The sequence below is a fragment of the Alloalcanivorax xenomutans genome, assembly GCF_900217905.1.
In the GTDB taxonomy this organism is placed as follows: domain Bacteria; phylum Pseudomonadota; class Gammaproteobacteria; order Pseudomonadales; family Alcanivoracaceae; genus Alloalcanivorax; species Alloalcanivorax xenomutans.
In genome coordinates this window covers 115,344-197,166 of sequence record NZ_OBMO01000005.1, presented here as the reverse complement: position 1 = coordinate 197,166, position 81,823 = coordinate 115,344, and the positions used below count along the sequence as shown (strand labels likewise).

Here is an 81,823-nt window from a genome sequence, read left to right as displayed (position 1 = left end):
CCACAGTCTGTACCCTAGGGTCAGAAGCTTGCCTGGTCCCTCCACCCCGACAAGTCTCTTCTTTCTAAGACTTGCCGGGTAACCATACAAGCTTGTCCGGGCGGCGGGCCGCTGCAAGCGAATACCCAACACCGGAGGCCACGACATCGGGCCAGTTGACGGCGCCTTCGGGCGATACCACAATCGCGGGCCATCCCTTTTTGGAACCCGATATCATGCGCCGCCTGCTTCCCGAATGGCATCCTCAATGGGGCGTACTCCTGGCCTGGCCGGACGCCAATACCGACTGGGCCGGACTGCTGGAAGAGGCCGAACAGAGCTTCACCGCCCTGATCGGCGCCATCCTCGGCCATGAAAACGTACTGCTGCTGTGCCGCGACACGGCGGTGGAGGCCCGTGCCCGTGAGTGCCTGGGCGCCGCCGGCGCCAACCTGGCGCGGCTGCGGGTAGTGCACGCCGACTATGACGACACCTGGGCGCGGGATTTTGGTCCCATCGCGGTGGCCGACGACGACGGCTTGCGCCTGTTGGATTTCCGCTTCAACGGCTGGGGCGGCAAATTCCCGGCGGAGCGCGACAACGCCCTCAATCGCCGTCTGCCCTGGCGGGTTCCCGTGGAGGGTGTCGGGCTGGTTCTGGAAGGCGGCTCCATCGACACCGATGGCCAGGGCACGCTGCTCACCACCCGTCATTGCCTGGGCCACCCCAATCGTAATCCGGATCTGGATGACCAGGCCCTGGAAGCGGCGCTGCGCGAGCATCTTGGCGTGGACCGCATCTGGTGGCTGGAACACGGTCATCTGGAAGGCGATGACACCGACGCCCACGTGGATACACTGGCCCGCTTCGTCAATCCCACCACCATCGCCTACGTGCAGTGTCAGGACGACGGCGACAGCCACTACCCCGCCCTGGCGGCCATGGAACGGGAACTTCAAATACTGGCCGAGCAGAATGGTTTGACGCTGGCACCGTTGCCAATGGTGTCGTCGCAGTACAATGACGACCGCGAGCGATTGCCGGCCACCTATGCCAACTTCCTGATCACCAATCAGGCGATTCTGATGCCCACCTACCAATGCCCCACCGATGAAGCGGCGCTGGCCGCGCTGCAACAGGCAGCGGGCAGCCGGCCGGTGATCGGCATTCCCTGCCGCGCCCTGATCGAACAGGGCGGCAGCCTGCATTGCGTTACCATGCAATTACCGGAAGGCGTGCTGGAGGACTGACATGCGGATCGCCCTGGTTCAACAAAACATTGTTCAACACAGCAACGGCAACGACCTGGAAGCCAACCTGAACCGGTCCCTGGAACTGGTGCGTCAGGCCGCCGCCGAAGGGGCCGAACTGGTGCTGCTGCAGGAACTGCACCGCAGTCTCTATTTCTGCCAGACCGAGGACACGTCGGTGTTCGACCTGGCCGAGCCGATCCCCGGCCCCAGCACCGAACGGCTCGGCGCTCTGGCCCGGGAACTGAACATCGTCATCGTCGGCAGTCTGTTCGAAAAACGCGCCGCCGGCCTCTACCACAACACCGCGGTGGTGCTGGAACGGGACGGAACCCTGGCGGGCATCTATCGCAAGATGCACATCCCCGACGACCCCGGGTTCTACGAGAAATTCTACTTCACCCCCGGTGATGCCACTTTCAATGACGGCCACTCCGGTTTCACGCCGATTCAGACCAGCGTCGGCAAGCTGGGCGTGCTGGTGTGCTGGGACCAGTGGTATCCGGAAGCGGCCCGGCTGATGGCGCTGGCCGGTGCCGAGCTGCTGCTCTACCCCACCGCCATCGGCTGGGACCGCAACGACGATGACGCCGAGCAGCAGCGGCAACTGGACGCCTGGATCACCGTGCAGCGAGCCCACGGCGTCGCCAATGGTCTGCCGGTGCTGGTGGCCAACCGCACCGGCTTCGAGACCAGCCCGCACGGTGGCGATGGCATTCAGTTCTGGGGCAACAGCTTCGTCTGCGGCCCGCAAGGTGAATTCCTGGCCAGGGCCGGCAGCGACGAGGAAACCGTGCTGGTGGTCGACGTGGATACCCGCCGTAGCGAGGCGGTGCGACGCATCTGGCCGTACCTGCGCGACCGCCGCGTGGACGCTTACGGCGATCTCAGCAAACGCTACCGGGACTGAATAACCTCGCGATCCGGCGATCCGCTGACACCAGGTCACTGTAGGAGCTTGCCTGCAAGCGAATTCTTCCACCGTCGGAGAATATATTCGCTTGCAGGCAAGCTCCTACAGCGGCTAAAGAACAGGGTGCATGTTCCCCCTTTACGGCGAGGCGAAGCGCTCGGCGGCGTCTTCCTCGCTCAACGGCGCCATCCGCCGTGGGCGGTGAACGCTGGCGTATTCCATCACCGCCGTCACCGAATCGAACTGACCGAGACGGCGCAGCACACTCAACGTCGGAGTAGCGAACTGGCGCTCGCCTCCGCCATGATATTCCAACGCCAGACGGGGGTTGACCCAGCAGTGGTCGATGGTTTCCTGGCCATCATGACGGGGTTGCTGGAACGGTGGTGCCTCGGCGACGAAGAAACGGGTATCAAAGCGGCGCGGCGGCCCCGGCGGGGTCACCCAATGGTCGAAATAGCCCAGGCTTTCCAGTGGCACCCGCAGATCGTGGCGCCGGCACAACGTCAGCCAGTCCAGTTCGCCGTTCATGACCGCGTCACGGTCATCGGCCAGTACCGGATGGTGTGGTTCCGGCCAGTCGGCATCGCCGGGCCGGGCCAGCAATACACCGGCCTCCTCGAAACACTCACGAATCGCCGCCACCAGATAGCCCAGACCGCCTGCTTCCAGATTCAGCAGGGTGTTGGCGGCGTCCTCATCGAGGCCGTCCAGATGGGGCATCAACGCCGGATCGGAATCGGCGTGATCCACCGCGCCACCGGGGAAAACATAGAAACCGGGCATGAACACCGCTTTGTGGGTGCGCTGCAGCATAAGTACTTCGAGGCCCTCACGGGCGTCCCGAAGCAGGGCCAGGGTGGCCGCGGGACGTGGTTGCATAGATCAGCTCGCTTGATTCTTCTTTCCCTTCACCATAGCCGGTCCTTGAGCGGAATGCGACGCTTGCCAGGCGGCTCCGTTCATTCCTCGTTCTCCGGCTCGCATTCCACGGCGTCATTGGCCGGTCTGACCCGGCTGCCCGGCGTCACGCCGTGACGGACGAAAAAGCCGGCATTCACTTCCAGGACGTTTGAATAGCGGGCATCGGAGCGGTACACCGGGCAGGAATAAGGGTCACGGTGAAGGCAGGGTTCCATGGTGTGAATCGTCAGGATTTCACCGCTCTGGTCCAGGAACGCGATATCCAGCGGAATGCGTGTGTTGAACATCCAGAAACCGTTGGCCGCCGGCTGTGGCCGTTCAAACCGGAACCACATGCCCTTGAACGCGCCCAGTTCATCCCGCTCCATCAGGCCACGGGCCCGCTCTTCAGGAGTGTCCGCCAATTCCACCAGTAGCCTCTTCGATACGCCATCCACACACAGCACGGTATGCCCCGTCGGCACTTCCACGGCCATCCCCAGGGATGTCACCATCGTCAATCCGGCCGCCAGCAGCCTGACCGGAAACCACTGAGCGATAGTCCTTGCTCTCACCGCGCCGATTCTCCCATGGTTGTTAACATGGCAATGGCTCATTGCCGGGCTCATAACTTATGTGCACGATTGTATTCAAAAAGTTGTTTTGTGATATAGTCAACTGAATTCGCTTTCCTGAGGTGTGCATCAAGGACTCCCAGTCGGAGAAAGGCTTCTCCGTCGGCACACCTCCGCGCATAACAACAAACAAGTGCGGAACGAAGGATAAGAATGATGAAACGGACGCCAGACTTCAGCCTCTTTCTCGCCGTGGTGAAAGCCGGCACCCTGTCGGAAGCTTCCAGGGTTCTCGGTATGTCCGCGGCGGCGATCAGCAAGTATCTCACGCAACTGGAACAGCACATGAAGCTGCGCCTGCTGGCCCGTAGCGCCCGCGGCTTTCATCTTACCGAGCATGGTCGTGAACTGTTCGAAAGTCTCGATCACATGCTGCCGGAACTGACCCCGATTCTCGGGGAGCCGATGTCGCGGCTGGACCATCCCACCGGCACCCTGAAAGTGGTCTCCTCCATCGCCCTGGGGCGTCACCGGGTGGCACCGTTGCTATCGGAATTCAGCGCCCGCTATCCGGAGGTGTCCATCCAATTGCAACTGGGCGACGCGCCGGAAGATCTGTTCCGCTCCGGCGTGGATGTGGTGATCTCTCCTGGTGAGCCCATCGATCAGTCGCTGGTGGCGCGCCGGTTGATTACTCACCCGTGTTGTCTGTGCGCGGCGCCGGACTATCTGGCAAGGCGGCCAGCGCCTTCCCACCCCCGGGAATTGCACCAGCACGACTGCCTGATACTGGATTGCCACGGTGCCTTCCGCGATCGCTGGGTGCTGCGCGACCCTCGTGGCGGCACCCACACCATCAAGGTGGCGCCGCACAAGATCACCGATAACAGCGAGCAGCTCAAGCAGTGGCTGCTGGACGGCCACGGGCTGGCCCTGAAAAGCGAGTGGGACATCGCCGAGCACCTGCGCCGGGGTGAATTGGTCAAGATCCTGCCCGATTACGAAATGCCGCAGCTGAGTTTCTATGTGATCTACGGTGGCCGCCACCTGGTACCGGCGAAAACCCGGGCTTTCGTGCAGTTCATCGAGAACCAGCTGCGCCCCCGGGAAGATCCGGAACGCCTGCGCGCCTGAGCACTGGCTTAAGGTGCCCGCCCCGGTGGCCCGACCCGGCTACGGGGGCGGTGATCATTTTTTATTCTTTTTTCTTTTCTTTATCCCTCCATAAGCGTAGTTTGAAGAGCAGAACCTTCGGTTAGAGGCCGGAGGTCGGGCCCGAGGGATCGGGCGATACAGGTTGCAGCAAGACCCGACTGAACATGGCGCACGGGCGATACGGGAGCTGATCGGCTCCCCAGCAGGTCCCGGAGTTTTTACCGACTCCCGAGCCGGCACTACCCCCGCCGGAGCAGTCTCGAAGGAACCCGGCCGGATCCACTGGAGATGGCAAGACGGTTCCGTTCGATGCCCCCATGCGCAGCCCATTACCGGCCCCCCAAAAGGAGGCCTCACAGGGAGGTTCTATCATGACTGACCGTTTGCTTTACAAACTGCTTCTGGCATCCGCGCTGATCTATCTGCTCGGCGCCACCACCTCCACGCGTGCCCACGAACCCGACTCATCCATTTCTTTACCCTTCTCCCAAAGCGCTGTCGTTTTCTCTGCCTGACGCCAATCGGGGGCTCTGGCCCACCGCTTCGCGGTGGGCTTTTTTATGACCGCCATCCATGGCGGTCACCCTCCGGGCCGTCGCTAAAGCGACGTTAAAAATCGCTCCCGACGATTTATTTATGACCGCCGTCCGTGGCGGTCACCCTCCGGGCCGTCGCTAAAGCGACGTTAAAAGTCGCTCCCGACGATTTATTTATGACCGCCGTCCGTGGCGGTCACCCTCCGGGCCGTCGCTAAAGCGACGTTAAAAATCGTTCCCGACGATTTATTCATGACCCTCAGTGCGGATGAGGATGATCATGGTCCTGCGTTTCCGGCGAGGGTATCGCCCGGGCCCGATCCAGCCAGCGCCGCCGCCAGTTGGCCAGGGTATCGCTGGTGACGCTTCGGGTGCCGGTCAGCAGCGACGGCGTCTCGCCCACGGCGCTGTCGGTGACGCGATGGAATACCCGCCAGGTAGGATCCCGCTGCGCCAGGGCGCCCCGGTCCGATGCGAACACCACTTGATCGCCCATCGCCCGGGGCCAGACCGCGTTACCTTTACCGGACAGTCTCCGCGCCGCGCTCCAGCCGGTCTCCTCGTGCCAGGTGCTGCCCCACAAACGATGACGCCAGTCACTGTCCCGGCTGTCCATCCAGATCGCCTGGACACCACCGTCGCCGCGCACCGACAGTGTCGGCCGCTGGCTCATGGCCTGATCATTGGCCCCCACCGGTACCGGCTCCGACCAGCTCAGCCCCCCATCCTTGGAAACGCTGGCGAGAATCGCGCTGTTGACTCCGGCGCTACGCAAGACCTTGGCATCCCAGGCGGCGACCAGACGGCCGTCGCCGTCGGCGATCAGACTTGGGTGGCGATCCGCCAGCGCGGTCTCGATGAACGCATCGTCCGGGCTGCCGTTATTGGAGACCCGGACCAGCGGCGACCAGACGCCGGTTCGCGGCTCCCGGCTGCGGGCGACGATCTCCCAGTTGTCCGGATCGGTGCGGTCAAGCCCTTCCAAGCCATCATGAAACCCGGTCTGTCCGGTCCAGCCCGGATTGACGTCGAAGCGGTTGTCCTGGAACACCACCACCACGGTATCGTCCGCCAGCACCGTCAACGCCGGGTGCACGGAGGCGGGATCACGAGTACTGCGCGTGTCCAGCGCATGGCCGCCGTCGCAGCTTTTTTCGCCGCTGAGAGATTCCGTAGTGGCGTCGACACCAACCCGTATCATCAGATCGAAGCAGCGCCGGCTATTGTCGCTCCATGCCACCACCGGGCGGCCGTCGCCCAGCACCGCCAGAGCCGGCCGGATCGCCCTCGCCTCACCATCGCTCAAGTGCACCTCCGGCTCCCATGTCAAACCACCGTCGGCGGAACCGCGCAAAATGATCTGTGGCCGACGGGGCTGTTGCCCGCGACGCTCATCCTGCCAGACCACCCATACCCGGCCGCCTCCGGTGGCGATGCGCGGGAAGCGCGCGGCGCCCGCCAACGCGTTGAGCACCACCGGGTCAGCCTGATCGCCACGCCGGAACAGGATGTCGGTGCCCTCGGCGTCGTGACGTTCGGCCACCACCAGAGGCACTCCCTCCGCCGTCTCGGCAACGTCCGCGAAGCCGCTGAAGGCGCCGCGCTCCCCCACTACCAACGCGGCGCCGTCCCGCCATTGCAGGGACGCCGGCACCGCCCTTTCCCCTTGCGGCACGCCGCCAGCGTCGGAGGCGCGCAGGAATATCGGCGAGGTCAGCGCTTTGCGCACACCCAGCAAATCGGTGACTTCGGCATAAACCCAGTAAGGCGCATCGCCCTCCGGCCGGCTCACCGTGGTCACGAAGGTGTCATCGGAGGAGGAAGGCCGGAACGTGGCCAGAGGGCCAGCGTCCCTGCCCGGCGCCGCGTACAACCTCAGACGGTGCGCCAGCCCCCGCTGCACCCGCATTCGCAACGTCACCGGCTGCCCCGCCGCAGCCACCACCGCATCGCCCGGTAACGCCTCGAAGACGCCATCACCCTGAGCGTCCGCCCGCAACGTCAGAAACGGCGCCAGAGCACCGCCCTGGCTCAGCACCGTGTGGCCGTGCCGGAGTGCCCCGAGAATCGCCCGCTCGGTAACTACCGGAGCGAACACATGGGTTTTCACCGTACCCGGGCCGAACCCCAGCCACAGTTCGCGAAAATGGTTGTCGGAACTGGCGGTGACGCCGGTTTCCATACCCAGATTCCAGCGACTCTCGGCGTAGGCCAGTTGGGCGTCCTTGTCCTGGGCGATGTTCCAGACCTCGATCAGGTCACCGCCAATCAGGCTGGCGTGATCGTTGGGTGTGCCGTTGTCATCGCTCCAGTCCCGATCCGGGTGGTTCGACTGCCACACCGCGCCCTGGCCGTGGGCGTCCCAAAGGCTCTGCTGGGTAGGCCGGTGCTCCGCGCCTTCAGCGCCATCCATGCCATCAAGGACGGTGTCCACGGCGCCGAGAATGTTGGCATGGGGGCGGCCATTGGCTTCCTCTCCGGGAATCAACAGCAGATCGCTGGAGGTCCATAACGGATCCCAGTGCTGGTCATAGGTGCGATGGTCGGTGAGCGCCAGGAAATCCAACTCCTGGCGCACCGCCTGGCCGATTTGATCGGCCACCGCCACGTTGCCGGGCAAGGCGTCATCACTGGCCTGCCGCCACATGGAGCCATCCGAGGAATGATCGGTATGAACGTGGGTATCGGTGGCCAGCCACTGCCCCCGGGGGGCGTTCAAGGACGCCGCGGGCAACGGCTCGTCGGACCATTCCGGGTCGAAATAAACGGGTTCCGGTTCCGGCTCGGGTTCAGGTTCCGGTTCCGGTTCCGGTTCCGGTTCAGGTTCAGGTTCAGGATCCGGATCTCCCTGCCCCGGAGGCGTGCCGGGATCACCACCGCCATCGCCCGGCGAATCCACGCCCCCCGAGCCACCCCCGCCTCCGCAACTGGCCAGCGCCAGTAGCAACAGCCCCAGGCCAAGCCATTGATTGATCCCGCTACCTTGTTCCACCGCCGCTTACTCCTTGCCTTGTGAGGCACCATGGTTCCAGGTTTAAAACCAGCGGCACTTTAAGCGCGCCCCATGTTGCTTCGATGACAGCAGGGTTATCGCAACCGGTAACTGTGTTGTGAAAATGTAAGGTTCATCGCCAAATAACGGAGATAATTACCTCCATCGAGACGCGGCTCTGTACGGAGGCCTTCCGGGATCGCCGTGAATACGTCCCTGTAGGCTTCCGGTCGAACGTCCCTGTTCGACAGGGTCCCGCAAAAGCGTAACGCGCCTCCGCTGTCCCCGATGGAGGGAAACGAACCAACAGCAAACAGAAGACGCCTGGGGCCTCAGCGTGACCAGACCGAGGCGTCGTAGGCCAACGGCCGCTCGACCCTGGCGATGTCGGCGAGCAGGTCGCCGCGCAGATGGTATTCCAGATCAAACGGGTGAATGGACAACCGCAACGGCGTACCGGTGACAGCGGCGAGGCCGCGATTAACCGCATTGCACAAACGCAACACGCGGGCACGGCCGGGGGTATCCGCTTCATACCCCAACAGCGGCAACAACCGGAAACGATCCTCGCGCAGATCATGGATACCGGTGAGCGTCTCGATGTAGCGGAACGGCAAATCCGCCCTGCTCGCCCGGGGCAACGGACCGAGCGCCCAAGCCGGCGGCACGTACAGATCACCAACTGGAATCCAGTGCCGCTCAAACCAGTCATGGCAGTCCCGGATCAGGGCGGCCACACCCTCACCATCCAGGGACAAATGCTCCGCCACATCACGCGACAGCAAGGCACTGTGCGCGTGGTGATAAACACTGCGTGGCGGATCGCAGCGGTGGCGCCAGCCATGGCCCGCCAGTGGATAGCCGCGCCCCGCCAGATCACGCAGCCAGCACAGATCGTCCTCGCTCCAGTCCCGGCCGGGCACCACCAGCAGGGTCACCGCCTCCGCCGGCAGCCCGTCCAGAACGGCCAGCAGCGACGACACCGCGGCGCGGGTCTCCGGCATCACGTCATGCACCGAAACCAGAACCGGTGCCATCAACTCACCCGTGCCTGAGTGGAAAGCCGCCGCAACAGCGCCAGGGTCGGCGACGGCCACGGCTTCGGCAGCGACTGGGCCTGGCCGGCGCACTGTTCCAGCACCCGCAGCCAGTGCCCCACCGCCTGTTCGTTCATCAGCACGGCGGCGGATCGGCCGCTACGGGCACGCAGCGCCCGGCTGCCGGCGCTTTTCGCCTCCAGCTCCGCCAACGCCTGCGCCAGACTCTGATCGCGGCCCTGCACCACCAACGCCGCCCCCAGCGCCGGCCATTGATTGATGCCGCAAGCCGGCGCCGTGATCACCAGGCGCTCCCGGGCCAACGCTTCCAGCGCCACGGTGCCGAACGCTTCCACCGTGGAAGGCAGGATCAGCACCTGGGCGTCATCCAATGCCCGTACCACGGTGGCGCGATCGCACCAGCCCAGATACCGCAGATTGGGAAAGCGTTCGGTGGCGGCCTCCACTTTGTCCCTCTGGGGGCCGTCCCCGGCCACGGTAAAGGTCATCTCCGGGCGGGCCGCCGCCAGTTCCAGGAAGCGGTCAATGTTCTTCTCCGCCGCCAGCCGGCCCACATACAGCACCGAGGACACCGTGTCCGCCAGCGGCGTCACCGGCGTGTGCACGAATTCCGGCGCCAGCGGCGTACCCACCAGCTGCGGATGGCGAGCGCCGGCCTGTCGCGCCTTGCCGAGCATGTCCTCGCTGATGGTCACCACCGCGCTGCTGCCACGGAACAGGGTCCGGTTCAGCCAGTTCAGAAAACCGCCAGCCAGACGCGCCAGGCGCGGCCCCCAATAGAGCTGCACCAGTTTGTCGTAATCGGTCTGAAAAGTGACACAGACGGGGATACCCAGTTTGCCGGCGGCCCAATAGGCCCCCAAGGAAAAGATCCCGGGACCGGGGATCACCACCACATGGGGTTTCATTTCCCACATCAGCGCGGTCAGCTCACGCATTTTGGGAAAGAAAAGCCGCTGAGTGGCATCGCCGGGAATGGGAATGGACGCCCCCTGACAGGGGTGCGGATCCTCGAGGCTGGGCGAGACCAGTTCCACCCGCGCCACCCGATCCTGCAAATGCGCCACCAGATCCTGGAAGTAGGCACCGACCCCATTGCGTCCCTTCATGGCGTCGACGACGAACAGCACGCGTAAATCGCTTTGTTTCACCATGGGACTTTGCCTCGTGAATACGCATCGCGCTGGCACATCATCGTGACGATACCAGGGCGATGCGTGTTCGCGGGCACAGTATGGTGAGAGCCGATGTCGATTTTGTGACAATCCGCTTTCATCCACTCTCTCCTTCCGGCAGCGGGAATGAAAAACGCTGGTAGACCCAGCCGAAGGTGCGCCGCAACGGCTCCACCTCCAACCCCAGTTCGCGGGCATCGTAATGATGACCGCTGCGATAACGCAGGGCACGTTCCGACTCGGCGACGAGATAGCGCTGGTACTCCTGCGAAGGCGTCCAACCGAAACGCCGGTAGAACCCTTCCACCGTGTCCCGCGGATCGGCGGCGAGTGACTCCATTACCGACAGCGCCTGGCGGGATTGCGGCAGCGCGTCAAGGCTGTCGAGCAGGTGACGGTAGTAGTAGTCGAGCATCGCCATGAAGCCCTCACGCCAGTAGGCAGCGGTATCACGACCGTCGAAAAGACGGGCACCGACGACAATGGAGTTGATCTGTGAGGGCACCGATTGAGTGGGGTTACGCAGACAGCCGATGAAACGGGCGTCCGGAAAGGTCTCCGCCAGGGCCTGGATCCAGGGTGTGAACGAGGGGTTCTTGGACAGGAACACCCGGTCCTCGCCATGGAAATACAGGTGCCGCTGCACGAACCGGCGGTAGGCCGCCATGATCCGGCGCTTTTCCGCCGCCGGCAGATCGCGGTCGGCGAATGTCAGGCGCCAGAGACGCTCGTCCGGCACCACCAGCACCAGCAGGAAACAACCCAGCACCGGCAACAGCGCCAGGTAATCCTCCTCCGGATCACGCAACCCGGTCTTGTGAATATCATCCAGACCGCCGAGCAGCCGCCGCTCCAGCCAGGCCAGCAGCCGTCCCAGCGGCTGGCCGAGCCGGCGGTCGATGAGGCCGATGCCGTGAAACAGGTAACGCTGGCTGATGGAGGGCGCGAAAATCAGTTCCCACAGGGAGGTGGTGGTGAAACGCTGGTCATCGCCGGCCAGCAGACGGTGCAAAAAAGTGGTGCCGCTGCGCGGAATGCCCACCACGAACAGCGGCTCGCGCACGGCAATCTGGCGATAACGGGGAAACAGCACCCGATCCAGCAGCAAGGCCAGGCCGTTGATCGTCTGCAGCAGCAAAAAGGCGGGCCAGAACAGCGCCATGGCCAGCAGCCGTCGCGGCGACCAACCACTCACCCTGCCCTGATAATCCGGGTTCCAGGATTTCAGGAACAACCGCCCGTACAGTTTGGCCACATGCCACATATGGAGGTTTCCCGATTCACGCCATTCGCGGTGATCCTAGGGTTCAAGAATGACCGTTTTATGACGTTTTGCAACCCCCGCGCCGACGCTTGCGGCGTTCCCCGGCGCGCTGCACAATGCCGCCAGCTTTTTTATTGCTCCCGGCAATTTTCTATGACCGCCGTACAGGATACCCGCCATGTCCCAGCCCTTCCCCACCATCGTCGGCCATCGCGGCGCCCGTGGCGAGGCGCCTGAGAACACCCTGGCGGGCTTTCAGGTGGCGGTGGCGGCGGGCGCCGGAGAAATCGAGCTGGATGTGCGCCTTTCCGCCGACGGCCATCTGATCGTTCTGCACGACAGCGACCTGAAGCGCACCACCGGCCAGAAGGGCCACGCCAGGCATTTCACCCTGGCCCAGCTCAATCTGATGGACGCCCGCGTCAACACACCCGGCTGGCACAGCACCGTGGGGGTGCCCTCGCTGCGCGAAGTAGTGGCCCTGTGCGGCCCGGCCATGCGCTTTCAGTTCGAGGTGAAGGGCGCCGACCGTGCCATCCTGCACCAGCTGGCCCATCAGTTGACGCATATGATCGACCAGGACGGTCTGCGTGAGCGGGTGGTGATCACCTCCAGTCATACCGGCTTCCTGCGCATGGTCGCCACCATGGCCCCGCATCTTGAACGCGGCTATGTCAGTGAATACCGCTACCAACAACCCACCCGGCGCGCCGCCGCGCTCGGCTGCCGCTGGCTGATGCCCCACCACAGTCTGGTCTCGCCGCGGCTGATGCGCAGCGCCCGCCGGCGCGGACTCAAGGTCTCCACCTGGACCGTCAATGATCTCAATGAGGCGGAACGGCTGGCAAGGCTCGGCGTGGACGGCATCATCACCGACTTCCCCACCAGCTTCCTGGCCCACTTTCGCGGCAAGGATCAGCGTCAGGTGGCGGCCCCCGCCGCCCAGGCCGAGTTGGATCCGAGCCTCAGGGATCCTTGAAGAAGTCGCGGATTTCCTGCTCCCGGGCCGTCGCGTCCCGATACCCCAATTCGATCAGCTCGCGGGTGAAGCCGGGCTCGAACAGCAAATAACTGAGCGCGCCGGCACCCGGCGAACGGGTGGCGCCGGAACCGCGCAAGAAGAACCGCAAGGTGCGCGGCAACTCGCGCGAATGCCGCCCCGCGATCTCGTCGATGGGCTCGGAGGGATAGATCTTCAGAACGTCCACGGGACGCAGTTGGATGCCACGCTGGCGCCGCTGACCGGCATCGGTGGCGGCCAGGGTGTTGTTGATGCGCTCGAGCCGTTCCACGTCCCCTTCCAGGGTATCGACGAACACGCTGTTCAACACATGACCAAGCACCTGGGCCAGCGAAGGATAGCCGCTGAGCGCCTGTTGCTGTCCCGGACTGTTGCCGCCGGACACGCCGATCACCAACAGGCGGTTGGCGCCCAGATGCAATGCCGGGCTCACCGGGGCCAGTTGGCGTACCGCGCCGTCGCCGTAAAAACTGCCGTCCACCTGCTCCGCCGGAAACAACAGCGGAATCGCCGCCGACGCCAGCATGTGCTGCACACCGATCACCGAGCGGCGCCCGAGGCGGCGGGCCCGGGTCCATTCCTGCAGATCATCGGCGCCCTGGAAGAACGATACCGACTCGCCGGTGGCGTAACTGGACGCGGTGATCGACAGCGCCCGCAAATGGCCCTTGTCCACGCTGTCGCCGATCCGCTGAAAATTGATCAGCAAGCGCAGCAGCCGTTTCAGCGGCGTGTTATCGAGCAAGGCGCTGCGAGTCTTGGCCTGGCCGCCGGTGGCGGCGGAAAACATCCAGCGCAGCAGGCTGCTGGTGAAAGCGAAAATATCGGTGCGGTAAACCTGCTCGGCGGTCATGTTGGACCACACCCGGTCCAGGCTGTGCACCGCGGTGGCGTAGTTGTGAGCACCGGCGGCCAGACCGGCGGCGTTGATGGCGCCGGCGGAGGTGCCGCAAATAATCGGAAACGGATTGGGCGACTGCGCCGGCAGCATTTCCGCCACCGCGCGCAATACCCCGACCTGATAGGCGGCGCGAGCGCCGCCACCGGACAATATCAACCCCCGCACCGGGGGCGTTGGTGATGCCATGAATGGTTCTCCTCGAAGCGCCTCAGTATGCCTTTGGCGCGCCTCAGCGTCATCCGCTGGCGTCACTGTTTCGGCTGTCTTATGCTGCCGTCGTGGCCGTCTTCCGCGGCCGCTGACGAGCACCCGCTAAATGGCATTACGCACCGCCCGCGCCGACGACCTGGACGCCCTGTGCGCCCTGGAGCAACGCTGCTTCAGCAGCGACCGGTTATCCCGCCGCAGCTTCCGCCATTGGCTACGGCAGAGCCCTTGCGGCCTGATCGTGGCGGAGGAAGAAGGGCACGGTCTGGTCGGTTACGCCCTGGTAATGCTGTACAAAGGCACTCGTCTGGCGCGCCTCTACTCCATCGCGGTGGACGCCAGCCAGCGCGGCAAAGGGCTTGGCGAGCAGTTGCTCGACGCCGCCGAGCACTACGCGCACCGTCATCGCCGACTTTACCTGCGCCTGGAAGTCCGCGAGGACAACGCCGCCGCCATCCGCCTGTATGAACGGCGCGGTTATCGGCTGCTCGGCCAGACCGCCGACTATTACGAGGACCATCAGGACGCCCTGCGTTTCCAGAAACGGCTGCATTACCGGCCCGACGGCGGCGAGCGGCTGGCGGTGCCGTGGATCCGGCAGAGCACCGATTTCTCCTGCGGCCCCGCCTGCCTGATGATGGCTCGTGCCGCGCTACAGGGCGAACCGCCCAGCGACAGCGAGGAACTGCTGATCTGGCGCGAAGCCACCACCATCTTCATGACCGCCGGACACGGCGGCTGCCACCCGCTCGGCCTGGCCCTGGCGGCGCGCCGACGCGGACTCGCCGCCGAGGTCTGGTGCAATCAACGTGGCCCTCTGTTTCTTGATTCGGTGCGTGATGCGCACAAGAAAAGAGTGATGGAAACGGTCCACCACCACTTCGTCGAACAGGCACAGGCGCAAGCCATTCCGGTGCACTACATGGAACTGGACAGCGAGCGGTTGGATCAGGCGCTGGAAAACGGTGAAGTGGCCATGGTGCTGATCAGCACCTGGCGGCTGGACGGTCGCAAAGCGCCCCACTGGGTGGTGGTGGCCGGCGGCGACCGGGAGTGTTTCTACATCCATGACCCGGACCCGGCGGAGGATCAGATCCCCCTGGACTGCCAATACATTCCCATCGCCCGCGACGGCTTCGACAAAATGGCCCGCTATGGGCAGTCACGGCTGCGTACGGCAGTAATTGTTAAGGCAGTTAAGAGTTAATAGTGAATAGTTAACAGCGAAAAACATTGCGGATCCGCAAAAGGCATTTGTGTATCTGCAACTCCTCTGCCTCTCTTCTGTTTAAAGCAAAGAGGCCGCTCTCCTCTCTGGGCGCGGCCTCTTTGCTTTCAGAGCGCATGGTCGTCCCGCGCGCCGCTGTTAACTATTCACTATTAACTGTTACCTGCTTTTTTTTCAGGTTTTCAGCACGTCCTTACCCAGGCTTCCGGCGCGTTTGGCGTTTTCCTGGCGGGTGTTTTCCTCGCAGGCATTGCGGTCACCGCCGCAGATTTCGCAGCCGTCCTTCATGCCCAGCGTTGCCAGGCCGCCACAGGACCCCTTGATCGGCTTGTTGGAGAAGATCACGCCAACGGCCATGGCGGCGAACAGGATGCCGATAACGACAAAGGCGGCAATAAGAGTGGCAAACATATCACTTCTCCTGTTTCTGGCTGTCCAGAACAGCCTGGAAAGCCGGGGTCAGAATTTCTTTTGGCCCCTCATTGGTTCTGACAATGAACAGCACCGGCAGTTCATGCTCGCGGGCGAAGGCGACGCCCTCTTCCGGCCCCAGCACGGTCAGCGCGGTGGCCAGAGCATCCGCCATCATACAGGACTTGTGCAGCACGGTAACCGATGCCAGATGATGAGTAACCGGGTAACCGGTACGGGGGTCGATGGTGTGGGAGAACAGCTTACCGTCCTCTTCAAAAAAATTGCGGTAGTCGCCGCTGGTGGCAATGGCGATATCGTGCAGTTTCAGCACTTTCTCCACTTCCCGCCTGCCCACTTCCGGGCGCTCGATGGCCACGCGCCAGGGCTGGCCGTAAGGTTTGGTGCCGGACGCCACCAGTTCGCCGCCAACTTCCACCAGATAATTACTGATGCCGGCTTCTTTGAGCACTCCGGCCAGCTTGTCCACGCCAAAGCCCTTGGCGATGGAGGACAGGTCCACATACAGTCCGCCGGGCTGGGTCGCCTCCCGCCCCTGGAGCGTCAGCCGCTGCCAGCCGATGCGCCTCAGCGCTGCCTGGACGTCCTCGTCCGCCGGTGGTTCGAAGCGGTCCGGATCCGGGCCAAAGCCCCATAGATTCACCAAAGGCCCCACGGTGACGTCATAGGCGCCGTTGGTGTCTCCCGACAATTTCAACGCCGCCGCCAGTACCTTGGCGAAATCTTCCGGCAAGGTCTGGACCGTCCCCGCCTCCGCCTGATTGAACCTGGACAGGTCCGAATCCGGCCGATAGGTGCTCATCTCCTGGTTCACCTGCTCCAGGGCCGCCTCCAGCTCGGTCTTGAGTGCCGGAATACCGTCGCGGGGGGAACCGGTGAACTTCACCGACCAGGTGGTGCCCATGGTCGGGCCGGACAACGCCGAAAGCCGTTGTTGAGCGTCGTCGCAGGCGCTCAGTATCAACAGCAGCAACAGCGAGAAGGGAATCAGAAAGAGACGGGATTTCATGGCTGCTCCCAGGACAGGGCCCAAACGCCAATACGCGGTATCGATAAACAAAGCCCGGCCATGGTTGGCTATTGTTTCACCCTCTCCCGGCCCGGCCTGCCCTGGCCGGTCGTCAATCATGCTGCGATATGCCACTGGCATATCGGCGGTGGATGCCAACAGACTCGGAGTCGCCATCCCTGGCGCGACGCCCGGAGTTTCGCCAACCCCCGGCCCGGCCTTCCCTGGCCGGTCGTAAATCATGCTGCGATATGCCACTGGCATATCGGTCATGATTTACCCACCAAAGTCATCGAGAAGGATGTTCTCGGGCTCCACGCCCAGATCTTCCAGCATCTTGATGACCGCGGCGTTCATCATCGGCGGACCGCACATGTAGTATTCACAGTCCTCCGGCGCCGGGTGATCCTTCAGGTACTGTTCGTACAGCACGTTGTGGATGAACCCGGTGAGGCCAGTCCAGTTGTCTTCCGGTTGCGGGTCGGACAACGCCAGATGCCATTCGAAGTTGTCGTTCTCCTCGGCGAGCTTGTCGTACTCATCGTTGTAGAACGTCTCGCGCCAGCTGCGCGCACCGTACCAGAAGCTCATCTTGCGCTTGGAATGCAAACGCTTGAGCTGGTCGAAGATATGGCTGCGCATCGGCGCCATGCCCGCGCCACCGCCGATGAACACCATCTCCGCGTCGGTGTCCTTGGCGAAGAACTCACCGAAGGGTCCGAACACGGTGATCTTGTCACCCGGTTTCAGGCTGAACACATAGGAGCTCATCAAGCCCGGCTGGATGCCGGAGGAACCCGGAGGCGGCGTGGCGATCCGGATGTTGAACTTGAGAATGCCCTTCTCTTCCGGATAGTTGGCCATGGAGTAGGCGCGGATCACCTCTTCGGTGTTCTTGGTCTTCAGATCGAAGAACTTGAAGTGCTCCCAGTCGCCGCGATACTCCTCACTGATATCGAAGTCGGAGAAGTTGACTTCGAACGGCGGCGCTTCCAGCTGCACATAACCACCGGCACGGAAGGCCACTTCCTCGCCTTCCGGCAGTTTCAGGGTCAGTTCCTTGATGAAGGTGGCGACGTTGTCGTTGGAGATGACCTCGCACTCCCACTTCTTCACACCGAAGAACTCTTCCGGCACCTTGATCTTCATGTCCTGCTTGACGTTCACCTGACAGCTCAGGCGCCAGCCATCGCGGATCTGGCCCTTGGTGAAGTGGCCTTCCTCGGTGGGCAGGATATCGCCGCCGCCGTCGAGGACCTGACACTTGCACTGGGCGCAGGTGCCGCCGCCGCCACAGGCGGAGGACAGGAAAATGCCCTGGTTGGCCAGGGTACCCAACAGCTTGCCACCGGCGGGCGCGTCGATGCCCTTCTCCGGGTCGCCATTGATATCGATGTGAACGTCCCCGCTGGCCACCAGCCGGGAACGGGCCACCAGAATCACCGCCACCAGCGCCAATACGATGGCGGTGAACATGGCGACGCCAAGAATGATCTCAAAACTCATAATCTGGCTCTCCCCTTTCCCTTAGAGCTGCACGCCGGAGAACGACATGAAACCCAGGGACATCAGACCCACGGTGATGAAGGTAATGCCCAGCCCCTTCAGACCGTCGGGTACGTCGCTGTACTTCAGCTTTTCCCGGATTCCCGCCAGCAGTGTGATCGCCAACGCCCAGCCGGCACCGGCGCCAAGGCCGTACACCAGCGACTCGCCGAAGGCGTAGTCCCGCTCCACCATGAACAGGGAGGCCCCCATGATGGCGCAGTTCACCGTGATCAGTGGCAGGAACACGCCCAGCGCGTTGTACAGCGCCGGCACGTATTTATCCAGGGTCATCTCCAGGATCTGCACGATCGCCGCGATCACGCCGATGTAGCTGAGCAGCCCCAGGAACCGCAGATCCAGAGTGGCCAACGCGGGAATACCGGTCCAGGACAGCGCCCCTTCATTGAGCAGGTAATGCAGAATCAGGTTGTTCACCGGCACGGTAATGGTCAGCACCACGATCACGGCGATGCCCAGACCGATCGCGGTGGAGATCTTCTTGGAGATGGCGATGAAGGTACACATCCCCAGGAAGAAGGCCAGCGCCATGTTCTCGACGAAGACGGCGCGGACGAACAGACTCAGATAATGTTCAAACATGCGGCTTCTCCGTTCAGAACGCGTCGCTGGTGCGGGTGTGCGGCTTCATCTTGAAGACGTCCTCTTCCACCTGCTCCGGCTTCCAGGCGCGAATCGCCCAGATGAACAGACCGATCAGGAAGAAGGCGCTCGGCGGCAGCAGCATCAGGCCGTTGGTGTTGTACCAGCCGCCGTCCACGGTGCGCTCCAGAATCTGGTAGCCGAACAGGCTGCCGGAACCCAGCAGCTCACGGGTGAAACCGAGCCCCAGCAGGATCACGGAGTAACCCAGGCCATTACCAACACCGTCCAGGAAGGACGGGATCGGCGGGTTCTTCATGGCGAAGGCTTCCACCCGGCCCATGACGATACAGTTGGTGATGATCAGGCCCACGAACACCGACAGCTGCTTGGAAATGCTGTAGGCGTAGGCGCGCAGGAACTGATCCACCACGATCACCAGCGAGGCGATGATGGTCATCTGCACGATCATGCGGATGCTGCCCGGAATCTGATTACGGATACAGCTGACGAAAAAGTTGGAGAACGCCGTCACCGCCGTCAGTGCGATGCACATGGTCAGCGTGGTGTTCAGATTACTGGTTACCGCCAGGGCGGAGCAGATACCCAGGATCTGCAGCGCGATGGGGTTATTGTCGAAAATCGGACCAAACAGAATGTCCTTGGTTTTCTCCGCCATTACGCTTCTCCTCCGTTGTCGGCCTGGACGGCGGCGGAACCGGCGCCGTCATCGGCCGCTTTCATGCGATCCAGATACGGACCGAACCCGTCTTCCCCTACCCAGAAACGCACCAGATTGTTGACGCCCTTGCTGGTCAGGGTGGCACCGGCGAGGCCGTCCACCTTGTGTTCGGCTCCGGCGGTGCCGGAATCGACGGTGCCCTTGACCACCTGAATGGCCACGTCACCGCTGTCGTCGTGCAGTTTTTTGCCTGGCCACAGGCCCTTCCAGGCCGGGTTGTCCACTTCACCGCCCAGACCCGGGGTTTCACCGTGTTGATAGAAGCCCAGGCCGGAGATGGTCTCGGCGTCCGCCTCCAGAGCCAGGAAGCCATACAGGGTGGACCAGAGGCCGTAGCCGCGCACCGGCAGGATGATACGGCTGAGGTTGCCGTTGTCGTCCCGGGCCAGATACACCTCGGACACGTTCTCCTGCCGTTTGATGCTGGCGATGTCCTGATCAGCGCTCAAACGCTCGCTTTCCGCCGGATCCTTGGCCGCCTTCAGCGGATCGTAGGACTCCGGCTTGTCCACGTACTCGCCGGTTTCCAGGTCGACGAATTTGCGCTCAATGGTATCGAACGCCTTCTGCACGTCCATGCCCGGCTGATACAGCCCGGCGGCCTGGAGAATGTTCACCTGGCGGTCGAGCACCTGGTTCTTCTGCTGCACCGGCCGCAGTGACACGGCGGCGGTGGACACCACCACCGCGCACACCAGACAGACCAACAGGGCGACCAGCAGCGTTCTGCCTACACTTTCGCTATTTCCAGCCATTACGCTACTCCCCCGGTCCGACGCAGGCGACGACGCACGTTCGCCTGGGTAACGAAATAATCAATCAACGGCGCGCACAGGTTGCCGAACAGGATCGCCAACATGATGCCTTCCGGGAAGGCCGGGTTGACCACCCGGATCAGCACGGTCATCACACCGATGACGATGCCAAAGATCAGTTTGCCGGTATTGGTCATGGCGGCCGATACCGGGTCGGTGGCCATGAACACCAGACCGAAGGCAAGACCGCCCACCGTCAGGTGCCAGTACCAGGGCATGGCGAACATCGGGTTGGTGTCGCTGCCGATCAGGTTGAACACGGTGCTCATCGCCGCCATGCCCAGCAACACGCCCAGCATGATCCGCCAGGAGGCGATCTTGGTGAACAGCAGGAAGACCGCGCCCAGACCGATGGCGATCAGCGAGGTCTCGCCGATGCTGCCCTGGATGCCACCCAGGAAGGTGTTCATCCAGCTCAGGCTCTGGCCGGCATCGGCGCCGATCAGCGCGTTCTGGGCAAGACCGGCGGAAAAGTCCAGATTGCCGCTGGCGGCCAGCGACAGCGGGGTGGCGCCGGAGAAGTTGTCCACCGCGGTCCAGATGGCGTCACCGGACATTTGCGCCGGATAGGCGAAGTACAGGAACGCCCGGCCCACCAGCGCCGGGTTGAGGAAGTTCTTGCCGGTACCACCGAACACTTCCTTGCCGATGACCACGCCGAAGGACACACCCAGCACCACCTGCCAGAGCGGAATCGCCGGCGGCAGAATCAAGGTGAACAGGATACCGGTGACGAAGAAGCCTTCGTTCACTTCATGGCCGCGTTTCCAGGCGAACAGGGCTTCCCAGAAGAAACCGGTCAGATAGACGGCGATCAGGATCGGCACATAGTAGACCAGGCCGTGAACCATGTTGGCCCAGAAGTTCTCCTGGCTGAAGCCGGTGAGCGCCGCCACCAGCTCGGTACGCCAACCCGGAATCGGGTCGAAACCGAACTCGGTGATTTGCAGGTTGGCCTGAAAGCCAGTGTTGTACAGACCGAACAGGATCGCCGGGAAAGTGGCGAACCAGACCGTCATCATAATGCGCTTGAGATCGATACCGTCACGTACGTGGGCCGCGGACCGGGTCACCGAGTCCGGGCTGTACAGCATGGTGTCGAACATCTCATAGAAGACGTAGTACTTCTGCAGCTTGCCACCCTCGTGGAAGTGGGGGGCGACTTTGGTATCAAGGTAATTCCGCAGACCCATATCAGCTCTCCACTTCAATGGTGGTCAGGTTGTCGCGGAGGATCGGGCCGTACTCGTATTTGCCGGGGCATACGAAGGTACACAGGGCCAGATCCTCTTCCACCAGTTCCAGCGCGCCCAGGGCGGTGGCGCTGTCGGTATCGCCCACCGCCAGCGCGCGCAGCAGCTGGGTCGGCAGAATATCCAGCGGCATCACTTCCTCGTAGGCGCCGATCGGCACCATGGCGCGCTCACTGCCGTTGGTGGTGGTGGTGAAGTTGAAGCGCTTGCCCGGCATCAGCCTGGAGAGGTAGATGTTCATCACCGAGAAGCGATTGGCACCCGGGGAGATGTAACCCAGCAGGTCGCGCTCATGCCCTTCACGCAGCACGGTGACCTGGTTACACAGGCGGCCCAGGTACGCCACCGGACCGCGGGCGTGGTGGCCATTGAACACGGAGCCGGAGATCACCCGGTTTTCCCCGTCTTTCAGCTCGCCACGGCAGAAATCGTCGCTCTGCGCGCCCACACGGGTACGCAGCAGGCGCGGCGTTTTCACCTGCGGGCCGGCCAGAGCCACCACCCGCTCGCTGCTGATACGGCCTTCGGTGAACAGCTTGCCGATGGCGATCACCTCCTGGTAGCCCACGGCCCAGACCTGTTTGTTCAGGCTGACCGGATCGAGGAAATGAATATGGGTCCCGGCATTGCCGGCGGGGTGCTTGCCAGCGAAGCTTTCTTCACGGATCTGGCCCTGGGCGAAGGACGGCAGCGTGGACTTGGCCGCCTTGCACACCCAAACCGGCCCTTCGGTGAGACGGGACAACACGGTCAGCCCGTGACGGAAGCTCTGCTCGTTCTCCTGGATCACCAGGGACGGATCCTGACACAACGGATTGGTGTCGATGGCGGTGACGAAAATGGAATTCGGCACGCTCTCCGGTGCCGGCACCTTGCCAAAGGGGCGAGTACGCAACAACGTCCACTCACCGGAATCCACCAGTTGGGTCACCACGGTTTCACGATCCAGGGAAGCCAGTTGGTCCGGCTGATAAGTGGTGAAGGTCACCTCTTCTTCCTGGTCGGCCACTTCGATGACCACGGACTGCAGGACGCGCTTGTGGCCGCGATTGATGGCGACCACCTTGCCTCCGGCCGGCGCGGTGTATTTCACGCCGTCGGTTTTTTTGTCCGTGAAGATCAGCTGACCTTTCTTGACTTGGTCCCCTTCGCGGACTTCCATAGTGGGTTTCATGCCCACGTAGTCGCCGCCGAGCACGGCGACAGAACGGACCTGGTGGCCTTCCTCTATCGCCTGGCGCGGCGCGCCGGCGATGGGCAGGTCCAGTCCCTTCTTGATTTTGATCATAGTGTCTCGCCCACGTTGCGTGTTGCTGATGTCGGGCTGCGCCTTCCTCGGAAGCACTGCACAGGCAGCGGATGGGGGAATTCGCGCAATAACCGGTAATAGCGTCAGGATCACCCGTGAATGAGGATTCAAGGGCCCGGCCCGTCGGCCGGCGCGCGACATTATAATGACCACATGAAAAGTATGCCAGAGAGGCAAGCCCCTCCGATGGTCCCGTATCGCTTCCCGATCGCTTTCCCGCCCCGTTTTACGCCGATACCGGCGAATTCGGGAACGGACGAAAAAAAGCCCGCTAAAGCGGGCTTTCCGTGCCTGACTTATTCCGCCGGATACACCGGGTATTCCACCCCGGAGATCTGCTGCAGAATCCGCAGCACCTGGCAGCTGTAGCCGAACTCGTTGTCATACCACACGTACAGCACGCAGTGGCGGCCGTTGACGATGGTGGCCTCGGCGTCGATGACGGAGGCATGACGGGAGCCGACGAAGTCGGTGGATACCGCGTCCGGGCTGCTGACGAAATCCACCTGGCGCTGCAGCGGAGAGTGCAGGCTCACCCAGCGCAGGTATTCGTTCATCTCCTCCAGGCTGGTTTCCTTCTCCAGGGTCAGGTTCAGGATCGCCATGGACACGTTCGGGGTGGGAACGCGAATGGAGTTGCCGGTCAGCTTGCCATTCAGGGACGGCAGCGCCTTGGCCGCGGCGGTGGCGGCACCGGTTTCGGTCAGCACCATGTTCAGCGGCGCGGCGCGGCCACGACGAGGCCCTTTGTGGAAATTATCCAGCAGGTTCTGGTCGTTGGTGTAGGAATGCACCGTTTCCACGTGGCCGTATTCAATGCCGAACTTGTCCTCGATGGCCTTCAGCGGCGGCACGATGGCGTTGGTGGTGCAACTGGCGGCGGAGATGATCTTGTCACCATCGTCGATCATGTCGTTGTTGACGCCGTGCACGATGTTCTTGAGGTTGCCTTTGCCCGGCGCCGTCAACATCACACGGGCGATGCCCGGACATTGCAGATGCTGGGACAGGCCTTCCTCGTCACGCCATTTGCCGGTGTTGTCGATCAACACGGCGTTCTCGATACCGTACTGGGTGTAGTCGACGGACGCCGGATCGTTGGAGTAGATCACCTTGATGTAGTTGCCGTTGGCGATGAGGGCGTTGTCTTCCTCATCCACGGCGATGGTGCCGGCGAACGGGCCGTGCACGGAATCACGGCGCAGCAGGCTGGCGCGCTTCTGCAGATCGCCCTTGCCGGACTCACGCACCACGATCGCCTTCAGGCGCAGGCCATCGCCGGAGCCGGCTTTCTCGATCAGCAGGCGGGCGAGAATACGGCCGATACGGCCGAACCCGTACAGCACCACATCGGTACTGCCGGCCAGTTTGGCCTTGTTTTCCACTGCCTCGGAGAGCGCTTCACGGACGAAGTCTTCCACCGACAGGCCGCGATTGTCGTTTTTGTACTCAACCGCCAGCTTGCCGATGTCCAGACGGCAGGGGCCCAGGTCCAGCTTGACCGCTTCCTGGAGGATGGGGAACGAATCCACCACGGACAGACCGCTGTCGGACAGGCCGTCTTCAATCTGCTTAACAAAACGGTGGGTCTTGAGAATCTGGATAACGGACTTGTTAACCAGGGAACGGCTATAGACCGTGGTGGTCACGTTCTTTTCCCGGTACAGCCGACCGATCATCGGAATCATCGCCTCGGCGATTTCCTCACGGTTTTTCCATCGTCCGAAGTGGTCTTCCAGTTTGTTCACGGATGAGCCCCTCTCAATTGGGTTCCTGGGGGCGCGCATAATAGCGCCAACGCGGGGGTTTATCCACCCGCCACGCGCTCTGCCCCCCAGGCTTTCTACACTGGCTTGGCGCTGGGCCGCAGCCGCATCAGCCCTTCCTGGGCCACCGACGCCACCAGAGTGCCGTCCTGACGGTAGATGGCGCCGAAAGTCAGCCCCCGGGCACCGGCGGCGCCGGGGCTCTGGCAGTCATAAAGCAGCCAGTCGTCCACCTGGAAATCATCGTAAAACCACATGGCATGGTCGATGCTGGCGCACTGGATATCGCTCTGCCAGAAGGTCATGCCGTGGGGCTGCATGGCCGTGCCCATGAAACCGAAATCAGAACAATAGGCGAGCAGCGCCCGCTGGGTCATACGATCGGCGGTGACCCTGTCGCTGACCCGGAACCAGAAGCGTTTGAGCGGCTCCCGGCTTTCCGGCGCGAACAGGTCCTTGGGGGTCACCGGCCGAAACTCCACCGGCCGTTCACGCAGGAAAGCGCCACGGAACTGCTCCGGAATCTGCTCCACCACCCGCATGCGGGCACTTTCATCGCTTTCCAGGCTGTCCGGCTCCGGTACGTCCGGCATGGTATTCTGGTGCCGGCCGCCCTCTTCCTCCACCTGGAACGACGCGGACAGGCTGAAGATCGGCCGGCCGTGCTGGATCGCGTTGACCCGGCGGGTGGTGAAGCTCTTGCCGTCACGGATCCGGTCCACGTCATAGATCACCGGCACGCGGATATCTCCGGGCCGCAGGAAATAGGCATGCAGGGAGTGGGCCGGGCGGTCCTCCGACACTGTCATGGACGCCGCCAGCAACGCCTGGCCGGCCACCAGGCCACCGAAAATACTGCGCTGGCCATTGGCCTCGGTCTGACCACGGAACAGGTTGTCCTCCAACCGTTCCAGGGTAAACCGGTTCATTAGTTCCGCGACGGACTCTCTCATAGTTCTCCCCAGCTGTGGTGCGCGCATAGGCGCGCAATAGTACCGCAAACGCAGGCCAGGCTCTAAAGCAAAAGCGTCGCGCCCGCGGATCGCTTCGCTCCGTGATTCGCTGGCACGCCGACCGTTCTTCCCACCGAAAGGGCTCCGAAGCCGCTGAGGGAGCTTGCCCGCAAACGAATCTTTTGGTCCAGGAACCCAATTCGCTTGCAGGCAAGCTCCCTCAGTGGCTTCGTCCGACCCCCCTGCCCCTGCTACAATGCGCCCGCGCTGGAGACCTTTGATGACCCTGTTACCCGATTCTTCCCTGTTTTCCACCGGACGTGAACACTACCGCGACTGGCGCGATCCCGGCGCCGGCGGTCTGGCGGCGGTACTGGCGGAACTGGCCCGCCGTGATGAGGGCCTGCTGCTGGTGGCCGCGCCGTCCAGCAACCGTGCCCAGCAACTGGCGGATTCCCTGTCCTTTTATCTGGCGGACCGGGAAGTGCCGGTGCGGCTGTTTCCGGACTGGGAAACCCTGCCCTACGATCTGTTCAGTCCCCACCAGGACATTGTCAGCGACCGCATCCAGGCGCTGCACTGGCTCGGTCAGGCCCGCGGTGGCGTCCTGGTGGTGCCGGTGAACACGCTGATGCAGCGGCTGGCGCCGCCGATCCATATCAATGGCAATCATTTCCAGCTCAAGGTCAACGACACCTTCGACATGGAAGCCACCCGCCAGCAGTTGGTGGCCTGCGGCTACCGGCAGCGCGACAACGTCTACGAACACGGCGAGTTCGCCGTGCGGGGCGCCATCATGGATATCTTCCCCATGGGCGCGACACAACCGTTCCGGGTGGAACTGTTCGACCAGGACATCGAATCCCTGCGTCTGTTCGACCCGGAGAGCCAGCGCTCCACCGGCCAGGTCCAGGAAATCAATCTGCTGCCGGCGGCGGAGTACCCGCTCAGTCAGGACGGCATCCGCCATTTCCGCGGTGCCTTCCGGGAAACCTTCGACGTGGAGCCAAGAAAGGTCCCGCTCTATGAAGAAGTGTCCGAAGGCATCGCCAGCCCGGGGCTGGAGTACTACCTGCCGCTGTTCTTCGAGCAACTGGCCACTTTGTTCGACTATCTGCCGGCCAACGCCCGGGTGGTGGAACTGGCCGAATGCGAAGAGGCCGCCAACCACTTCTGGGACGAAGTCAATCAGCGCTATGAATCCCGCCGCCACGACATCCGCCGGCCGGTGCTGCCGCCGCACAGCCTGTTCCTGCGCCCGGACGAGTTGGCCGGCGCCTGGAAAACCCTGCCCCGGGCCCGGGTGCGCGACTCCGAACAGGCGCTGACGTTCAACCTGGCGCCCTCACCCCGGCTTGCCGCCGACCCGCGCAGCGGCAATGTACTGGCGCCCTTGCATACCTTCTCCGATGCTCACCCGGACACCCGCATCCTGGTGGTCGCGGAAACCGCCGGGCGCCGCGAGGCACTGCTCGAACTGATGCAAAAGGTCTCGATCCAGCCGGCACTGAAAGAAGGCTGGCGGGACTTCCTCGACGCCCCCGAGCGCTGGAATCTGACCCGGGGCGAGTTGGACGCCGGCTTTTACGCGCCGGACCACGATTTGCTGGTGGTCAGCGAAAGCGAACTGTACGGCGAGCGGATCATGCAACGGCGGCGGCGCCGCACCAGCGAGGACAGCGGCCAGGATCTGGCGGTCCGCTCCCTGGGCGAGCTCACCATTGGCGCCCCGGTGGTGCACCTGGACCACGGCGTCGGCCGCTATCAGGGCCTGGTGCACATGACCGTGGATCATCAGCCCCATGAATTCCTGCTGCTGGAATACGCCGGTGGTGACAAGCTCTATGTGCCAGTGTCCTCGCTGCATCTGATCAGCCGCTACGGCGGCGGCGAACACCCACCGCTGAATCGTCTGGGCAGCGAGCAATGGAGCAAGGCGCGGCAAAAAGCCGCGGAAAAAATCAACGATGTGGCGGCGGAGCTGCTCAACACCTATGCCCGTCGCGAAGCCCGCGAAGGCCGGGCTTTCCCGCTGGAACAAGAGGATTATCAGCGCTTCGCCAGCGGCTTCCCGTTCGAGGAAACCCCGGACCAGGAAAACGCCATCAACGCGGTGATCGCCGACATGCAACGGCAAAAACCCATGGACCGCCTGGTCTGTGGCGATGTTGGTTTCGGCAAAACCGAGGTGGCCATGCGCGCTGCTTTCGTGGCGGTCCAGAACGGCACCCAGGTAGCGGTACTGGTCCCCACCACCCTGCTCGCCCAGCAGCACTATGAATCCTTCGTCGACCGTTTCGCCGACTGGCCGGTGCAGATCGAAGTGCTGTCCCGTTTCCGCAGCGCCAAGGACAAAAGCCAGGTGCTGACACGGCTTGCCGAGGGCAAGGTGGATATCGTCGTCGGCACCCACCAGTTGCTGCAAGAGAATGTCAGTTTCAAGGACCTGGGCCTGATCATTGTCGACGAGGAACACCGTTTTGGCGTGCGCCACAAAGAGCGGCTCAAGGAAATGCGCGCCGAGTGCGACATCCTCACCCTCACCGCCACACCGATTCCGCGCACCCTGAACATGGCGCTCAGCGGCATGCGCGACATTTCCATCATCGCCACGCCGCCGCAGCGGCGCCTGTCGGTGAAAACCTTCGTGCGGCAACGGGACGACACCGCCCTCAAGGAAGCCATCCTGCGGGAGTTGCTGCGTGGCGGTCAGGTCTACTACCTGCACAACGACATCGACACCATGAGCCGCGCCGCCGAACAGATCCAAGCGCTGGTGCCGGACGCTCGGGTCGGCATCGCCCACGGCCAGATGCGCGAACGGGAACTGGAAGCGGTAATGGGCGACTTCTACCATCGCCGTTTCAACGTGCTGGTGTGCACCACCATCATTGAAACCGGCATCGACGTACCCAGCGCCAACACCATCATCATCGAGCGCGCCGACAAACTCGGCCTGGCGCAGTTGCACCAACTGCGGGGACGGGTCGGCCGCAGCCACCACCAGGCTTACGCCTACCTGGTCACGCCTTCCCCCAAGGCGATGACCAAGGACGCGCTGAAACGGCTGGAAGCCATCGAACAAGCCACCGACCTGGGTGCCGGCTTCGTGCTCGCCAGCCAGGATCTGGAAATCCGCGGCGCCGGCGAGCTGCTCGGAGAAGAACAGCACGGCAACATGGAAACCATTGGTTTCACGCTCTACATGGAAATGCTGGAGCAGGCGGTGGAAGCGCTCAAACGTGGTGAGCAACCGGACACCGCCAAACCGTTGTCCGGCGGCCCGGAAGTCAACCTGCGGGTTCCCGCCCTGATCCCGGAAGACTACCTGCCGGACGTGTTCACCCGCCTGACCCTGTACAAACGCATCGCCGGCTGCAAAACCGGCGACCAGTTACGGGAATTGCAGGTGGAAATGATCGACCGTTTCGGCCTGCTGCCGGAACCGGTGAAAACCCTGTTCAAGGTCACCGCTTTGCGGCAACAGGCGGAAGCGCTGGCCATCACCCGGGTGGACGCCAACGCCGCCGCCGGCAAACTGGAATTCGCCGAACGCACCCCGGTGGACCCGCTCACCGTGGTCAAACTGATGCAGAACGCCCCCAACCGCTACCGCCTGGAAGGCGCCCACACCCTGCGCTTCCAATTGCCGTCGGAAACCGCCGATGAACGGGTCGAACTGGTGGAACAGCTGCTGGCGCATTTGGCGGGGAATGGGAAAGCGCCGTGAAAAAAAGGCAAGGAATAGTGAATAGTTAACAGTGAATAGGGAAAAAACGGCGTTGCGGATTTGCAGGGAGGTTTTGCAAATTAGCCACACTGACGTTAAGCATCGTACTTTCTTTGAAAACACTTTCTTTAAAAACAGTGAGGCCGCGCCCAACTCCTGAGCGCGGCCTCACTGTCTTCCAATCACTCTGCTCTATCTCGCGTCCCTGTTCCCTGTTCCCTGTTCACTATCCACTATTAACTGCCGTTCCCGCCGCCACCGCGCTGGCCCAGGCCCATTGGAAATTGAAACCACCGAGCTGGCCGGTGACGTCGAGCACTTCGCCGATGAAGTACAGACCGGGAACGGTTTTGACGTCGAAGGCTTTGGAGGAGACGGCGTCGGTATCGACACCGCCGAGGGTGACTTCGGCGGTGCGGTAGCCTTCGGTGCCGGAGGGTTTGAAACGCCAGCCCTTGAGCACGGCGGCGATGCTGGCCAGGCGTTCGTTGCTCTGGTGCTGCAGCGGGCCTTGCCAATCGAACCGCGCCACCAGAGCCGCCGCCAAACGCTGGGAAAAGAACGAGCGTAACCAGCGCTCCACGGTGCCGTTGGGATGTTGCTTGCGCTCTTCCAGCAGAGCCGCGTAAGGCTCCGCCAGCATCGGCAACCAGTCCACGGTAACGTCGGCGCCCGCTTGCCAGAACGCGGACACCTGCAGCATGGCCGGCCCGGACAAGCCCCGGTGCGTGATCAACATGGGCTCGGAGAAAGACCGGCCCCCGGCTTCCGCGCGAACCTCGGCGCTGACGCCGCTGAGTTCCGCCAGCCATGCCTTGTCCGCGGGTTGCAGCGTGAACGGCACCAGCGCGGCGCGGGTCGGCAACACGTTCAGACCGAACTGTTCCGCCACTTTATACCCGAACGGGCTTGCCCCCATGGTGGGAATGGAAAGCCCGCCACTGGCGATGATCAGCTTGCTGGCGCGCACCGCGCCATCGTTGGTGCGCAGCGTGAAGCCTCCTTCCGCTCGCCCCGTTCCCGGTTTACCCACCGGCTGATCATTGATGTGCGTTACCGTCGTGTTCAACCGGATTCTGGCGCCAGCCCATTCGCATTCGGTGAGCAGCATCTCCACGATCGCTTTACTGGAGTCGGCACAGAACAACTGCCCTGGCGCTTTTTCCACATACTCGATGCCGTGCCGCTCCACCAGCTCGACGAAATGCCAGGGCGTATAGCGGCTCAACGCGGATTTGCAGAAGTGCGGATTGGCGGAAACGAAATGGGCCGGCGTGGTGTTGAGATTGGTGAAATTACAGCGCCCGCCGCCGGACATGAGAATCTTCTTGCCGGGCTTGTTGGCATGATCCAGCACCAGCACCGAGGCGCCCCCATAGCCGGCGGTGGCGGCGCACATCAGCCCGGCGGCACCGGCACCGATGATCACCACGTCGTACTGTTCCGCCATGCCGTTACGCCCTCCTTCATCGAAGCCGCGCAGCATAGCGGGATGCCGGCGGGGGTGCCAGAGCACGGATCGCGCTGACACGCAACACGCTAAAAACCCGGAACCACGAATCAGTGCCCTGTTCGCTGCCAAGGCAGCGAATGACCACGGCATGTCTCTTGTCGCGCGCGAGTCGCCCCTTCATACCCAACCCCACTAACCCGTCTCCACCATATAACCAATCGATCCAAGCACCCTCCCCAAACCCGCGCTATGATTTAAGCAAAGGGGCCGTGATCCGGCCCCGGAACCGCCCACAGCGGGCTTACCGGCCCCCGGGACGACAAGGAGAGCGTTGCCATGTTCGCTAACCTCGAACGGACCAACGTTGCCGAGCTGCACCTGCATCGTGATCCGCACTCCGGGCTGCGTGCCCTTATCGCCATTCACTCCACCCAACTGGGTCCCGCCGTCGGCGGCTGCCGCTGCCTGCGCTACGACGACGAGGACGCCGCGCTAGAAGACGTCACCCGCCTGGCCCGAGGCATGAGCTACAAGGCCGCCCTTGCCGGGCTGCCCCTGGGCGGCGGCAAGGCGGTGATTCTGGAACCGCCGGACGGCTATGACCGGGGCGCCCTGTACCGGGCCTTCGGCCGCGCCGTGGACAGCCTCAATGGCCGCTACACCACCGCGGTGGACGCTGGCACCCGCCTTGAGGATCTGGACCAGGTGGCCCGTGCCACCCGTCATGTCTGGGGCTACAGCGGCGACGGCCTGGACCCTTCACCGCTCACCGCCCTGGGCGTGTTCGCCGCCCTTGATGCCAGCGTGCGCCAGCGGCTGGGCCGGGACAGCCTGCGCGGCCTGCACTTCGCCGTGCAGGGCGTGGGGCACGTGGGCAGCCGCCTGGCACTGCTGCTGACCCGGGCCGGCGCCCGCCTCACCCTGGCCGATGCCGATGCCAAACGGGCCGGCGAACTGGCCGCCCGGCTGGGGGCCTGGATCGTGCCCGCCGACGCCATCTACGACGTGCCCTGCGACGGCTTCGTGCCCTGCGCTCTCGGCGCCGTGCTCAACCGCGACACCATTGCCCGGCTGCGCGCGCCGCTGGTGGCGGGCAGCGCCAATAATCAACTGGCCGGGGACGAGGACGGTGAACGGCTGCGCCAGCGGGACATCCTTTATGCGCCGGATTACGTCACCAATGCCGGCGGCCTGATCGCGCTGGCGCTGGGGCACGCCGGCGCCGGCCGGACCCGTATCCGCCAGCAGGTGCTCGCCATCGGCACCACCCTGACGCAGATCTTCCGCGAAGCGGAACGGGCCGGCTGGTCCACCAGTGCCACCGCCGACGATCTGGCGGAACAACGGCTCAATGGCCACCGCAACGTGGCCTGAGGAGGTGTTATGAGAACCGACCATGACAACCGCCGGGTGACGGCCTACAAGACCATGGCATTGATCCGTCACTTCGATAAAAAAGCGGTGAACCTGCAACGCACCGGGCGGCTGGGCACCTATGCCTCCTGCCTGGGCGCCGAAGCGATCGGCACCGCCGCCGGGCTGGCGCTGACCCGGGACGATTACTTCGTGCCCTACTACCGCGACCACGCCACGCTTTATCTGCGCGGCGTGCCGCTGCACCAAATCCTGCAGTACTGGGGCGGCGACGAGCGTGGCAACGCTTTTCCCGCGGCCAGCGACGCGCGCCGCGACCTGCCCTACTGCGTGCCCATCGCCACCCAGTTGACCCAGGCCGCCGGCATCGCCAGCGCCGCCAAGCTGCGCCACGAGCACGCCGCCGTGCTCGCCACCTGCGGCGACGGCGCCACCTCACGGGGTGATTTTTACGAAGCGCTCAACGTGGCCGGCGTCTGGCAGCTACCGCTGGTGGTGCTGATCAACAACAATCAGTGGGCCATCTCCGTGCCCCGGGGCTTGCAGACCGCCTGCGCCAGTCTGGCCGACAAGGCGGTGGCCGCCGGTATCCCCGGCGTGCAGGTGGACGGCAACGACCTGGACGCCCTGCTCGAAGTACTGGACCACGCCCTTGAGCGGGCCCGTGCCGGCAAGGGCGCCACTCTGATCGAAGCGATCAGCTACCGGCTCAGCGATCACACCACCGCCGACGATGCCAGCCGCTACCGCAAGGCCAGCGATCTGCACCGGGCCTGGCAGAACGAACCGGTGCGGCGCCTGCGCGACACCCTGGCCGAGGCCGGCCTGTGGGATGCCCAGCGGGAAACCGACTGGCAGCAACAGTGCGAGCGTACCGTGGAAGAGGCCATCGATACCTATCTGAATCTGCCCCCCGCCCCGGCCACCGACATGCTCGATTACCTTTACGCGGAATTGCCCGCCGCCCTGCGCGACCAGCGCAACGCCCTGGCGGTGGTGGACCAGGAGGTGCGTCATGGCTGAACTACAGACTCACGGCGCCCACGCCGTACCGATGAACCTGCTGGAAGCGGTCAACCGCGCTCTGACCCGGGCCATGGCCGAGGACGACAGCGTGGTGCTGCTCGGCGAGGATATCGGCACCAACGGTGGCGTGTTCCGCGCCACCGAAGGCCTCAAGCAACAATTCGGCTGCCGCCGGGTGATGGACACGCCACTGGCGGAAAATCTGATCGCCGGCCTGGCCGTGGGCATGGCCAGCCAGGGGCTGAAACCGGTGGCGGAGATCCAGTTCATGGGTTTCATTTACGCCGCCCTGGAACAGATCCTCAGCCACGCCGCCCGTTTACGTAACCGCACTCGCGGCCGGCTCAGTTGTCCGCTGGTGATAAGGGCGCCCTACGGCGGCGGCATTCACGCGCCGGAACATCACAGTGAAAGCACCGAGGCCCTGTTCGCGCATATCCCCGGCCTGCGTGTGGTGATGCCGTCCTCGCCGTCCCGCGCCCACGGCCTGCTGCTGGCCGCCATCCAATGTCCGGACCCGGTGATCTTCCTGGAACCGAAGCGGCTGTACCGGCTGAAACGGCTGCCGGTGGTGGCGGACGGCGATCCCCTGCCGCTGGATACCTGTTTCACCCTGCGCACCGGCGACGATCTCACCCTGATCAGCTGGGGCGCGGCCATCCACGAAACCCTGGGTGCCGCCGATCAACTGGCGGCGGAAGGCATCAACGCCGAAGTGATCGACGTGGCCTGTCTGAACCCATTGGACCGGGATACCCTGGTGGCATCAGTAAGCCGCACCGGCCGTGCCGTGATCGTTCATGAAGCCCCCGGGCACGGCGGCATGGGTGCTGAAATCGCCGCCACCCTCGCCAACCAGGCGCTGCTGCATCTGCGCTCTCCGGTGGAGCGGGTTACCGGCTATGACTGCCCGATGCCTTATTTTCAACTGGAGCAGCATTATCTGCCGGATGAGGAACGAATCGTGGCGGCGGCGAAACGGACTTTGGCGTATTAAAAAGAACAGCCAGATGCCAGACGCCTGACGCTTTTAAAAAGAATGTAAAGCGTTTGGCGTCCAGCGTCCGGCGACGACCAACGGGAGTCTCACCATGAGCTACTTCACCCTGCCGGACCTGGGCGAAGGCCTTCAGGAAGCGGAAGTGATCGAATGGCACGTCAAGGAAGGCGATGAAGTGAACGTGGACCAGGTGCTGTTGAGCGTGGAGACGGCCAAGGCCATCGTCGATATTCCGGCGCCCAAGGCCGGTGTCGTCGCCCGCCGCTTCGTCGCCGAAGGCGATCTGGTGCACACCGGAGAGCCGCTGCTGGCCTTCGAGGGCGAGGAGGACACCAGCCAGAGCGTGGTGGGTGAACTGGCCAGTGGACAGGACGGCGACCGTGATGACTTTATCATCGGCGCCGCCGCCGGCAGCCAGGGCGGCCCTGGCGCGGCGCCGGCGATCCGCGCCCTGGCTCAACATCTCGGCGTGGATCTGGAGCGCCTCAAGGGCAGCGGTCCGGGCGGCACCATCACGCTCAACGATGTGCAGCAGCACGCCAGACTGAAACAAAGCCATGGTGACAGCACGCCACTCAAAGGGGTCGCCCGCAGCATGGCCAAAACCATGGCCAGCGCCGGCCAGCAGGTGGTGCCGGTCAGTCTGTTCGATCAGGTCAGCATCCGCCATTGGAGCGCCGGCACCGACATCATGTTGCGTCTGATCCACGCCATCGTCGCCGGCTGCCGGGCGGAACCGACGGTCAATGCCTGGTTCGACGGCGATCAACTGAGCATGCGCAAAGTGGAAAAGATTGATCTGGGGATTGCCGTGGACACCCCGGACGGCCTGTTCGTGCCGGTGCTGCGCGACGTCGCCAACCGGGATGACGGCGACCTGCGCGAAGGCCTCGACCGCCTGCGCCGCGACGTGGAGCAGCGCAGGATCCCGCCAAAGGAACTGCAAGGGGCCACGCTGTCACTGAGCAACTTCGGCACCCTCGGTGGCCGTTTCGCCACGCCCGTGGTAGTGCCACCACAAGTGGCCATTGTCGGTGCCGGCAAGGCCTTCACACAGCCCGGATTCAACAACGGCGAGGTGTTCGAGGACAAACAACTACCGCTGTCGCTGACCTTCGACCACCGCGCCCTGAACGGCGGCCAAGCGGCACGCTTTCTGGCGGCCTTGCTGCAATCGCTGGCAAACTAGCTCGATACCGTTGCCATGCCAACCGGCACCTTACTCACTCCCGAAGACGCCATTCCGCTCCCCGCCGATGTACTGGGCAGTGACGATCCGGACGACATCATCGGCGCCAATATCGATGTGTTGAACGCGCTGTTTTCCGAGTACCTGGGGATCACCGATTCGAGGCGCTTTCCGACCCTTTTTACGCCGCCCAGGAGAGCGGGGACCTGTTCCGGCTTAACGCGGACTGGCTCACTCGATCGGACCGAGCGTATAGCCCAGACCCTCAACAACGAACCGGACTGCATGAAACGGATAAGAGCCCTGTGCTCCGAAGCGGGTCAGGAACTGGAACAGGTTACCGCCGGAGACCGCCTTTACCCGTCCCCTTCCAGCCAATCCTGGATCAGACGGCCGGCGGAACGCTTGCGGCCCGCGCTGATGTCCGCTCGCGGCACGTCATAAACCATACCGTATTGCTCTCGCAAGGCCCGCAACCACCGCGGAAAACGCCCCAGATTGCCCTTGCCAAGCCCTTCCATGCCCATGTCATTTCTTACCGGGCCTTTGCTGCCTTCCACGAAACGGCGGCCCTTGGCGTCCTCGATACGCAGTTCCCAATCCCAGTCCGGTTCCGGCATCAGATTCAACATCAGGTTGGGGGCTTGCCACCCCTGCCCGTCATTGCCTTCCTGGGGGATGCGAATCCGCACCTGCCAATCCTCCCCGGCCTCGAACGGCAATCCCAAGGCACGTGCCAGCATTGCGCTTTCGGTGGCTTCCCGGCGTGCGCGGTGGACCTCGGCCAGTCGCCCGGCCCATTGATGAAATTCCGTCTCCCGCGGCGCGCAATCTTCCAGTACCGCCTGAACCGTCTTGTGCAGTATGTCCAGGTGAGTCTCCCGGTTGGGAAACGCCATGTCACCGTCCAGCATGTCGCGGACCAGCTCGGTGCGCACTTCCGGATTCAGCAACGCGGTCAATACCATGCCCCAGAATCTCAGGTTCACGGTGTCGTAAAGATCGTCACCGTAGCGGCGGTCATGGCGATAGCGTAAATGACGCAGCAGCTGCAAAATCCGTTCGCCGTCCTCGGCAAAGGGAGCGAACTTCACTTTCTTTGCCCGCTGATTGGGCAGCGTGGTGTACTTGCCCAACTGGGTCACCAGCTTCAGGCGGGCCTTGAGCTCCCGCGCCGTGGACGTTTCGCCGATGGGCAGAGGGCCGTTGTCATCGAAACCGAACACCAGCAGGTTGGTATGCCGATCACTGCTGTTGATCGGGTAGCCCCGATCCTGCAACGGCAACACTTGCCGATAAGCGTCGCGCAACAACGGCAGTTCTTTGTTGGAGACCGCCGGGATGACGCCCGCCACGCGCAGATAATGAAAATAGAAACGGGTTCTCTGGTCCGGCGTCAGGGCGGCCGGCAGCTTGGCGGCATGGGGCCCCAATAAATGATGATTTTGCGGCCAGAAATGGCCTTGCCGCTCCTGCTGCAACGCCTCATCTTCATCCGCTATGAACGCCCGGCACAGGGCTTCGATATCCGCTCCACTCATTTTCATCACATCCCTTTGTCGACGTCCTGGTGTGGAACCTTAGCAGATCCGTTGGGAAATGCCCCGGCACCATAGCTCTCGGCGCCGGATCAGGCGGGGCCGACCCGGGCCCGCACCGCCTCGGCCAGCGCCGCCACGGATAATGGCGAACAGCCTTCCGCTTTATTACTGAGCGTCACATAAGCCGGTTGCCCCGCGCCCACGGTACCGGCGATCACCTGTGCCAGGGCCTCGCGGGTTTCCGGGTCCGGATCCACCAGTTTGTCGAACGGCGAATACTGGTCCCGTGCCCTTTCATAGCCGTAAGCGCCGTGCTTCAGATTGAGGTTCCAGCGACATACCAGTGGGCCGGGCCAGAGCGCGCGCAGAATTGGCAGTTGCTCGGCAATCGGCGGCATCTTGCCATGGAGACCGAGGCAGTAGGTGGCGCCGGTATCCTTAAGGGCGTCCACGAAGGCCGGGGTCAGCCATTGCCGGTCGCGCACCTCCACCGCCACCACCGCCTCCGGGTAACGGGCCTTGAGCGCCATGGTGCTTCGCAACAGCGCATGCAGCCCTTCGGTCAGCCGTTCCATTTCAGTGAGCCAGTGGGAGGGTAACGGGCTGATCTGAAACACCAACGCCCCCAGCTTCGGCCCCAGGCCGGCTCCGGCCGGTTCGACCAACTCGGCCCGGGCGGCCGCCGCATCCAGAAAGTCAGGGTTGATCCTCTCTCCCTTGCCCCCGCTGCCTCGCAGCAGAGGATCGGTGACCCGGCTCGGCGCCTTGACCACGAAACGAAAATCATCGGGGACCCGCGCCGCGTGATCGGCGTATTGCTCCACGCTCAACGGCCGATAAAAGCCGCGATCCAGACCAACGGCACGAAACAGGGGATGTCTGGCATAAGCGCTCAGTCCCCGGCGGGACAACTGCTCTTCGCTGTAGAGTTTGTCCCAAACCAGCCCGGCCCAGCCCGGATAGTGCCAGGACGAGGTACCCATTCTGAGCGTCTCCGGCAAAGCCGCCGCCAGCGGGATCAGCGACGCTTCCGGTGTGGCCGCCCGTACTTCCGAAGGAATCGCACTGTCATCGGCAAACAGAGAACTTTGCATGATGCTCCCCTTTTTGCGGAAACGTTTCCTCACGCCGGTGATGAACTCCCGGGCAGCCGGCATACTGTTCACCGATCGACTTCAGTCCCTCGAAATTGCTCTGGTTCCAGTAACGCATGTTAGAAACTCGGACATCACGATCCGTGGACCTACTGTGGGAGCTTGCCTGCAAGTGAATGGGATAGGCTCAGGTGTTTGCGATATTCGCTTGCAGGCAAGCTCCCACAGCGGCTTCGTAGCAGCCAAGGATGATGCTGGCAGGACGGCGGCCGCTCCCTACCAATGCCCCGCCAGATCCGCCAGCACCCGGCATACACCGGCCATGCCGTCGTGGATCACCGCTTCGATCTCGGCCATGGTGATCTCCCGGTCGGATTTGCCGGCACCGGGGTTCACCACCAGAGACAGCATGGCATAGGGAATATCCAGTTCCCGGGCCAGAACCGCTTCCGGCATGCCGGTCATGCCCACCACGTCACAGCCGTCGCGCTCCATGCGCAAAATCTCCGCCGCGGTTTCCAACCTCGGCCCCTGAGTGGCGCCATAGCAACCGCCGTCCGCCCAGGCCAGGCCGCTGACGGTGAGCCGCTCCTTGAGCGCGGCGCGCAAGGCGGCGTCGAACGGCCAACTGAAATCCACGTGCACCAGCGGCTCGTCCTTATCGTCGAACAACGTCATGTCACGGCCGTAGGTGTAGTCGATGATCTGGTCCGCCAGCACCAGGGCGCCGGTGGGCGCTTTGTCGGTGATCCCGCCCACCGCGTTGACGGCGACGATGGCGCTGGCGCCCGCTTCCTTCAGCGCCACCATATTGGCCCGGTAGTTGACCTGATGAGGCAGCAACACATGGGGATCGCCATGACGGGCCAGGAACAGCACCTCGCGACCGTTGAGTTGTCCTTCCACCACCGGCGCCGACGGCTCACCGAAACGGGTGGTCAGGGTCTGGCTGCCGGTAATGCGCAGGTTGTCCATGCGCGTCAGACCGGTACCGCCAATGAATGCCAGCATCTCGCTTCCCTATTCTTCCACGGCGAAAATGCCGGGGGCGTTGCGCCAATAGCCCTTGTAGTCCATGCCCATGCCGAACAGGTAAAAATCCTCGGCCTCCAGCGCGGTGTAATCAGCCTTCAGACCCGGCCGCGCCTTGCGGTCGTGCACCTTGTCCACCAGCACGCAGGTTTTCACGCTGGTGGCCCCCTGGGCGTGGCAGGCATCGACGATCGCCAACAAGGTGGAGCCGACATCGAGAATATCGTCGAGGATGATCACGTCTCGCCCGGACAGGCTGGCACCCGGAGTGACGATCCACTCCACCTCCCCGCCCCGGGTGTCACCCAGATAGCGGGAAGCGTGCAGATAGTCCATTTCCAGCGGAAAATCCAGGCGCGTGAGTAAATGCCCGGCGAAGATCATGCCGCCGTTCATGATGGTGACAAACAGCGGGAAGCGCTCGCTGTAGTCCTCGGTGAGCTGAATCGCCAGTTTGCCGATGGCCGCTTCCACCTGATCCTGGGAGTAGAGCTGGCGCGCGTCGCGGCGCACCTGCATCAATTCCTGTTTTACCTCATCCGCGATGGGCATGTTGTGCCTCCTCGGCCGCTGGCGCCGGCGGGGTGTCCTGTTGATCGTCATCGCTGACCATGTGCAGAGTACGGGTGGGGAAAGCGAACTCGGCGCCATGCTGCTCGACAATCTCCATGATCTTCATCAGCACGTCCTGCTTGATCTCATGGAAACGCACCCAGTTGGTGGTCTTGGTGAAGGTGTAGATAAAGAACTCGATGTGCGATGCCCCATAGGTATCGAAATTAACGATCAGGGTGCGGGCGTCGGTTTCGATGTCATCGTGATCAATGAGCATTTGCCGGACGTCGGCGACAATGGCCGGCATTTTGCGCCAGTCGTTATAGCGAATACCGATTTTTTCATTGATCCGCCGGTTGAACATGCGTGATGGATTCTCCAGCACGATGGTGGTGAACAACGAGTTGGGAATGTACAGCGGCCGCTGATCGAAGGTGCGGATGCGGGTCAGCCGCCAGCCGATGTGTTCCACCGTCCCTTCGATGGTGCGGTCCGGCGAGCGAACCCACTCCCCCACTTTGAAGGGCTTGTCCATGTAAATCATCATGCCGCCGAAGAAGTTGGCGAGCAGGTCCTTGGCGGCGAAGGCCACCGCCATGCCGCCGATACCACCGAAGGCGAGCACCCCGGATACGCTGTAGCCCAGCGCCTGCAGGATGATCAGCAAGGAGGTGATGATCACCGACACTCGCAGCAACTTGGACACCGCCGCCGCGGTGGTGGTGTCCATGGGTTTCTTCATCCGCCCGGGATCGGTCAGATTGTGCTCGACGCCGGTGATCAGGCGGTTGGCGAACATGGCGATGATGGCGATGAACGCCACCCGGCGGACCATGCCCACATGCTCGAACAAGGCGCTTTCGGAAACGTCGTAGAGCATCTCCGCCGCCACCGACAAACCGATCACCCAGGTCACCAGCCGCAACGGCAGGCGCAGGGCCTCAATCAGCACGTCATCCCATTTGCTGGCGGTTTTGTTACCCAGCACGGTGAGGATGTCCAGCACCCGCATCATCACGAAATTCAGCGATACGGTACAAAATACCACCACGAACACCTGCGTCAGCCAGATGATCGTCTGCGTTTCCGGGCCGGGCCACTGGAGCAACAGTTTCCAGTTCAGCAGGGCCTCCCAATTCATGCGCTTTCTCCCGACAATTGTTCGGCAAGGTCACAGGCCCGCTGGCGGCGGACCGGATTCATCGGTCGGCGCGGGCGCGCCCGCAGGGCGCTGGCCGGTACCACTTTCGGCAGTGATTGCTGTTCCAGCCAGGACAGCACCGCCAGGGCACCGGCTCGATCGTTGCACACCAGCACCATGTCGCAGCCGGCGTTCAGCGCCGCCTCCGCCCGCTGCGTGTAATCGCCGGCGGCGGCGGCGCCGGCCATGGTCAGATCATCAGAGAAGATCACGCCGCGGAAGCCCAGTTCCTCGCGCAGCACCTTCTGCAACCAATAGGGGGAAAATCCGGCGGGCTGGGCATCCATGGCCGGATAGCGCACATGGGCCGGCATGATGCCGTCCAGGCGCGGCGCCAGCGCCCGGAACGGGGCCAGATCGGCGGCCATCTCGGACAGCGAGCGCGGGTCCTCGGGTAATTCCAGGTGGGAGTCCGCCTGGACGTGACCGTGGCCGGGGAAGTGCTTGCCGGTGGCGCTCATGCCGGCCCGCTGCATACCATCCAGAAAGGCATCCGCCAGGGTGATCAGCACGTCGACGTTGTCGCTGAAGCTACGATTTCCGATCACCGTGCTGCGGCCATAATCCAGATCCAGCACCGGCGCGAAGCTGATGTCGATGTCCACGGCGCGGACTTCGTCCGCCATCAGCTCGCCGAGCAGCTCCGCTGCCTCACGACCGGCCCCGGGGTCCTGTTGATAACGCCGTCCCAGCGTGCCCATGGCCGGCAACCGGGTAAACCCCTCGCGCAGGCGTTGCACCCGCCCGCCTTCCTGGTCCACGGCGATCAGCAATTCCGGCCGCAGCGCCCGCATGGACGCCACCAGATCACGTACTTGTAGCGGGTCCTGATAATTGCGGCTGAACAAAATCACCCCGCCAACGGCGGGATGAACGAGTAAATCGCGCTCCTCACTGGTGAGCGCGACGCCTTCCAGATCCAGCATCAGCAGAGGCTGGGTGTTATTGGCCTGATTCATGTGATTACTCGGTGATGGAGACCGCGCACCCCAAGGGCACGCGGTCGAACAAATCGATGACGTCGGCGTTACGCATGCGGATACAACCGTGGGAGGCGGGCTGCCCCATGGGCTCGTGGTCCGGCGTGCCGTGAATATAAATAAAGCGCCGGAAACTATCCACGTCGCCGCCCTGGTTTTTACCTGCTTCCAGACCACCGAGCCAGAGGATGCGGCTGAGAATCCAGTCCCGTTCCGGTTCCGCCGCGGCCCGTTCCGGTGTCAGGATCTCGCCGCTGAAGCGGCGTCCGCGAAACACCGCGCCCACGGGAAGCCCCTCGCCGATACGGGCACGCACCAGATGTTCCCCACGGGGCGTGCCGTTACTGCCGCTGCGCTCATCGGCACCGACCGCCGCGGTGGAAACCGGATAACGACGCTGGCCGGCGCCATCGAGGGTCAGGGTCTGATCGGCAAGGGAAATAGTGATGTGCATAGGACCAAGGGAAAGTTGACAGTTGATAGTGGACAGTTGACAGCGAAAGACGAAAAACAAAAACCAGTGATCTTCAGCCGCTGTGGGAGCTTGCTTGCAAGCGAATGAGGTTCGCTCGGACGTTTAGCGATATTCGCTTGCAAGCAAGCTCCCACAGCGGCTAGAGATCAGACTGTTTTGATTTTCGGTTTTAACTGTCAACTATCAACTGTCAACTATCAACTGTCTTTTCAGTTGCCTTTTATCCCGCCAACCACGAAGGGCAGCAGGTGCTGGGCGATGTCGCTCGCGGACACCGAGCGGTTGAAGTCCTTCTTGCTGATCGTCTGCAGGGATTCCATGCCGGAGAGCGTGAAGATCACCGCGCCAAGGCTGAAGTGCACGCGCCAGAACAGCTCCACCGGCGGCACATCCGGCGCGGTGCGGCGCAGCAAGGTGGTGAACTGGTTGAAGACATCGCCGTAGTGCTTGCGCAGATAGGCGCGCAGATGATCCTGGGGCTGGCTGTAGGCCTGGCCGGCGAGGCGAAAGAAGACCATGGCACGGCGCGGCTCCTCGGTGCCGGAGCCCAATGCCAGCCGCGATGCCACGGTCAGCAGCCGTTCCAGACTGAGCGGGCCGTCGTCCAGCTCCAGTTCCCGCAGTTTCACCGACAATGCCTGGCAGAACGGCGTCAGATAGCGCTCGAACACCGCCTGGATCAGCGCTTCCTTCGAGCCGAAATGGTAGTTCACCGCCGCCAGATTGACACCGGCCTTGCCGGTAATGGCACGCAGGCTGGTTTCCGCGAAGCCCTTCTGGGCAAACAGCACTTCCGCCGTATCGAGGATGCGGCGAACGGTATCGGATTGGGACATGGGGAACCTGCCAGGCTGGGAGCAAACGTTTGAAACATACGTTTGGCGGCGATCACCGTCAAGCAGACGCCGTTATTCCGGGGCCCCCTTGCGTTTGAGTTTGCGGCTCCAGCGCTGGCGGGCATAGTGGCGCAGATTGGCTACATTATCGGTTTCATCCATGATTTCCTGGCCGAGGATGGTTTCAATGATGTCTTCCATGGTGACCAAGCCCACCCAGGTCCCGAGGTCGTCGTAGACCAGGCCCAGGTGTTGCCGGTCACGCAGCATCTCACCAAACACCACCTCGATATTGGTGTCGGTGCGGAACAAGGCCATGGCACGGGCCAGCTCACCCACGGTGCGCTCATCCTCCACTTCCAGCAGATCGCTTTTGTGCACATAGCCGAGTGCTTCATCCTTGTCATTCAGCACCGGATAGCGGGAAAAAGGCGTGGACACCAGGTGATGGCGCACTTCCGCCACGGTCTGTTCCGGGCGCAGCGATTCCACCACCGTGCGCGGGGTCATCACCTTGTCGACCCTGATTTCATGGAGACTGAGAATATTGGCGATGACCCGGCGCTCGCCCTCATCCAGCGCCTGCTGCTCGTGGCCGATGGACGCCATTGCCTTCAACTCCGCCCGGATGTCGGTATCCGGCTCGCCATCACCGATCTGCCGGGTGATCATTTTCGATAACCACACGAACGGCTTGAGCACCCAGATCATGACATTGAGCACTGGCGGCAGTAGCGGCGCCAGGGCGCGCCAGAATTTGGCGCCGATGGTCTTCGGAATAATCTCGGAGACGATCAGGATGGCCAGGGTCATGACCGCCGAGGCCACGCCCAGCCAGGTTTCCCCGAACAGCACCGCCACCTGGGCGCCGACCCCGGTGGCGCCGGCGGTATGAGCGATGGTATTGAGGGTGAGAATGGCCGCCAGCGGGTCGTCGATATCCTCCTTGAGGTGCCGCAGGCGTTCAAACAGCTTGGGTTTGTCGTCCTTGAGACCGGCGATGTAGCTGGGCGTGATGGACAGCAGGGCGGCTTCCAGAATCGAGCAGAGGAACGAAAACCCCAAAGCGACGGCGGCGAAGATGATCAGTAACAGCATGACGTTCCCCGCTTACCATTCGTCCATATAAGTACCGAACAAACCGAGCAGTTCCTCCACCCGATTGGCCGCCTCTTGCAAACGCTCCAGATCACCATCGGCCAAGGGCGCATAGGGATCCTCGGCGCGCAGAGCCAGGGCGTTGGTATCACCGGGAGGCGTGGCCCGGCGCGCCAGACCGGCGGCGCCCACCGCCGCGCGCAGCTCCAGATCCAGCCAGCATACCGGATCGGAGCGATCCTGCCGCGCCTGGATCAGCAGTTGCATTTCCGGGGCGTGGACGTCGCTATCGGCGAAGGCTCGCTCCAGGGCAGCGAGGCTGATCAGGTCCTCATAACCGGGCACTTGGTAGGACTTGGCGGACTGCCGCGCCATACCCACCAGCACCGAATAGAGATGAAACACCACCGCGCCACGCAGCGCCAGACGGTGCCCCATCGGACTCCCGGCCTCGGCCCGCAGTGTCTTGAGCAGGTCGCGGGCAAAAAACAACCGCTCACGCAGACCGCTGATTTCGTTTTCCCGCACCATTCGGGACATGGTTATCTCCGGCTATTCGCTGCTAAAGCCAGCTTCCCACAAAGAGAACGACGAAGCCGCTGTGGGAAGCCAGCTTGCTGGCGAAGAGGGCCGCGCTGTTTCATGATCTGCGAGCGGCGGCCTTCTTTCTGGCGGCGGTTTTCTTCTTCGCCGCCGCCTTTTTCTTCGGTGCGGCTTTCTTTTCTTCCACTTCCCACTTGCCGTCCCGGTAGAAGGCGTACCAGCCGGTGGGCTTACCCTCTTCCTCGGTCATCACATACTGCTCCTTGGCCTTGCGGCTGTAGCGCAGTATCGCCTTGCGGCCCTCGGAATCCTCGCCGGGGGCTTGCGCGAGGTAACGGTGTTTGGGATCCAGTTGCTCCGCCACGGACTGGATCTCCTCCACCAGCGGCGCCCGCGTTTCCCGGTTCTTGGGGAACTTGCTGGCGGCCAGGAACAGGCCGGAAGCACCGTCACGCAGCAGGTAATGATCATCCACTTTTTCGCACTTGAGATGCGGCATGGGGATCGGATCGGCGCGGGGCGGCGCCGGCTCGCCGTTCTTCAGCAGCTTGCGGGTGTTGCCGCAGTCATCGTTGGTGCACTTGAAGAACTTGCCGAAACGGCCGGTGCGCAGCTGCATCTCGCTACCGCACTTTTCACACTCCAGGGTCGGGCCATCGTAGCCCTTGATTCGGAACTCGCCCTGCTCCACCACGTAGCCGTCGCAATCCGGGTTGTTACCACAGACATGCAACTTGCGTTTCTCGTCGATGAGGAAGGATTCCATCGCCGTGCCGCATTTCGGGCAACGCTTCTTGCGGCGCAGCTCCTGGGTTTCCGCCTCATCATCGTCGGCCCGCACCGCCTCCTCGCCAGGAAGCAGATTGAGCGTGGCGGTACAGCGCTCCTTGGGCGGCAGGCTATAACCGGAGCAGCCCAGGAAGACACCGGTGGAGCCGGTACGGATCTGCATCGGACGGCCACAGGTGGGACAGGCGATGTCGGTGTCCGTGGGCAGATTGGCGCGCATGCCGCCCTTGGCCTGCTTGCCACTGCCCTCGCCTTGGGCGGCTTCCAGCTTGGCCTGAAAATCCTGGTAGAAATCGTTGAGCACATCGCGCCAGTGGCGTTTGCCCTCGGCGATTTCGTCGAGGGTTTCCTCCATCCGCGCGGTGAAGTTGTAATCCATCAGATTGGGGAAGCTTTCCACCAGGCGATCGGTGACGATGTCACCCATCTTCTCCGCGTAAAAGCGGCGGTTTTCCTGCCGCACATAACCGCGATCCTGAATCGTGGAAATGATCGAGGCGTAGGTGGACGGCCGGCCAATACCGCGCTTTTCCAATTCCTTGACCAGACTGGCCTCGGTGTAACGGGCCGGCGGCTTGGTGAAATGCTGGGTGGCATCCACCTCATCGATGACCAGCACGTCGCCCTGCTTGAGATCCGGCAGGACCGTGTCTTCCTGCCCCTTGCGCGCCGCCGGCGGCAGGATCCGGGTCCAGCCGTCGAACTTCATGATGCGACCCTTGGCCTTGAGTTCATAGCCGTCCGCCTCGGCGGTCAGCGTGGTGCTCAGGTATTCCGCCGGCGGCATCTGGCAGGCGATGAACTGGCGGCGGATCAGCTCGTAAAGGCGCTGGGCGTCGCGCTCCATGTCCTTGAGCGACTCGGAGGTGCGATTGACGTCGGAAGGCCGGATCGCCTCGTGGGCCTCCTGGGCGCCTTCCTTGCTGGAATAGGACAGCGGTTTCGCCGGCAGATATTTCTCGCCCAGCTTGTCATCGATCCAGGCCCGGCACGCCGTCACCGCGTCCGCGCTGAGGTTGGTGGAATCGGTACGCATGTAGGTGATATGGCCGGCCTCGTAGAGGCGCTGGGCCATCATCATGGTTTTCTTTACCCCGAAGCCCAGACGGGTACTCGCCGCCTGCTGCAGAGTGGAGGTAATGAACGGCGCCGAGGGTTTGGACCGGGTCGGCCGCTCCTCGCGCTGGGAGATGGTCAGCTGGCCGGCGCGGCGCAGTGCCTCGCGGTGGCGCTCCGCGTCCTCTCCGTTGTTCGGCCGGAAGTTTTCACCCTGGTAACGGGCCACCTGCAGACGCAGCTGGTCCGCTTGCTGCTTGCTGTCGTGGGTGTCGGCGTGCAGCTCCCAGAACTCCTCCGGGGTGAAGGCGCGGATTTCCCGCTCGCGCTCCACCACCAGCTCCACCGCCACCGACTGAACCCGGCCGGCGGACAGGCCGCGGGCGATCTTTTCCCACAGCAGCGGTGAGATCATGAACCCCACCACCCGATCGAGGAAACGGCGTGCCTGCTGGGCTTCCACCCGGCTCATATCCAGCTTGCCCGGTTCCTGGAACGCGGCCTGGATCGCCTTCTTGGTGATCTCGTTGAACACCACCCGGTCGAAACGCTCGTCGTCGCCGCCGATCACCTCACGCAGGTGCCAAGCAATGGCCTCCCCTTCGCGGTCCAAGTCAGTGGCGAGATAGATGCGCTCGGCCTTGGCGGCCAGACGCTTGAGTTCATCGATGACCTTTTCCTTGCCGGGCAGGATCTCGTAGTGCGCCTTCCAACCGTGCTCCGGGTCCACCCCCATGCGGTTGATCAGTTGAGACCGCGCTTTCTTCTTTTTATAAGCCTCGCGTTCTTCCTTGGGCAGCGAACGGGTATAGGCCGCCTCCTTGGCCCGTTCCTGGGGCGTGGACTTCTTGCCGCCGCCGCTGACCGGCAGATCGCGCACGTGGCCCACGCTGGACTTGACGATGAAGTCATCGCCCAAATAGCGGTTAATGGTTTTCGCCTTGGCCGGCGACTCCACAATTACCAGGGACTTACCCATTACGTTCGTCACCCACAACTGAATTACCGAGAAGTCGGTCGATCCGGCCTTCGCCTTGGCCGGGGAAGGCCGGATACGATGTCCAGACCCCGTTTCCGGGGTCCTCAGGGGCGCCTATTTAGACAGCGGCGCTAACGTCCGGTCAAGCTTCGGGGTGGCACAATCCCGTTTTGACGCCTCCCCGAGGGCCTGCCCATGGCCTTCGGAGAACCGTGCCGGCCCAGGCGGGATCGGCCGCCGGGCGGGCCTTGATCAGCATCAATCGACCGCTTCCCGGGAGCGGGCTATACTCGGTGAAAAGCGTTCGAGGGAGACCGCCGTGACTGCTCCGTATCAAAGAATTCTTGTCGCCATCGATTGCAGTGACGAGTCCGCCGACATCCTCTGCCGTGCCGCCGGGGTGCTGGAAGGTAATGCCACCGGCGAGTTGCATCTGATTCATGTGATCGAGCCGCTGGCGCTGGCCTATGGCGCGGATGTGCCCATGGACGTCACCGACCTGCAAAGCGGGCTGGTCAAGCAGGCCCGCGAAACCGCCCTGGAATACGCTCGCCAGTATCAGATCGGCGAGGATCGCATCCACGTTGAGCTGGGTTCCATCGAAAAGACCATCGTCGACAAGGCCGATGCGCTGGGCGTGGATCTGATCGTGGTGGGCAGCCACACCCGCAGCGGCCTGGCTCTGCTGCTGGGCTCCACCGCCCGCGGCCTGGTGCCCGGAGCCCATTGCGACGTGCTGGCGGTGAAAGTCCAGCGCAAGGACAAGAAAGCGGACTGACGGCACCGGCCCAGCCCAACCAATCCGCGCCTTGTGCAGATCGCCCGGCCAGCAGCCGGCCGGGGTGAGCCGTCACGTCATCGCCGGCCCGGCACGGGGGTGATCGTTCCAGCGGCATAACAGCGCCGCCAGCGCCCGCGCCTGTTCACGCAGTGCCGCCAGTTCCTGCGCGGTTCCCTTCTCGCCCTGATAAACCGGGATCTTGCGCAGAGCCGCCTCCAGTTCCGCGTCCGGCGCCGCCAGGCGCTGCACCTCCACCGCCCAGCGAATCTGATGCACCAGCATGTGAAACAGCGCCAGGCGGGTTGCAAGACTGAATAACGCCACCCGCGGCTCATCGAAATCGGCGAACGACAAGCGCGCCAGCACCGCTGGTTTCGCCTGGTCTTCCTCCGCCACTTTTTCCGCCACCTTCAAGGTGGCGCTGCGCGGCGTCGCCAGCAGCAGGGACAAAGCGCCAAACACCTCCCCCGGCGACACCCGGTACACCACGGGTGGCGGCGTGCCCTCGCCAAGCACCCACAGCTCTCCACGCAGCAAAAAATAAAGCCCGCTGGCCTCGGCCCCGGCCCGAATCACCACCTCGCCCGGCGCGGCTTCAAGAATCCGGGTCCCGGCCAGCAGCAAGGCTCGCTGGTCGGCATCGTCGCGGGATACTTCATTGAAAAACGGCACGCCGGAAAGTAATGACTCCACCCGCGCCTGCTGAGAACGTTGCCACTCGGCCTGCTTCATTTCCCCCCCAATCCACGGCAGCCTTACCATTCGCTGAAAGGCTGCTGCAGGAGCTTGCCCTGCAAGCCAATTCCCGGAATGCGGCGCTATTCGCTTGCACGGCAAGCTCCTGCAGCGGCTCCGTAGCCCCTCCGCGGGAAGCTGTCTTGGCAGCGGATACAACGCCACGACGCCGCCTTCCCCCCCGGGAAGCGCCGAGCGCATAGCCTAGCCGGGATGGCCGCGCAAGGCGAGCGAAGAGCACCTTGCAACAACATTGGAATGACAAAAACACTGGACATATTGTACTGTTCGTATTATCAGTATGCCATTCCCGTTGTGGCGACCCACAGGAGACCGACATGAGCAGCAAACTGACCCTCCGCCAGCAGCAGGTGCTGGATTGCATCCGTGATTCACAGGCGGACACCGGCATGGCCCCCACCCGGGCGGAAATCGCCGAAAGAATGGGGTTCCAGTCCAAGAACGCCGCCTCCGATCACCTGCGGGCACTGGAGCGTAAAGGCTATATCCGCCTGCACAGCGACCGCTCCCGCGGCATTCAGCTCCTGGAGTCGGCCCTCGGCGACGAGGATGAATTACCGGTGGTGGGCAAGGTGGCCGCCGGCACCCCGATCGAGGCGGTGGAAAACGTGCAGCGCACGGTACCGGTGCCACGTGGATTGTTTCGCCAGCGGCCCACCTATCTGCTCCAGGTGCAGGGCGACAGCATGATCGACGCCGGCATCTTCGACGGCGATCTGATCGCCGTGCGCAAGAGTGAAACGGCCCGTTCCGGTGAAATCGTGGTGGCCCGCATCGGCGAGGAAGTGACGGTGAAAACGTTGCGGCTGAACAAATCCGATGCCACCTTGCTGCCGGCCAACGAAGACTACGAACCGATTCAGGTGCCCGCGGATCAGTTGATCATCGAAGGTGTGTTCGTCGGCCTGATCCGCGATCCGAACGCGCATTAAGAGCCATTCGCCGCTCCCGAAGAGACAAAATGCGTTAGTGCCGGTTAGACTACGCACGCATTTGCGTTTTCTCCATGGCGCCCGTGGTCCTGTTGTCGCCACATTGTTGGCCAGGGAATGAAAGGCCACGACCTTCCGTAGACGCCATGGAGACACCCTGAGACGTACCCTGAGACAGAGTTTCCATGAACAGGACGGTCAGGACCAAGGAAAGAGCCTGTTCATGATCTTTACGCCGCCGCGTTGCTGTTGGAAAAGCCGCCAGACGACGTCGCGGACTGCAGGCTTTGGTGGGCCAAAGGCAAAGGCCGGGGCGTCGTCTGGCGGCTTTTCCAGCGCAACCCGAAGGGCCGGGCCCCTTTTGCCGCCAGGCCGTAATTACGCTTGTTTATGTAGATTGACTACACCGCACAACCGGAATCACGACCTGACGACAAAATGGACTCCGGCGCGGCGGTGTAAAGATCATGAACAGGCTCTAAGAAGCACAGTGATAACGGCGACATCAGTCGACGTGCCAGGGAGGGTCGGGCATCCCAGCGGATGCCAAGCGCCGGGGGCGCATCACGGGTTCTCTCACGGCATGCCCGCCGTGTTCTCTGTGCCTGTGGTTTGTTATTGCTGAGTAGCTTTGCCATGAACGACACCCGTTTGCTAGCACCCTGCCCGTCCTCACCCAATTGCGTGTCCAGCCTGGCCACGGATGAACGGCACCGGGTGGCGCCTCTTCCCGGCTACGCCGACCGTGCCGGCAGTCTGAAACTGCTGCGCGAAGTGCTGGCCACCCTGCCCCGTGTCAGTTTCGAACAGGTAGGGCCGGCACGCTTGCAGGCACGCTTCACCAGCCGCGTGCTTCGCTTTGTTGATGACGTCACTTTCTATGTGCACGAGAATGGCGGTATTGAAGTGCGCTCCGCCTCGCGGGTCGGATACTACGATTTCGGCGCCAACCGGCGCCGGGTGGAGGATCTGCGTGAGCGGCTTGAGGAACGGCTGGGCGGCCTGACACCGGTTCAGGGGCAAGGCGCCGGATGAGTATGCCTGACCCCAGTGCGTGTGAATGGGCGGATATCGGTGTCAACCTCACCGACCGCCAGTTCGCCGACGACCGTGAAGCGGTACTGCAACGGGCCCGGCGGGCTGGCGTCAGCCGCCTGCTGCTGACCGGCACCAACGTCGAGGAATCCCGGCAAGCACTGGCGCTGTGCCAACGCTACCCCGATCAGGGCCTGCTCTGTACCGCCGGCCTGCATCCGCATAGTGCCCGCTTCTGTAACGACGGGATTCTGTCGGAATTACGGGAACTGCTGGGGCAACCGGCGGTGGCGGCGGCTGGTGAGATGGGGCTGGATTTTAATCGGGATTTCTCCCCGCGCCCGGATCAGGAAAAAGCGTTCGAAGCGCAACTGGCGCTGGCCGCCGGGTTGAACAAACCGGTGTTTTTGCATCAGCGGGACGCCCATGATCGCTTCCTGCCCATGCTCAAGGCCTGGCGGGACCGGTTACCCTCTGTGGTGGTGCACTGTTTCACTGATCAGCGCCGCCCCCTGTTCGACTACCTGGACCTGGATTGCTTCATCGGCATCACCGGCTGGATCTGCGACGAACGACGCGGCCGCGAGCTGGCCGAACTGGTACCGCATATTCCCGGCAACCGGCTGCTGCTGGAAACCGACGCCCCTTACCTGCTGCCAAGGGATTTACCGGAACCTCCGGCAAAGAAACGCCGCAATGAACCCTGCCTGCTCCCCTGGATCGGCGAACGGGTGGCGGCCCTGCGAGGCGAAACGACGCAAGCCCTGGCCCAGCAAACCCTGGCCAATACTCTGGCGTTTTTGCAGCGGGATTGGCCGGCGGCCTAGTAGCCGCCGTGGGGGCTTAAATCAAAATCCAATTCGCTTGCGGGCAAGCTCCTACGGCGGCTTCGTGGCACAAATTGTGGGAGCCAGCCTGCTGGCGAATCCTTTGCCGGGAGCCCGATTCGCTTGCAAGGCAAGCTCCTGCAGCGGCCTTGTAGCACTCTCCGAATTCATCTCTCCAAGTCCCCTCAGGCCAGCCGTTCCCCCATCAGAAACGCGCGCACGTCCAGCAGTCCGAATGGCCAGGCCAATTCCTGCTCACCCCGACGCAAGACCGGAATACGCTCACCGTACCGGGCGATCAGATCGTCGTCCTCGGCGATGTCGACGGCCTCGATAGCCAGCAGCGGGTCCACGGTCAAGAGCATATCCCGGGCCCGCTCGCACAAATGGCATCCCAAGGTGGTGTAAAGCGTGACGGTCATGGTGTCTCCCCGTGACGGATGGCGAAGCAATGGTGCAGTCCGTGGCGGCGAAAGTCCTCCGGGGTGCTCCATTGGGTAAGGTCTTCCACCTGGTACCAGCGGCGAATACTTTCATCCAGTTCGAAACGGCGGAAGTTGCAGGAGAAGTACAGGACACCGCCGGGCTCGAGCCGTTTGAGAATACGGCGGATCAATTCACCGTGATGCTCCTGGACCACGAAATCCTGGCGGCTTTTGTTATTTGAGAATGTGGGCGGATCACAGAACACCACATCGAACTGTTCGCGGCAGGTTTCCAGCCAGCTCATTACATCCGCCCGCTCGAGCGGGTGAGCGTCACTGGAAAAACCATTCAAGGCCAGGTTGCAGGCGGCCCAGTCCAGATAACGGCGCGAGGCATCCACCGTCACCACCCGGCGAGCGCCGCCCACCAGAGCGTGAACACTGGCGGCGCCGGTGTAGGCGAACAGATTCAGGACGCGCTTGCCGGCGGACTCCTGCGCCAAGCGCAGCCGCATCGGCCGATGATCCAGGAACAGGCCGGTATCCAGATAGTCATTGAGATTCACCAGAAGATGGGCACGTCCTTCGCGCACCACCTTGTATTGGCCCCGGCTGTCCAGCTTTTGATATTGGCGGTGCCCCTTCTGCCGCTCGCGGGTGCGCAGATGAACCTGCTCCCGGTGTACCGCCAGCGCCGAACGCACCGCGCTCACCGCCCACTGGCGGCGCTCCTTGGCTTTATCCGGGTCGATGGAGGACGGCGCCTTGAACTCCTGCACCAGCGCCTGGTCGCCGTAGATATCCACCGCCACGTTGAACTCCGGCAGATCACGGTCATAGAGTCGGTACGACTGGATATCCTCACGTTCCAGCCAGCGGCGCAGGTGCTTGCCGTTCTTGCGCAGCCGGTTCAGCAGCGGCACCGCCCCTTCCGGCGGCGCGAAGCCGGGCTCCGGTGCCACCCGCAGCGGCGCTTCCGGCACCGGCGGCCGTGGCCGGTAGACGCGGATATAGTTCTTCAGCGGCCCGTTTAGCAAGCGGTGCTGGCTTTGTAGTTCCATGCCGCAACGATCCAGGGTGGTGACATCAGTGCCCAGCAACACCGCGGTCCAGTTGAGCGCCCTTTGCCCCATCAGACGGCCAAGGCCGGCGTGCAGCCAGGCGGAACGCTCGCGCTCCTCCAGACGCTCGCCCCAGGGCGGGTTGGTCACCAGCAGTCCGGTGTCGCCCAGATCCCGCTGGCGCAGGGCACCCAGCTCGCGCCGCTCCAGGTGCAGCAAGCGCCGCACCCCGGCTCGCTCGGCGTTATCCATGGCGTACTGGATGGCCCGGTTATCCACGTCGAAGCCCTTCAGCGGCGGCAACGACGGCACCTTCCGCAAGGTGGCGGCGGCCTCTTCGCGCAGCCCTTCCCACAACGCCCGCCGGCATCCGCGCCAGGCCATGAATCCGTAGTCCTGACGCAAGGCGCCGGGCGCCACGCCGCCGGCCATCCAGGCCGCTTCGATCAGCAGGGTGCCGCTACCGCAAAACGGATCCAGCAACATGGAGGGGCGGTCCTGGCGATGCCAACCGCCGGCTCTCAGTACGCCCGCGGCCAGATTCTCGCGCAGCGGCGCCCGGCCACCGGCCAGACGATAGCCGCGCCGATGCAGCGGCGTGCCGGCCAGATCCAGCCACAGGTGAGCCTGATCCTCGTCCAAACGCCCGCGGACGCAACACGCTCCCAGTTCACTGTCCGAAACACGCAGCGACGGAGGCAGCGCCCGCGCCAGCCGCCGGGTGCTGATACGGTTGTCACCGCGCACGCCCTTGCCGTGCTCCAGATTGAGAAACAAGGGCGCGCCGGCCGCCACCAGGGCTGGCCAGTCCAGCGCCGCCGCCAACGCTTCCGGGGCTTCTTCCGCGCTGATCTCCAGAGTCACCAGCGGCAGCAGCACACGCTCCGCCAGACGCGACCACAGGCACACCCGCAAGCCGTCTTCCTGGCGCCCATCGATGATGACATGGGCGTTACCGGTCTCTGTTACGGATATGCCCAGCTCCACCAGTTCCTCGGCCAGCAGCGGGGCCAGGCCCGGCAGGCAAGTGGTCACGAACTCCATGGGGAATGCCTCATCGGTGTCTGCACGAATTGATGTCTCGAAGCAATTATCAGCTAAATCAAGGAGATAGGCGAACTTTCACGAAACCGTCAAATATGCGGCATCCGTTTAACCACGCCGTCACATATTGCCGTTCGTTATTCGACACGGGCAGCCCCCTTTCCCATACTCGAAGAACGGCTTGCGCGATAATGGACGCGGGCCAAGGCACTACCAATACCTGATCACTCGTGTTCGCCACCGGCATCACGGGCCTTTGAGCCAGGGAGAAAGACCCGGAACAACAATCCGGGGAGACAAAGGGCTCGCCCGCCCCGCCGGAGGAGATTCCGTATGGAATTCAGGGCGGCGCATTGTGACACAGAGAAGATCAGCAGGATATTCCCAGTCACTACGATGAAGGAAAGAGGAAAGTGTCCATGAAAAGACAGAAACGGAGTCGTGAGGAGCGGGCCTACAGCCGCGGATACCAGGCCGGTTACAAAGGAAAATCCAAAGACTTTTGTCCCTTCGACGCTTTGCAGGCCCGCAGCAGCTGGCTGAACGGATGGCGCGAAGGGCGCGTTGATCAATTACATGGCCTGGTGGGTGTCGCCGGCATCCACAACCTCAAGGATCTCCGCTGAAGAAAAGGGGGAAATGAACCGGATATGATGAACCGATAAAGCAACCCGTTCTCCACAGCGCCGGCACTCTTGGTGCCGACCCCATAGGGCCCCACCCGGGCCCTTTTCTTTAGAGCCTGTTCGCGATCTTTACGCCTCAGCCCTTTGGCCAGCCCCGGGCGATCTCGCCGATCAGTTCCGGGCCCCGGTATATCAGTCCGCTGTAGATTTGCACCAGATCGGCACCGAGACGCCGCTTTTCCAGAGCATCCTCGCTGTTCATGATGCCGCCCACGCCGATCAGCGGTACACGGCCGTTCAGAGTGCGGCTGACCACGTCCAGCGCGCGGTGAGCAATCGGTTTCAGCGGGGCACCGCTGAGGCCACCCTGCTCGTCAGCGTGCGGCTCGCCGGCGACACCGGGTCGCTGCAACGTGGTATTGCCGACACAGACCCCATCGATGCCGTGACGGACAAAGGCTTCCGCCATGGACGCCAGTTCCTCATCACTATTGTCCGGGGCGATCTTGACCACCAGCGGCACCTTCCAGCCATTGCGCTGGTCGAGCTTGCTCTGCTCCTCGCGCAAAGTGCTCAACAGCGCGTTCAATGCCTCGCCATGCTGCAGCTCGCGCAGGCCCGGCGTGTTTGGCGAGGACACGTTGACCACCAGATAGCTGGCCAGGGCATGCACCTTGCGCTGGCAGTGCAGGTAGTCTTCCACCGCCTGCTCCATCGGCGTGTCCTTGTTCTTGCCGATATTGATGCCAAGAATACCCTTGTAGCCACTGCCACGGACCGCTTCCACCAGGTAATCGACGCCCTTGTTATTGAACCCCATGCGATTGATCACTGCCCGGGAGCGGGGCAACCGGAATAAACGCGGCCGCGGATTGCCCGGCTGCGGGCGTGGCGTCACCGTTCCCACCTCGAGAAAGCCAAAGCCGAGAGCCGCCAAGCCGCGGATGCAGTCTCCGTTTTTATCCAGCCCCGCCGCCAAGCCCACCGGATTGGGAAAATCCAGCCCCATCACCCGCACCGGCCGGTCCGGTACCCGGCCCGGATAGAGCTTGCCGGCGCCGTGACGCAGCGCCGCCAGCGTCAAATCATGACTGCGTTCGGCGGACAGGGAAAACAACAGGGGACGGGCGAGGGAATACAGCATGGGCGTTCCGGTTCCTTCGTGGGCGACAACGGCCGGGGATTATATCGGGAACCGCGCCGCCCTGCCCGGTTTGCAAAACGCCGGCACGCAGAGCCGCTTCACGAAGCCGCGGCAGGAGCTTGCCCTGCAACCCCAACACCAGAGGCCGCATTCGCCAGCAGGCTGGCTCCCACGGAAGGCCGGACCACAAAGCCGCTGTGGGAGCTTGCCTGCAGGTGCCTTGTCGATACCCTAACGACGGTCGGGCAAGACGGAAGGCAGAAAATCCCGCTCGTCCGGCAGTGTTTCCGGAAACAGCAGGCCACCGGGCTCGCTGGTCTCGGTGAAGCGCAAGTGATAGCGGCCCTCGCGCAGGTCATGATAGGCATCCAGGGCGGTCCAGACCGCCGGGAGTTGTGGATAGCATTTGCTGTAAGCCAGGCTGACCCGCCACAGCGCGCCGCGGAGGTCATACTGATCCGCCACCGCGATCTGCCAGCTGTCCTCGTCGATATAGAAACGGCGGCGCGAATAAATATGCCGCTCGCCTTCCCGCAGGCGCCCTTCCACCACCCACACCCGATGTCTTTCCCAGCGCGTCCCCGCCGGATTCAAATGTCCCCGACGCAGGGATTGGCCCTCCCGCTCCAGATCGATGTGAAAATCATTGTTGTACGGAATAAAACGCTCCACCGGCTGCGGGTAAAGCAAACGCCAGCGGTATTTGTCCAGCGCCCCGTTGAACAGATCCGCGTCGTCAACGGTACGCAGACCGTCACTGCCGGCCAGCACGGCGTCGTAGGCGATTTCCGGTGCCCGGCGCACACGCTGCCGCCCCACGTCATAGCCCCAGGACTGGCGTGGCATCCGCGCCGGGTCCAGGGTGTCGTACATCAGTACCGCGCCGCCGGCCAGCCGCGCCGGCGCCAGTATCCGCGAGTAGTAGTACAAGTAACGGGGCCCGATGCGCTCTCCGTCGAGGCGCTCATCGTAATAGGGAAAATACAGACTTTGACGCGAGCTGACGCGGCGGTAGCCGCCGCCGGCGCGCACCGACAGCTGACTGGACTGGCGCTCCATGAAAACACCGCGCCAGCGCAACAGATGGTTCCACATCGCCTGACGGCCGCGGTCACCGGCGTCGCCGTGCGGTATGGGGAAAGGGATACCGCCGAACGCTCCCGCAACGCCGCGCTCGGAAAGCGTCGCCCGCACCGCGTTGGCGGCGGTATTGCGATACACCCAATCCGGCGCCGCCGCGGTGCGGCGGCTGCGGTAGACCGGCAGGTAAAAGCTGTCGGGATAGCGGCGGATCATCGCCGCCACGCCCTGCGGCAGGTCCGCCTCGTACTCGGCCAGGTTGCCGGCGTCGATGCGCAACAGCGGCTGATCCGCCGCCGGCACTCGACAGCCCTCGCCGCGCCAGGGAGGGATCGCCAGCGGCGATGAGAGTGGCTGGGTATTACCGGCCCGTTCACCGCCCAGCGGTGTCAGGTCCGACGACAGCCGCCGCGCCTCCTGCTCGCTCACCGCCGCCGGCACCGGCTGCGCCGCCAGCCCGAGGGCCAGCCCGGCGAGCAAGAGCAGCGGATAGCGGTTCATCAGGCCCCGAGAATACGATCCAACACTTCCGCCAGATTGGCGGAGGCACCTTCACGCACTTCGCTCAGCGCGGTGCGCAGCGACGTCGACAGGTCCTCCCGCAGACGTTCCAGCCGCGCGGCGCCATTACCGAGCCGGGCGGCGATCTGCGGATTAATGGCGTCCAACGTCTTCAGAGCCTCCGCGAACAGGCGATGGCCGCTGCCATCCTCGGCGTGGAATGCCGAGGGATTGCCGTTGACCAGAGTGCCGATCAGCGCCCGCACTCGGTTGGGCAGAGTCCACTCGAAGTCGGGATGGGACATCAACGTTTTCACCCGCGCCACGGTGGCCGGTCCTGGCACCGCCGCCTGCACCGCGAACCACTGGTCCATCACCAGCGCTTCGTCCCGCCAGCGCTCGGCGAACTGCTCCAGCGCCGTCTCGGCGCCGTCCAGGCCATTGCTCACCAGAATCCCCAGGGCACCGATTTCCTCGGTCATGCAGGAGGCGTCGCGGAAAGTCCGTTGCAGGTCGTCGGCAATACCATCGGCTTTGGCCAGGCCCAGGTAGGACAGGGCCAGCATGCGCAGACGGCGTTTACCCATGGCATCACCATCGGCGCGATATTCCGGCTCCCGCAGGGACTCGGCCAGACGCCGCCAGTCTTCGTCGAGAGCCCGTCCCAGGGCCACCTTGAAAGCATGAGCGGCGCGGTGCACCCGGGCCGGATCCAGCGGCGCATGCCGGTCGCCGATGGCGGTCTCGGTGGGCAGGGTCAGCAGCAGCGCGGCCTGGGCCGGATCCTCGGCGGCACGCCGGATCACCCCTTCCAGGGCCGGGCGCAGCCGTTCCAGTTGCTGCTCGGCGCTCTCGCCCTGTTCGATGATGCGCGCCAGCGCCGAGAAGTACAGGCGTTGGGCGGCATCCCACCGGCAGAAACCATCGCTGTCGTGGGCCAGCAGTGTCTGCAGCTGGGTTTCGTCGAAGTCGTAGCGCAGGATCACCGGCGCCGAGAACCCCCGCAGCAGGGAGGGCGTCGGCTTGACCGGCAGCGGGAATGAGAAGGTCTGAGTGGCCCGCTCCAGAATCACCACGGTTTCGGTATCGCCCTGGTCGTTCAGCGCCAGCGGCTTGCCCCGCGGGTCCAGCAGCGCCAGTTTCACCGGAATCATCAGCGGCTGCTTGTCCGCCTGTCCCGGGGTGGCCGGGGTGTGTTGGCTCAGCGTCAGGCTGTAGAGGCCATCCACGTAGGTGTCCTCGGCCCTGACGATGGGGGTGCCGGCCTGGCTGTACCAGCGTTTGAAGCCGCTCAGGTCACGTCCGGATACCTCCTCCATGCAGGCGACGAAATCGTCACAGGTTACCGCCTGCCCGTCGAAACGCTCGAAATACAGGTCGGTGGCGCGGCGGAAGTCCTCGGCGCCAAGCAACTCATGCTGCATGCGCACTACTTCCGCGCCTTTCTCATACACGGTCAGGGTGTAGAAATTGTCGATCTTCTGGTACTGCGCCGGACGCACCGGGTGGGCCAGCGGACCCTGGTCTTCCGGGAACTGGTGGTTGACCAGAAAGTTCACGTTTTCCACCCGCACCACCGCCCGCGAATTCATATCCGAGGAGAATTCCTGATCGCGGAACACGGTGAAGCCTTCCTTGAGGCTGAGCTGGAACCAGTCCCGGCAGGTGACGCGGTTGCCGCTCCAGTTGTGGAAATACTCGTGGGCCACCACCGATTCCACCCGCTCGAAAGCGGCGTCGGTGGTGGTGGCCGGGTGGGCCAGCACACAGGCGGTGTTGAAGATGTTGAGCCCCTTGTTTTCCATGGCGCCCATATTGAAGTGGCTGACGGCGACTATCTGGAAGATATCCAGGTCGTACTCACGGCCATAGACCCGCTCATCCCAGGCCATGGCTTTTTTCAGCGACACCATGGCGTGATCGAGTTTGTCCAGATCCCGGTGTTCGGCATACAGATGCAACGCCACCTCACGCCCGGAAGCGGTGGTGAAGGTATCCTTGAGGCAGGCCAGATCGCCGGCCACCAGGGCGAACAGATAGCAGGGTTTGGGGAACGGGTCTTCCCAGGTGACCCAGTGCCGGCCGCCCTGCCCGTCGCCTTCGGACTCTTCTCCACTGGCTACCGGGTTGCCGTTGGACAGCAGCAGCGGGTAGTGCTCGCGATCGGCCCGCACCGTGGTGGTGAACCGGCTGAGCACGTCCGGACGATCCGGGAACCAGGTGATGCGGCGGAACCCTTCCGCCTCGCATTGCGTGCAGTACATGCCATTGGAGCGATACAGTCCCTCCAAAGCGGTATTCTTTTCCGGCTCGATGCGAACCACCGAGGTCAGCTCGAAGCGCTCCGGTACCGAGAACACGGTCAGACGGCCGTCCGCCTCGCGATAGCGGGAGGCCGGCAGCGCCGCGCCGTCCAGACTCAGTGACAACAGTTCCAGATGCTCGCCGTCGAGCACCAGGTCCTCCGGCCGGTCGTCCCGGGCCGGATTACGCTCCAGCGTCAGGGTGGCGGTGACCAGCGTGTGGCCATCGCGAATATCCACGTCCAGATGGGTTCGCGGAACCAGATAGGCCGGCGGCAGATAGTCCGCCAGGCGAGTGACATTGGCCGGGCTGCCATCACGCATCAGTGCTCTCCTTTCCGCTCGGGCGCCGGTTGCAGGGCCACCGGTTGCTCGCTGTCCGCCTCACTGCTCTTGCAATGTGAAGGCACATAACCGGTACGCTCCTGTTCTGGCAGATTCTTGGTTTCCCAGGCGATGATCGCCTGCAGGCACAGTTCACGCTGCTCGGCGGAGACCCGGCGGCCATCGGGCCAGCGCCCCAGTTCCACGGCGCGGCGCAGACCGTGCCACACCTCCAGGGTCATGGAATCAATCAACTGCTCGAAATTGGAAAAATTCATCATCCCTCTCGGGTCGCGACATGGGTGGGACGGCGGTTGGCCATCAATTATCCCCCGGACGGGTGCTCCAGCCCAGTTTGGAACGGCAGGCCTGATAGAAATCGTGCCCCGGCGGGTGGATCAACTGCAAACGGTGGGGTTTCTTGCGAATGGCGATGACATCGCCCAGCTGCAATCGCACCCCGGAAGTGCCGTCGCAGCTCACCAGGGGCTTCACTTTCTCGGTGGTGATCTGGATCTTGATCTCGCTGTTGCCGTCCACCACCAGGGGCCGGCTAGTCAGGGTGTGAGGGTTCATCGGCACCAGCACCATGGCGTCCAGACGGGGATGCATGATCGGGCCGCCACCGGACAGGGCATAGGCGGTGGAGCCGGTGGGTGTGGAGATGATCAGGCCGTCGGAACGCTGCCCATAGACGAAATGGCCATCAATGATCAGCTCGAAATCGATCATATGGACACTGTCACCGGAGAGCAGCACCACATCGTTGAGGGCGCTGCCCTCGCCCATCACCAGATTGCCGCGCCGCACTTCCATATCCAGCAGAAAGCGGCGCTCGGTGGTGTATTCCCCATCCAGCACCTGACCGACCCGGGATTCGATTTCCGAGGGCAGGATGTCGGTGAGAAATCCCAGGTGGCCGCGGTTCACCCCCAGCACCGGCACATCGTAACGGGCCAGGGTACGGGCCGCGCCCAGCAGGCTGCCATCGCCGCCGACCACGATCACCAGATCACAGGATTCGCCCATCTGAGCGGCGCTGGCCGCCTGCAGCCCCATTTCCGGGAGACTGCCGGCGATGTCCTTTTCCAGGATGACGGTGCAGTCGCGACCGTGCAAAAAGTGAATCAGCTGGCGCATGGAGTACAGCGCCTGCTCGCTTTCGGAACGGGCAATCAGGCCGATATTGCGAAATTTGTCTTGCGCCACATTAGTCCCGGGTTGGGCCCCAGCCCCGGATCCCCGGGACGGGCTATTCGAGATACTCGTGCAGGTGGTCGGCATTGCCGTTAAGGCCGCCTTCCAGCACGAACACGTCCAAGCCTGCGTTTTTTAACAAAAATGCCGCCGTGGCGCTACGCCGACCGGTGTCACAGTAGGCCACGTAGGCCTGTTTCGGGTCCAGCAACCGCGACTTCAGGCGCAGCACATTCAACGACATATTAGCGGCTCCGGACAGCCGATGGCGGTCAAACTCGTCGCCGGTGCGCACATCCAGCCAACGGGCGCCGGCGGCGATCTTCTCCCGGGCCTTGTCCACCGGCAGGGTGTGGATGATCGGTTCACGCAGCAGCGCGTCGAAATCGTCCCGCCCCAGCCGCATCAACACCCCGTCCGTGGCCATGGTGATGGTGGCGTTACGCGGCGTGCCGGACAGTAACGCCTCCTCGCCGAACCACTGCCCTTCCTCCAGCATCGCCACCGGCGTCGCCACCCCGGGGTTGCCCAGCTCGATGGACACCTCGCAGACCCCTTCCTTGATGATGTAGCAGCAATCCGCTTCCTCGCCCTGGCGGATGATCACCTCGCCTTCCTTGCAGCGGCGGGCGTGCAGGCGGCGGAAGATTTCCAGAATGTTGGCCGGCGGCACCCGGTGGAACAGGTTGGACTTCAGCAACCGGATCATCCAGTCGCGGTCATGCTGATAAGCGGCATTGGCGTTGATGTCGAGAATCACGTAACCGGCGGACTGATCCCAGGACAAAATGGTGTCCAGCCGGAAACTGTCGAAACGCACCACGCTGACCTCGGTCAGCGCCCGGGCGTCATCCCGACGTGGCTGAAAGTGACCGAGTGGATGCCAGGACGCGGCATCCCCGGCCCGCACCACACCGCGCTGCCCACTCTCGTTGAACAATTCCACGTCGCCGCTGAGCAGATAGATGGTGGCGTTATCGCGATCGCCCTGACGGAACAGAATATCGCCGGGTTCGTAACGGCAGACCTCCTGCTGATCCAGCAGCCAGTCGAGCTGATCGTTGGACAGCGCATTGACCGGCACGAACGCCTGCAATAAACGCTTATCGATGGACTCTTGAGCCATGAATGGCTTCCCCCCTTATCATTCGATCGCGCGAGTCCCCCCGACCCGCACGATCCGGCATGCTTAGCGTTTGTTTAAAGTCTTGAAGCAAGATACTTACCAGTTCGCGGCACGATTACCGGAACTTGAGCACATTATCGATGGCGGCATCCGAACGGCAGTGCGGACAGCGGTTGGAATTACAGTCGGACACGCCCGGCTTGAACTGATTCGGCACGTCCACCCGGATCACTCTTTTGCCACAGGCACGCGCTTCCGGCCCCACCGCCACCTGGCATACCGGATTTTCGTAGTGAGCCAGCCAGGCACGGTAGTGATCCTCGGTCACCAGGCATTTACGGGCGGCGAACGCCAGCGGGTTTTCCATGTAATCGGAAATCTGATCGGCACCGATGGAGACATGGCCGGCACCAGGATGGAAGGCGATGAAACTGAGACCCAGGCTCTCCAGTTTACGCAACATCTGCTCGCCGCCGGCATTGCTCACTTTCATCTGTTGATGCTTGAGGCCGGCCACGTCCTTGCGCAGTTGAGCGATCAGGTCGTCCCGGTTGAGCACCTCCATTTCCTTACTGTGCAATTCGTCGGCCAGCCGCGCCCGTTCTTCTTCCAGGCGCTGCTCCAGCTCCAACTGGTACTGCTGGCGCAGGCGCTCCGTTTCACTGCCCTGCTGGCGATCCTGAGCGGCCTGCTCCTGCTGATCCCGGCGCAGTGTCTCCAACTGTTCCTTGAGTGAGCTGTTCTGTTCGCGCAACGCCGCGTTCTGGGACTTCAGCGTCTTGAACTGCATCAGCACCTTTTCCAACTGCGTATTGAGGATTTCCTCTTTCTGCTGCTGGGCATAGCGCAGTTGCGCCATCTCTTCCTTCTGTCCGCTCTCCAGGGTATGGATGCGCAGACGCAGTTCCTTGATGGTGCGGGCCAGCCTTACCCGTTCCGGATCCGGCTCGGCGGCGCCGAGAGTGGGAATGTCCTCCTCGGACAGCACCGGCGGCGCCGTCGGCGGTGGCAGATCCTCGTCCATCTCCAGGCCCATCTTCGGCCCGCGCTGGCGCAACAGATCCCGCACCGCGACGAAGTCGTTGGCGCCGGGCTTCATCGATGGATCCCACAATTGGTCCTGGTGCCATGCCACCGGGCACTGGCTGCGGCAGGCCAGCCGGATCGGACCGCTGCCCATGTCCGGGCCAGGGCCGCCGTGCTCGGCCAGATGGCGCAACGGAATATTCCAGGTGGTATCGGCCATGCCGTCTTCGTCGAAGCCGATCAGAAACAACACCAGCGCCTTGACCTTCAACTGTCCGTTGACCAGACAGTAGGCACCTCGCATCTCTTTGCGGGCGAACTCCGGCACCCCCACCATGCCGTCCAGAATCGCCTCGAAGTCGGCGTAGAGCATGCTTTTGGTGATGTGGTGCTCGGCAAAGAACACTATTGCTTCAGAGGTAACGGAGGACCCCGCCATCTCGCCTTCCCCGGGTCATGTCTTTATCGTTTTATCCGCCTCGCGAACCGTCGGGTGACCAGGCTCGTCACAATCTGCCGATCGCGGACAGCTACGACAAAAGTGTGAACCGGCTTTTAGGTAAAAGAAAGGGGTTGCTCGGGAAAGGTAATCAGAACGCTGAGTGCTTCACAGAATCGGGAGGGGTTGGCCCATCGGGCCGGAGGGGTGACGACGGGGGATCAGAGCTCCACACCGTCGTCATCGTTTTCCCAGTCGCCTTCCACCAGCTCTTCCAGGGTTTCCAGCCACAGTTTTTCCTGCATCCGTTCTTCGAAGTAATGATCCATGGTTATTCTCCTTTACGTTTCATTCTGTATTTTCAAATCAAAGATTGTCGGATCAACTTTAGCGTCCCCTTGGTGACCCTTTCATGACAGGGGTCAAAAGGCGCTTACAGGGCCTGTTCACACTATTTCCATCGCGCCTTCATTGGTGGCTTTTTAGCCACAACTGGCGGGACGCAAGCAGTGTGAACAGGCCTTAAGAATAAGAACATCAGGAGAGGGGGAAGTTCCGCGGTGGCCTGGCGCCACAAAAGAAAAAGCCGCATCGAAATACTCGATGCGGCTCCTTAATACATGGAAAAAGGCTAAGATCATGAAAAATGTTGGCGGAGCGGACGGGACTCGAACCCGCGACCCCCGGCGTGACAGGCCGGTATTCTAACCAACTGAACTACCGCTCCGAACTTTCCGTGAAAGGGCGGCGTAGACGCCATCCTTTCGGGAAACTGGTGGGTGGTGACGGGATCGAACCGCCGACCCTCTGCTTGTAAGGCAGATGCTCTCCCAGCTGAGCTAACCACCCGCATCGCGTTGCGAAGTGGGCGCCATTTTAGGGATTGGCCCCGGAGTGTCAACGGCTTTCTGCGAAAAAACCTGCCGTTCGTTCATATTTTCGTCGCACTGTCGAATAAACGCCCATTTTGGCTGCATTTCAGCCGGAATCCGCCTCCGATTCGCGCTCTTCAATCCACCTTTTCGCCTGCTCCAGGGTGAAGCGCCCGGGCACGGCCCGGCCACTGGGCTCGGCCACCAGATAATGACTCACCCGCAACTGCCAGGTGGCGCGGTCCAATTCCCCTTCTTCCATGATGGTATAGCCGGTGCGTCCCCAGGCGAAGCCATTGCCGATCACGCCGCGCCCTCCTCACTCTCCTCGCCGACCACCCGGTCGACGATCAGATCCGCCAGACCTTCCACCGAAAGACTGCGGGACTGATCAAACCAGTTATGGGTCCAGCCGGTCATGCCGGTGATCAGCCGCCGCATGATGAACGGGTCGGCCCGGAAACGGCCTTCCTTATGGAGATCCGCGAGCACGTCCAGCCAGAGCTGCTCATAAATGTCCCGCAAGGCCAGCGCTTCGCGCTGCTTGTCCGCATTGAGGCAACGCCACTCGGTCACCAGCACCGTCATCGCCTCGCTGGTATCGCCGACGATGGCGGTCAGTTCCGCGCGCACCAGTGCCCGCAACCGCTCCACCGGCCGATCCTCGGCGGCGATGGCGGCGCGCAGACGCTCGGTATTGAAGTGGATAACTTCCTCCATCACCGCGAACAGGATCTCTTCCTTGGTTTTGAAATGGTGGAAGATGGACCCGCTCTGGATCCCCACCACGGCGGCGATATCGCGCACCGTGGTGCGTTCATACCCCTTGTCGCGAAACAGTTGGGCGGCGGCGCTGAGCAGGCGCCCCCGCGGACTGTCGTCAATGCCGTGTACAGCGCGTGCTTGTGTCATTGGTTCCTCCTGATCGGCCGGCATTATACGCATTACACAACATGGGCATCAGACTGGGCATCAGACAATGCCGCTGGCCGGTTCGGCCGTGGACCTGAGCGTTTCGGTCAAGGGGCGTGGCCGATTCCATATTTACATACCAAGCGCTTGCTTGGTAGTGTTGAGCCACTCCGTCACCGGCCCATTCGTCATGAAGGAAGGAAGAAGGAACAACACCATGAGCGATCTGACCCGCATCGGCTGCGCCGCCGGCTTCTGGGGCGATACCAACAGCGCCGCCTTCCAACTGGTCCGCCAGGGCAATATCGACTATCTGGTGTTCGACTATCTGGCCGAGGTCACTTTGTCGATCATGGCCGGGGCGCGCATGAAGGACGCCAACGCCGGCTACGCCCACGATTTCGTCACCCAGGTGATGGCGCCGCTGGCCCGGGAGATCAAGGACAAGGGCATCAAGGTGATCAGCAACGCCGGCGGCGTGAATCCCCGCGCCTGCCGGGATGCTCTGCGGAAAGTGTTCGCCGAGGCCGGCGTCGAGATGAACATCGCCCTGGTGGAAGGCGACGATCTTAATCCACGCCGGGCCGAGTTCACCGACTGCCGGGAAATGGACACCGGCGCGGCCTTGCCGCCGATTACCGTGACCATGAATGCCTACCTTGGCGCCCTGCCGATCAAGGCCGCTCTGGACGCCGGCGCCGACCTGGTGCTGACCGGCCGCATCGCCGACTCCGCGCTGGTGCTGGGCCCGTTGCTGCATGAGTTCCAGTGGCCGGACGACGACTACGACCGGCTGGCCCAGGGCTCCCTGGCCGGCCATCTGATCGAGTGCGGCGCTCAATGCACCGGCGGCAACTTCACCGATTGGCGCGATGTGCCCGGCTTCGACAACATGGGCTTCCCGGTCGCCGAATGCCACCGGGACGGTACCGTGGTGATCACCAAACCGGCGGACACCGGGGGACTGGTCACCCCCGCCACCGTCGGCGAACAACTGCTCTATGAAATCGGCGACCCGCGTCAGTACATCCTTCCCGATGTGGTCTGTGACTTCACCAACGTCACTCTCACCCAGGACGGGCCGGATCGGGTCAAAGTCAGCGGCGCGCGCGGGCTCCCCCCCACCGACACCTACAAGGTGTCCGCCACCTACCCCGACGGCCAACGCATCACCGCCTCTTTCCTGATGGGCGGCATCGACGCTCCCGCCAAGGGCCAGGTGGTGGCGGACGCCATCCTCGGCAAGGTGGCGGCGCAGTTCAAACAGGCGGGGCTGGCGCCCTTCCGGGATGTCAGCGTGGAAATCCTCGGCAGCGAGGCCACCTACGGCAACCAGGCGCGCCGCCAGGACAGCCGCGAAGTCGTGGTGAAAATCGCCGCCCTGCACGACGACCGCAAGGCCCTGGGTCTGTTCGCCCGGGAAATCGCCCAGGCCGCCACCGGCATGGCCCCTGGTTTGTCCGGTCTGGTCGGCGGCCGGCCCAAGCCGATGCCCCGTATTCGTCTTTATTCCACCCTTATCGGTAAACAGAAGGTGCCGGTCACGGTGGACGTCAACGGTGAAACCCTGCCGGTGGCCATTCCCGCCGGCGAGCCGCTGACGAAACCAGCCCCGCAAGCGGACGGCGAGACTGCCTCCGGCGACACCGAGGTGCCGTTGGTGAAACTGGCCTGGGCCCGCTCCGGCGACAAGGGCAACCACGCCAACATCGGCGTTATCGCCCGGGACCCGGTTTACCTGCCCTATTTACGCGCGGCGCTGAGTGAGGCCGCGGTGGCGGACTACATGCGGCATGTGCTCGATCCGGAAACCGGCTCGGTCAGCCGCTGGGAGCTGCCCGGCATGCACGCCTTCAATTTCCTGCTGCGCAACGCGCTGGGCGGCGGCGGTATCGCCAGTCTGCGCATTGATCCGCAGGGCAAGGCGTTCGCGCAACAGTTGCTGGACATGCCGGTGGCGGTGCCCAACACCCTGGCCGCGTCTCTGCATTGACTCCGTGGCGGCCCGCCCCAGAGGCGGCCGTCACCTGGCTCATTGATAAAGGAAAACAAACCATGTCCTACCGTTCCGTCTTTCGGGAAAATCTGTTCGCCGACCGCAACATCATCGTCACCGGCGGCGGCTCCGGTATTGGCCGTTGCACCGCGCATGAATTGGCGGCGCTCGGGGCGCGGGTGGTCCTGATCGGCCGCAGCGAGGACAAGCTGCGGGAAGTGGCCGGGGAAATACAGCAGGACACCGGCCGCGAGGCCCTGTATTTCAGTTGCGACATCCGTGAGGAGGAGCGGGTGCGCGCGACCGTGGCCCGGATCTATCAGGCCGTGGGTCAGGTACACGGCCTGGTCAACAACGCGGGCGGCCAGTTCCCCGCACCGCTGGCGCTGATCAGCCAGAAAGGCTGGGAAACGGTGATCCGCACCAACCTCACCGGCGGCTTTCTGATGGCCCGGGAAGTGTTCACCCAGGGCATGAACCAGCACGGCGGCGCCATCGTCAACATCGTCGCCGACATGTGGGGAGGCATGCCGGGCATGGGGCACTCCGGCGCCGCCCGCGCTGGCATGGACAATTTCACCAAGACCGCCTCGGTGGAATGGGGATGCTGCGGCGTACGAGTGAACGCGGTGGCCCCGGGCTGGATCGCCTCCTCCGGCATGGACACCTATCCGGAGGCGTTTCAGAACATTCTTAAAACCCTGCGTGCCGCGGTGCCACTGAAACGCATGGGCGTGGAAGCGGAAGTGTCCTCGGCGATCTGTTTCCTGCTCAGCGACGCCGCCGCCTTCATCAGCGGCGACACGCTGCGTATCGACGGCGGCGCCAGCCAGGGCAACGTGGCCATCTTCCCGTTGCCGGAGCACAAGCGCAGCGAACCCTTCGACGGCTTCCACCGCGCCATCACTCCCGCCATTTTCAAACAAGACTGATTCCGCGCCAACCGACAGGACCCGATCATGCCCGTACTCGAAACCAGCCTGGACGTGAACAGCGACAGCTTCCGCGAAAGCCGGGATGCCATGCTCAAGGCAGTGGAAGAATTCCGCGCCATCGAACAAGGCGTGGTGGACGCCTCCGAAGCCAAACGCGCCAAATTCGAAAAACGGGGTCAACTATTGCCCCATGAGCGAGTCGCCCGTCTGCTCGATCCGGGCTCACCGTTCCTCAGCCTGATGAACCTGTCCGGCTATGGCATGCACGACGACAAGGACGGCACCGAAGCCGGCGGCGGCAGCATCGCCGGTATCGGCTATGTGGCCGGAGTGCGCTGCCTGGTCACGGCGTCCAACTCGGCTATCAAGGGTGGCACCATCACCCCGTCCGGACTGCACAAAACGCTGCGTCTGCAACGCATCGCCCTGGAGAACAAGCTGCCGGTGGTGAGTCTGGTGGAATCCGGTGGCGCCAATCTGAACTACGCCGCCGAGGTGTTCGTCGAGGGCGCGCGGACCTTCGCCAACCAGGCACGTCTGTCCGCCGCCGGCATCCCGCAGATCACTGTGGTGCACGGCAACGCGACCGCCGGCGGCGCCTATCAACCGGGCCTCTCCGATTACGTTATCGTGGTCCGCGACCGCGCCAAGATGTTTCTCGCCGGGCCGCCATTGCTGAAAGCGGCCACCGGCGAGATCGCCACCGACGAAGACCTCGGCGGCGCGGAAATGCACACCGGTGTGGCCGGCACCGCCGAGTATCTGGCCGACGACGACGCCGATGGCATTCGCCAGGCGCGGGACCTGATGGGTGTGCTCGGCTGGCGCGACGATGCGCCGGCCACCGATGAATGGGCACCGCCACGCTACGATGAAGAGGAACTGCTTGGCGTGGTGCCCAGCGACGCCAAGAAGCCCTATGACGTGCGTGAGGTGATCGCGCGGATCGCCGACGATTCCAACTTCGTCGACTTCAAGAACGACTGGGATGCCGCCACCGTATGCGGCTGGATCGCCATCGAAGGCCAACCCGTGGGCGTGCTTGGCAACAACGGGCCGATCACCCCGCGCGGCGCGGCCAAGGCAGCCCAGTTCATTCAATTGTGTGACCAGAGCAATCGGCCGTTGCTGTTTCTACACAACACCACCGGCTTCATGGTCGGCACCGACGCCGAACGCAACGGCGTGATCAAACACGGCTCGAAAATGATTCAGGCGGTGGCCAACGCCCGGGTGCCGAAAATCTCCATCGTTATCGGCGGCTCCTACGGTGCCGGCAACTACGCCATGTGCGGCCGGGGCCTGGATCCACGCTTTATTTTCGCCTGGCCCAATTCCCGTGTGGCGGTGATGGGCGGCCAGCAGGCCGGCATGGTGCTGCGTATCGTCGCCGAGGCCAAACAGCGGGCCAACGGTATCGAACCGGATGAGAAAGTGCTGGAGATGCTGCAGCAAAGCACCGCGCAGAAACTGGACGCGCAATCCACCGCGCTGTACGGCACCGCCCATCTATGGGACGACGGCATCATTGACCCACGCGATACCCGCCGGGTGCTGGCCTATGTTCTGGATATCTGCCGCCAGGCGGAGCACCGCCAACTCAATGGCAACACCTTTGGCGTGGCAAGACTATGAATGAAGTTGACAGTTAACAGTGAATAGTTAACAGCGAAAATCAAAGGCGGCTCAAAAATCAGCCTGGAAGCCAGTCAAACCGAATAGAACACATAGCAGGAGTGTGTCATGAAATTCACGCAGGAACATGAAGAACTGCGCCGCACGGTACGTCAATTCGTCGACAAGGAAATCAATCCGCATGTAAAGGAATGGGAGGCGGCCGGCCGTTTTCCGATTCATGAGGTGTTCAAGAAAATGGGCGACCTCGGCCTGCTCGGCGTCACCAAGCCGGTGGAGTACGGCGGCATGGGGCTGGACTATTCCTACGGCATGGTAATGAGCGAGGAGATGGGCACGGTGCATTGCGGTGGCGTGCCGCTGGCGGTGGGCGTGCAGACCGACATGGCGACACCGGCCCTGGCCCGCTTCGGTTCCGACCAGTTGCGCCGGGACTATCTGGCGCCCGCCATCGCCGGTGACATGGTGGCCTCCATCGCCGTTTCCGAACCGCAGGCCGGTTCCGATGTGGCGGCGGTGAAAACCACGGCAAAAAAAGACGGCGACGATTACGTCATCAACGGCACCAAGATGTGGATCACCAATTCGCCCAGCGCCGACTTTTTCTGCCTGCTGGCGAACACCTCCGATGACAAGCCGCACATCAACAAGTCCCTGATCGTGGTCCCCAAGGACGCCGCCGGCATCACCGTGGACAAGCCGCTGGACAAACTGGGCATGCGCTCCTCGGAAACCGCCCAGGTGTTCTTCGATAACGTGCGCGTGCCGCAACGCAACCTGATCGGCCAGGAAGGCATGGGCTTCATGATGCAGATGATGCAGTTCCAGGAAGAGCGCCTGTTCGCCGCCTCCAACAGCCTCAAGGGCATGGAACACGTGATCAACGAAACCATCGAGTACGCCCGCGAGCGCAAGGTGTTTGGCATGAGCCTGCTGGACAATCAGACCGTGCACTTCCGTCTGGCCGAATTGCAAACCGAGGTGGAAGCCCTGCGCGCCCTCACCTACCGCGCCTGTGACCTCTACATCAACGGCCAGGACGTGCTGCAACTGGCCTCCATGGCGAAACTGAAGGTGGGCCGGCTGGCACGGGAAGTGGCGGACTCCTGCCTCCAGTTCTGGGGTGGCAACGGCTTCATGTGGGACAACCCGGCCAGCCAGCTCTATCGTGATGGCCGGCTTGGTTCCATTGGCGGCGGCGCCGACGAAATCATGCTCGGCATCATCTGCAAGACCATGAACACGCTGCCGGGCAAAAAGAAATAATGGATCGGACCTCCGACGTCAGCCCCAAAGCCGAGTGAGACCTGCCATGACGCTACCTGAAACCGAAACAATCACCCTCCACCGTGATGGTACCACCCTCTCCGTCACGCTGAACCGGCCGCAAAGCCGCAACGCCATGAGCCTGATCATGGTTGACGAGCTGATGGCGGTATTCGACTGGGTGGAAGCCAATCCGGATGTCCGTGCCGTGGTGTTGCGTGGCGCCGGCGGCCATTTCTGCGCCGGCGGCGACATCAAGGACATGGCCGGCGCCCGTCAGCAGGCGGCGGCCGGCGACGATCAGGCGTTCTTCACCCTGAACCGGCGTTTCGGCGCCATGGTCAGCCGCGCCGAAAGGCTGCCGGCGGTTTTGGTGTGCGTATTGGAAGGCGCCGTGCTCGGCGGCGGCTTTGGTCTGGCGTGCGTCTCCGATGTGGCGCTGGCCGCCGGCGATGCCCGCTTCGGGCTGCCGGAAACCGGCCTGGGCGTGATTCCGGCGCAGATCGCCCCGTTCGTGGTACGCCGCATCGGCCTGACCCAGGCCCGCCGGCTGGCGCTCACCGGCGGCCGCTTCGATGGTCACGGCGCCCAGGCGCTCGGGGTGGTGCACGAGGTGGCCGATTCCACCGAGGAGCTGGAGCAACGGTTGCGGCAGGTGCTGGAACAAATCCGCCGGTGCGCGCCCCACGCCAACCGGGTGACCAAGCAATTGGTGCTGAGCGTGGACGAGCAGCCGCTGGACGCGGTGCTTGATCAGGCCGCCCGGGACTTCGCCGACGCCGTCACCAGCGAGGAGGGTCAGGAAGGCACACTGGCCTTCGTACAGAAACGCGCACCGTCCTGGTCGACGGATAAGGAATAACCATGAGCTTCGACAAAATTCTGATCGCCAACCGTGGCGAAATCGCCTGCCGCGTCATCGCCAGTGCCCAGGCCCTGGGTTATCGCACCGTGGCGGTGTATTCCGAGGCGGACCGCGATGCCCGCCATGTACGGTTGGCGGATGAAGCACTTTGTATCGGGCCGGCCAATGCCACCGCTTCCTACCTCAACATCGGCGCGCTGCTCGACGCCTGCCGCCGCAGCAGCGCCGACGCGGTCCACCCAGGCTACGGTTTCCTTTCTGAAAACAGCGACTTCGCCCGGGCCTGCGAGAACGCCGGCATCACCTTTATCGGCCCGCCGGTGGCCGCGATCCGGCTGATGGGCTCGAAACGGCTGTCGAAAATCGCCATGGAAGAGGCCGGGGTGCCCTGTGTGCCCGGTTATCAGGGCGAGGATCAGAGTGACGATACCCTGCTGCGAGAAGCGCGGCGCATCGGCCTGCCACTAATGATCAAGGCCAGCGCCGGCGGCGGCGGACGCGGCATGCGCGTGGTCACCGACGAGACGGAGATCCCGGCGCAACTGAACAGCGCCCGCCAGGAAGCCCGTAACAGCTTCGGCAACGACGAGCTGATCCTGGAGCGGGCGGTGAGCACGCCGCGCCACGTGGAAATTCAGGTGTTCGGGGATCACCACGGCAATGTCATCCACCTCGGTGAGCGGGACTGCTCGGTGCAACGCCGCCATCAGAAGGTGGTGGAGGAAGCCCCCTCCCCGGCCCTGGACGCAACCTTGCGGCGGCGCATGGGCGAGGCGGCGGTCAATGCCGCCCGCGCCTGCGGCTATGTGGGCGCGGGCACGGTGGAGTTCCTGCTGGGCGCCGACGGTGAGTTCTATTTTCTGGAGATGAATACCCGTCTGCAGGTGGAACATCCGGTTACCGAACTGGTCACCGGCCAGGATCTGGTGGCCTGGCAACTGAAAGTGGCCGCCGGCGAAGCCCTGCCGCTGACCCAGGACCAGGTCACCCTGACCGGTCACGCCATGGAGGTCCGCCTCTATGCGGAGGATCCCGCCCAGGGCTATCTGCCGCAAACCGGCCCGGTACGGCGCTGGCGCCCGGCCAGCGGAGAAGGGATCCGGGTGGATCACGGCCTGCGTGAAGGCGACCAGGTGGGCAGCCACTACGACCCGATGCTGGCCAAGATCATCGCCCACGGCGCCACTCGGGAGGAAGCCCGGCGCCGGCTGCTGCGCGCGGTGGAAGACACCGTGCTCGCCGGCGTCAATGACAACCGTGCCTTCCTGGCCGCGATCCTGCGCCACCCGGTGTTCGCCGCCGGTGAAGCCACCACCGCCTTTATTGGCGCCGATTTCGCCGGCGACCCCAGTCTCACGCCCGCACAACCCGGTGATGCCTTGTGGTCGGTGGCGGCGCTGCTGTTCGCCCGGCACCAGGATCACCGCCGGAACGGGCCAGGCCGCGGCTGGCAGTCCAGCGCCCTGGGCGCGCAGCCTCTGACGCTGGGCTGTGGCGAGCACAGCCGGACCCTCACCCTCCAGGGAACCCGTGTCGCGGGTGAACTACCGGTGGCGCTGGAGGAAATGGATGACGAATCCGTCGTCGCCGAAGTGGATGGCATCCGCCGCCGCTTTCATTGGTGCCGACACGGTGATCAGCTATGGCTGCAACACGGCGCCGACAAGGCCGTGTTCCAGGACCTGACCCATCAGCCGGCCGCCGGCCGGGACGGCCCTGGCTCCGGCCGGCTGAGCGCGCCCATGGACGGCGCCGTGGTGAGCCTCTCCGCCAGCGTCGGCGAGCAGGTGCGGCGCGGCCAGGTGCTGGCCGTCATGGAGGCGATGAAAATGGAGCATGTGCTCAAAGCCGATTGCGACGGCACCGTGACCGAGGTGGCGGTGGCGGTGGGCGATCAGGTACGGCGCCAGCAATTACTGGTGGCGCTGGAAGCGGACGTGGCCCCAACCTGATGGCGCGCTCCCCCGGCGGCCGGGCAAATGCCCTGGCCTCCGGGCTGTGTTTGAATGGCGGCTGGCGTGGGGCTCCATTGTCCCGATTGGCGATGTTTTAACCAATCAGGACGGTGACCGATGGGTCCGTTCGATCACCGCTTGCCCGCCTCCGGGGCGCCGGTTATGGTAGCGCCCATCCGCGGTCGACTTACGATTGTTCGCCGCGAATATTTGGTCATCTCCGGATCACGGCGCATCCCCCCTCCTATTGTCGGAGCGGCGGCGGCACGCCTTCGGAGAAGCCCTTTTCAGCCCTTTGCTGGTAGTGGACTCCCGGCACGACCCGGGTATTCCAAGAACATAGAGAATCAGAGAGTGGAGATGCCATGAGCAGCGCCGACGTCATTACGTTGCCGAAGATTCTGTCGAAGGTTCCCGAGATCGTTGCCAATCTGCCCGGGCTGTTGAAGGGCTCCAAGATGAGCAAGATCACCGACACCACCAAACCGCTGGGGCTGGGGGTCGAATTCGAGGCCGCCACCGCCGCCAACCCCAACGGCATCGCCGTTATTCACCAGGACACCGAACTCACCTACCGGCAATTCAACGCCTGGGCCAACCGCATCGCCGACTACTTCGCCTCCATCGGGCTGAAGAAAGGCGACACCGTGGTGGTGGATATCGAGAACCGCCCGGAACTGGTGGCCACGGTGCTGGCCTGTGCCAAACTGGGCATCTGCGCCGCTCTGGTGAACACCTCCCAGCGAGGCAAGGTCCTCACCCACAGCATCAATCTGGTGGAGCCCAAGGCCGCCATCATCGGCGGCGAATTGATCGAAGCCATCGAGGAAGTCCGTGACGATCTGGATCTGAAGACCAACTTCTTCTATCTGGCCGATGCCGACACGCTGCAAAATCCGGGTGAAGCACCGGCCGGCTACAAGAACCTGGCCACCGAGATCCAGAACTGCTCCAGCGAGAACCCGGCCGGCACCAACCAGAGCCGTCTCAAGGATCCGCTGTTCTACATTTACACCTCCGGCACCACCGGTCTGCCGAAGGCGGTGGTCTTCAACCACGGCCGCTGGCAAAAAGCGTTCGGCGCTTTCGGCTACTCCGCCGTGCGCCTGGACAAGGACGATCGCCTGTATTGCACTCTGCCCTTCTACCATGCCACCGGCATGGTCATCTGCTGGGCCTCCGTGATCGCCGCCCGTGGTGGCCTGGTGCTGGCGCGCCGCTTCTCCGCCAGCCGCTTCTGGGACGATATCCGTCAGCATAACTGCACCGCGTTCGGCTATGTCGGCGAGTTGTGCCGTTATCTGCACGAGCAGCCCCGCAAGGCCGACGACAGCAACAACCGCGTGCACACCATCGTTGGCAACGGTCTGCGGCCGAGTATCTGGAAAGACTTCAAGGAGCGTTTCGGCATTGAACGCGTGGAGGAGTTCTACGCCTCTTCCGAGGGCAACGTGGCCTTCACCAATGTGTTCAACTTCGACAACACCGTGGGCTTTTCCCCGGTGAGCTACGCTATCGTCAAGTACGACAAGGAAGCGGATCAGCCGGTGCGCGACGCCAAGGGTTTCATGATCAAGGTGAGCAAGGGCGAGTCCGGCCTGATGCTCGGTGAGATCACCGACAAGACCCCGTTCGACGGCTATACCGACAAGGAAAAAACCGAAAAGGCGATCTTCCGCGACGTGTTCAAGAAAGGCGATGCCTGGTTCAACACCGGCGATATGATGCGGGACATTGGTTTCCGCCACGCCCAGTTCGTCGATCGTCTCGGTGACACCTTCCGCTGGAAAGGGGAAAACGTCTCCACCACCGAAGTGGAACAGATCCTGGATGGCTTCGAGGCGATCATCGAGTCGGTTGTTTACGGGGTGGAAATTCCCGACACCAACGGCCGCGCCGGCATGGCCGAGCTGCGTCTGGACCGGCCCCACGACGAGGTGGATTTCCAGGCCCTGTGCGACTATCTCAAACGTGAGTTGCCGCCCTATGCCATTCCGGTATTCCTGCGCATTACCGACCATGGAGTGGAAACCACCGGCACCTTCAAGCACCAGAAAAACAAGCTGAAGGACGAGAAATACGACCTGAGCAAACACGACGATCCGGTCTACGTTCTGCTGCCCGGCGAAAACTGCTACCAGCGCCTCAGCGAAGAAATGCAGAAGGGTATCGACGGCGGCGAATATCGTTTCTGAGTCTGTTTGCCGTTATTCTTTCACCCTCTCCCCCCCTCTCCCCTCTAAGGGAGAGGGTGAAAACAACCGCCGGCCCTACCCCACCTCATCCCGTAACCGCCGTTTCAGTATCTTGCCCACCGGGTTGCGGGGGATCGCATCGACGATGCGCAGTGCCTCCGGCAGCTTGTAGAGGCTCATGCCGGATTCACGCAGAAAGCCGGTGATATCATCCAGGGTCGGCGGCGACGCCGGTTCCCGCGCCACCACGCAGACACACACCCGCTCCCCCATCACCTCGTCCGGCTGCGGAATTACCGCCGCGTCCAGGACCGCTGGATGCGCCTGCACCGCGTTCTCCACTTCCGCGCTGGAAATATTGAAACCGCCCCGGATCACCATGTCCTTTTTGCGATCATGGAAGCCAACATGGGCGTCATCCCGGATCACGAACAAGTCACCGGTACGGAAGTAGCCATCAGCGGTGAACGCTTTTTCGGTCAAATCCGGCCGTTTGAAGTAACCGGCGAACAGACTCGGTGCCCGATAGCACAATTCGCCGATACCCCCCGGTTCGGTCACCTCCCGGTCCTCGTCATCCAGCAGCTTGACACTTACCCCATCCACTCCGGACGGCCAGCGGCAACCGGGCTTGCCCCAGAACGGCAGGTGATCCACCCGCCGCTCCAGTTCCGGTACATCCGCCGGCCCGGCGATCAGGCAGGTGCCCTCGTTCTGTCCCCAGATATTGATGATTTCGATGCCCCAGCGACGCTTGAATTCCTCCAGCGTCCACAGTGACGGCGGCGCCGAACCGGTGGTGATGGCGCGCACCGAGGACAGATCGATGCGATCCACGTCCGGCAGCTTGGCGATCATGTTCAGTACCGCCGGCACCAGAATAGTGAAGTGGATGTTCTGCTCGGAGAGTTGTTCCAGCAGCACCGGCATGGTCAGTGGATGATGCAGAACCAGGGTGCCGGCGGAAACCAGCCAGGACACATAATTGACGCCCAGCGCGGTCATGTTGACCAGCGGCGCCACGCACAATTGCCGGTCCCCTTCCCGCAGCCCGGAGGTCCGCATCAGCGGACCGATATGGGAGAACCAACTGTTGTGGCTCATCGGGCAGCCCGGAGAGCCTGTTCATAGTCTTTACGCCACCGCGCCGGAGTTCATTTTGTCGTCAGGGCGTGATTTCGATTGTGCGGTGTAGTCATTCTACATAAACAAGCGTAATCGCGGTCTGACGGCAAAAGGGACCCGGCCCTTCGGGTTGCGCTGGAAAAGCCGCCAGACGACGCTGCGGCCTTTGACTTTGGCCCCACCAGAGCCTGCAGTCCGCAACGCCCTCTGGCGGCTTTTCCAGCAGCAACGCGGTGGCGTAAAGACTATGAACAGGCTCTTAGGCTGGACTCGGTCCCGGAGGTCCAGCACAGGGTGAAGATATCGTTGGCGTCCACCGTCACTGGCGGTAACGGCCCCACCGGCCCTTCGGCGATGGCGGTCAGTTCGGCCAGGGAAAGACATTGCTCGAAACCCAGCGTCCTGCCCATGGCGATATAATCAAAGCCCTTGGCGTGATCGGCGGCGATATACAAGCGCGCACCGGTGAGTTCCGCCACATAGCCCACATCGGTGGCCCGCCATTGCAATGGCAACGCGGTAAGAACGCCACCGGCGCGGGCCACCGCCAGGTAGAGCATGGCCAGCTCCCAGATATTGGGGAGCTGGGCCACCACGATGTCGTCCTTTGCCAACCCACGCCGGATCAGTTCCGCGGCGGTGGCATCCACCGCCCGGCCGAACGCCTCATAGCTCAGCGAACGGGCCGGCGTGCCGACCAGATCCGGCCGGTCTGGCGGGTCCACCACCGCTTCCCGGTCCGGGTGGGCGTCGCGGTTATGTGCGAACTGGTCCAATAAGGTGCGTTGGCCCCAACGCCCCTCGCCAACGTAATGATCAATCCACCGCCGGGAATGCAAAATCATGGCTTGTCCTTGCTATTGCCCTGAACACCCCATTAAACCCCCTGCCCGCGCCGGCACCATCGTCGGATTGAACGATGTCGGCCTGGACAGGCGAGCGGCCGCGATAACATCAGGGTTTGATAATCGTCCATTCCGACGACGTTAATTGCCGCCGCCCACCGACAGGATGAAAGACCCATTTCGGGTCATATAAGAAGGAGAACATTCCCATGCCGGTATTTCGTTCATGGGGCGCGGCCTCCCGTCGCGGCCCCGCTTTCACTGCCCTGCTTGCCGCTCTCGCCGCTTTGCTGTTCAGCTCCGGGGTGGCGGCCAAACAGCTACGTTACGCCACCGGCTCAGCGCCGAATTCCCTTGGCGGCCTGGCGGCGGAGAAGTTCGCCGAATCGCTTGAGGACTACTCCGGCGGCGACCTCACCGCCAAGGTCTATATGATGTCCCTGCTCAGCTTCGCGGAAATGTCCGGCGGGGTGGAAAAAGGCATGACCGACATCGGCTCCATGATCTATCCCTACTTCCCGTCCGAATATCCGCGCACCAACCTGGTGGCCGAACTAACCATGCTCACCGATCTGATGGGCGCTCCGAAATCCCTGTCCAATCTCGCCTACGCCGGCGCGGTCAGCGAGTTCGTATTCGAACACTGTCCGAAGTGTGTCGCGGAATGGGAAGCCCACGACCATGTTTTCAGCGGCGGCTCAGCGGCGTCCCCCTACTATTTTCTCTGCAACAAGCCCGTGGATACCCTCAAGGACCTCAGCGACAAACGGGTCCGCGTGGGCGGCGCGCAATGGGCCCGGGCGGCCGAAGCACTGAACGCCACGCCGGTGACCATGTCGGTGAACGAAATCTACGAGGGCCTGAGCCAGGGCGCCGTGGACTGCACCATGCAGGCCGCCGCCGAACTGATCAGCTTCAACCTGATGGAAGTCACCACCGACATCACTCTGGGCGCCCCTCTTGGCATCTACGGAGGCCTGTCCCTGAGCACCAACCGCAAAGTGTGGCGCGCTCTCGATGAGAAACAGCGTAAGGCGGTTCTGCACGCCGCCGCCGACTCCAATGCCAATGTGACCTGGGGCTATCGCATCGATGACGAGCGCGCGCTCAAGCAAGCCAAGGAAAAAGGCATCGCCATGCACGAAGCCGACGACGCCATGGTCACCACCGCCGAACAGTTCATCGAAAAGGACATGGAGACCATCGCCGCCAACTACCAGACAAAATACGGCGTGGACGACGCCGCGGAGATGATCGCCACCTTCCGTCCTCTGTTGGAGAAATGGATGACACTGGTCAAGGACGTGGACAGCAGCGAGGCGCTGGCGGACCTGTACTGGAAAGAAATCTACTCGAAAGTGGACGTCAGCAAGTACGGGCTGTAAGCGCTACTCCACCTCCCCTCGCACGGCCCGCTGAAAGCGGGCCGTGCTTTGTGAATCCAGGCGCAAGTCGGCATCGTCGAAGGCCTCGTCTTCCGGCAACAACAGCGCCACCCCGGCCCCACGGTCCACGGACACGGTCAGGTCTTCACCACGCAAGTCCAGTAGATGACCGCCCCGACGTCGCTCCTGGTCAATGAAGTGAAAGTGATAGCCGGCACCGCTGACCGCGGCCAGGTAATCCGGTAACCGGAACCCCACCAGAGTACCCGTCACATCAGCCAGCTCATACACGTTCTGCTCGGCCACCACCTGATCAATGGGCCGATACGGCGGCTTTTGCCGGGGCACGCTGCGTAATTTCAGAGCTTGGAAACGCCCGTCCAGCCGCACGGCGTAAACGCCGTTGGCCGATGGCAGCCGGGCGTCCAGAGCACGGGCCAGGTGCGCCATTCCCCGCACTTGCGACAAAGTGAAACGCTGATCCCGGGTAAACCGCTTCACCGTCAGAAACGGGGTTTGCTCCTGATCCGACACGGCCCTGATACGGCCTTCCAGGTCGGCCTGGTAGGCCTTGCCACCCAGCACGATAATCTCGCCGTCCACCGGGCTAAGAGCACCGAGGCCAAAGTCCCCCAATGCCAGCATCCGGCTGAAGCGAGTGCCGCCCTCCAGGACACCGGCGCTCAACGCGGTGGTCGGCGCCAACTGATAGACCAGATCTACCGGCGCCAATTCCGCCCGGGCGCCCGCTGCCAACCCTATCGACAGTAGAAAAATGCCCGCCGCTTTTCTCATCCGTTTCTCCTCGAGGTTCATGAGCCCCCCAGACTAGGCGGCGGCGGAAGCATGAAACAGCCCCGGTGCCTCAAGGCATTCTTGCCGGAGGCTCATCAATCCTACAGCTCGCGGCTCATGGGCCACTGTCGCTCCCTATACCGCCGCGTAGCCCGGGAGGTGAGTCGAAGCAGGCGGTTTCAGAGCTCGTGGAGAGTCGGCGGGCAGTGTTCCAGGACCGTGTTTGGCCAGGGAAGGCCAAACCCGAGCCCACATGGATGTGCTTGCAGCGTGTCCTGGAACGCTGCCCGTCGACTCTCCCCACCTGGCAACAGGCAGCTTGATTCGTATCCTTGCCGCCCCACAGATCAGGGCGCCGGCTCGAACCCCACCACCTTGCCGCGCAACGCCAGATCCCAGGACGGCGGCCCGGGCAAGGATTCGGCCAGGAAGTCCACCACCGCCCGCACCTTGCGCGACAGTTGCCGCGCCGACGGGTAAACCGCATGCACCGCCGAGGGCTCGAATTCGTACTCCGGCAAGACCCGCACCAGATCACCGGAGAGCAACGCATCGGCGATCGAGAACGTCACCCCCATGGCGATGCCCAAGCCGGCCTTGGCGGCCTCGGTCAGCACCTCGCCGTTATTACAGACCACGGGCCCCGCCACCGGTACCGACACCGTGCCCTCGGGCCCCTGCAGCCGCCAATGGCGCGGCTTCTCCAGCGCGGTGAAGATCAGGCACTGGTGATCGCTCAGTTCCTTCGGCTCACGGGGCACGCCATGGCGGCGAATATAGGCCGGGCTGGCCACCAGCAACCGTCGGTTGGCGCACAGCCGGCGGGCCACCAGACGGTAATCCTCCAGTGCGCCGATGCGAATGGCCAGGTCCACGCCGC

Annotated in this window: 69 protein-coding genes, 2 tRNA genes and 1 pseudogene (1 of these 72 running past the window's edge); 24 read left to right on the top strand and 48 right to left on the bottom strand. The window is 63.2% G+C overall.

Annotation, left to right across the window (positions count from 1 at the left end; translation table 11 throughout):
• The first annotated feature begins 215 nt into the window (after window positions 1-215).
• Both CRO06_RS05805 and CRO06_RS05800 read left to right on the top strand, forming a co-directional pair.
• The gene (locus CRO06_RS05805; RefSeq protein ID WP_097057964.1) at window positions 216-1,229 is read left to right on the top strand and encodes an agmatine deiminase family protein; all 1,014 of its coding nucleotides are present in this window, start codon (window positions 216-218) and stop codon (window positions 1,227-1,229) included.
• 1 nt (window position 1,230) lies between these two features.
• Entirely contained in the window at window positions 1,231-2,139 is a 909-nt protein-coding gene (locus tag CRO06_RS05800) for a carbon-nitrogen hydrolase (RefSeq protein WP_097057963.1), read from the top strand.
• A gap of 141 nt (window positions 2,140-2,280) precedes the next feature.
• On the opposite strand, the gene CRO06_RS05795 is transcribed toward CRO06_RS05800, so the two are convergent.
• On the bottom strand, window positions 2,281-3,024 hold the full coding sequence (locus tag CRO06_RS05795; protein WP_097057962.1) for an NUDIX hydrolase: 744 nt from the start codon (window positions 3,022-3,024) through the stop codon (window positions 2,281-2,283).
• Between the two features lie 80 nt (window positions 3,025-3,104).
• On the bottom strand, window positions 3,105-3,560 hold the full coding sequence (locus CRO06_RS05790; protein ID WP_199466670.1) for a DUF192 domain-containing protein: 456 nt from the start codon (window positions 3,558-3,560) through the stop codon (window positions 3,105-3,107).
• 276 nt (window positions 3,561-3,836) lie between these two features.
• On the opposite strand from CRO06_RS05790, the gene CRO06_RS05785 reads away from it, so the two are divergent.
• A complete protein-coding gene (locus tag CRO06_RS05785) occupies window positions 3,837-4,754 on the top strand; it encodes a LysR family transcriptional regulator (protein WP_179746497.1) in 918 nt (305 codons plus the stop codon).
• Window positions 4,755-5,146: 392 nt separating this feature from the next.
• The gene (locus CRO06_RS20020; protein WP_022994473.1) at window positions 5,147-5,290 is read left to right on the top strand and encodes a hypothetical protein; all 144 of its coding nucleotides are present in this window, start codon (window positions 5,147-5,149) and stop codon (window positions 5,288-5,290) included.
• A gap of 280 nt (window positions 5,291-5,570) precedes the next feature.
• On the opposite strand, the gene CRO06_RS20015 is transcribed toward CRO06_RS20020, so the two are convergent.
• The 4 genes from CRO06_RS20015 to CRO06_RS05760 all read right to left on the bottom strand — a co-directional run bounded on the left by CRO06_RS20015 (window position 5,571) and on the right by CRO06_RS05760 (window position 11,800).
• Window positions 5,571-8,303 carry a CehA/McbA family metallohydrolase gene (locus tag CRO06_RS20015; RefSeq protein ID WP_179746495.1) on the bottom strand — a complete coding sequence of 911 codons (2,733 nt, stop codon included), beginning with the start codon at window positions 8,301-8,303 and terminating at the stop codon, window positions 5,571-5,573.
• Window positions 8,304-8,635: 332 nt separating this feature from the next.
• Complete coding sequence (locus CRO06_RS05770; RefSeq protein ID WP_097057958.1) at window positions 8,636-9,340, bottom strand: polysaccharide deacetylase family protein; 705 nt, start codon at window positions 9,338-9,340, stop codon at window positions 8,636-8,638.
• Window positions 9,340-10,515 (bottom strand): glycosyltransferase, encoded by a 1,176-nt coding sequence (locus CRO06_RS05765; RefSeq protein WP_026949978.1) that lies wholly within the window; start codon window positions 10,513-10,515, stop codon window positions 9,340-9,342. The genes CRO06_RS05770 and CRO06_RS05765 overlap by 1 nt, the downstream gene beginning before the upstream one ends.
• Before the next feature lie 118 nt (window positions 10,516-10,633).
• The gene (locus CRO06_RS05760) at window positions 10,634-11,800 is read right to left on the bottom strand and encodes a sulfotransferase family protein (protein ID WP_097057957.1); all 1,167 of its coding nucleotides are present in this window, start codon (window positions 11,798-11,800) and stop codon (window positions 10,634-10,636) included.
• A 178-nt stretch (window positions 11,801-11,978) separates the two neighbouring features.
• On the opposite strand from CRO06_RS05760, the gene CRO06_RS05755 reads away from it, so the two are divergent.
• Window positions 11,979-12,779 carry a glycerophosphodiester phosphodiesterase gene (locus tag CRO06_RS05755; RefSeq protein WP_022994468.1) on the top strand — a complete coding sequence of 267 codons (801 nt, stop codon included), beginning with the start codon at window positions 11,979-11,981 and terminating at the stop codon, window positions 12,777-12,779.
• On the opposite strand, the gene CRO06_RS05750 is transcribed toward CRO06_RS05755, so the two are convergent.
• Window positions 12,766-13,908, bottom strand: a complete 1,143-nt coding sequence (locus CRO06_RS05750; RefSeq protein ID WP_026949980.1) for a patatin-like phospholipase family protein — start codon at window positions 13,906-13,908, stop codon at window positions 12,766-12,768. The genes CRO06_RS05755 and CRO06_RS05750 overlap by 14 nt on opposite strands.
• A gap of 130 nt (window positions 13,909-14,038) precedes the next feature.
• Here CRO06_RS05750 and CRO06_RS05745 point away from each other — a divergent pair, with 130 nt between their 5' ends.
• Window positions 14,039-15,136 (top strand): GNAT family N-acetyltransferase/peptidase C39 family protein, encoded by a 1,098-nt coding sequence (locus CRO06_RS05745; protein WP_097057956.1) that lies wholly within the window; start codon window positions 14,039-14,041, stop codon window positions 15,134-15,136.
• 195 nt (window positions 15,137-15,331) lie between these two features.
• Here the strand turns inward: CRO06_RS05745 and nqrM are convergent, their stop codons facing one another.
• From nqrM to tesB, 10 genes are all read right to left on the bottom strand, one after another.
• Window positions 15,332-15,568, bottom strand: a complete 237-nt coding sequence (nqrM, locus tag CRO06_RS05740; protein WP_026949982.1) for a (Na+)-NQR maturation NqrM — start codon at window positions 15,566-15,568, stop codon at window positions 15,332-15,334.
• 1 nt (window position 15,569) lies between these two features.
• Entirely contained in the window at window positions 15,570-16,598 is a 1,029-nt protein-coding gene (locus CRO06_RS05735; RefSeq protein ID WP_097057955.1) for an FAD:protein FMN transferase, read from the bottom strand.
• 276 nt (window positions 16,599-16,874) lie between these two features.
• Window positions 16,875-18,104, bottom strand: coding sequence for an NADH:ubiquinone reductase (Na(+)-transporting) subunit F (nqrF, locus tag CRO06_RS05730; protein WP_022994463.1), 1,230 nt, complete (start codon window positions 18,102-18,104; stop codon window positions 16,875-16,877).
• 21 nt (window positions 18,105-18,125) lie between these two features.
• A complete protein-coding gene (gene nqrE / locus CRO06_RS05725) occupies window positions 18,126-18,746 on the bottom strand; it encodes an NADH:ubiquinone reductase (Na(+)-transporting) subunit E (RefSeq protein ID WP_022994462.1) in 621 nt (206 codons plus the stop codon).
• A gap of 13 nt (window positions 18,747-18,759) precedes the next feature.
• The gene (locus CRO06_RS05720) at window positions 18,760-19,425 is read right to left on the bottom strand and encodes an NADH:ubiquinone reductase (Na(+)-transporting) subunit D (protein ID WP_014994190.1); all 666 of its coding nucleotides are present in this window, start codon (window positions 19,423-19,425) and stop codon (window positions 18,760-18,762) included.
• The gene (locus CRO06_RS05715) at window positions 19,425-20,243 is read right to left on the bottom strand and encodes a Na(+)-translocating NADH-quinone reductase subunit C (protein WP_022994461.1); all 819 of its coding nucleotides are present in this window, start codon (window positions 20,241-20,243) and stop codon (window positions 19,425-19,427) included. Before CRO06_RS05715 ends, CRO06_RS05720 begins: the two co-directional genes overlap by 1 nt.
• Complete coding sequence (locus CRO06_RS05710; protein ID WP_022994460.1) at window positions 20,243-21,496, bottom strand: NADH:ubiquinone reductase (Na(+)-transporting) subunit B; 1,254 nt, start codon at window positions 21,494-21,496, stop codon at window positions 20,243-20,245. The genes CRO06_RS05715 and CRO06_RS05710 overlap by 1 nt, the downstream gene beginning before the upstream one ends.
• A 1-nt stretch (window position 21,497) precedes the next feature.
• Window positions 21,498-22,844, bottom strand: a complete 1,347-nt coding sequence (locus CRO06_RS05705; protein WP_022994459.1) for a Na(+)-translocating NADH-quinone reductase subunit A — start codon at window positions 22,842-22,844, stop codon at window positions 21,498-21,500.
• Between the two features lie 317 nt (window positions 22,845-23,161).
• Window positions 23,162-24,613: a glyceraldehyde-3-phosphate dehydrogenase gene (locus CRO06_RS05700; protein ID WP_022994458.1), complete on the bottom strand. Its 1,452-nt coding sequence runs from the start codon at window positions 24,611-24,613 to the stop codon at window positions 23,162-23,164.
• A 95-nt stretch (window positions 24,614-24,708) separates the two neighbouring features.
• Entirely contained in the window at window positions 24,709-25,584 is an 876-nt protein-coding gene (gene tesB, locus CRO06_RS05695; RefSeq protein ID WP_026949983.1) for an acyl-CoA thioesterase II, read from the bottom strand.
• Window positions 25,585-25,864: 280 nt separating this feature from the next.
• On the opposite strand from tesB, the gene mfd reads away from it, so the two are divergent.
• On the top strand, window positions 25,865-29,314 hold the full coding sequence (mfd, locus tag CRO06_RS05690; RefSeq protein WP_097057954.1) for a transcription-repair coupling factor: 3,450 nt from the start codon (window positions 25,865-25,867) through the stop codon (window positions 29,312-29,314).
• Between the two features lie 226 nt (window positions 29,315-29,540).
• Here the strand turns inward: mfd and CRO06_RS05685 are convergent, their stop codons facing one another.
• Window positions 29,541-30,764: a BaiN/RdsA family NAD(P)/FAD-dependent oxidoreductase gene (locus CRO06_RS05685; RefSeq protein ID WP_244902777.1), complete on the bottom strand. Its 1,224-nt coding sequence runs from the start codon at window positions 30,762-30,764 to the stop codon at window positions 29,541-29,543.
• Between the two features lie 339 nt (window positions 30,765-31,103).
• Here CRO06_RS05685 and CRO06_RS05680 point away from each other — a divergent pair, with 339 nt between their 5' ends.
• The 4 genes from CRO06_RS05680 (at window position 31,104) to CRO06_RS05665 (ending at window position 35,356) form a co-directional block, all read left to right on the top strand.
• On the top strand, window positions 31,104-32,141 hold the full coding sequence (locus tag CRO06_RS05680; RefSeq protein WP_055100751.1) for a Leu/Phe/Val dehydrogenase: 1,038 nt from the start codon (window positions 31,104-31,106) through the stop codon (window positions 32,139-32,141).
• A gap of 9 nt (window positions 32,142-32,150) precedes the next feature.
• Window positions 32,151-33,164 (top strand): pyruvate dehydrogenase (acetyl-transferring) E1 component subunit alpha, encoded by a 1,014-nt coding sequence (gene pdhA / locus CRO06_RS05675; RefSeq protein WP_055100750.1) that lies wholly within the window; start codon window positions 32,151-32,153, stop codon window positions 33,162-33,164.
• Entirely contained in the window at window positions 33,157-34,164 is a 1,008-nt protein-coding gene (locus CRO06_RS05670; RefSeq protein WP_022994452.1) for an alpha-ketoacid dehydrogenase subunit beta, read from the top strand. Before pdhA ends, CRO06_RS05670 begins: the two co-directional genes overlap by 8 nt.
• Window positions 34,165-34,258: 94 nt before the next feature.
• Complete coding sequence (locus CRO06_RS05665; RefSeq protein WP_097057952.1) at window positions 34,259-35,356, top strand: dihydrolipoamide acetyltransferase family protein; 1,098 nt, start codon at window positions 34,259-34,261, stop codon at window positions 35,354-35,356.
• Between the two features lie 356 nt (window positions 35,357-35,712).
• On the opposite strand, the gene CRO06_RS05660 is transcribed toward CRO06_RS05665, so the two are convergent.
• The 11 genes from CRO06_RS05660 to topA form a co-directional block, all read right to left on the bottom strand.
• Window positions 35,713-36,897: a hypothetical protein gene (locus CRO06_RS05660; protein ID WP_143247722.1), complete on the bottom strand. Its 1,185-nt coding sequence runs from the start codon at window positions 36,895-36,897 to the stop codon at window positions 35,713-35,715.
• A gap of 89 nt (window positions 36,898-36,986) precedes the next feature.
• The gene (locus CRO06_RS05655; RefSeq protein WP_097057968.1) at window positions 36,987-37,991 is read right to left on the bottom strand and encodes a DUF72 domain-containing protein; all 1,005 of its coding nucleotides are present in this window, start codon (window positions 37,989-37,991) and stop codon (window positions 36,987-36,989) included.
• A gap of 276 nt (window positions 37,992-38,267) precedes the next feature.
• Complete coding sequence (locus CRO06_RS05650; RefSeq protein ID WP_097057950.1) at window positions 38,268-39,002, bottom strand: S-methyl-5'-thioinosine phosphorylase; 735 nt, start codon at window positions 39,000-39,002, stop codon at window positions 38,268-38,270.
• A gap of 9 nt (window positions 39,003-39,011) precedes the next feature.
• The gene (locus CRO06_RS05645; protein WP_097057949.1) at window positions 39,012-39,575 is read right to left on the bottom strand and encodes a hypoxanthine-guanine phosphoribosyltransferase; all 564 of its coding nucleotides are present in this window, start codon (window positions 39,573-39,575) and stop codon (window positions 39,012-39,014) included.
• Window positions 39,559-40,719: a mechanosensitive ion channel family protein gene (locus CRO06_RS05640; protein WP_022994446.1), complete on the bottom strand. Its 1,161-nt coding sequence runs from the start codon at window positions 40,717-40,719 to the stop codon at window positions 39,559-39,561. The genes CRO06_RS05645 and CRO06_RS05640 overlap by 17 nt, the downstream gene beginning before the upstream one ends.
• Window positions 40,716-41,738, bottom strand: a complete 1,023-nt coding sequence (gene nagZ, locus CRO06_RS05635) for a beta-N-acetylhexosaminidase (RefSeq protein WP_055100746.1) — start codon at window positions 41,736-41,738, stop codon at window positions 40,716-40,718. The genes CRO06_RS05640 and nagZ overlap by 4 nt, the downstream gene beginning before the upstream one ends.
• A 4-nt stretch (window positions 41,739-41,742) precedes the next feature.
• On the bottom strand, window positions 41,743-42,213 hold the full coding sequence (locus CRO06_RS05630) for a L,D-transpeptidase (protein ID WP_022994444.1): 471 nt from the start codon (window positions 42,211-42,213) through the stop codon (window positions 41,743-41,745).
• Between the two features lie 230 nt (window positions 42,214-42,443).
• A complete protein-coding gene (locus tag CRO06_RS05625; RefSeq protein WP_022994443.1) occupies window positions 42,444-43,070 on the bottom strand; it encodes a TetR/AcrR family transcriptional regulator in 627 nt (208 codons plus the stop codon).
• 72 nt (window positions 43,071-43,142) lie between these two features.
• The gene (locus CRO06_RS05620; RefSeq protein WP_022994442.1) at window positions 43,143-44,168 is read right to left on the bottom strand and encodes a CNNM domain-containing protein; all 1,026 of its coding nucleotides are present in this window, start codon (window positions 44,166-44,168) and stop codon (window positions 43,143-43,145) included.
• Window positions 44,169-44,180: 12 nt separating this feature from the next.
• Window positions 44,181-44,708, bottom strand: a complete 528-nt coding sequence (locus CRO06_RS05615; RefSeq protein WP_097057948.1) for a hypothetical protein — start codon at window positions 44,706-44,708, stop codon at window positions 44,181-44,183.
• Window positions 44,709-44,808: 100 nt separating this feature from the next.
• Window positions 44,809-47,535 (bottom strand): type I DNA topoisomerase, encoded by a 2,727-nt coding sequence (topA, locus tag CRO06_RS05610; protein WP_022994440.1) that lies wholly within the window; start codon window positions 47,533-47,535, stop codon window positions 44,809-44,811.
• 319 nt (window positions 47,536-47,854) lie between these two features.
• Here topA and CRO06_RS05605 point away from each other — a divergent pair, with 319 nt between their 5' ends.
• Window positions 47,855-48,313, top strand: a complete 459-nt coding sequence (locus tag CRO06_RS05605) for a universal stress protein (protein ID WP_022994439.1) — start codon at window positions 47,855-47,857, stop codon at window positions 48,311-48,313.
• 72 nt (window positions 48,314-48,385) lie between these two features.
• On the opposite strand, the gene CRO06_RS05600 is transcribed toward CRO06_RS05605, so the two are convergent.
• Window positions 48,386-49,048, bottom strand: coding sequence for a cyclic nucleotide-binding domain-containing protein (locus CRO06_RS05600; RefSeq protein WP_080530829.1), 663 nt, complete (start codon window positions 49,046-49,048; stop codon window positions 48,386-48,388).
• A 341-nt stretch (window positions 49,049-49,389) separates the two neighbouring features.
• Between CRO06_RS05600 and lexA the strand changes: the two genes are divergently transcribed.
• The 3 genes from lexA to CRO06_RS05585 all read left to right on the top strand — a co-directional run bounded on the left by lexA (window position 49,390) and on the right by CRO06_RS05585 (window position 51,866).
• Entirely contained in the window at window positions 49,390-50,004 is a 615-nt protein-coding gene (gene lexA, locus CRO06_RS05595) for a transcriptional repressor LexA (protein WP_022994437.1), read from the top strand.
• Window positions 50,005-50,640: 636 nt separating this feature from the next.
• Complete coding sequence (locus tag CRO06_RS05590) at window positions 50,641-51,039, top strand: DUF1499 domain-containing protein (protein ID WP_022994436.1); 399 nt, start codon at window positions 50,641-50,643, stop codon at window positions 51,037-51,039.
• Window positions 51,036-51,866 carry a TatD family hydrolase gene (locus tag CRO06_RS05585; protein ID WP_022994435.1) on the top strand — a complete coding sequence of 277 codons (831 nt, stop codon included), beginning with the start codon at window positions 51,036-51,038 and terminating at the stop codon, window positions 51,864-51,866. The genes CRO06_RS05590 and CRO06_RS05585 overlap by 4 nt, the downstream gene beginning before the upstream one ends.
• Window positions 51,867-52,051: 185 nt before the next feature.
• Here CRO06_RS05585 and CRO06_RS05580 read toward each other — a convergent pair whose 3' ends face one another.
• Together CRO06_RS05580 and rlmKL are read right to left on the bottom strand one after the other, a co-directional pair.
• Window positions 52,052-52,288 (bottom strand): glutaredoxin family protein, encoded by a 237-nt coding sequence (locus CRO06_RS05580; RefSeq protein WP_022994434.1) that lies wholly within the window; start codon window positions 52,286-52,288, stop codon window positions 52,052-52,054.
• Window positions 52,285-54,396, bottom strand: coding sequence for a bifunctional 23S rRNA (guanine(2069)-N(7))-methyltransferase RlmK/23S rRNA (guanine(2445)-N(2))-methyltransferase RlmL (gene rlmKL / locus CRO06_RS05575; RefSeq protein WP_097057947.1), 2,112 nt, complete (start codon window positions 54,394-54,396; stop codon window positions 52,285-52,287). The genes CRO06_RS05580 and rlmKL overlap by 4 nt, the downstream gene beginning before the upstream one ends.
• Window positions 54,397-54,815: 419 nt before the next feature.
• Between rlmKL and rmf the strand changes: the two genes are divergently transcribed.
• A complete protein-coding gene (rmf, locus tag CRO06_RS05570; protein WP_022994432.1) occupies window positions 54,816-55,022 on the top strand; it encodes a ribosome modulation factor in 207 nt (68 codons plus the stop codon).
• 136 nt (window positions 55,023-55,158) lie between these two features.
• On the opposite strand, the gene CRO06_RS05565 is transcribed toward rmf, so the two are convergent.
• From CRO06_RS05565 to CRO06_RS05515, 11 genes are all read right to left on the bottom strand, one after another.
• The gene (locus CRO06_RS05565; RefSeq protein WP_097057946.1) at window positions 55,159-56,166 is read right to left on the bottom strand and encodes a quinone-dependent dihydroorotate dehydrogenase; all 1,008 of its coding nucleotides are present in this window, start codon (window positions 56,164-56,166) and stop codon (window positions 55,159-55,161) included.
• A gap of 231 nt (window positions 56,167-56,397) precedes the next feature.
• A complete protein-coding gene (locus CRO06_RS05560) occupies window positions 56,398-57,747 on the bottom strand; it encodes a DUF1329 domain-containing protein (protein WP_097057945.1) in 1,350 nt (449 codons plus the stop codon).
• Complete coding sequence (pepN, locus tag CRO06_RS05555; RefSeq protein WP_097057944.1) at window positions 57,747-60,374, bottom strand: aminopeptidase N; 2,628 nt, start codon at window positions 60,372-60,374, stop codon at window positions 57,747-57,749. Before pepN ends, CRO06_RS05560 begins: the two co-directional genes overlap by 1 nt.
• Window positions 60,374-60,652 carry a YeaC family protein gene (locus tag CRO06_RS05550; RefSeq protein WP_035451708.1) on the bottom strand — a complete coding sequence of 93 codons (279 nt, stop codon included), beginning with the start codon at window positions 60,650-60,652 and terminating at the stop codon, window positions 60,374-60,376. The genes pepN and CRO06_RS05550 overlap by 1 nt, the downstream gene beginning before the upstream one ends.
• 43 nt (window positions 60,653-60,695) lie before the next feature.
• The gene (locus CRO06_RS05545) at window positions 60,696-61,583 is read right to left on the bottom strand and encodes an NAD(+) kinase (RefSeq protein WP_014994154.1); all 888 of its coding nucleotides are present in this window, start codon (window positions 61,581-61,583) and stop codon (window positions 60,696-60,698) included.
• 43 nt (window positions 61,584-61,626) lie between these two features.
• Entirely contained in the window at window positions 61,627-62,697 is a 1,071-nt protein-coding gene (locus tag CRO06_RS05540) for a cyclic nucleotide-binding domain-containing protein (protein ID WP_022994427.1), read from the bottom strand.
• A 115-nt stretch (window positions 62,698-62,812) separates the two neighbouring features.
• On the bottom strand, window positions 62,813-64,162 hold the full coding sequence (locus CRO06_RS05535; protein ID WP_055100740.1) for a coiled-coil domain-containing protein: 1,350 nt from the start codon (window positions 64,160-64,162) through the stop codon (window positions 62,813-62,815).
• A 650-nt stretch (window positions 64,163-64,812) separates the two neighbouring features.
• Window positions 64,813-64,889, bottom strand: a tRNA-Asp gene (locus CRO06_RS05530).
• Between the two features lie 46 nt (window positions 64,890-64,935).
• Window positions 64,936-65,011: transfer RNA gene (locus CRO06_RS05525), tRNA-Val, on the bottom strand.
• A 129-nt stretch (window positions 65,012-65,140) separates the two neighbouring features.
• Window positions 65,141-65,341, bottom strand: coding sequence for a hypothetical protein (locus tag CRO06_RS05520; protein WP_022994424.1), 201 nt, complete (start codon window positions 65,339-65,341; stop codon window positions 65,141-65,143).
• Window positions 65,338-65,946, bottom strand: a complete 609-nt coding sequence (locus CRO06_RS05515) for a TetR/AcrR family transcriptional regulator (RefSeq protein WP_022994423.1) — start codon at window positions 65,944-65,946, stop codon at window positions 65,338-65,340. The genes CRO06_RS05520 and CRO06_RS05515 overlap by 4 nt, the downstream gene beginning before the upstream one ends.
• A gap of 217 nt (window positions 65,947-66,163) precedes the next feature.
• On the opposite strand from CRO06_RS05515, the gene CRO06_RS05510 reads away from it, so the two are divergent.
• The 7 genes from CRO06_RS05510 (at window position 66,164) to CRO06_RS05480 (ending at window position 76,793) form a co-directional block, all read left to right on the top strand.
• On the top strand, window positions 66,164-67,939 hold the full coding sequence (locus tag CRO06_RS05510) for an acyclic terpene utilization AtuA family protein (RefSeq protein ID WP_063139715.1): 1,776 nt from the start codon (window positions 66,164-66,166) through the stop codon (window positions 67,937-67,939).
• Between the two features lie 62 nt (window positions 67,940-68,001).
• On the top strand, window positions 68,002-68,874 hold the full coding sequence (locus CRO06_RS05505; protein ID WP_022994421.1) for an SDR family oxidoreductase: 873 nt from the start codon (window positions 68,002-68,004) through the stop codon (window positions 68,872-68,874).
• 27 nt (window positions 68,875-68,901) lie between these two features.
• On the top strand, window positions 68,902-70,512 hold the full coding sequence (locus CRO06_RS05500) for an acyl-CoA carboxylase subunit beta (protein ID WP_097057943.1): 1,611 nt from the start codon (window positions 68,902-68,904) through the stop codon (window positions 70,510-70,512).
• Window positions 70,513-70,620: 108 nt separating this feature from the next.
• A complete protein-coding gene (locus tag CRO06_RS05495) occupies window positions 70,621-71,778 on the top strand; it encodes an acyl-CoA dehydrogenase family protein (protein ID WP_022994419.1) in 1,158 nt (385 codons plus the stop codon).
• Between the two features lie 46 nt (window positions 71,779-71,824).
• The gene (locus tag CRO06_RS05490; protein WP_022994418.1) at window positions 71,825-72,640 is read left to right on the top strand and encodes an enoyl-CoA hydratase/isomerase family protein; all 816 of its coding nucleotides are present in this window, start codon (window positions 71,825-71,827) and stop codon (window positions 72,638-72,640) included.
• Between the two features lie 2 nt (window positions 72,641-72,642).
• Window positions 72,643-74,595: an acetyl/propionyl/methylcrotonyl-CoA carboxylase subunit alpha gene (locus tag CRO06_RS05485; protein ID WP_097057942.1), complete on the top strand. Its 1,953-nt coding sequence runs from the start codon at window positions 72,643-72,645 to the stop codon at window positions 74,593-74,595.
• Window positions 74,596-74,963: 368 nt separating this feature from the next.
• Window positions 74,964-76,793, top strand: a complete 1,830-nt coding sequence (locus CRO06_RS05480) for a long-chain-acyl-CoA synthetase (RefSeq protein WP_022994416.1) — start codon at window positions 74,964-74,966, stop codon at window positions 76,791-76,793.
• Between the two features lie 75 nt (window positions 76,794-76,868).
• Here CRO06_RS05480 and CRO06_RS20315 read toward each other — a convergent pair whose 3' ends face one another.
• The 3 genes and pseudogenes from CRO06_RS20315 to CRO06_RS05470 all read right to left on the bottom strand — a co-directional run bounded on the left by CRO06_RS20315 (window position 76,869) and on the right by CRO06_RS05470 (window position 78,763).
• Window positions 76,869-77,174 carry an AMP-binding enzyme gene (locus CRO06_RS20315; RefSeq protein ID WP_309599199.1) on the bottom strand — a complete coding sequence of 102 codons (306 nt, stop codon included), beginning with the start codon at window positions 77,172-77,174 and terminating at the stop codon, window positions 76,869-76,871.
• Between the two features lie 126 nt (window positions 77,175-77,300).
• A pseudogene (locus tag CRO06_RS20310) lies at window positions 77,301-77,903 on the bottom strand (AMP-binding protein); the annotation flags it as partial.
• A gap of 260 nt (window positions 77,904-78,163) precedes the next feature.
• Window positions 78,164-78,763, bottom strand: coding sequence for an AMP-binding protein (locus CRO06_RS05470; protein WP_097057940.1), 600 nt, complete (start codon window positions 78,761-78,763; stop codon window positions 78,164-78,166).
• A 209-nt stretch (window positions 78,764-78,972) separates the two neighbouring features.
• Here CRO06_RS05470 and CRO06_RS05465 point away from each other — a divergent pair, with 209 nt between their 5' ends.
• A complete protein-coding gene (locus CRO06_RS05465; RefSeq protein ID WP_097057939.1) occupies window positions 78,973-80,148 on the top strand; it encodes a C4-dicarboxylate TRAP transporter substrate-binding protein in 1,176 nt (391 codons plus the stop codon).
• A 3-nt stretch (window positions 80,149-80,151) separates the two neighbouring features.
• Here the strand turns inward: CRO06_RS05465 and budA are convergent, their stop codons facing one another.
• Both budA and CRO06_RS05455 read right to left on the bottom strand, forming a co-directional pair.
• Entirely contained in the window at window positions 80,152-80,943 is a 792-nt protein-coding gene (gene budA / locus CRO06_RS05460) for an acetolactate decarboxylase (protein WP_179746493.1), read from the bottom strand.
• 347 nt (window positions 80,944-81,290) lie between these two features.
• On the bottom strand, window positions 81,291-81,823 hold the 3' portion of the coding sequence (locus CRO06_RS05455; protein ID WP_097057937.1) for a LysR family transcriptional regulator. It continues 412 nt past the right edge of the window; only the last 533 of its 945 coding nucleotides appear in the window; its start codon lies beyond the right edge, outside the window; its stop codon occupies window positions 81,291-81,293.

What these genes read in the sequence shown, in the direction of transcription:
- CRO06_RS05805 (WP_097057964.1), top strand. Translation starts at nt 216, where the DNA reads ATGCGCCGCCTGCTTCCCGAATGGCATCCTCAATGGGGCGTACTCCTG.
- CRO06_RS05800 (WP_097057963.1), top strand. Translation starts at nt 1,231, where the DNA reads ATGCGGATCGCCCTGGTTCAACAAAACATTGTTCAACACAGCAACGGC.
- CRO06_RS05795 (WP_097057962.1), bottom strand. Translation starts at nt 3,024, where the DNA reads ATGCAACCACGTCCCGCGGCCACCCTGGCCCTGCTTCGGGACGCCCGT.
- CRO06_RS05790 (WP_199466670.1), bottom strand. Translation starts at nt 3,560, where the DNA reads ATGGTGACATCCCTGGGGATGGCCGTGGAAGTGCCGACGGGGCATACC.
- CRO06_RS05785 (WP_179746497.1), top strand. Translation starts at nt 3,837, where the DNA reads ATGAAACGGACGCCAGACTTCAGCCTCTTTCTCGCCGTGGTGAAAGCC.
- CRO06_RS20020 (WP_022994473.1), top strand. Translation starts at nt 5,147, where the DNA reads ATGACTGACCGTTTGCTTTACAAACTGCTTCTGGCATCCGCGCTGATC.
- CRO06_RS05770 (WP_097057958.1), bottom strand. Translation starts at nt 9,340, where the DNA reads ATGGCACCGGTTCTGGTTTCGGTGCATGACGTGATGCCGGAGACCCGC.
- CRO06_RS05765 (WP_026949978.1), bottom strand. Translation starts at nt 10,515, where the DNA reads ATGGTGAAACAAAGCGATTTACGCGTGCTGTTCGTCGTCGACGCCATG.
- CRO06_RS05760 (WP_097057957.1), bottom strand. Translation starts at nt 11,800, where the DNA reads ATGTGGCATGTGGCCAAACTGTACGGGCGGTTGTTCCTGAAATCCTGG.
- CRO06_RS05755 (WP_022994468.1), top strand. Translation starts at nt 11,979, where the DNA reads ATGTCCCAGCCCTTCCCCACCATCGTCGGCCATCGCGGCGCCCGTGGC.
- CRO06_RS05750 (WP_026949980.1), bottom strand. Translation starts at nt 13,908, where the DNA reads ATGGCATCACCAACGCCCCCGGTGCGGGGGTTGATATTGTCCGGTGGC.
- CRO06_RS05745 (WP_097057956.1), top strand. Translation starts at nt 14,039, where the DNA reads ATGGCATTACGCACCGCCCGCGCCGACGACCTGGACGCCCTGTGCGCC.
- nqrM (WP_026949982.1), bottom strand. Translation starts at nt 15,568, where the DNA reads ATGTTTGCCACTCTTATTGCCGCCTTTGTCGTTATCGGCATCCTGTTC.
- CRO06_RS05735 (WP_097057955.1), bottom strand. Translation starts at nt 16,598, where the DNA reads ATGAAATCCCGTCTCTTTCTGATTCCCTTCTCGCTGTTGCTGCTGTTG.
- nqrF (WP_022994463.1), bottom strand. Translation starts at nt 18,104, where the DNA reads ATGAGTTTTGAGATCATTCTTGGCGTCGCCATGTTCACCGCCATCGTA.
- nqrE (WP_022994462.1), bottom strand. Translation starts at nt 18,746, where the DNA reads ATGTTTGAACATTATCTGAGTCTGTTCGTCCGCGCCGTCTTCGTCGAG.
- CRO06_RS05720 (WP_014994190.1), bottom strand. Translation starts at nt 19,425, where the DNA reads ATGGCGGAGAAAACCAAGGACATTCTGTTTGGTCCGATTTTCGACAAT.
- CRO06_RS05715 (WP_022994461.1), bottom strand. Translation starts at nt 20,243, where the DNA reads ATGGCTGGAAATAGCGAAAGTGTAGGCAGAACGCTGCTGGTCGCCCTG.
- CRO06_RS05710 (WP_022994460.1), bottom strand. Translation starts at nt 21,496, where the DNA reads ATGGGTCTGCGGAATTACCTTGATACCAAAGTCGCCCCCCACTTCCAC.
- CRO06_RS05705 (WP_022994459.1), bottom strand. Translation starts at nt 22,844, where the DNA reads ATGATCAAAATCAAGAAGGGACTGGACCTGCCCATCGCCGGCGCGCCG.
- tesB (WP_026949983.1), bottom strand. Translation starts at nt 25,584, where the DNA reads ATGAGAGAGTCCGTCGCGGAACTAATGAACCGGTTTACCCTGGAACGG.
- mfd (WP_097057954.1), top strand. Translation starts at nt 25,865, where the DNA reads ATGACCCTGTTACCCGATTCTTCCCTGTTTTCCACCGGACGTGAACAC.
- CRO06_RS05685 (WP_244902777.1), bottom strand. Translation starts at nt 30,764, where the DNA reads ATGGCGGAACAGTACGACGTGGTGATCATCGGTGCCGGTGCCGCCGGG.
- CRO06_RS05680 (WP_055100751.1), top strand. Translation starts at nt 31,104, where the DNA reads ATGTTCGCTAACCTCGAACGGACCAACGTTGCCGAGCTGCACCTGCAT.
- pdhA (WP_055100750.1), top strand. Translation starts at nt 32,151, where the DNA reads ATGAGAACCGACCATGACAACCGCCGGGTGACGGCCTACAAGACCATG.
- CRO06_RS05670 (WP_022994452.1), top strand. Translation starts at nt 33,157, where the DNA reads ATGGCTGAACTACAGACTCACGGCGCCCACGCCGTACCGATGAACCTG.
- CRO06_RS05665 (WP_097057952.1), top strand. Translation starts at nt 34,259, where the DNA reads ATGAGCTACTTCACCCTGCCGGACCTGGGCGAAGGCCTTCAGGAAGCG.
- CRO06_RS05660 (WP_143247722.1), bottom strand. Translation starts at nt 36,897, where the DNA reads ATGAGTGGAGCGGATATCGAAGCCCTGTGCCGGGCGTTCATAGCGGAT.
- CRO06_RS05655 (WP_097057968.1), bottom strand. Translation starts at nt 37,991, where the DNA reads ATGCAAAGTTCTCTGTTTGCCGATGACAGTGCGATTCCTTCGGAAGTA.
- CRO06_RS05650 (WP_097057950.1), bottom strand. Translation starts at nt 39,002, where the DNA reads ATGCTGGCATTCATTGGCGGTACCGGTCTGACGCGCATGGACAACCTG.
- CRO06_RS05645 (WP_097057949.1), bottom strand. Translation starts at nt 39,575, where the DNA reads ATGCCCATCGCGGATGAGGTAAAACAGGAATTGATGCAGGTGCGCCGC.
- CRO06_RS05640 (WP_022994446.1), bottom strand. Translation starts at nt 40,719, where the DNA reads ATGAATTGGGAGGCCCTGCTGAACTGGAAACTGTTGCTCCAGTGGCCC.
- nagZ (WP_055100746.1), bottom strand. Translation starts at nt 41,738, where the DNA reads ATGAATCAGGCCAATAACACCCAGCCTCTGCTGATGCTGGATCTGGAA.
- CRO06_RS05630 (WP_022994444.1), bottom strand. Translation starts at nt 42,213, where the DNA reads ATGCACATCACTATTTCCCTTGCCGATCAGACCCTGACCCTCGATGGC.
- CRO06_RS05625 (WP_022994443.1), bottom strand. Translation starts at nt 43,070, where the DNA reads ATGTCCCAATCCGATACCGTTCGCCGCATCCTCGATACGGCGGAAGTG.
- CRO06_RS05620 (WP_022994442.1), bottom strand. Translation starts at nt 44,168, where the DNA reads ATGCTGTTACTGATCATCTTCGCCGCCGTCGCTTTGGGGTTTTCGTTC.
- CRO06_RS05615 (WP_097057948.1), bottom strand. Translation starts at nt 44,708, where the DNA reads ATGTCCCGAATGGTGCGGGAAAACGAAATCAGCGGTCTGCGTGAGCGG.
- topA (WP_022994440.1), bottom strand. Translation starts at nt 47,535, where the DNA reads ATGGGTAAGTCCCTGGTAATTGTGGAGTCGCCGGCCAAGGCGAAAACC.
- CRO06_RS05600 (WP_080530829.1), bottom strand. Translation starts at nt 49,048, where the DNA reads ATGAAGCAGGCCGAGTGGCAACGTTCTCAGCAGGCGCGGGTGGAGTCA.
- lexA (WP_022994437.1), top strand. Translation starts at nt 49,390, where the DNA reads ATGAGCAGCAAACTGACCCTCCGCCAGCAGCAGGTGCTGGATTGCATC.
- CRO06_RS05590 (WP_022994436.1), top strand. Translation starts at nt 50,641, where the DNA reads ATGAACGACACCCGTTTGCTAGCACCCTGCCCGTCCTCACCCAATTGC.
- CRO06_RS05585 (WP_022994435.1), top strand. Translation starts at nt 51,036, where the DNA reads ATGAGTATGCCTGACCCCAGTGCGTGTGAATGGGCGGATATCGGTGTC.
- CRO06_RS05580 (WP_022994434.1), bottom strand. Translation starts at nt 52,288, where the DNA reads ATGACCGTCACGCTTTACACCACCTTGGGATGCCATTTGTGCGAGCGG.
- rlmKL (WP_097057947.1), bottom strand. Translation starts at nt 54,396, where the DNA reads ATGGAGTTCGTGACCACTTGCCTGCCGGGCCTGGCCCCGCTGCTGGCC.
- rmf (WP_022994432.1), top strand. Translation starts at nt 54,816, where the DNA reads ATGAAAAGACAGAAACGGAGTCGTGAGGAGCGGGCCTACAGCCGCGGA.
- CRO06_RS05565 (WP_097057946.1), bottom strand. Translation starts at nt 56,166, where the DNA reads ATGCTGTATTCCCTCGCCCGTCCCCTGTTGTTTTCCCTGTCCGCCGAA.
- CRO06_RS05560 (WP_097057945.1), bottom strand. Translation starts at nt 57,747, where the DNA reads ATGAACCGCTATCCGCTGCTCTTGCTCGCCGGGCTGGCCCTCGGGCTG.
- pepN (WP_097057944.1), bottom strand. Translation starts at nt 60,374, where the DNA reads ATGCGTGATGGCAGCCCGGCCAATGTCACTCGCCTGGCGGACTATCTG.
- CRO06_RS05550 (WP_035451708.1), bottom strand. Translation starts at nt 60,652, where the DNA reads ATGAATTTTTCCAATTTCGAGCAGTTGATTGATTCCATGACCCTGGAG.
- CRO06_RS05540 (WP_022994427.1), bottom strand. Translation starts at nt 62,697, where the DNA reads ATGGCTCAAGAGTCCATCGATAAGCGTTTATTGCAGGCGTTCGTGCCG.
- CRO06_RS05535 (WP_055100740.1), bottom strand. Translation starts at nt 64,162, where the DNA reads ATGGCGGGGTCCTCCGTTACCTCTGAAGCAATAGTGTTCTTTGCCGAG.
- CRO06_RS05515 (WP_022994423.1), bottom strand. Translation starts at nt 65,946, where the DNA reads ATGACACAAGCACGCGCTGTACACGGCATTGACGACAGTCCGCGGGGG.
- CRO06_RS05510 (WP_063139715.1), top strand. Translation starts at nt 66,164, where the DNA reads ATGAGCGATCTGACCCGCATCGGCTGCGCCGCCGGCTTCTGGGGCGAT.
- CRO06_RS05505 (WP_022994421.1), top strand. Translation starts at nt 68,002, where the DNA reads ATGTCCTACCGTTCCGTCTTTCGGGAAAATCTGTTCGCCGACCGCAAC.
- CRO06_RS05500 (WP_097057943.1), top strand. Translation starts at nt 68,902, where the DNA reads ATGCCCGTACTCGAAACCAGCCTGGACGTGAACAGCGACAGCTTCCGC.
- CRO06_RS05495 (WP_022994419.1), top strand. Translation starts at nt 70,621, where the DNA reads ATGAAATTCACGCAGGAACATGAAGAACTGCGCCGCACGGTACGTCAA.
- CRO06_RS05490 (WP_022994418.1), top strand. Translation starts at nt 71,825, where the DNA reads ATGACGCTACCTGAAACCGAAACAATCACCCTCCACCGTGATGGTACC.
- CRO06_RS05485 (WP_097057942.1), top strand. Translation starts at nt 72,643, where the DNA reads ATGAGCTTCGACAAAATTCTGATCGCCAACCGTGGCGAAATCGCCTGC.
- CRO06_RS05480 (WP_022994416.1), top strand. Translation starts at nt 74,964, where the DNA reads ATGAGCAGCGCCGACGTCATTACGTTGCCGAAGATTCTGTCGAAGGTT.
- CRO06_RS20315 (WP_309599199.1), bottom strand. Translation starts at nt 77,174, where the DNA reads ATGGTGATCCGGGGCGGTTTCAATATTTCCAGCGCGGAAGTGGAGAAC.
- CRO06_RS05470 (WP_097057940.1), bottom strand. Translation starts at nt 78,763, where the DNA reads ATGATTTTGCATTCCCGGCGGTGGATTGATCATTACGTTGGCGAGGGG.
- CRO06_RS05465 (WP_097057939.1), top strand. Translation starts at nt 78,973, where the DNA reads ATGCCGGTATTTCGTTCATGGGGCGCGGCCTCCCGTCGCGGCCCCGCT.
- budA (WP_179746493.1), bottom strand. Translation starts at nt 80,943, where the DNA reads ATGAGAAAAGCGGCGGGCATTTTTCTACTGTCGATAGGGTTGGCAGCG.